Source organism: Cohnella sp. 56, assembly GCF_037963805.1.
In the GTDB taxonomy this organism is placed as follows: domain Bacteria; phylum Bacillota; class Bacilli; order Paenibacillales; family Paenibacillaceae; genus Cohnella.
In genome coordinates, this window is record NZ_JAZDQE010000016.1 from 57672 (window position 1) to 153030 (window position 95359).

Consider the following 95359-nt stretch of genomic DNA (forward strand, 5'->3'; position numbering starts at 1 on the left):
AGATATGGCAGGCGTACAACCACGATAAAGTTCGGACCGTCATCGAGAAAGAATTGGCGCTCGCCGCTTATACCGGCATTAACAGCATACGAATGCTGCTTCCGTATGAAGTGTGGCAGCATCAGCATGACGGCTTCATGTCGCGTTTCGACGCTTTCCTCGATTTAATCGAGGCTTACGGAATTACGCTGATGCCGATCTTTTTCGACGACTGCGGGAGAGGGCCTGTCGAATTTGCAAGTGGCGGCCAGCCGCGCTTCGGCAAGCAGCCGGACCCGGTGCCGGGCCATCACGGCGGGTATCCGCCGAGGCAAGTCGTTCATTCGGTCAACCCTACCTACCATATGGCGGACAACCGGGACAATTGGCCGGAGATGGAGCGCTTCGTCCGAGAATTGGTAGGCAAGTACCGCCAGGATACGCGTATTCTCGCATGGGATATATGGAACGAACCGGGGAATTCCGGATCGGGCGGTTACGGCAATGTGAACAAGAGCCTGGAAGCGATGGAAGCCGCATTTGCCTGGGCGCGGGAGATGGACCCCGTTCAGCCGTTGACGGCAGCGCCATGGGATTTCTACCATGATTACTTTGAACGGTGCAGTCCCGGCGAGCTCACGCCGATTGAGCTGCGCGCGGTTGAATTGTCCGATGTCGTGTCGTTCCATTATTACGGCCCGCTTGCACGCTCCGAGCAGCTTATCGAAGCATTTAAAGCACACGGCCGGCCGCTGTTCATGACGGAATGGCTGCATCGTCCCTTCAATAATGAGGTGAAGGAGCATCTTCCTCTCTTCAAAAGGGAAGGCATCGCTTGCTACCACTGGGGCTTGGTCAACGGGAAGACGCAGACGCATGAGCCGTGGGACTGGATTATGGATATGGACCTCGACTTCAGCGCCTGGCAGCATGATCTATACAAGCCGGACGGCAGCCCTTATCGGCATGCGGAGATTGAATTATTCCGCAGTCTTACCGGCAAACGCACCGACACGCATACCAATCAAGATGGAGATGATGCGATGAGCGCCAAGGGAACGATAGCGGCAACCTGGGAACAGCCCGTCCTGATTCATGATCTTCCGGTCTTCGAGGACCGCGGACTCGACGCGCGTTATTCGCCGCCGGGCAAATTCGGCTCGCAATACGGCCGGATGGTGTTCCTGCAGGACGGCTCCTGGCTGACGGTCTATACGATTTATGACAATGACGGATATACGTACGATGCGGACGGCGGCAACAGACTCGAGTTCGCTGTCAGTCAGGACAAAGGAAAGACATGGGACAAGATCGCCGTACTCAGCCATCCTTCGAGAGATTTGGACAACGGTCAGCTGATTCAACTCGACAATGGGGATCTGCTGATGAGCTGCCGTTCCGTCAGATGGCATGAATCTTATCAGCTGCATGTCTACAAGAGTACGGATGGCGGTCGCAGCTGGGCGTTCTGGTCGACGATTGACGAGATGAACGGCTCGCCGGGCAGCCTGGGCAATCCGGACAAGGGCATCTATGAACCGCATTTCTACCGCCTGGCGGACGGTCGTCTTTCGGTGATGTATGCGAATGAGAAGCATGTCATTGAGGCGCCTTATTACAGCCAGATCATCTCGCAGAAGATCTCCGAGGACGACGGCAGGACATGGGGAGAAGAGATTTGGGTAGCCTGGGACCCGGCCAGCCCTCATCTTCGCCCCGGCATGCCGGTGTGGACGAGATTGCAGGATGGCCGGTACATCGTTGTGCTGGAGGTTGTTCATCTGGTCATGTATCAATGCGTGTCCGCGGCGATTACTTATAAAATCTCGAATGACGGCATTCATTGGGAAGCGGGCAACGGTACGCCGGTTCCCGAGCAGCATGGCGGTCCGTACTTCGAGCAGCTGCAGGACGGAACCTGGCTGGTAACCTCGAATTCGGGCGTCATCTCCGCAAGCAAGGACGAGGGCGCTTCCTGGCGGACGGTCGAACCCAAGCCCTTCGCCGGGCATCTGTGGCCAAGCTTATATGCGCTGGAGGACAATCGCTTCCTGCTGCTTAACTCGGAGGCTCGCGAGAGCGGCGGCCATCAGATTCAGATGTGTATCGGGCAATTGGAATAGGAGGGCCGGGGCTTGCAGTCCGATTGGGCTGCAGGCTTTTTTTTATCCGCTCTCATTTAGCCTAAGCTTAGTCTATATCCGGCGATTTCAAGTCCATATAATGATTTTTGAAAGCGGTTTATTAAGGGGGTGAGCAAGGGGGGCCGGCTGGGCGAACGAGATTAGCTTGCTTGATCATGAATAGGCGATTCGGCGACAGAGCCGACAGTGAAGAGGAGGATTCATAATAATGAAGAAGCTTGTCTTTGCAATGCTGTCTATGGTGATGGTGCTGGTGTTGTTCTCGGGTCTGGCGTCTGCGGCGGGAGGGCCGGCAATCTCGACAAGCACAGTCACCGTCAACAATCTGCCTGCCTTCACCGACGCCGGAGCCGATGCAAGAGGGATTCGCCCCGGCGCCTTCGGCTCCGAATATGGACGGATGCTTAAACTTGCAAACGGCGATTGGCTGGCGATTTATACGATATACGACAACAACGGGTATACGTACGATACGAACGGAGGCACCAGGCTTCGCGTATCCAAGAGCACCGACAACGGCGTCACCTGGACAAATATAGCGACGATTACGGACCCGGGCAGAGACCTCGATAACGGACAGATGATACAGCTGCCGAGCGGCGACGTCCTGATGGCCGCCCGCTCGGTTCGCTGGCAGGAATCGTACCGGCTGTACGTTTACAAGAGCACGAATCTGGGGGCGAGCTGGTCGAGACTCAGCACCATCGATGAGAACAACGGCACGGCCGGCAGCCTGGGCAGCCCTGACAAAGGCGTATACGAACCCCATATGGGCTTCCTCGGGGACGGGAGGCTTGCCGTGTTTTACGCGAACGAGAAGCATGTGACGGAATCGCCCTCCTACAGCCAGATTATATCGGAGAAAATCTCTTCGGACGGCGGGGCGACTTGGGGAAGCGAGATTTTTGCTGCATGGGATCCTTCGAACTCGGCGGCGCGCCCGGGGATGCCGGTATGGACCAAGATGGCCAACGGGAAATATATATTGACCTTTGAGGTGTGCGGCACCGACGCTTGTAATATTCACAGTAAAATTTCGAACGACGGCTATACCTGGTCCAGCGGAGTAGGCAGCCTGGTTCCTAATCAGCTAGGCGCGCCTTATGTGCTGTCGATGAGCGACGGCCGATTGGCGATCGTGTCCAACAGCAATGCCCTTTCCTTCAGCAATGATTACGGAGCAAGCTGGTACAAGAACGATACCTTCCCATGGTCCGGCAGCTTATGGGCGAGTGTATACCAGACGGGGCCGAATGAGATTGCGGTTATGAACTCTGCGGCGCGGAGCGGGGGCGGCCATAGCGTGCAGCTTGGCTACATGAGCGTCAAAAGTGTGTTTTCCGATGACTTCAATGATGGCAACGATAACGGCTGGAGTAAATTCGGCGGCACCTGGACGGTGTCCGGCGGCGCGTATTCCGTCACGGCGAGCAGCGGGGACAAGTCGATCGTAGATCCTTATGTATCGACGGTTAATTATAGCGTCGAAGCCGATGTGAAGCTGAACAATGCCGGCCAAGCGAGCCTGATGTTCAGCGCCTCCTCGCCGGGCACCGGGGCAGACAGCTTCACCGGCTATGCGGCAGGCATCGATTCCGGCGGTTCGGTATGGCTCGGGAGATTCAACAACAGCTTCACTTCCCTCGGCAGCGCGCCCGCCACGATTGTCACGGGAACCTCCTATCACCTCAAGGCTGTCAAAGTGAACGGCCGGATTCAAGTGTTTCTCGATGGCGCGTTAAAGCTGGATGTCACCGATACTTCATATACAAAAGGCACGATTGGCGTGCGCGGCGGCTTCGGAAACAGCGCGACCTTCGATAATGTCGTCGTGACGCCGCTGCTGTACTGGAATGACTTCAGCAGCAATACCAATCCGGGCTGGACGAATTACGACGGCACATGGAGCTTCTCCGGCGGCACATACAATGCAGCCTCCGGCAGTGCGCCCAAGTCGATCCTCAGCCCGCTGGTCGATGGCGAAGCCTATACGCTTCAAGCCGATGTTCGCATTAACGACAGCGGGCAGGGCGGGCTGATCTGGCATGTACAAAGTCCGGGCAGCGGCGCAGACGCCTTTAAAGGCTATGGCGTGGGCATTGATACGGGGGGCAGTGTGTGGCTGGGACGCTTCAACAACGCCTACACACAGCTGGGCAGCGCTTCGGTCGCGATAGCCGCGAACACTTGGTATAACTTGAAGATTGTCATAACCGGCAACCGGATGCAGGTCTACGTCAACAATACGCTTAAGATCGATGTGTCCGACGCGACTTACAAAAACGGTGCGATCGGTCTGCGCGGAGGCTTCAGCAACAATGTAAGCTTTGATAGTCTGACGGTGTATTGATCGGAATGCCGCCGCGCTCCTTCCTTTACGGACGGAGAGCGGCGGCAAATTCGTCATCTCAATCCCATTGGAGTCCCGCCCCGCAATGATTTAAACTGGGAGCTAAGGAGCTGATCGAGACGGGCGGCAAGGAGTGGATCGAGACGGGCGGTAAGGAGCGGAAAGAAGCGGTGTGTCGTTCGACGAACGGCAAACGGCGAACGGCGAACTGCAAACTGCGAACGGCGAACGGCGAACGGCGAACGGCGAACTGCAAACTGCAAACGGCGAACAGCGAATGGCGAACGGCGAACTGCAAACGGCAAACTGCAAACTGCGAACGGCAAACGGCGAACTGCGAACTGCGAACTGCAAACTGCAAACGGCAAACGGCGAACGGCGAACGGCGAACGGCAAACGGCAAACGGCAAACTGCTAACTGCTAACTGCTAACTGCTAACTGCTAACTGCTAACTGCTAACTGCTAACTGCTAACTGCTAACTGCTAACTGCTAACTGCTAACTGCTAACTGCTAACTGCTAACTGCTAACTGCTAACTGCGCCCCCGTTGACGCTCGTAAGCGAATGGAAAAATTTTTAAAAAAAGACAAAGGAGCTTTACAGGAATGAACCTTCATTTTAAACGACTGGACGAACAGCAAGCCGCGCCTTACGAACTTTTGCTGCTTGCAGATCCCAACAAGGAATTGGTCGATGAATATTTGAGCAGAGGATACTGCTTTTTGGCCATGCTGGAGAATGAATTGGTAGGGGAATTTGTCTTGATACACACGCATCCTCGCACGTTGGAAATTGTAAATATAGCAGTTCAAGAACCCTTTCAAGGAAAAGGAATAGGCAAAGCGCTCGTATTGAGGGCGATTGAGGAAGCAAGAACTATGAATGCAAAAACAATCGAGATCGGCACTGGCAACTCCGGGTTCAAACAATTGAAATTATATCAAAGATGCGGATTTAGAATCGTTGGCGTCGATATAGATTTCTTTATCAGGAACTATGATGAGGAACTATATGAAGAGGGAATTCAAATAAAAGATATGGTGAGACTGAGAATGGAATTATAGAATGCGACGGCTACGAGAGGCGATGGCGCCAACCAGTGGGACACGATCGCGACGCCGGCTATATGAATGCAAACGGGGATGTCCGGTCGTCGGCAGACGGCCTGAGACATCCCCGTTTTAACATGCGGCACAAATGCCTGCGCCCATACATCCTTTTCGTATCCAATCGCCGGATCAAGCGTCAATTCCTGCATCCATACATCCTTTTCGACAATGGAGGCCGTATAAGGCGAGCATGTGGCCCAATTGCCTGCATGGTTGCAGGCTTTGGCATGGCCGCGTCGGCACTTGCGTGCATTGCCTGCATGGTTGCAGGCATGCTAGTCGGTTGCGGACTGCACGACGCGGAACCCGCAGTTGCCGCCGGAGCTGTCCGGCGTGTTGGAGCTGCGCGCCGCGACGCGGTACCGGTTGCAGTACGACCGGTGGCACAGATACGAGCCGCCGCGCATCGACCGCTTGCCCGTCGGCTCGTCGAATCGCGGATTCGCCTCGGCGGTGACGGCGTGATAGGCCGGCGTGAACCAGTCCGCGCACCATTCCCATACGTTGCCGGCCATGTTGTAGAGGCCGTAGCCGTTGGGCGCGTACGCATGTACGGGCGCGGTGCCCGCATAGCCGTCGCTCTCGCTGTTTTTCGTCGGAAACTTGCCCTGCCAAATGTTGCAGCGGTGCTCTCCGTCCGGCTTGAGCAGGTCTCCCCACGGATAAGTCTTGCGCGCGAGTCCGCCTCGCGCCGCGTATTCCCACTCGGCCTCGGTCGGAAGCCGCTGGCCGGTCCAGCGGCAGTAGGCGTCGGCATCGTGCCAGGATACATGCACGACCGGGTGGTCCATCCGGTCTCCGATGTCCGAATCGGGACCTTCCGGCCGGGCCCAGCTGGCGCCGCTCACGACATACCACCAGGGCGTCGTCTGCGGCACGTTGCTCACCTGCTGCCGCACGGCGTCCGAGACGAACAGATGGAAGACGTAGGACCAGCCGAACCGCTCGGTCTCGGTGACGTACCCGGTATCGTCGACGAATGCCTTGAACTGGGCGTTGGTGACGGCATGGGGCGATATGTAAAATCCGTCGACGCGCACGGCCCGGGGCGGGCCTTCGCCGTCGGCGGGGAACCCGTCCGCAGCGTCGGTGCCCATGACGAATTCGCCGCCCGGGATGCGTATCATGGACTCCTGCAGCTCAGGGCGCGGGCTCGCGCGGCGCGGCGCAGGCTCCCCGGCTGCGGCAGCGGCAAGATGACGGTCCTCGGGGGCTTCGCTTCTGCGCGCGGCGCAGCAGGGGCGGAGTTGCTCTTCCAAGTTCGATCGCTCCAATCGCGTATGATTAAGGATGCTGCCCGGCGGCGGACTAGCCGTACAGCGCGATGCCGACCAGGCCGGATAAGATGATGACGACGAACGGGTGCTTGTGAAGATAGATGAGCGCGAACAGAGAACCGGCGAAGATGGCGAGCTGACACCAGGTCCGCCAGTCGGGCGTCCCCGTCAACAGGCCGGCATGCCGCGCGAAGGATACGGCCGCGAAGGCGATCATACCCACCACGACCGCGCGCAGTCCGTAGAAGGAAGCGGTCATCCACCGGTTGTCCCGGTAGCGGAAAAACAGCTTGCCCGCCGCGAGGATCAAGACGAACGAGGGGAGCACGACCGCAAAGGCGGCCATGGCCGCGCCCGTCCAGCCCGCTTCGCGATACCCGACGGCGACTGCGATGTTCGTCGCGATCGACCCCGGCGACATTCCCGCGACCGCGACGATATCCGCGAGCTGGCCCGCCTCCATCCAGTCGTGGCGGTTCAGCACCTCTTCCTGGATCAGCGGGATCATCGCGTAGCCGCCGCCGAACGAGACGAGCCCGACGAGAAAAAACATGGCGAATAAGCTCATCAGCATGTCCGCAACCCCATTTGCTCAGATTATATCATGTAATCGAAGATCGGTTCCTTTTCCTTGAGCTTCGTGCTCTTGCCCATCATGGACCGGATCTGCACGAGAACGATGCCCGATGCCGCGCCCAGCGCGACGACCCAGAGCGGATGCAGGCCGGTGAAAAGCAAGAGCGCGGCGACCGCGGCCAGCGCGCCCGAGGCGAATTCCGCGATTGAAGCGCGAGCGACCTTGATCGCCGCGTATGTGATCAGCGCCGCGACCGTCGCCCGGATCGCGGTGAAGGCGGCTTCGATCTTCGGGTTATGTTGGAATTGAACATAAAATATCGACAGGACGATCATCAGGAAGAATGTCGGCAGACAGATGCCGAGCGTCGCGGCGACCGCGCCGGATACGCCGGCGATCCGATAGCCGATGAAGGCGGCCGAATTGACGGCGACCGCGCCGGGTACGGTTCCGGACACCGCGAATATATCGGCGATTTCTTCCTCGCGCAGCCAGTTTTTTTTCTCGACGACCTCGCGTTCGATCGCGGGAATCAGCGCATATCCGCCGCCGAACGTAAAGGGGCCCATCTTGAGAAAGGCGAGGAACAGCGATAGAAGCTGCTTCCGTTTGTTTGTCATTTCGTTCCCTCCCATCTCCAATAGTATATCATCTTAATTCCATAATGAAATTAAGTGTATGATAATTGGACTATAATATCTTCTTATATAAACCATAACCAATAACTTGATTTCATATTGGCATTAATCCAAGCGGAGGACAGCGGTATGGTCGGCTTTAGACCGATTCGATATAATAAGAGAAATGTTTAAGCCCGAACGAACGAATGAATGAATGAATGGATGAACGAATGAATGAGTGAGGAAGTGCCGTGCCCATGAATAGCGCCAGCCGACTGCCCACGTCCAAGGAATTGATCTACTACCATATTGCCGAGCAGGGCGTCGTCTCCAAGGCCGAGCTTCAGGATCGCTTCCGAATCCCGAGCAGCACACTCACGCGCACGCTGGAGGAGATGACCGCGGACGGATTGATCCGGGCTTCCGGGCTGGGTCCCTCCAGCGGAGGCAGGAGACCGATCTTGTACGAGACGGATCCCGGCTACGGTTATTTTTTTGGCCTGGAGATCTCCCGGTTCCATTCGTCGCTCGGTCTGTTCGACGTCCGCATGAACCCGAAGTCGTTCACCCGCTGGCGCATGGACGAGGCGATGACGCCGGAGCGGCTGATCGCGCATGCCGGGCACAACATCAAGGCGATCCTGTACGACCACAAGATCGAGCCGAGCCAGGTGCGAGGCATCGGCATCGGCGCCGTCGGGCCGCTCGACCGCGAGCGCGGCGTCATCCTCGAGCCGCTTTACTTTGCAGCGCCCGGCTGGGAGGATGTCCCGATCTGCCGCATGGCCGAGGAGGCGACCGGGTTCAGAGCGCAGCTCGAGAATGGCGCGAACGCCGCGCTCATGGGCGAGCGCTGGGCGCTGAGGGCCTCCAACCCGCAGCACCTGCTGTACATGCATGCAGGCGTCGGTCTGCGCTCCGCCATGATGTCGAACGGCCGGATCGTCCACGGCTCGATCGATATGGAGGGCGCCGTCGGGCAGATGATTATCCAGGCCGACGGCACGCGGCTGCAGGAGGGGGGCAACTTCGGCGCCCTGGAGGCGTACGCGTCCATACAAGCGCTGGAGAAGCAGGCGCGCTCGCTGGCCAAGCTGGGGCGCGGCGGGTGGACGGATCAGCTGCGGCTCGCGCCGGAGCAGATTCGCTACGAGGACCTGCTGCAGGCGCTGAGGGAGGGTCATCCGTCCGCGGTCGAGCTGTTCGACAGCGCGGCTGCGTACTTGGGCATCGGCCTTGCGAACATGATCAATCTGTTCCATCCCGAGACTGTCATCCTGGGCGGCTCGCTGATCTATTCGGACGAGCGCTTCTACCGGGCCGCGATCGATGCCGCCCGTCAGCACGTTTACTACTATCCGGCCTATCAGCCGGTCTTCACCAAGGGCGAGCTGCGCGAGGATGCCGTCGCGACCGGCGCCGCGCTGATGATGTGGAGGAGTATGGAGATTTAGACGTCAAAAAAAGGCGGGGCGCTCGCCCTGCCGAAGGATCGCGATTGTGCGCCGTGAGCGCGGTATAATCGTGCTACACAAAAAAACGGCGGCATCCATGCCTAGGATGTCGTCCGAAAAATCGTAGCCTGAAGACGCTCGATCGACCTGGAGACTTCGCTTAATTCGTCGTCCGCAACGCCCTCGATCCGGTCCATGAACCGGCTTCTCATGAACGCAAATGCTTCCGCCATCCTTGCCTCTCCCTGCGCAGACAGCCGGATATGCTGTTTTCTCCGGTCCGTGGCGTCCTCGATTTTTTCGCACAGGCCCAGCTCCGTCAGCTTCTTGATCTCCCGGCTCGTATTCGGCATCGAGATGCCCTTGCACTCGCTTATTTGGCTCAACGTTATCGGCTGCTCGACCGAGAGGAACTCCATTATTTCATACTGAAGCGGGGTCAGCCCCTGCATCGGCATGTCCTTGGTCATCTCGTAGTGCAGCTGATGCGCAGAGGTGATGATCGAGACGAGCTGCTGAAAAACCGTAATTTTCAAATCCATGCGGACACCCCTTGCCTGATTTATATTATCAAAAAACAATTATCTATTGACAACTAAATCCCGCGTTGATATGTTGTTATCAAATGATAATTAAATAATAACAAAGAAGGTGTCCCATGAAAACCCTTGTCGTCTATACGCATCCGAATCATCAAAGCTTAAGCTACGCCTTTCTGCAAAAAACGATCCTCGGACTCAGCGAAAACCCCCGCGTGGAGGAGGTTCAAATGGTGGATCTGTACGGGGAATCGTTCGATCCGATTCTCGTATTCAACGACCATACGCGAAGAAGAGATATGCACGTCGTTCCCGAGCTTGCCAAATACCGGGAGCAGCTGCTGTGGGCGGATAAAATTGTGTTCGTGTATCCGATCTGGTGGGGGCGTCCGCCGGCGATGCTGCTCGGTTACATAGACCGCATGTTTGCCTCCAACTTCGCCTATCGGGACGGGAAGGGCCTCATACCCGAAGGGCTGCTGAAAGGAAAATCGGTCGTGGTCGTCTCTACGATGAAGGGTCCGACCTTCTATCCGCTCCTGTGGCTGAACAACGCGCACAAGGTGCTGATGCGACGGGCGCTGCTGCGTTATGTAGGCATCAAAAGCGTGAAGTTTTTCGAATTCGGCAGTATGGAAAAGCCGCACGGAAAGCAAGCCCGGAATCTCGAGCGGATTTATCGTTATTTCAGAAAGGTTGCCCATTGAGAGCGGTGCTGTGCGGAGTATAGGGAAAAGAAACGAGCTTGTCCCATTCTATATTATACCAGGCGCGCCATCTGAGATATACTGATAGCAGGCTGGCGCAGAGGTCCATAATCATCAATACGGGGGCGAGCGATATGGAAGTCAACCCGGTGACATTAACCGGCAGCAAGGTCGAGTTGATCCCGATGGCAATCGGGCATATCGAGGGACTGTACGAAGCCGGGCGTTATCCGGACATCTGGGCGGTGACGCAGGGGGCGATCGCGTCGCCGGCCGATGCCGAGGCCTATGTGAGCAAGGCGCTCAGCGCTCCGGGGATGTTGCCGTTCGTTATTGTGGAGCGGGGTTCCGGGCGTATCCTGGGCAGTACGCGGCTGTTCGACATTTCCGGTCAGAACAGGAACCTGGAGATCGGCTATACTTGGCTGACGCCCGACGTATGGAGAACGGCGGTCAACACGGAGTGCAAGTATTTGCTGCTCCGCCACAGCTTCGAGACGCTCGGCACGATCCGCGTACAGCTCAAGACGGATGCCCGCAATACGAGGTCGCAGCGCGCGATCGAGCGGCTCGGGGCCGTCAAAGAAGGCGTACTGCGCAATCATGTGATCTTGCCGGACGGCTATGTGCGGGATTCCGTCTATTACAGCATCATCGACCGGGAGTGGCCGCAGGTGAAGCTGGGGCTGGAACGCTTTTTGCAATAAACGAGAGTGGAGCGTGCCCCATGCAGCAAAATAAATACGACGACGCAAGCTTCTTCGAAAATTACAGCCATATGCCGCGCTCGATCGGCGGGCTGGAGGCCGCGGGAGAATGGACCGAGCTCCGTTCGATGCTTCCCGCGCTTCAGGACAAGCGAGTATTGGATCTGGGCTGCGGCTACGGCTGGCATTGCCGATATGTCCGCGAGCGCGGGGCGCGGTCTGCGGTCGGCGTCGATCTGTCCGACAGGATGCTTGCCCGCGCCCGCGAGCTGACCGACGACCCCGCCATCGAATATATGCGCATGGGGATCGAAGATATCGACTTCGCAAACGAAGCGTTCGACGTCGCGCTCAGCTCGCTCGCGCTTCACTATATACAGGACTTCGGCGAAGTCTGCCGCAAGGTTCATCGTTATCTCGCGGACGGCGGCTCCTTCGTATTCACCGTCGAGCACCCCATCTTCACCGCCATGGGTCCGCAAGACTGGCACTACGGTCCGACGGGCGAAAAGCAGCACTGGCCGCTCGACCGGTACCATGACGAGGGAGAGCGGCTCGCCCGATTCCTCGGACACGATGTCGTCAAATACCACAGGACCGTCTCGGGGTATTTGAACCCGCTGATCGAGGCGGGCTTCCGCCTCGATCGGCTGTCGGAGCTGAAGCCGACGCCCGAGATGCTGGAGCTGCATCCCGAGTGGGCGGAGGAAGTGCGCCGCCCGATGTTCCTGCTCGTAAAGGCGTCAAAGGCGTAGGAGGCTCGGCCGGCCGGCGCCCGATCCGCCGCCGGCCTGGTCCCCGAAGCGAATGGTGATGCCCTGCGAATCTGCCGGGGTAGCGCCCGCTTGAGGCAGCGCCGGGGCTGCCTTCGGGCGACGGTCGGCCTCGCGTGTGCCGCCTTCCTTTTCGCCCGGGCTCAGCGCTTCCTTCACGGAATGCGCGATCGTATGCAGTACGTCGCCGACCTCATGCGTCGTCTCCAGCAGCGGGTCGACGGTATTGATGCGGCCTTTAACGTCCTTAACGGTACCGTTAACGGTGCGAATCAATCCCGTCGCCTCGTTCGTTGCCTTCAGGGCGGCCAGCTTGACCTCGGCCAGCGTCCGGTTGACTTCGTCGAGCGCCGTCATCGACTTCTTCATCGTCTTGACGGCGTAGAGGACGAACACCGACAGCGATACCGAAGCCAGCGCCGCGCTTTTGCCCCTCATCTCAGACCTCCCTGGACTCGCGCGGCACGACGAGCGTCCCGGCCTGCGCTCCCGTCTCCCGCACGGCTTCGCCTTCGCTGTTCCGCGCGCCGATATTTACGCGCAGCGTCTCGGCATCCTCGCTCTTGACGACGTCCGGCTGCAGCGGCTGCTCGAACGATATGCCGGTCGAGTGGGGCTCAATCGCCCCGAACGCCAGGAAGATGCTCTCCGCCCGGGAACGCTCCTCGCCCTCCGCCTTCACGATGACGAGCAGATGGTCCTGCTCGACGAGCGTCCGGTAGATCTCGGCTTCCTTGTCCGGAATGCCGAATCCGACCAGGCCGCCGATCAGCGTGCCCGTGCTGCCGCCGACCGCCGCGCCGGCGATGACGGTCGCGATCGGACCGGCAGCCAGCAGCGGCCCGAGCCCGGGGATGAACAGCAGCCCGGCCGTGGCGAGCAGGCCGGCTGTCCCGCCGAGGAAGGCGCCCGCGACGCCGCCCGTCACCATCCCCTCCGCACTGTTCGTACCGGTGACCGTATCTACATGATGCACGGCTTCGCGCTTGTGGCTGACGACCGATATGTCCGCTTTATCCCATCCGGCGGCTTTCAGCGCTTCGATCGCGCCGATGACGTCTTGCTCGTGTCTGAATGTTCCTACGACCGGCGTACTCATGGCAATCCCCTCCGTTGGTTGTATTCGCTGGCCGCGCCAGCTGAATACTGATCTTTCACCACTTCGCAATTGGAAATAACAAGGAGGACAAGCTGTGTGCGGAATTTATTTTGCGGGGCTTGTCCCGGGGCCTCTGGGAAAAGGGGAGGTCGGGCTTGTCCTGCCGGCCTTCTGGAGAAGGGGATACGGGGCTTGTCCTGGGACCTCTGGAGAAGGAGATACGGGGCTTGTCCTGCCGGCCTTCGGCAAGACGATGCGCGGGTACTGCTGCCCCGAGCAAAAAGCGCCATGTTAAGATAGGGCTAAATACGCGGCAGCAAGCTGAAGATTCGTAGGAAGGGAGCGGATGTCATGCACATACGAGTGTTGGAGGAAGCCGATGCGGACGCGTATCGCCGCATTCGATTAAACGCGTTGCAGCACGATCCCGATGCGTACGGCTCGACCTACGAACGTGAGTCGCAGTTCCCGCCGGAGACATTCGCGGCGCGCGTCAAGCCCGATGCGGGCAAGTTTGTGCTGGGCGTGTTTGCGGACGAGAGCGGGGACGGGAGCGTGGGCAAGAGCGGGGACGATGGTGAGGACCAGGGCATGTTCGAGGGCTGGCCTGGGGACAACGACAAGAACACTGGCGAGGACGAGGGCAACGACGGGAACGCGAAGGGCCGAGTGCTGGTCGGTATCGCAAGCTTTGTCCGGGAATCGGGCATGAAGAGCGCACATAAAGGTAGCGTCTACGGCGTATACGTGTCTCCCGAATCGAGGGGCAAGGGAGCCGGCAAGACGCTTATGCTGGCGCTTATCCGGAGAGCCCGGGGACTAGATGGTCTTGAGCAGATTAATCTGACCGTCGTATCGGACAACGTCACGGCCAAGCGGCTCTATGAATCGCTCGGGTTCGAGGTATACGGCATCGAGCGCCGCGCGATCAAATACGGCGGGCGGTACTTCGACGAAGAGCTCATGGTGCTGCGACTGTGATCGCCTCTCGTGGTGAAGGCGATGGCTGCACGAACAGCCGATTGGGCCGCATCGCCTCTCGTAGTGAAGGCGATGGCTGCACGAACAGCCGATTGGGGCGCATCGCCTCTCGTAGTGAAGGCGATGGCTGCGTGAACAGCCGAGTGGGGCGCATCGCCTCTCGTGGTGAAGGCGATGGCTGCACGAACGGCCAAGTGGGGCACATCGCCTCTCGTGGTTAAGGGGATGGCCGCACGAACGGCCGATTTGGCCGCATCGCCTCTCGTAGTGAAGGCGATGGCCGCACGAACAGCCGAGTGGGGCGGATCGCCTCTCGTAGTGAAGGCGATGGCCGCACGAACAGCCGAGTGGGGCGGATCGCCTCTCGTGGTGAAGGCGATGGTCGCACGAACAGCCGAGTGGGGCGGATCGCCTCTCGTGGTGAAGGCGATGGTCGCACGAACGGCCGATTGGGGCGCATCGTCTCTCGTAGTGAAGGCGATGGCTGCACGAACGGCCGATTGGGGCGCATCGCCTCTCGTAGTGAAGGCGATGGCTGCACGAACAGCCGAGTGGAGCGCATCGCCTCTCGTGGTGAAGGCGATGGCTGCACGAACAGCCGATTGGGCCGCATCGCCTCTCGTAGTGAAGGCGATGGCTGCACGAACAGCCGCTGGAGCCGCATCGCCTCTCGTAGTGAAGGCGATGGCCGAACGAACGGCCAAGTGGGGCGCATCGCCTCTCGTGGTGAAGGCGATGGCTGCACGAACAGCCGAGTGGGCCGCATCGCCTCTCGTAGTGAAGGCGATGGCTGCACGAACAGCCGCTGGAGCCGCATCGCCTCTCGTAGTGAAGGCGATGGCCGAACGAACGGCCAAGTGGGGCGCATCGCCTCTCGTAGTGAAGGCGATGTCCGCACGAACGGCCGATTGGGGCGCATCGCCTCCCGTGGTGAAGGCGATGGCTGCACGAACAGCCGCTGGAGCCGCATCGCCTCTCGTAGTGAAGGCGATGGCTGCACGAACAGCCGATTGGGGCGCATCGCCTCTCGTGGTGAAGGCGATGGCCGAACAAACGGCTGCTAGAGGCGCATCGCCTCTCGTAGTGAAGGCGATGTCCGCACGAACGGCCGATTGGGCCGCAACGTCTCTCGTAGTGAAGGCGATAGCCGCGCGAACGGCAGCTTTAGCCGCGGCCCGCTCTGTCTGTCGGATCAAGGCGCGCTGCGGCCCCGGAACGACAGCGACAGGTCCAGCGCGAGCGACCGCCTGTCGTAAGCGGCGATGTCAGTCTTCCCGTTGCCGTCGAAGTCGGCGGCGAACCCGATGCGGCCGGTCCCTGCGGCCCAAGGGCCGTATGCGTTGTCGAGCGGTTTGAACCGACCTCCGCCCTCGTTCGCGTAGACGCGCCAGACACCGGTCTTCGCGGCATACGCGATCAGATCGTCGAGCCCGTCGCCGTCCGTGTCCCCTATCAGCAGCTGTTCACCCTTGTTCAGCTTCACGCCGCTCGCGGATACGACGGCCGCTTCCCCGGCCGGTCGATCTAAGTCCAACAGGTCGATGGACAAGCCGCCCTCTGTCGGGGACGCCGACACGTAGAGCGCATCGTCGCGGTCCTTGCTCAGGAAGCGGCCCGCATAGAGCACAGCGTCCTGCGGCAGCGTCCCGAGACGTTCGCCAGCCGCGGCGAAGCGGCCGTCCCGATACGTGAACAAGTAAATGCACCCTTCGCGCGCGGCAAGAAAGGCGGTCCCACCGCCGTTACCACCGCCACCAGCGCTCCCGCCACCAGCGCTCCCGCCACCAGCGCTCCCGCCACCAGCGCTCCCGCCACCGTCGCTCCCGCCACCGTCGCTCCCGCCACCGTCGCTCCCGCCACCGTCGCTCCCGCCACCGTCGCTCCCGCCATCAGCGCTCCCCCCGCCGCCCTGCGCCCGCATCGGCAGCAGCCGGTCGAGACCCGCCGGCAGTCCGCCGGCGGGCGCGGGCGCGGCGAACCGTCCGTCCTCGGCCAGGCTGACGCGCGCCGCTCCTGTCGCCGGATCGTACGCGACGAGATCCTGCCTGCCGTCGGCGTTCATGTTGGCGAGCTGCAGCCGCTCCTGCGGCGGGAACTCGGCTGTGAGCCAGACCTGTGCGGCCGCTTGAGGCCGGTTGCGCGGCATGGCGTAATGTCCCGGGATGACCGCGATCCGGTGCGCCTCGCGCACAACCACATCCACTTGTCCGCTCCCGGTTACATCCCCCAGCAGCACCTCGCCCGCGTCCGTGCCCAGCGGCAGCGTCACCCGATGCGCCGGGGTGAAGGGGATGATGTCATAGAGCGACATCCATTGGTAGCCCTCCCGTTCAAGGCCCTCCACGAGCCTGTGCAGGTACGAGGCCGAACCGTCTCCTTTATACCGGTAGACAGGTAGTCCGTCTCGCATCAGCGTGTGACCGTCCGCGCCCTGCACCGGCTCAAGCTCGGGGAACTCGAGGAACGGATGGAAGAAGAGCGAGGCCAGCCCGTTATACGTTTTGGCCTTATGCAGCAGCTTGTCCACCGAAGCGCCGTCCGTAATATAGCCGAACGGAGCGGGCACGTAGACCGACCCGAGGCTGTCCTGCCCATACGTATTGCGGCTCTTGTACATGTTCATATCCTTGAAGGAGCGGAGGGAGAACAGGTCCGGCTCATACAGGATGCCGATGTACGACCGGAACACCTTCTCTTGCGCTCGCGTGTCCCGGTAGTGCGGCGATTCCCAGAAGGCGGGACTGAGTCCCGCCCGCTCGAAGGCGGCCAGGCTGCTCTCGATGCGAGCGGCCGCATAGCCGGCAGCCTTGGTCCCGGGCACGCCAGGAACCTTGAATTCGTAGCCGGTGCCGGAGTTCTGCCAGTCGCCCTTCATGACGGCATCGCCGTACTGGTGGGTGTAGCCGTGCATGCCCAGCGCGCCGCCGTTGCCCTCCGCCTGCCTGAGCAGCCGAACGAGCGACTGCACGATCGCGTCGGGGTGCGGATCGTCGATGCCGCGCTCGCGCCAGACGCCGTCGCCGCTCAGACTGATGCTTCGCGGGATGACCGCCATTTGAAAAGGAATGCCTTCGGATTCGATATAGTCCAGCACCGTGCGCAGCTTGCCGAGGTCGTCAAGCGTGCCGTACTCGCCGCCAGGTCCGATGTCCTCAAGCCTCAGCAGGGCGTGATGCTTGTCTTTGTTCGGATAAATATTCGTGCCTGTATACGTCAGCACATACACGGTCGCAGCGACGGCCACGGCCGCACCGCCGGCGAAGATGCCCGCCCATTTCCATCGTTTGCGATTCAACTCGGCAGTCCCTCAGTTCATCCTTTACTACACTTTTACGGCATGCCGTCATAAGCGCAATTTCTACTATAACAAATACCGGCTTGTTGTAAATTGACAGTCGCAGGTGTTGCAAGTCAAGTCGGTCGGTTCATCCTATATTGTGCATTATCGCGAGATGTATGATGACGGTCCCCAGGCAGAGGAGCGCCCAGCTGCCGCCTTCGTCCTGATCGAAGGGGATATCGTTCAAACGCATTGCGGACTGTCATAATACGTGTTATATTCTCGTTGAGGTGTCATCATGGCAGGCAGAGCAAACACGGGAAAAAGAGTGACCAGCTTCGACGTCGCCAGAGCCGCGGGTGTGTCCAGAAGCCTCGTATCCGCCGTCATCAACGGCACGCCGGGTATCGGCGTCAGCCGGGAGACGCGGGAAAAGGTGCTGCAGGCGATCCGGGACCTGAACTACCAGGTCGACGCGCAGGCGAGAGCGATGAAGACGGGGCTCAGCCGGTGCGTGGCCGCGTTCGGCGATATGAAAAACCCGCTGTTCCTCCAGGTGCTGGAGGGAATGCAAAAGGCATGCGCGGAGCGGGGCTACCATGTGCTCATCAGCGGCCAGAGCGCCGTTGACGAGGACCGGCTCGCGATGCTCGACCTGTACCGCCAGCGGCGAATCGACGGCATCGTCACCCTGGACGAGACGGGCTATGCGAGCGGGCAATGGATCGCCAGCGTCCGGGACGCCGGCGCGCCGTACGTCTCCGTCGAAGGCTATGCCGGCGCGGACGACGTCGCATCCGTCCTGACGGACTATCGCGGGAGCATCAAGCGCGCGCTGGATCATATGGGCGGCACCGCGGAGCGTTATCCGGTCTACCTGGAGGCGTACGACGACACGCCCGGGCGCAATTGGGCGGAGCGCGACCGCAGAGCCGCCTATGAGGAATGGTGCGCCGCGCGGGGGCTCGCGCCTGTCGTCCATACGTTTCAAGCGTATGACGAGGCGTGGATCGATCGCTTCATCGATATCCCGTCGACCGCTGACGGGCGGCTGCCGCCGGTGCTGCTCAATTGGTCCGTGAGCGCGGTTCTGTTCTACCGGGCGGCATGGCGGAGGGGGATGCGGATCGGAGAGGAGCTCGTCCTCATGGCGGGGGACAACACGAACCGGAGCAACGCGTTCATGAGCCCGCCGCTCGCTTCGGTCGAGATTCCCTATGCCAGGATGGGCGAGGAGGCGGTGCGTCTGCTGCTCGACCCGCCGGACGACGGAGCGGAGCGGACAGGCAAGCGGTGGCTGGAGGCGGTCATCATACCCGGGGACAGCGTCCCGGTGGAATCAGGCGGGTGACAGCGCCTTTTTCTTTGTCTTGTTATAACACGTGTCATTAACCCAAGGAGGCGTCGGAATATGTTCTGGACGATCGACAAGCTGCATCAGAGAATCGAGGAGCTGGCACCGTATCGTTACCGCGATGCGGTGGATGTGGACGATTGGGAAATGCAGGAGGACGAGGCGGGCGCGAACGGCGTGCAGCATCCCCCGGCGATCGGCGGCGGGCAGATGCTCCGCAAAGGCGACCGCTGGTCGGGCTACGACCGGTATGTCTGGCTGCGGCGCCGGGTCAGTGTGCCCGAATCGTGGCAGGGCCGGGAGGTTGTCGGCCTGTTCGACTTCGGGATCACCGGGCCGGGCAACAACTCCGCCTTCGAATCTTTGCTTTACCTGAACGGCAGCCCCTATCAAGGTGTGGACACGAACCACCAGGAAGTATTTTTCCCGGCCGACGCCGCGGGTTGCGAGCTGGAGCTCGTCTTCCGCCTGTGGTCGGGCCTCGAGGGAGGGGGCGGCCCCCGCGAGCAGGAGCACCGCTTCAAGCGGGCGTCGATTGCCGTGCTGGATGCGGCCGCCGACGATCTGTACTTCACCGGCCGCGCCGCGCTCGAGACGGCCAAGGCGCTGGACGATGCCCAGCCGGCCCGGCAGGACCTGCTGGCTGCGGCCGACCGCGCCTTTCTGCTGGTCGACTGGTCGCGTCCCGGCTCGGAGGCGTTTTACGACTCGGTGGCGCAGGCCGCGGACGCGCTTCGCGCGCAGCTGTCCAAGCTGAACAAGACGCATCCGGTGACCGTCCGCGCGATCGGACATACGCATATCGACGTCGCCTGGCTGTGGCGGCTCACGCATACGCGCGAGAAGGCGGCGAGATCCTTTTCGACGGTGCTCCGCCTGATGGAGAAGTACCCCGAGTACGTCTTCCTCCAGACGCAGCCCCAGCTGTACGCCTACCTTAAGCAGGACTACCCCGAGCTCTACGCGCAGATTCGCGAGCGGGTGAAGGAAGGACGCTGGGAAGCGGGCGGCGCGATGTGGCTTGAGGCGGACTGCAACCTGACGAGCGGCGAATCGCTGGTTCGCCAGCTTCTTCACGGGACGCGGTTTTTCCGCGAGGAGTTCGGCGTCGAATGCGACTATCTGTGGCTGCCCGACGTGTTCGGCTACAGCTGGGCGCTGCCGCAAATTTTGCGCAAATCCGGCATCAAGACGTTTATGACGACCAAGATCAGCTGGAGCCAGTACAACCGGATGCCGCACGATACGTTCCGGTGGCGGGGCATCGACGGCTCGGAGGTGCTGACGCACTTCATCACGACGCCCGAGGTCGCGGACGCCAACGTGTGGTGGTACACGTACAACGGCTTGATCGAGCCGTTCGCGGTCAAGGGCATCTGGGACACGTACCGCGACAAGGAGATCAACCGCGAGCTGCTGCTGTCGTACGGCTACGGGGATGGAGGCGGCGGGGTCAACCGGCATATGCTGGAGATGCGGCGGCGGCTGAACGAGATGCCGGGTCTGCCGCATGTCGAGCCCGGGCGCGCCGACGACTTTTTCGCCAAGCTGCACGAGACGGTCGAGAGCACGGACCGCTACGTGCATACATGGGACGGCGAGCTGTATCTCGAATACCACCGCGGCACGTACACGAGCCAGGCCTACAACAAGCGGATGAACCGGAAGCTCGAGCTGATGTACCGGGAAACGGAATGGCTGCAAGCCGTCAGCGCGGCGGCCGACGGCGACTGGTCCGCATACCCCGCGGAGCTGCTGCATGAAGGCTGGGCGACGATACTGCGCAATCAATTCCACGATATTATCCCAGGCTCCTCGATCGGTGCGGTATACGAGGACGCGCGGGCGGAGTACGCCGGCGCGGAGCGGCTCGGGCGGGAGGCGCTGCAGGCTGCCGCCGACCGGCTCGCGCGGCGGGATGAGGGCGCCGTCGTGAGTCTGTACAACAGCGCCGCGTTCGACCGCACGGAGCTGGTCGAGATCGCCGTCGCGGACGGCATCGGCGCCGAAGGCGCATGGCTGGCAGCGGACGGGAGGCCGCTGCGGGCGGACTACGCGGACGGCCGCTGGCTCGTGCTGGCGGAGGACGTGCCGGCTGCGGGCGCGGCGAATCTGCGGTTCGAGCCGTCGGCGAAGCAGCCGGAGGCGGCGCCGGCGTTCGCCTGGGACGGGCGCGTCCTCTCGACGCCGCACTACGAGCTGACCTTCGACGAAGCCGGCCGCATCGTCCGGCTGTACGACCGCGACGCGTCGCGCGAGGTGCTGCCGCAGGGGGCACGGGCGGGCGAGCTGCAAGTGTTCGAAGACAAGCCGAAGATGTTCGAGGCTTGGGATATCGACCTGTTCTATCAGGAGAAGCAGCGCGAGATCACGGACCTGCGGCGGCTGGAGCTCGTCGAGCTCGGCACGCTCCGCGCGGTGCTGCGGCTCGAATGGGCGTACGGCGCGTCGGTCATCGAGCAGCGGCTCGTCGTCTACGCGCACGACAGGCGGATCGACTTCGTGACGCGGGCGGATTGGCGGGAGCGCCAGCAGCTGCTCAAGGTCGCGTTCCCGGTCGAGATCCGGGCCACCGAGGCGACCTACGACATCCAGTTCGGCAACGTGAAGCGTCCGACGCACTGGAATACGAGCTGGGACTATGCCAGGTTCGAGTCGGTCGGCCATCAATGGGTCGATCTGTCCGAGCGCAATTACGGCGTCAGTCTGCTGAACGATTGCAAGTACGGCCATGACATCAAAGACAACGTCATCCGTCTGTCGCTCATCAAGTCGGCGATCGATCCCGATCCGCATGCCGACCAGGGCGAGCACCTGTTCACCTATTCCCTCTACCCGCACATGGGAGACTGGACGGAGGGCGGCACCGCGAGAGCGGCTTGGGCGCTCAACAATCCGCTGCTCTTGACCGGCGGCGCCAGCGCATTCGCGGGCAAGTCGCTGCTGCGCGCGGATGCCGAGCATGTCGCGTTCGACGCCTTCAAAAAAGCGGAGGACGAAGACGCGCTCATCGTCCGGCTGCACGAATACGCGGGCGGGCGCGGCACGGTGACGCTGACGGGCGACTGCGAGATCGCCTCGTGGCAGGAATGCGACCTCATGGAGCGCCCGACCGGCGAGCTTCACGGCGGCGACGAGCCGCTGCGCTTTGAGCTTGCGCCATACGAGATCAAGACATTTCTGATTCGGTTGAAGTAAGGAAGGACGGGGAGCCGCAGAAGGCGCCTCGTCCTTTTTTTGCCGCGCGCCGTGCGGGTGGCGAACGGCCGGCGGGTCATCCGCGTCGGCGGGAGGCGATCGCCCCCGCGGCGCCCGTCCGCGCCGCATCGCCTTCCCTACGGGAGGCGATCCCCCACGCGGCGCCCAGCCGCTCCGCATCGCCTTCCCTACGGGAGGCGATCGCCCCTGCGGCGCCCAGCCGCGCCGCATCGCCTTCCCTACGGGAGGCGATCGCCCTCGCGGCGCCCAGCCGCTCCGCATCGCCTTCCCTACGGGAGGCGATCGCCCTCGCGGCGCCCAGCCGCGCCGCATCGCCTTCCCTACGGGAGGCGATCGCCCTCGCGGCGCCCGTCCGCTCCGCATCGCCTTCCCTACGGGAGGCGATCGCTCCCGCGGCGCCCAGCCGCGCCGCATCGCCTTCCCTACGAGAGGCGATCGCCCCCGCGGCGCCCAACCGCGCCGCATCGCCTTCCCTACGAGAGGCGATCGCCCTCGCGGCGCCCAGCCGCGCCGCATCGCCTTCCCTACGGGAGGCGATCGCCCTCGCGGCGCCCAGCCGCGCCGCATCGCCTTCCCTACGGGAGGCGATCGCCCCCGCGGCGCCCAGCCGCGCCGCATCGCCTTCCCTACGGGAGGCGATCGCCCTCGCGGCGCCTGCCCGCGCCGCATCGCCTGCCCGCGCCGCATCGCCTTCCCTACGGGAGGCGATCGCCTTCGCGGCGCCTGACCGCGCCGCATCGCCTTCCCTACGGGAGGCGATCGCCCTCGCGGCGCCCGGTCGCGCCGCATCGCCTTCCCTACGGGAGGCGATCGCTCCCGCAGCGCCCGCCCGCACCCCCACACCGCCCGGCCGCCCCCCATCGCCATCACGTGCATACTTCCGTCCACGGTGTGGGATACCATAATTAGTCAGCCCCGCGAGCGGGCCGGTTGCCCGGGGCGGTCGCAATCGATATAATAAAAAAGTTGTCGATATTTTCGGCCAGATTCGACAAATTTTTTTGAAATAAAACTTGCAATTCCGAGTAACCCGATGTAGTATGATAAAACTGTTACAAAAACAGATACAGAGATCGGTGGAGGTTGAAACTATGCTTAACCGCAACAAGAAGCGCTTTTCAGGCATCATCATACTGGCGCTGTTGACGATGCTTGCGAGCGCATGCTCCGGCAACAACAACGCGAACAACCCGGCCGCGAGCGGATCACCGTCCGCCTCGGCATCCGGCTCCGCTGCCGCCGGCGGCGCCAAGGATGGCGGCAGCCTGATCGTCGCCGTCGCGTCCGATCCGGTCGTGCTGAACCCGAACTACGCCGGCGACCGCGTCAGCCTGACGATCGACCAGGCGCTGTACGCGCCGCTGTTCCAGGTGAACGACGGCAAGAAGACGTTCTATCTGCTCGACAGCCTCGACCTGTCCGAAGACAAGCTCACCTACACGCTGAAGCTCAAGAGCGGGCTCACCTGGCATGACGGCCAGCCGCTGACCGCGGACGACGTCGTGTTCACGATCGACAAGATTCTCGACGAGTCCCAGAACAGCTTCCTGCGCGGCAACTTCATCATCGGCGGCAAGCCGGTGCAGGCGGTCAAGGTCGACGACACGACGGTCGAGCTCAAGCTGCCGCAGGTCGCTCCGGGCTTCGAGGCGACGCTCGTCCAGGTGTTCCCGATTCCGAAGCATATCTTCGAGAACGAAGCGAACATCGAGAAGAGCGACAAGAACAAAGCGCCCGTCGGTTCCGGCGCGTTCAAGTTCAAGGAATACAAAACCGGCGAGTACCTGACGCTCGAGCGCTTCGACGGCTACTTTGGCGGTAAGCCGCATCTCGACTCGATCACCTACCGGATCGCCAAGGATACGAACGCGGCCAACCTGGCGCTGCAGAACGGCGAGCTGAACGTCAAGTATCTCGACCCGCAGGACGTCGCGACGATTCAGGCGTCGGGCAAGTTCGACATTTTGCCTTACAGCGAAGGTCGTCTGGCGTACATCATGTTCAATCACAACAGCGCTACGGGCGTTCTGAAGAAAAAGGAAGTCCGCGAAGCGATCGGCTACGCGCTGAACCGCGAAGAGCTGATCCAGGTCGCCTACGCTTCCGCCGATTATGCCGATCCGGCGCATTCGTTCCTGACGCCTGACGTGCTGTACCAGACGAACGACGTGCCGACCTACGACAACGATGTCGCCAAGGCGAAGGAACTGCTCCAAGCGGCAGGCGTCAGCAACCTGAAGCTGCGCTTCATCGTGCAGAGCGGCAACAAGGTGCAGGAAGCGGTCTCCCTGTACGTGCAGCAGAAGCTGAAGAACGTCGGCATCACGGTTGAGCTCAGCAGCATGGACGCTTCGGCGTTCGTGGCGAAGTTCACCGATCCGAAGGCTACGGACTTCGACCTCGTCGTGTCCGGCTATATTATGGGCTTCGACCCGGATGCGTACAGCATGCTGTTCACCTCCGACGGTTCGTCCAACTACTCGCACTACAGCAACCCCGAAGTCGACGCCCTGTTCAAGCAAGGCGCGGGCGAAGGCGATGCCGCGAAGCGCGAGCAGATTTACAAGGACGCGCAGAAGCTCGTCGCCGAGGATGCGGCCATCTACCCGATCGCCTATACCAAGACGATCGTCGCCGTCGACAAGAAGTACGGCGGTGTCGACGAAGCCGTGCTGAAGCCGGTCGTCATTTTCGAAGATCCGTCCAAGCTTTACGTCAAATAAGACGCTGTTGAAATACCGGACGCGCAAGAAAATAAGCTGGTTCGTCCAGCTTATTTTTTTGTACGTCTAAGGCCGGGGAGCGTACCGCATGAGACAACTCTTAATTAGAAGGCTGCTGCAGACGATTCCGCTGCTCATATTCGTCTCGATCGTCTGCTTCGCGATGATCAAGCTCGCGCCCGGTGATCCGGTGCTGTCGTTCGTCACCCCCAATATGCATGCCGAGGACATCGAGCGCATCCGCCACAATCTCGGGCTCGACCAACCGGCCTACGTCCAATATTTCCTGTGGATCAAGGAGGCGCTCCAGGGCAATCTCGGTTATTCGCTCGTCAATCATCAGCCCGTGCTGGAGCAGATTCTGGACCGGCTGCCGGCGACGGCGGGCCTCATGGGTTCGGCGCTCGCGCTCGCCGTGCTGCTCGCGATTCCCCTCGGACTTGTGGCCGGCGCGAACAGAGGCCGCTGGATCGACAAACTCGTCAACCTGATCGCCTACGTCGGCATATCGGTCCCCCTGTTCTGGCTCGCCATTTTGCTGATCTACTATTTCTCCATCCACCTGCACTGGCTGCCGAGTATGGGCATGCGTACGATCGGGGTGAACAGCGCCGTCGACGTACTCAAGCATGGCATCATGCCCTGCACGGTGCTTGCGTTCAGCTTCCTCGCGATCTACGTCCGGTACATCCGCTCCAGCACGATCGGGCAGCTGCGCGAAGATTATGTGCAGATTCAATACGCCTTCGGCTCGACCAAGCGCATCGTGCTGCTGCGGCATGTGCTGAAGCATGTGCTGCTGCCGATCATCACGCTGCTCGGCATGTCCATGGGCGAGCTGGTCGCCGGCGCGATCGTGACGGAGACGGTATTCTCGTGGCCGGGCATCGGCTCGCTCGGGATGACGGCCGTCCGGGGCATGGACTACCCCGTCATCATGGGCATCACGCTGTTCTCCTCCATCATGCTCATCTTGGGCAATCTGGCGGCCGATCTGCTGTACGGCGTCGCGGACCCGAGAATCAAATCGAAGAGGTGACCTCATGAACCGGAGCAAATGGCGGAGCGTCGCGTTCGAGCTGCGGTCGAGCGTATTCGGCATCGCAGGCATCGTTATCTTAATTTTATTCACGGTTGCGGCCGCGCTGGCATTTCTGTCCCCGCACGATCCGAACGCGCTGAACGCGCTCGAGCGTCTGAAGCCGCCGAGCGCCGCGCACTGGTTCGGCACGGACGACTACGGGCGGGATTACTTCACGCGGGCGCTGTACGGCGGGCGGGTCTCGCTCATGGTCGGCTTTGCGTCCATGATTCTGGCGACGGGCATCGGCGTGATCGTCGGCATCGTCAGCGGCTACTTCGGCGGCTGGCTGGACAATCTGCTCATGCGGCTCGTCGAGGTCGTCATGTCGATTCCGTCCTTCCTCATTCTGCTGCTGCTGAGCGTATTTCTGAAGCCGAGCGTAGGCAATATCATTCTGATCATCTCGCTGCTCATGTGGATGAATATCGCGCGGATCGTCAGGGCGGAGACGATGTCGCTCAAGGAGCGGGAGTACGTGCTGTACGCCAGGGCTTCCGGACAGGGCGCGCTCGGCATTATCCGCAGGCATATTTTCCCCAATCTGATACCGGTCGTCATCGTAGGCGCGACGAACAATATCGCCTCCGCGATCATGATGGAGTCGTCGCTCAGCTTCCTCGGCTTCGGCGTTCAGGCGCCGAATGCGACATGGGGCAGCATGCTCAACAACGCCCAGGGCCTGATCGCCCAGGCGCCGTATCTGGCGGTGTTCCCGGGTCTGTTCATCCTGCTGACGGTGCTCAGCTTCAACGTGCTGGGCGACATCCTGCGCGTCGGCTTCGAGCCGAAGCTCGTGAAGAGATAGCCGTGCGGCGCGGACCTATGAACGGGCACTCTGACGCGAATCGCAAATATAGGTTTCCATCGGAAAAAGGAGGGGACGGCGCATGGCGGAACGCGTGAAGTCGAAGTCGAACGATCCGCAGCGGCTGCTCGAGATGGACGATCTGCGCGTATCGTTCTACGGCCGGGAAGGCGAAAATCAGGTCGTGCGGGGCGTAAGTCTGCATGTGGATGCGGGAGAGACAATCGGCATCGTAGGAGAATCGGGCAGCGGCAAAAGTGTGACCGCCAAGGCGGCGCTCGGTCTCATCGGCGCACCCGGCAAGGTGATCGGCGGCGATATCCGCTACCGCGGCGAGAGCGTGCTCGGCTGGTCGAACAACCGCTGGCGCAAGCTGCGGGGCAATCGGATCGCGATGGTATTCCAGGATCCGATGACGGCGCTCAATCCGGTCAAGACGATCGGCGCGCAGATGACCGAGGTCATCCGCAGACATCGCGGCCTCGGCAAGGAAGAGGCGAAGCGCGAGGCGGCCGCCAAGCTGCGCGAGGTCGGCATCTCCGAGCCGGAGCGGCGGCTCGGCCAGTATCCGCACGAGTTCAGCGGCGGGATGCGGCAGCGGGTCATGATCGCGATGGCGCTCTCCTGCGAGCCCGAGCTGCTGCTGGCGGACGAGCCGACGACGGCGCTCGACGTGACGATTCAGGCGCAGATCCTCGATCTGCTCAAGGATATCAAGGCCCGCTCGAACATGGGCATCGTGCTGATCACCCACGATCTGGGCGTCGTCGCGCAGGTATGCACGCGCGTCGTCGTCATGTACGGCGGCATGGTGATGGAGGAGGGGACGGTGGAGGACATCTTCTACCGTCCCGGCCATCCGTACACCCAAGGCCTGCTCAAGTCGGTGCCGCGGCGCGGCGGCGGGACACGCGAGCGGCTCGTGCCGATCGAGGGCACGCCCCCGGACCTGCTGAACCCGCCGCCGGGCTGCCCGTTCATCGAGCGCTGCCCGCACGCCTTCGGCAAGTGCGTGGAGCGGCCGCCGCTGTTCGAGCTGGGCGACGGACACCGCGCGCTGTGCTGGCTGCACGATGCGGAGCATGGAGCGGCGGCGGACGCGGGCCTTGCTGGCCCGGCCGCCGGCGGGGACGAGGCTGCCGGCGCACGAGCGCAGGCGCAGGCTGGCGAGAGGGGGGCTAACGGATGATCGGCAGCGATGCCAGGACGTTGGTGGACGTGCGCGGCCTGAAGAAGTACTTTGTCAAGGAGAAGGACGTCTGGGGCAGGACGACGCAGGTGCTGAAGGCGGTCGACGGCGTCAGCTTCGACATCCGCAAAGGCGAGACGTTCGGCCTCGTCGGAGAGTCGGGCAGCGGCAAGTCGACGGTCGGGCGCTGTCTGCTGAGACTGTACGACTATACGGAGGGCGAAGTGTTCTACGACGGACAGCCGCTGTCGAGACTGGACGACAAGGCGTTGCGACCGTTTCGCAGGCGCATCCAGAGCATCTTCCAGGACCCTTACTCGTCGCTCAACCCCGGCATGAACGTGCTGGAGCTGATCGGCGAGCCGATGGACATTCACGGCGTCCATGCGGGCGCGGCGCGCAAGGAAGCGGTCGCCGACCTGCTCGTGAAGGTCGGCCTCAAGCACGAGCATCTGTACCGGTATCCGCACGAGTTCAGCGGCGGGCAGCGGCAGCGGCTCTCAATCGCCAGGGCACTGTCGGTGCGGCCGGAGTTCGTCGTGTGCGACGAACCGATCTCCGCGCTCGACGTATCCGTGCAGGCGCAGGTCGTGAACATGCTCGAGGATCTGCAGGCCGAGTTCGGCCTGACCTACCTGTTCATCGCGCACGACCTGTCGATGGTGCGCCATATCTCCGACCGGATCGGCGTCATGTACGGCGGCCGTCTCGTCGAGGTGGCGGACAGCGACGAGCTGTACGACAATCCGCTGCATCCGTACACGCAGGCGCTGCTGTCGGCGATCCCGGTGCCCGACCCGCGGGCCGCGGGCAAGCGGATCGCCTGGGACCGCTCGGCCTGGAGCGGCGAAGGCGCCGCGCTGCGCGAAGTGAGTCCGGGACACTTCGCGGCGATTCCGTGAGAGGCGGATTGGCACAGCGGCTAACAGTAAATTGCATCATAAAAGGAGCGGATGAGGCATGAGCGCGACGAACGAAGTCAAGCTGTCGCAGTGGGACGCCTTGTTGGTAGAATCGCTGCGATCGATGGGGTGGTCGGACGAGGAGCTGATCGCGCGTGTCCGTGCGGGCGAGCTGCCTGTAGACGAGAGCCCGTTCGAGTTCAAGTACGAGGCGTTGACCGCATTCGCGGAAGCGGAGCCGGAGACGTTCGAGGCGGCGGTCAAGCAAGGCTATCAGATCAAGTACAACACGGTGCGCGGCATTCACAGCTGGATTCGCGTGGCGCTCGGCCTCGAGCCGGAGCTGCTGCTGGAGACGGGCGCCGAGGCCGTGCGGGCAGCGCTCACCGGGCCGGAGAGGGAGCGGCTTGCGTCCGTGCTGTCGTTCGGCTGGCACATCCGCGGGGCCGACGGGCAGACAGAGGGAGCAGCGGTCGAAGGGCGGGGCGTCTACTTGATCGAACCGATTCAGCGCTGAGAATTCGAAGCGTCGGTCTTTTCAAGCAGCGTTGACAGAATATCCATTCTTGTCCATAATGATGGCAGGAACGAACGTGGGGAAGCACCCCGTCAGAGCCGAACACGCCAAGTGTCGCTTTGACGGGGTTTTTTAGTACCTGAGCGAGCTTTGCGGAACTATTTTATCGGGAGGCTTGTCGTATGGACAAAAAAAAGGAACGGGAAGCGGCGATCAGAGAGCAGCGGGTGACGTATGAGATATACGCGGAGCTGCCGGACGACGGGCAGCGCTATGAGGTATTGGACGGCGTGCTGGAGCTGATGCCTCGGCCTTCGCTCGTGCATCAGATGCTTGGCGGCAAGCTGTACTACCTTGCGACGCAGAGCTGCAGTTCCGAATTTTTTGTATTATCTGCGCCGCTCGACGTCATCCTGAGTCCCAGGAACGTAACGCAGCCCGACGTGATCCTCGTGCGCCGCGACCGCACGGACATCATGACGATGCGCGGCATCGAGGGCGCGCCGGATCTCGTCGTGGAGATTCTCTCGCCCGGTTCCAGGCACAGGGACAAGGTGCGCAAGCTGGCCATTTACGGCAAGCATGGCATGCCGGAGTACTGGATTCTCGACCCGGTGGCGCGCACGCTGGCGCGGCACGAGCAGGACGGCGGCAGGCTGACGCTGACCGAGCTGTTCGAGGGAGACGAAGCGGTCGTATCGGACAAGCTGCCTTGCATCTCATTTGCCGTGAGCGAGCTGTTCGCGGAGGAGCAGATCGGCCGCCTGCTTGCCGGCGGCTGAAGCCGAACAATGCGATGTGACCAAGTCCACTAACGGGGCTAAGAGGAGATCCGCGGGATGAGCTACCCGTGCGGCTCTTATGACGACCGGGTCGTGACGGCGCTGCCGGTCCCCGGCATCGAGTATGCCCGCACGACGAAGAGCCACGGCGGACTCGAGCTGCCCGCGGATTTCCTGCGCTGGCATCCGACCTGCCATCAGAAGCAGACGGTCGAACGGACAGAGGCTTTGCTGCGTCATCGGGACCCGTCCGGACGCATGGCGCTGCTCTACGTTCGGGGGCGCAGCTTCGAATTCGACAGGGACGACAATCGGGTGCTCGTCGATGCGGCCGGCGAGCTGCCGGCGGGTGCCGACGACGTGTGGAAGGCGACCAACGCCGAGATCGTCGCTTGCAAGCAGGCGCTCGACCGGCTTCGTTTTTCCTCCGACTGCACAGTCGTGCACAATCCGTCCGGGCTCGAGGTATGGATCGAGGCGGACGGGAAGCCGGTCGCCGTCGGCCCGGAGAGCTCGAGCATTTGTCGCCGCTAGCCGGGTCCTTCGTTCGGCCATGCCCTTATTCGGAATCTGTCCAAGCAGGTCCCGCGGTTTGTTCATACAATAGGACAAACCCCACGGGGGTTAGCTTAGGAGGGATGCTGGATGGCATTAGGACCGTATGCGCACCAAGAGGGCCTGAATACGAGCGCGACGGGACTCGCTTCCCACGCGGAGGGCTATCAGACGCTGGCGAGCAACGTCGCTTCGCACGCGGAGGGCGCCAGCACGACGGCGTCCGGTTATATCAGTCATGCCGAGGGCTCAGGATCGACTGCCTCGGGCAACACCGCGCATGCCGAGGGGACGACCACCACGGCTTCGGGCGATTTCAGCCATGCCCAAGGCTCGCGTACGATCGCCTCGGGGACGGCCGCCCATGCCGAGGGCGACAGCACCCAAGCGGACGGCGCGTACGCGCATGCCGAAGGGTATCTCGGCACCGCATTCGGTTATACGGGGCATGTCGAGGGCTACGGCTCGAGCGCTTCGGCCTCCGTCTCGCACGCGCAGGGCTTCATGACGACGGCGGATGCGCCCGTCGCGCATGCGGAGGGGCTCGGCACCGCCGCCGGCATGCTGGAGGGCGTGCACATCATGGGCCGCTACGGCACGGCCAACGAGAATACCTATTCGTGGTATCTGGCCAACGGTACGGCGGCCGGCGCACCGGGCTTCGCGGCGAAGATACTGTCCGACGGCAACGTCAAGATCGACGGCGCGGTCAGCACGCCGGCCGCGGATTATGCCGAGATGTTCGAGAGCGAAGACGGCGAGCCGATCGAGCCGGGCTACTGGGTCGCGCTGGAGGGGGACAAGATCCGCAAGGCGAACGCGGACGACCGGTTCATCCTCGGCATCGTCAGCGCGACGCCGGCAGTGCTCGCCGACAGCGGGGAGCTGAGATGGCGCGGGAAATATATGACGGACGAGTGGGGCCGCGTGCAGTACGAGTGGCGCGTCCGCCCGCCCGTCATGGGCGAGGACGGGCAAGAAGCGCTGCCCGGCGGGCAGGAGCGTGTCCCGGTGCTGAATCCCGCATGGGACCCTGACAGACCGTACGTCCCGCGCCTGAATCGGCCGGAGTGGATGCCGGTCGGCCTCGTCGGCAAGCTGCTGGCGCGCGATGACGGCACCTGCGTGCCCGGCGGCCGCTGCATGCCGGGCGACGACGGCGTCGCCACTGCCTCCGACGACGGCTTTATGGTGCTCAAGCGCACGGGCCGGCGCCAGGTGCTCGTGCTGCTGCTGGGCCGGTGACGGCGCTTGCGGGGGCGGCTTCGGCTGCCGGCGCCGGCCCGGGCTGGACGCGGCGGCTCAATCCGAATCAAAACGTCAGGCAGCAGCCGCTCCCTGACGTTTTTGGCGTTTGCCGCCCTACGGCACAGCGTTCGATCAGGATCGGGATCGTGAAGTTCATGCCGACGGGTCCGGCCGCGAACACCTTCAATGATCACGTAGCCGTGCGGGGTTCCGGCCGCCAGCGGGAGGGCGAAGACGAACAGCGTCTGCCGGGCGATCGTCCGCCGCAGCCCGCGCCCTTATAAACGAACCTGTATCCCGGCGAACATCCGCGGTGCCCATCCTGACAATATGGTCACGTATCGCATGCTCCCCGTTGCCCCCCGTTGCGCCCGCCCGCCGCTAGTGGTATGTTCCATACGAAGCTTTACGGCCGGACAGGGGACGCATGCTATGATGAAAATCATGATCGTCGAGGACGACCGTACGATTCGCGAGCTTGTGACGGAGACGCTCGGCAAGTGGGGGTTACCTCAAGGACGGCGACGTGTTCTGCGACGGGGCCTAGGCGGAGCTGACCAAGACGGAGTTTGCAATATTGAACCTGCTCATGCGCAATCAAGGCGAGATCGTCGGCCGGGGGCGTTTTATCGCGACCCGCAAAGGGCAGGGGTATATATGTCAGGAGGGCAATCATGAGCGCAAATACTGATATTCTCTCATCGATCAGGCGGGAGGCGGAGGCCCGGGGTGTCCGTCTGGATGATGTCGTTTTCCCGGACGAGATCGTACTGGCGCCGGGCGCTTCCGCGCGCCTGCCGGCTTATTTGAAGGAAAAAGGCTACCGGCGCGCGCTGCTGGTCGGCGATTTGCTCACGATGGCGGCGGCTGACGGCGAGCGACTGGCGGCGGAGCTGCAAGAGCTCGGCATTGCCGTCGCGTCGACGCTGATGACGCCTAATCCCGCCGGGGACGTCGTGGCGGACGAGGCCTCGGTCGTACAGACGCTGCTGGACATGCAGCGGCATGAGGCCGATGTGGCGGTCGCGGTCGGCGCGGGCACGCTGCACGATATTACGCGCTATGCCGCATTTACGGCCGGGCTGCCGTTCGTCTCGTTGCCCACAGCGCCGTCCGTCGACGGTTTCACCTCGCGGGGCGCGCCGCTGCTCATTCGCGGCGACAAGATCACCGTGCCGGCGATCGGCCCGTCCGCGATATTCGCGGATACGGATATTTTGGCGCGGGCGCCCGGCACGATGGTCGCGGCCGGGTTCGGGGACATGCTCGGCAAGTATACGTCGCTGTTCGACTGGAGGGTCGGCCAGGCACTCGGGGGCGAGGTCTACGATCCGTTCGTCGCCGAGCTGACCGCACGCGCCCTGGCGGACTGCGTGGCGCATGTCGACGCGATCGGCCTCCGTACGCCGGAAGGGATCGAGCTGCTGACCCGGGCGCTCATCGAGTCGGGCCTCGCGATGCTCATCTTCGGCCAATCCCACTCGGCCTCCGGGGCCGAGCATCATCTGTCGCATTATTGGGAAATGGAGCTGCTGCGGACGGGGCGCCGGCAGGTGCTGCACGGGGCGAAGGTAGGGGCGGCGTGCGCCGTCATATTGGAGCATTACCGGCAGTGGGCTGCATCGCGAAGCGAGCTTGCAGGGAACGGCAGACAAGAGAACGATGCCCAACCCAGCGGCACGCTCATGGCGCATCTGCCGGACATTCGCGCCTGGCTCGACGAGCTGCCGACGTCGGATCGCATCCGAGAGCTGCTCCGTATCGCCGGCGGCCCGCAGACGCCAGGGGAACTGGGCATCGACGAAGCGCTGGTCGCGCGCTCGCTGCGCGAAGCGGACCGGATCCGCCCGAATCGCAGGACGCTGCTGCGGTTTATCAATGAAGGATAGCAAGCTGGATCGAGTCCGACAGGAGCCGTGCGAAAGTAGTGGCGTATAGCATCGGCTAGACGATTTTTGCGGGGCAAACGGACGAAGCGATGTCGGCAGCTTTGTCGACATCGCCCGTGTATTAAAATTGCTTTAGTTGCTCGATGTCGAAGCGTTGTTGGCCTTGGATGCTGGCGAGAGCCCGGATATCTTCCTTGGTGGCGCAGTATTCGAACTTGGCGTGAAGCAGATGGAGCGAGGCGGAAATATCTTCAACTTGGTTCAGTTCAATCCGATCGACTTTCTCTTCGATGACTTGGGCACGCACTTCGATGCGGTCGACTTTTTCTTCGACGGCTTGGACACGCACTTCGATGCGATCGAGCCGTTCAATCACCTGCAGCAGCAGCATATTGGTTGTATCGCTCAAGACGGCAACCTCCTTTCAAGGGAACGTATGGTGTCATCATTATAGCAAAGCGCGATGGCGAAAAAAATACGAAAAAAAGTTTATAAATTGCGCTTGACGGACGCTGGAGAATCTATTACGATGTGTGTGTAATCGATTACGTAAACGGTTCCATATGGGATGCGGTGCAGCAGCAGGAGTGAACGAAGTGGCGAAGGCAACGATCAAGCAAGTGGCGGCGGAAGCGGACGTATCGACGGCGACCGTCTCCAGAGTGCTGAACGACAGCGGTTATGTGAGCGACGAGATTCGCGGACGCGTGATGGAAGCGGTGGAGCGGCTCAACTATCAGCCCAGCGCCATTGCCCGCAGCCTCAAGCAAGACAAGACGTATATGATCGGCGTGATCGTACCCGATATTTCCAACTCCTACTTCATGGGCATCTCCAGAGGCATCGAGGACGTCGTCGGACGGGAAGGATTCCAGCTGATGTTCTGCAGCTCGGACGAGAACCCCGACAAGGAAGCGAGATTGCTGCAGCTGCTGCAGGAGAAGCGCGTCGACGCGATCGTGCTCGCGACCGCCGGCGGCAACGAGCAGACGGTCGCCCGCCTCTCCGAATCCGGCCTGCCGGTCGTGCTGATCGACCGCAAGCTGTCGGGAGACGCGGCGGACGCAGAGCTGGACCTGGTCGCGGAGGACAACGAGGACGGCGCGAACCGGCTGATGAGCCGGCTGCTCGAAGACGGGCATCAGGTCATCGGCATCGTGAACGGACCTGCCCGAGTGAGCACCGGCCGCGAACGTTTCGAGGGTGCGATGGCCGCGATGCGGGCGCACGGGATCGAGCATGAGCCGCTCGTGTACAACGGCGCATTCTCGACCGAGGACGGCATCCGGGCCGTCCGCAGATTTCTCGAGGCCGAGCGGCGGCCGACAGCGATCGTCTCTCTGAACAACCGCATGAGTCTCGGCGTGCTGCTCGAGATCGTGCGTCAGGGCTTGCGGATTCCCGACGATATCGCCGTAGCTTCGTTCGGAGAGGTAGAAGCGGGTTCGCTGCTGAAGTCGCCGAAGCTATATTACATCGATCAGCATCCCTACGACATGGGTCAGCGGGCGGGGGCGATTCTCCTGACGCGGCTGAACAAGGACGGGGCGGAGCAAGCTCCGATTCAAGAAATATTCCGCAACGACATCAATACGATCGCATGAAGGGATGGACTTGATATGAATCATTCGACAACATACTGCAATCGATTGCAGGGCAGCCTGCCCAAGATCGGCATTCGTCCGATCGTAGACGGCAGGCGCGGCGGCATCCGGGAGTCGCTCGAGGACGTTACGATGGATATGGCGAAGCGCGTAGCCGAATTTCTGACGGGAAATATCCGCCACAGCAACGGCCAGCCGGTCGAATGCGTCATTGCCGACACTTGCATCGGCGGCGTAGCGGAGGCGGCGCGGACGGAGGAGAAGTTCGCGCGGGAAAATGTCGGCCTCTCGATCTCGGTGACGCCGAGCTGGTGTTATCCGACGGAGACGATGGACACCCATCCGATGCGGCCGAAGGCGATCTGGGGCTTCAACGGCACGGAGCGCCCGGGTGCGGTATACCTGGCCGCAGTGCTCGGCGCGCACAATCAGAAGGGACTGCCCGCGTTCTCCATCTACGGGCAGGACGTGCAGGACATCGGCGATACGGACATCACGCCCGACGTGCAGGCCAAGATGCTGCAGTTCGCCAAGGCGGGTCTGGCGGTCGCGACGATGCAGGGCAAGTCCTATCTGTCGATGGGCGCGGTGTCCATGGGTATCGCGGGCTGCATCGTCGACGAGACGTTTTTCCAGCGCTACCTCGGCATTCGCAATGAATACGTCGACATGACGGAATTCGTAAAGCGCATGGAGCTGGGCATTTACGATCACGAAGAGTTCGAGCGTGCGCTCGTCTGGGTCAAGGCGAACTGCCGGCCGGGCGCGGACGTCAATCCCGATCATCTGAAGCGGTCGGAGGCGCAGAAGGAGAAGGACTGGGAGGCGGTCGTCAAAATGACGCTGATCGCCCGCGATCTGATGGTCGGCAATCCGCGTCTGGCCGAGCTCGGGTTCGGCGAAGAGGCGCTCGGGCACAATGCGATCGCGGCGGGCTTCCAGGGCCAGCGCTCCTGGACGGATTACTTCCCGACCGGCGACTTTATGGAAGCGATGCTGTCCTCCTCCTTCGACTGGAACGGCATCCGCGAGCCGTTCATGCTGGCGACCGAGAACGATACGCTGAACGCGGTCACGATGCTCTTCGGCCATCTGCTCACGAACTCGGCGCAAATCTTCGCGGACGTCCGCACCTACTGGAGTCCGGATGCGGTGAAGCGCGTCACCGGCTATACGCTGGAGGGCCAGGCGGCGGGCGGCGTCATCCATCTGATCAACTCGGGACCGGCGGCGCTCGACGGCACAGGACGGCAGACCAAGGACGGGCAGCCGGTCATGAAGCCGTTCTGGGAGATTACGGAGCAGGAGGTGCAGGACTGTCTCGGGGCGACCGAGTGGTGTCCGGCGGTCGATTACTTCCGCGGCGGCGGCTTCTCGTCCGACTTCACGACGCGCGCCGGCATGCCGGTCACGATCGCGCGCGTCAATCTGGTCGCCGGCGTAGGTCCGGTGCTCCAGCTGGCCGAAGGCTACACGGTCGAGCTGCCGGACGAGGTGCACGACACGCTCGACCAGCGCAGCAATCCGACATGGCCGACGACGTGGTTCGTGCCGAAGCTGACGGGCGAGGGACTGTTCAAGGACGTCTACACCGTCATGAACAACTGGGGCTCCAACCATGCGTCGATCAGCTGCGGACATGTCGGCGGCGACCTCATCACGCTGGCATCCATGCTCCGCATCCCGGTCAGCATGCACAACGTGCCGGACGATCGGGTCTTCCGCCCGAGCTACTGGTCGGCGTTCGGCGGACTCGAGCCTGTAGGCGCCGACTATCGCGCCTGCGCGGCGCTCGGACCGCTGTACAAATAAGGAGGGCTCAGGCGTGAAAAAGCGTTATGCGATCGGCGTCGACTATGGCACGGAATCGGGACGGGCGCTGCTCGTCGATATCGCGACCGGCGAGGAGATTGCCACGCATGTGACGCCCTACCGGCACGGCGTGATCGACGAGACGCTGCCGGGTACGGGCGAGCGGCTGCCGCCGGACTGGGCGCTGCAGCATCCGTCCGACTATATGGAGGTGCTGCGGACATCCGTGCCCGCCGTGCTGAAGGAGGCAGGCGCCGCTCCGGACAGCGTCATCGGCATCGGCATCGACTTTACGGCGTGCACGATGATGCCGCTCGACGAGGCGGGCATGCCGCTCTGCCTCAAGCCGGAGTGGCAGGATCGGCCCCACAGCTGGGTGAAGCTGTGGAAGCATCACGCCGCCCAGGACGAGGCGACCAAGATCAACGAGACGGCGGCCGCGCGCGGCGAGGCGTTCCTCGCCCGCTACGGCGGCAAGACATCCTCGGAGTGGCTGCTGGCGAAAATCTGGCAGATACTCGACGAGGCGCCGGAGCTGTATGCGCAGGCGGATCTGTTCATGGAGGCGGCGGATTGGGTCGTCATGCAGATGACGGGCGAGCTCGTCCGCAACAGCTGTACGGCCGGCTACAAGGGGTTCTGGCACAAGCGGGACGGCTTCCCGTCGCGCGACTTCCTGGCGGCGCTCGATCCGCGGCTCGCCGACCTGCCGGCCACGAAGCTGCGGGGGCCGATTCTGCCGCTCGGCGCCAAGGCGGGCGGACTGTCGCCCGCGATGGCGGAGGCCATGGGCCTCAGACCCGGCACGGCCGTGGCCGTCGGCAACATCGACGCCCATGCGATGGTACCGGCCGTAGGCGTCGTGACGCCGGGCAAGCTCGTGCTGACGATGGGCACGTCGACATGCCATCTGCTGCTGACAGCGGACGAAGTGCTGGCCGAGGGCGTCAGCGGCGTCGTCGAGGACGGCATCGTAGCCGGGTATTACGGCTATGAAGCCGGACAGTCCGCAGTCGGCGACATCTTCGCCTGGTACGTCGAGGAGGCGGTGCCCGCCTACGTGAAGCAGGCGGCCGAGGCGAGCGGCACAGGCGTCCATCAATGGCTGGAGCGGCAGGCGGCCGCATATCGTCCGGGCGAGAGCGGACTGCTCGCGCTCGACTGGTGGAACGGCAACCGCTCCGTGCTCATGGATGCCGATCTCACGGGCCTCATCGTCGGGCTGACGCTCGCGACGAAGCCCGAGGAGATCTATCGCGCGCTGCTCGAAGCGACGGCGTACGGCACGCGCCGGATCATCGAGGCGTTCGAGGCCGGCGGCGTGCGAATCGACGAGCTGTACGCCTGCGGCGGCCTGCCGCAGCGCAACAGGCTGCTCATGCAGATCTACGCGGACGTGACGGGCCGCGAGATCCGCATCGCGGATTCGACGCAGACGGCGGCGCTCGGCGCGGCGATGTTCGGCGCGGTCGCGGCCGGCGTCGAGGCCGGCGGGTTCGGCTCCGTCGCCGACGCAGCGGCGCGCATGGCCCGCATCCGCGAGGAGACGTTCAAGCCGGACCCGGCGAATGTCGCGCTGTACGACCGGCTCTATCGCGAATACGCGGAGCTGCACGATTACTTCGGCCGCGACAGCGGCTTGATGAAGCGGCTTAAAGCGTTGAAAAGCCATCCGCATTGACGGATGCGCTTTTCCCGCCGATCTGCAATCGATTGCGGATCAGGGGTTTGCTTAAGCGGACGGCGTAACCGAGCTGCCCGCATACTATGCACGCACACTATGCACGCACAGTAGGCACGCACAGTAGGCACGCACAGTAGGCACGCACAGTAGGCACACACAGTAGCACGCACAGTAGGCACGCACAGTAGCACGCACAGTAGGCACGCACACTATGCCCGCACACTATGCCCGCACACTATGCCCGCACAGTAGGCACACACAGTAGGCACACACAGTAGGCACACACAGTAGGCACGCACAGTAGGCACGCACAGTAGGCACACACAGTAGGCACGCACAGCAGGCACACACAGTAGGCACACACAGTAGGCACGCACAGTAGGCACGCACAGTAGGCACACACAGTAGCACGCACAGTAGGCACGCACACTATGCCCGCACACTATGCGCGCCGCAATCTGCAATCGATCGCACAATACCGACAATTTTCCTTTTGGAGGACAGACAGGACGCGTGGTCGCGATCGGTTCGCAGTGCCGGTCACCGTCATCCAGCAATACATGCATTTGTGCAGTTATTTCTGCAAGCGTCCGCCAGGCGTGATGAAATAGCTGCAAATGTACATCTATCCGATCAACATGCCCGACCATATCGGCGTACGTAGACGATTTAACTGTATTTTTGCAGGTAAACGGGCATTTGTAGGCGCAATCGCCGCAAATAACTGCATGATTGCAGTTAACGAGAGCCGTGGCCGACCGGTCCCACCGCCCGGCAATGAAGAAGTCGAATGGCGAACATAAAGGAGAGACACCACATGCATATGCAGCAGAGCTTAGCCTCGCTCAGCCAGGCGAGAACCGGCAAAAGAAAGCGCGAATCCAGCTACGACCGCAGCGGCGGCAACAAGGATTACTTCTCGATCAAGCCCGGCGACAACACGGATATCTGCCGGATCGACGGCGCAGGCGCCATCACACACATCTGGATGACGATGGCGACGGACGCGCCGACCGAGGAGCAGTACCTCCCGCGCAAGATCGTGCTCCGCATGTATTGGGACGGAGAGTCCGAGCCGAGCGTAGAGGCGCCCATCGGCGACTTTTTCGGTATGGGCCACGGCATTACCAAAAACTACACGTCGGCTGCGCTCATGATGAGCCCGGAGGACGGCAAGGCGTTCAACAGCTTTTTCCGGATGCCGTTCGCCGGCGGCGCCCGCATCTCGGTGGAGAGCGAGGCCGAGCAGCCGATCAAGTTTTACTTCTATGTCGACTACGAAGCGTACGACAGCCTGCCGGCGGACGAACTCCGATTCCATGCGCAGTGGCGCAGGGAGAATCCGACGGACGGCATCGCAGACGAAAGCGTGGACAACGCGGAGTTCGAGTTCGGCGGCAAAAACACGACGGGCGACGGCAACTACGTCATCCTCGACGCGGTCGGCCGGGGCCACTATATCGGCTGCAACTTCAACATCGATAATCTTCGCGACACGCGCGAGTGGAACTGGTACGGCGAGGGCGACGACATGATCTTCATCGACGGCGAGCCTTGGCCGCCGACGCTGCACGGCACGGGCATGGAGGATTACTTTAACACCGCCTGGTGCCCGCAGCAGGAAGTGTGCACGCCGTATCACGGCATCATCCTGGGCGGGGGGCCGAACTGGAGCGGCAAGATCTCCACGTACCGGTACCACATTCTCGATCCGATCATGTTCGAGCAGAGCATCAAGGTGACGATCGAGCACGGCCACAACAATCACCGCAGCGACGACGTCTCGTCGACGGCGTACTGGTACCAGTCGGAGCCGCATCAAGCGTTCCCGACGCTGCCCAAGGTCGAAGCGCGGCTGCCGCTGCCGGATATCAAGCCGCAGAACCCGCAGACGCTGGCGCGCATCTTCGGGCACCAGAACCCGTGAGCCGACGCGAACTTTTGAAGGAGGTGGTCCCTTGAAGCCCAGATCGGGCCTGGCCGCCGCAGCCGCAGCCCTGCTGCTCGTCGTCTCTGCAGGCTGCACCGGCGGCTCCAAGGCGGATCCGATGCTCGATCCGTCAGGCAAATCATTTGTATTGAAGGGCATTGCGGACATGGCGCAGGTCGGTCAGATCACCGGCGCGGAGTCGCCGAACAAGACGGATCGCTATGCCGTATACGGGACGGATCTCGGCTCGATGATGAACGCCGGCGACCGGACGTACTTCGTATTCGGTGATACGTTCGGCGAGCGCGCGGCGGACCAGATCGGGGGCGGCGGCAGTCTGTGGCGCTCCAACACGATGGGCTATACGACGGACGCCGATCCGTCGGACGGCATCTCGCTGGACGGCATGATCGAGGACGATATCGGCCTCGCCAAGGAGCTGCTCCCGTCCAAGAAGATCGACTTCGACGAGATGACCAAGATTCCGACGCACGGCATCGAGGCGAACGGCGCCCTGTATCTGTACTACATGTCGGTCAGCCATTGGGGCGATCCCGGCAAGTGGGACGCGGGGTACGCGGGCGTAGCCAAGTCGACGGACGACGGACAGAACTGGACGCTGCTGGATGCGCCGCAGTGGCCGGGGGACAGCAGCTTCATTCAAGTAAGTCCTTACAAGGTGAAAAACGGCGACGGCACGACGGACATTTACTTGTGGTGCATCCCGTCGGGACGATTCGGCGGGGCCAAGCTGATGAAGGTCGGCGAGGCGGATATCGAGCGCCAGGACGCATACCGCTACTACGCGGGACAGGACGATCAAGGCAAGCCGGTCTGGAGCGCGGATATGGCGGCGGCGGAGACGGTCGTGGACGATACGGTCGGCGAGCTGTCCGTCGTCTGGAACCCGTACCTGAAGCGGTGGCTGATGACCTATCTGAAGGAAGGACGCGGCGTCGTCATCCGCGAAGGACTGGCGCCATGGGGACCTTGGGGCGAGCCGCTGGATTTGGTGACGAACGCGGAGCAGCCCGGGCTGTACGGGCCGTTCATGAACGACCGCTACACGGCGGACGACGGCAGGACGATTTACTTTGCCCTGTCGCTGTGGGACCCGTACAACGTGTTCTGGTTCAAGGCATCGCTGCAAAAATGAAAGCGCATTCGGTTTAATCGCGATAAGCGTTTAAATAGCAGCTTCATACAAAAAGGGAGGATTCAAAACATGCAAAAACAAAAAGGCAAGAAGCTCAAGTCTCTGACGGTCATGTCTTCCGCGCTTCTGACGCTGTCGCTGGCCGCAACCGCGTGCGGCGGTTCGAACGGAGGCGGCAATGCGAGCCCGAGCGCATCCGACACCGGCAGCGCCCCGGCCAGCGCCAGCGCCTCCGCGAGTCCCTCCGCCAGCGCCCCCGCCAGCGAGAGCGCGGCGCCTGCCGAGAAGGTCACGGTCGACTTCTGGGCGCAGAAGTTCGAAGACACGACCGACGCCTGGTTCAAGAAGTACGTCGACGCGTACAACAAATCGCAGAACAACGTGCAGATCAAGCTGACGATCGTGCCGGGCGACGCCTGGGATCAGAAGATGAAGGCGGCCCAAGCCGCCGGCAAGGCGCCCGAGATCCGCACGATCAACTACGGCAACATCGCCAACGCCGCCAAGACCGGCCAGATTCAGGCGCTGGACGGCCTGATGGATCCTACCGCCTTCGACGATCTGTACGACAACGTCAAGGCGTTCGTGAGCGTCGGCGGCAAGTACTATGCCTATCCGAAGCTGGTCGAGCCGTCGGCGGTCATGTACTACCGCAAGGACCTGTTCGAGGCAGCCGGACTCGATCCGGAGAAGCCGCCGACCACGTGGGCCGAGCTGCTGGAGGACGCCAAGAAGCTCACGAAGAAGGGCGTATTCGGCCTCTCGATCGCACAGAACGCGCCGGATCTCGGCTGGTCGAGCTGGGGCTTGCAGTATAATGCCGCGGGCCATCTGGCGCTGACGGACGACTGGTCCAAGGCGGACATCAACAACGACGGCTACAAGGCGCTCTACAAGTTTTATCAGGACGCCTACCAATCCGGCGCGATGCCGAAGCAGCAGCTTGCGGGCTATGCGGACATCAAGGGCTTCGGCGAAGGCAAGGTCGCCATTCAGATCTGCGGCTCCTGGGCGATGGGCCAGCTGCGCAACTCGTACAAGGATATCGTAGGCAAGGTCGGCATCGCGCCGATGGCCTCGATCGACGGCGACCAGACGAAGCCGACGGCGACGCTCGGCGGCTGGACGCTGGCTGTCGACGGCAAGGCGAAGCACCCGCAGGAAGCGGCAGGCTTCATCCAGTACTTGCTGGCCGGCGATCCTGCCATCATGATCGACTTTTTCAAGACGGCGCAGTTCTCCAAGTTCTCGCCGCGCAAATCCGTAGACGAAGCGATGAAGAGCGACCCGGACGCATCCAAGGACCAATGGCGCGCGCTCATCGCCGAGAAGATCATCCCGTACGCGAAGGGCGAGCCGCTCTATCCGTGGGATGTCGCGCTGGCCGTATCCACCGGCATCGAATCCGCCATGAAGGGCACGAGCGTCGACAAGGCGATCGCCAAGGCGGAGAAGGACGTCAACGACTTCATCGCCAAAAACAAGCTCGCAGGCACCAACCCGCAAGCTTAAGCCTCGTACTTCGCGAGTTCCAACGAACGGCGGCATTCCGGCGGACGCATCCCGTCCGCCGGAATGCCGCTCTCATCCCGAGCATGGCGGTGATTAGAGATGGCCAAATCAAGTTCCGTATCCAAGTTCAAGCAAGACAACAAGACGGCATACCTGCTGCTCGCGCCGATCGTAATATTGCTGACGATTTTCGTTGTCGTGCCTTTCTTTTACGCGCTCGTCGTCAGCTTCTATGACTGGAGCTTCTATCAGGAGTCCAAGTTCGTCGGCTTCCGCAACTATTATCTCGTCCTGACGGACGATCTGTTCCTCGAGTCGGTCTGGACCGGCCTCAAGTTCGCGCTGATGGTCGTGCCGTCGATGCTGGTGCTTTCCTTTTTGTTTGCGAGCGTCGTCAAAAATCTGTCTCCCCGATTTTCCGGCTTCGTCAAGACGTCCGTCTACATCCCGACGATCATCTCCGGCATCGTGGCGTCCGTCATCTTCGTCTTCATCTACGACTATACCGCCGGCCTGGCGAATTATATTCTCGGATGGTTCGGCGTGGAGCCGATCGCATGGCTGGCGGACGTCCGTACGGCGCTGCCGAGCATCGCGGTACCGGCCGTCTGGCTCGGCTTCGGCCTCACCTCGCTCATCATGCTGTCCGGGCTGCACGACATCCCCGAGAGCTACTACGAGGCGGCGGAGCTCGAGGGCGCCGGCACTTGGGCCAAGATGCGCCACATTACGATCCCGCTCATGCGCAACGTCATCCTCTACCTGCTCGTGACGGGCTTCACCGCCCAAATCTCGCAGTTCGAGCTGTCGCTCGTCATGACGAACGGCGGTCCGCTCAGCGAGACGGTGACGCCGAACCTGTACATCCTGAACCATTTCCGCAACGACGTGATGGTCGGCAATTCGATCGCCGCCTCGCTGCTGCTGTTCGTGGTGCTGGGCAGCATCTCCGCCATCATCTTCCGGGTGCTCAATTCCGAGAAGGCGATCGACGGATAATCCGCGCGCGAGGCGCGAGAAGGGGAGGTTGCGAGACATGAATACATTGACGAGAACGCAAAAATCGATCATTACGACCATCTCCGCGGCGGTTACGCTGGTCGCCTTGTTCCCGCTGCTCTGGGTCGCGATCGCCGGCTTCAAGGAGCGGTCCGAGGTGCTGGCGACGCCGTTCCGCTTTTTTCCGAAGCGCTGGCTCGTGCAGAACTATACCGACATTCTCGGCGATTGGACGTTCGTCCAGTCGATGCTCGTCACGTTCGGCGGCGCGGTGCTGTTCGCCGCGCTCAGCCTGGCCGTCAACGCGTCGGCGGCGTACGTATTCGCACGGCTGGACTTCAAATTCAAAGGCCTGATGTGGGTGTACGTCATCACGACGATGTTCGTCCCCGGCATGGCGATCCTGCTGACATCGTTTATCGTCGTCAACAAGATGGGCATGCTCGACACGCTGGCCGTGCTCGTGCTGCCGGGCGTCGCATCGGCCGGCCATATGTTTTTCATCCGGCAGTTTTATCTGAACATTCCGCTCGCGCTCGAGGAAGCCGCCCTGATCGACGGCGCCGGCCGCGCCCGCATTTTCACGAGCGTATTCCTGCCGATGTCGTTCCCCGTGTTCGTCATCGTCGGGATCGGCTCTTACCTGGCGTTCTGGAACTCCTTCGTCTGGCCGACGATGACGATCACCAATCCGCATTTGTTCCAGATCATGCAGTACCTGTACACATTCCGCTCCGAGCGGTCGACCGAGATGGGCATGCTGATGGCGGGCTCGGCGCTGTCCGCGCTGCCGACCGTGATCCTGTTCCTGATCTTCCAGCGGCACATCATCTCGGGCATCAAAATATCCGGCTTGAAATAAGCAATCGGAGGCGTTAAGCGATGATCGTACTGGAAAACGAATGGCTGCGGCTGGAGTTGGGGGACCGCGACGGCGCCGTGCGCCTGCTGCGCGACCGCAAGCGCGGAATCGACTATATCGCCGCGGCGGACGAGGCATCGGCCGGCAATGCCGCGCCGACCGAGGCCGCGCTCGTCGAACCGTTCCGCCTGGAGACGGACGAAGGCGTGGACGGCAGCTTCGACACGTTCGAATGGTCGGTATCGCAGGGAACGTCCGATGCGCCCCAGGCCGTCGCGCTCGCGTGGCGGACGGCCGCCGGCTTCGCCGTCAGGGCGGAGGTATCGCTCGCGGTCGGGGACGGGACCGTCTCCTTCCGCTGCGCGGCAGACGGCGCTCCCGCGGCCCGGCTGCTCAGCCTGGAATACCCGATCCTCCCCGATATCCGCACCGTCACCGACGCGGGCGAGCGCGATTATGCTGCGCACCCGTTCGCGACCGGCGTGCTCGTGCGCAATCCGATGAAGCACTTCGCGCCGAACGGCGTCGGGATGCGGTATATGCCGTACCCGGAGAGCTTCTCCGGCGCGACGATGCAGTTTTTTGCCTATTACGGCCAAGATCGGGGCGGGCTCTACTTCGCCGCGCTCGACGGCGGCGGTCATCCGAAGTGGCTGAACTTCTACAAGAACGGGCGCGACCTGCTCGAAGCCTCATTCATTCACGGCTGCGAGGATATCGGACCCGGCAAGGGTCTCGCGCCCGCGTATGAGATGCAGCTGTCGCTGCTGGCCGGCGCGGGCTGGCACGAGGCGGCGGACCGGTATCGCGACTGGGCCGAAGCGCAGTCCTGGTGCGCGCGCGGCAAGCTGGCCGACCGCATGGACGAGGACGGACAGTGGCTGTACCGCGATATGGGCGTCGCCACGTTCGGCATCAACGCAGGCAGCGACCGCACCGCATGGCTCGACGCCTACCACCGGCATATCGGCACCCCGATGTTCCATGTGCTCGGGCCGGACTGGACCCATGCGCCGCAGACGTTCGGCAGCGGCGTGCCCGGCGGGTTCGACGACTGGTTCCCGACGCGGTTCGATCCGGCCAATCTCGAGGCGATGAAGTCGTACGGCGACAAGTACGCGCCCTTCGAATTCGACTATCTCTATCACTTCGGAGGCGCGGACGGCGCGCTTGGGCGCGCGGCGGCGCAGCAGTTCCCGGAGCGCGTCAAGAGCGTGGACGGCTACAAGTTCCCGTTCCTGTGCCCGGCCCATTCGTACACGCACGACTTCCATGTCCGGCGCGATGCGGAGCTGCAGCGGACCGTAGATGTGGATGCCATCTACTACGACATCTCGGCCAACAACATCCTCAAGGTATGCATGGACGACAGCCACGGGCATCCGGTCGGCGCGGGCGGCCTGATCGAGGAGGCGTACCGCCGCAACTATGCGGATACCAAAGCCGCCATGAACGGCATCGCCGGCCGCTATGTGCCGATGGGCACCGAGATGATGAATGAGACGATGCTCGGCCTGATCGACTTCTACCAGGCGCGGGCGGGCGGCCAGCCGGCTGCGCCGCTGGAGATCTGGCCCAAGCGCGACCTGCTCAAGACCGGCGACGCGGAGCTGGTCCCGATGTTCAGCTACGTCTACCACGATTACGGCGTCCTGCGGATGGACGGCTGGGGCAAGCTGGTGCGGGAGATCGGCAAGCTGTTCTATTATACGGTCGCGCGTACGTATCTATGGGGCGGCCTGTACGAGCTCAACTATGAATACAGCCCGATGGAGGCGCTGGACGGCAAAGAAAATTCGCCCGACGAGCACTACTACGCGTTCGATCCGCGGGGCTATGCGTTCGACGAGGAGCGCGCGGATTATGTCGGCGTCTACGCGAGGCTCCGTGTCGGCGCCGCCAACAAGTACTGGGCCTACGGGCGGATGCTGCGACCCCTTGATTATGAGCGGGAGCGGGTCTTCATGGACTGGTATCACTACAATCACGGCAAGGAGACGCCGGAATACAACGACGCCGGCGAGCTGGCGGTCGATGCCGTCGTGCACGCCGCCTGGCAGTACAAGGACGAGAGCGTCGGCCTGTTCTTCGCCAATGTCGGCGAGACGCCGCAGCGTACGCGCGTGCGGATCGATCCGGCGGCTTACGGGATGAGCCGGATGGCCGCCCGGTGGTTCGGGGAGGGTGCAGAGGGAGCGGACTTCGCAGGCTTGAGCCGGTCGCCGGACGGAGACGTCTCGCTGGACATACCGGCCAGAAGCGTCGTGCTGATCGAGCTGAGCTGAGCCGAGCCTGGCCTGGCCTGGCCGAGTCGGGCCCCGTTCGGCCGGTTGTCAGATTAAGCGCCGGATCGCGGCGCCAAATCGAGGATAGCTGCAAATATGCAGCTAATTCCTCGAGGCTGCGACATAATCGCAACGATAGCTGCAAATATGCAGTAATCTCTCGGAAAGTGGCGTACATACGGCGCGGGATTGCAGATTAGCTGTATAAATGCAGTTATCGCTGCCAAGCGTCGTGTCTCGGGAGCAAATAACTGCAGATTTGCAGTTATCGGATATGCGCCGTCGTCAGACGATACCCCGTGCCCGTCGCATGACGCCCTGCCTTAACGAAGAAATGTGCGTCGAGCCGAATACGAGCTATAAGCTCAAGGGCTGGGCGGAGACACCTGGATTCAGGCGGACGACTTCAGCTTGGCCAAAAAAACGAGACGGTCATGTCGCTTCCCCGGAGCGGCAGCGGCCGATCATGCGACATGAGGGAGGAAGCGGCATGCCGGTCATCCGGATCGACGAGCAGGAGAGGGAGCGCTACCCGCTGTGGAGCGAGATTAATCACTACGGCATCAACCGGCTGACGGTCGGCCAGGTCGTTCCGCTTCATTATCACGATTGCAACGAGTATTGGGTCATCGTGAGCGGCAGGGGCCTCTGCACGACGGAAGGCGATTCATACGAGATTGGCCCTGGCGATCTGGTGCTGACCCGGCAGGGCGACGAGCATTCGCTCGTCGTGACCGAGGAGATGACAGCCTTGTACATGTACGGGAAAATACCGCCGGGCGGCTCGATCGGCTATCGTTATCGCGAGTCACAGGAGACGGGAGAAGGAGGGGACGGGGCATGAGACTGAAGCTGCTTCAGGCGGGGCTCGGCGGCCACGGACGCAACGTCGGCAGCCAGTTCGTGGCCGCCTCCCCCGACTTCGAGTACGCCGGGCTGATCGATCCCGACCCGGCGGCGCTGCAAGCGTTCGCGAGTCGGCACGGCATCTCCGAGCGACGGCTGTACCGGCGTCACGAGGACGCCCTTCGCGAGACCGGGGCGGACGCGCTGCTCGTCACCGCGGCTTCGCCGGTTCACTTCGAGCTGTGCCGGGCTGCGCTCGAGCACGGTCTGCATGTGCTCGTGGAAAAGCCGTTTACGCTTACGCTGCAGGATGCCGCCGAACTTGTGCGATTGGCGAAAGAGCGCGGACTTCGGCTGATGGTGAACCAGAACTACCGTTATTTTTCCGTCGTACGCGGCTTGAGAGCGGCGTTGGACGACCCTTCCCTCGGCGCCCTCCGACATGCGCACGCCCATTTCTTTTTCGATCACGACGGCAAGCCCTATCAGCGGCAGATGGACAACTACATATTGATGGAGATGTCCGTCCACCACGTCGATATGATCCGATATTTGCTGGAAGACGATATCGCCTCGGTGCGGGGCAGAACGTGGAATGCGGCGGGCAGCGGCTATGCCGGCGATCCGAACGTCGAGGCGGTATACGAGACGAAGCGAGGCGTGCCCGTGTTCTATGCGAGCAGCCTCGTGGCCGCCGGAGCGGCCGACCCGTGGGAGGGACGATGGAAGTTCCGGTTCGATCGCGGAGCCGTGTACCTGGACGACATGGGCGAAGGCTACGGCGTCTATGTCGAGGCGGGAGACGGCGCGCCGCGCAGGCTGGCGACGGCTGAAGCCGGCCGGGAAGGCATACACGGCGTGCTGGCCGAATTCGCCGCCGCCATCCGCGAGGGCCGGGAGCCGTCGATATCCGGTTGCGACAACCTGCGGACGCTCGCCGCGCTGCTCGCGACCGGGGAAGCGTCGCGGACGGGCCGGGAAGTCCGGATCGCGTCCGATTCTGAAGAAAGAGGTGCGAATATATGAAAGCGCTCGTCATCGAGAGGCCGCATCAGGCTGTCGTGAAGGAGGTACCTTATCCGTCGCCCAAACCGGGCGAGATCGTGATCGCGGTGTCACAGGTCGGCATCTGCGGCACGGACTTTCATATTTTCGAAGGAGAGTTTCTATCGCCCTATCCGATCATCCCGGGCCATGAGTTCTCCGGCGTCGTCCACGAGCTGGGCGCGGGCGTCTCGGGCTTCGCCGTCGGCGACCGCGTCACCGCCGATCCGTCGCTGTTCTGCGGCCGCTGCCGCTACTGCCTGACCAACCGCGGCAATCAGTGCGAGCAATGGGGCGCGCTCGGCAACACCGTGGACGGCAGCATGGCCGAATATGTCGCGGTGCCCGCGCGCAATGTCGTCAAGCTCCCCGACGGCATGTCGATGGTGACGGCCGCGTTCGTCGAGCCGATGGCCTGCGTCGTGCACGCGATGAACCGGCTGCAGCTGCAGGCGGGTCAATCCGTGCTGCTGTACGGCGCGGGCGCGATGGGCCTGCAGCTCGTGCAGTCGCTGTCGCGCCTGGGCGCCGCGCAGCTCGCCGTCGTCGACGTGTCGGACCGCAAGCTGGAGCTGGCCCGCAGCCTCGGCGCGACCGAGGCCGTGCACGCGCAGCGCGACCGCGACGCCCTGGCGGGCAGGACGTTCGACGTCGTCGTGGACGCGACGGGCATTCCGTCCGTCATCGAGGAGGCGATGACGCGGCTCGGCAGGACGGCCAAGTATTTGCAGTTCGGAGTCACGGCCAAGGACGCGCAGGTGCGCTTGAGTCCGTTCGATCTGTACAACAAGGATTGGACGATTCTCGGCTCGATGGCGATCAATTACACGTTTCTAAGCGCGTTCGATTGGGTCAAGGAAGGCCGCGTCCTGCTCGAGCCGCTTGTGTCCAAGGTCATCTCGCTCGAGGAGACGCCGGCATTCCTCGCGAAGCCGAAAGATCCCGAGCTGCTGAAGGTGCAGATCAATATTCGCTGACCGGCAGCCGTATCGAACGTGCATTCCTAACTCATGGTCATGGGAGGATTGGATATGAACCGGATACTTAAAGGCAAGTCGAAAATATTGTCCGCATCGCTCGCGGGGCTGCTGCTGGCGGCGTCGGTCGCCGCACCGCTGCCGGCGGCTATGGCGGGCGAGCCTGCGGGCGGGGGCGTCTCGCCGGTCTTGCCGGCGGATTCCTCGGCCTACCAGCTGATCGGCACGAAGGCGACGAAGATCGCCAGAGTTACGGGGGCGACGCCGGCGGGCGAGACGCTCCCGAATCCGAACGAGACGAAGGCGAACTATGCGCTCGGCGGCACGGATCTGGGCATCACATGGGACGCCACGACCGATCCGGCGCACCCGAAGGTGATGGTGCTGTTCGGCGATTCGTTCGACGACTGGAGCGGCAACGGCGGCGGGGGCGGCGGCTGGCGGGGCAATGTCATGGGTATCTCCGAGGATGCGGACTTGTCCGACGGGCTTGCATTTACGAAGATGATCGCGGACCCGGCCACGCCGGGCTATGCCAGGGAGCTCATCCATTCGGCGCACAATACGAGCGGCAGCGGCGACTTCACGACGATCCCGACTGCCGGCGTATCGGTGGGAGACAGACATTATATCCATTATATGCAGATCAGAAATTGGGGCGCGAACGGGCGCTGGAACATCAACTTCAGCGAGCTCGCCTATTCGGACGACGAAGGGCAGACGTGGACGAATTCGGGCGTGAAGTGGCCGTCCGCGAGCAAGTTCGGTCAGGCGGCCTTCCTCAAGGACGGCGGCTGCGTCTATATGTTCGGCACGCCGGCGGGCCGGTTCGACGGCATCTATCTGGCGCGCGTCGCCGAGGCCGACATGCTGGACGGGACGAAGTACGAATACTGGAACGGCGCGGACTGGACCGCGGGCGACGAAGCGGCCGCTGTACGCATCGTCGAGGGACCGGTGGGCGAGCTGTCCGTCGCCTACAACAGCTATTACGACAAGTACATCATGACGTACCTGAACGAGGACCGCGCCGCGATCGCGCTTCGCAGCTCCTCGGAGCTGACCGGGGGCTGGTCCGGCGAATCGGAGATTGCCACGGGCGAGGAGTACCCCGCGCTCTACGGCGCATTCATCCATCCGTGGAGTCTCCAGGGCAAGGACCTGTACTTCCTCATGTCGCAGTGGGTGCCGTACAACGTATTTCTCATGCATTCCACGCTGGAACTCGGGACGCCTCCCGTCAATCTGATGAGCGATCCTTCGTTCGAGAACCAGACGACGGCCCAGATCGCGGCGCCGTGGGTGCTCGAAGGCGGGAACGGCGGCATCGACCGGGGCACGGGCTTCTCCCGCGAAGGGAAAAACAACGCCTTCATGCGCGGCACGGCGAACTGGCAAGGGATGAAGCAGGTCGTGCAGGTCAAGCCGAATACGGAGTATGAGCTCTCCGGCTTCATTCGGACGGGCGCGAGCAACCAGGACGGCTACTTCGGCGTCCGGGCGGGCACCGGTACGGCGCCGCTCAAGGAAGCGAAGTTCGGGCGGCTGGACGGCTATACGAAGCAGACGGTGCGCTTTAATTCGGGCGACAATACGTCCGTCACCGTGTTCACCGGCTTCTGGCCGAACGGGGACACCTGGATTCAGCTGGACGACTACAGCCTGATCGAGGCCGACGCGGTCGCGCCCGTCGTGACGCTGAACGGCGACGCGGACATCCGGCTCAAGCAGGGCGGCCTATTCACGGATGCCGGCGCGACGGCGCAGGACGACATCGACGGGGACATCACGCGCAAGCTCGTCGTGACGGGCAGCGTGGACACGAGCAAGGCTGGCACCTACGAGATCACGTACAGCGCGACCGATTCGGGTCACAACACGGGCTCGGCCGTCCGCACCGTGACGGTGCTGGAGCCGGTGAAGCCGACCGGGATCAGCCTCGACCGCGACGAGCTGTCGCTTGAGGTCGGCGAGTCTGCGACGCTGACGGCTGCGGTGACGCCTGACGACGCCGACGACAAGCGCGTGCTGTGGACGTCGCATCGTGCGGGCGTGGCGACAGTGTCCGCCTCCGGCGTCGTGACCGGCGTCGCCGAGGGCTCGGCGGTCATCTCGGCGACGACCGCCCAGGGCGGCTACGCGGCGGTCGCGGTCGTCACGGTGAAGCCGGCCGTCGGACCGGCTGCGCCGCAGTGGCCGGAGGGCGCTGCGCTGACCGCGAGCGAGATCGCGCAGACCGGCCTGAAGCTGAGCTGGCCGGCGACGGCGGCGGGCGATTCGCCGACGGTCGCCTATGCGGTCTACGTCGGCGACAAGCTGCTCGGCGAGACGAGCGTGGCGTCGACGGTCTACCAGTTGACCGGCCTGACGGCGGGCACGAGCTATACGTTCACGGTCAAGGCCGCGAACGAAGCGGGCAAGTGGAGTACGGGCCTTAGCGTGAGCGCGACGACGCTGGCGGCGGATACGGGCGTCACCGGCGGCAATCCGAGCCCCGGCGGCACGGCGGGTGGCGGTGCGGAGCAGGTGACGGCGGGCGCCATCGCCGTGACGGCGAAGCCCGATGCCGACGGCAATGCGACGGTGAGCCTGAGCGCGGATGCATTGAAGCAGGCGATCGCGGGCGTCAAGGGCGGCAAGCTCTCGATCGCGATCGACGGCGCAGCTGCCGCGAAGGGCGCGCTCAAGCTTGTGCTGCCGCTGCAGGAGATAGCCGGAGCGGCGGACAAGGTGCGCGAGCTCGTCGTCACCGCAGGCGGCGCGGCCGTCACGCTGAGGACGGACGCCTCCGCCGGCCTGATCTCGGCGGCTGCCAGTCAGCTCGAGCTGACTGTCGCCAAGGCGGATGTCTCCGGGCTGCCGGCGGATGTCCGCGCCAAGATCGGCGGCCGTCCGGCATACGATCTGAATCTCGCGGTGGACGGCGTACAGCCGGTCTCCTTCGGCTCGTCAGGCGCTGTGCGCGTATCGTTCGACTACGATCCGGCGGCCGGCGAGCAGCCGGGCAAGATCGTCGTCTACGCGGTCGCGGCCGACGGCAAGCTGCAGCCCGTGAAGCGCGCCGCGTATGACGCCGCGAGCGGGAAGATCGCGTTCGAGCCGCAGCACTTCAGCCGCTATGCCGTCGGCTATGCGGATGTCTCCTTCGCCGATCTCGGCGGGGCCGCATGGGCGCAGGACATGATCGAGTCGCTGGCAGCGCGGCAGATCGTCAGCGGCACGGGCGAGGGCTTGTACGCGCCCGGCCGTGCGGTCACCCGCGCCGAGTTCCTGCAGCTGCTGCTGAATGCGCTGGACCTGCAGGACGCATCGGCGACGGCGGACTTCGGCGACGTCGCGCCCGGCGCATGGTATTACGGCGCCGTGGCTGCCGGCGCCAAGCTCGGCATCGCGCAGGGCCGGGGCGACGGCACCTTCGGCGCCGGCGATAGCATCACCCGCGAGGACATGGCGGTGATGCTGGCCCGCGCGATCGCCCTGCAAGGGCGGACCGTCACCGCCGTCACCGCCGTCACCGCCGTCACCGCCGCCAGCGCCGGTCCGGTCTTCGCCGAACGGGCCGCCGTCTCCGCCTACGCGCAGGACGCGGTCGACGCGCTGGCCCGGGCCGGCCTGATCAACGGCTTCGCGGACGGCACCTTCGCCCCGCAGGCGCGGGCGACGCGCGCGCAGGCGGCGACCGTAATCTACAAGCTGCTGGGCATGCGCTGATGCACTGAAGAAGCTCGCCAGGTCCGTCCGGACCCGGCGAGCTTTTTTAAACCTTGCATTGGTTTAAACCTTGCATTGGTCTGTTAAATGATTATGCTGATTTTAGGAGGGGTGGACATGGAAAACAAAATGCCCTTATTTATAGTGACGGGCGCCAGCGGATCGGGAAAAACGCATGTCGTGCAGCAATTGCGCGCCATCATGCCGGAATTCAATGTATTCGATTCCGATCAATTGATTGCGTTCGTGGGGCACGAGTGGGAGGAAATACGGAATATTTGGCTGCGTGTGGCCCGGGATGTGGCGCAGAGCGGACGCATGACGATTTTATGCGGAACGATGATGCCGTGGGATGTCGAGAAATGCGCGGACTTTGCTTGTTTCAGTCACGTATATTATGTGAACTTGCACTGCGGCGACGAGACGCGCGAAAAACGTCTGCGTGCGAGAGATTGGTCAGAAGACAGGATACAGGAGCATAAAAGGTTTGCCCAGGCCTTGCTTGAGATCGCCGACAAGGACTTCAATCCGCCTATGCCGACGATCGATACGACAGAGGCCGATGTCGCACGCGTGGCATCGCAAATCAAAGATTGGGTGCTTCGCTACGCATGAAGTTGAAGTTGAAGTTGAATTTGCAATAACTGCAAATATACATCTATTTTTCCCCATCCAGGCTTGTCATAAAAAATAGCTGCAAATCAACAGTTATTTCAACTATTTCTCCGCGTTTGCGTCGATTTGCGATGTATTAACTGCATTTTTGCATTTATTTGTGCCGGGGCTCGAGCAATTGGGGTCAATAAATGCAAATCTGCAGTTATTTATACCGCCAACCTCCAGTCAGTCTCCCAACCGCCGCCTTCCGCGTCATCCCTCCAGTCAGTCTCCCAACCGCCGCCTTCCGCGTCATCCCTCCAGTCAGTCTCCCAACCGCCGCCTTCCGCGTCATCCCTCCAGTCAGTCTCCCAACCGCCGCCTTCCGCGTCATCCCTTCAGTCAGTCTCCCAACCGCCGCCTTCCGCGTCATCCCTCCAATCAGTCTCCCAACCGCCGCCCTCCGCGTCATCCCTCCAGTCAGTCTCCCAACCGCCGCCCTCCGCGTCATCCCCCCGAGAACGACCGGATGAACTGGCGCGGCGACACACCCTCCGCTTGCTTGAACGCCTTGCTGAAGGCGTACACGCTCCCGTACCCGACCTCCTCCGCAATCGAGGTGAGCGAGCGGGAGCTGTAGAGCATGTATTCCTTGGCCTTCTCGATGCGCCGCCGGATCTGGAATTGGTGAGGGGACAGGCCGAACCTCTCCTTGAACAGCCGAGAAAAATGATACACGCTGAGGCAGGCGACCCGCGACAGCTCGTCCAGATTGACCTCGCGGTTGTAATGGTCCACGATATGCGTCACGGTCCGCTCGAGCGCTTTCTCATGCAGCGTCAGACGGGCGTTGTGCTTTGCCTCCAGCCCCTTGATCAATTGATGAACTATGGACAGCACCAGCGATTTTTGCAGCACGATGAACGCTTCGTCCCGCCGGTCGTAGGCGTGGATCAGCTTCAGCAGCTGATGGAGAATCTCGCCATGATTGCCGATCCGCAAGATGTCGGGCATATGCAGGACGTCGCCGAGCAGATCGGGACGGATGAGCCGGACCTCGTCGGGGGAGCACTCTCGCAGCGGCTTGAAGTTGACCGGCACCGCTTCGGACTGCCCGTCGTACATGAGGTCGAAATGAATATGCGGCATCCGGCATTCGCCGGCCGACCCGAGAATCTCGTGCTCCTTGCCGGGCTTGAACAGCACGATGTCGCCGGGGACGATTTTGTATACGTCCTGTTCGATGCGGAGCGTCAATTCGCCTTTTTCCAAATACAGCAGCTCGTAGTCGAATATGATGCGCGGCTTCAGCCGCATCCGGGGCTCCCGGTGATCCAATGCCACGCGAACGTGGGGCGAGAGCTGGCGGAGCAGCCCGCGGCGAGCTTCAATTGAGGGATTCATCCTGCGCCTCCGAAAAAGCAATTTTGGATAAATAATGACAAGGTTATATAAGGCGACAGCAAATATATTCTGGTATGATCGGCTGTGTAATCGTTATCATATTAAAGCAATTTTAATTATAAAACGAAGTCGTGACGGCGGCAACGCGATAGGAGGCGGCAAAGGCCGCCTGCGTTGACACGGAGAGCCGCCGTCAAGGAGGAGTGTCAGTGAACCATCTCCCGGAAGCGTTCGTCTCGCAGCTGCATCTCGACCTGCTGGGCGGCAAGGCGCCCGCCATCGAGCTCGTCAGGATCGAAGCCGGCCTGCTGCGCTGCACCGTTTCCTTCGCGCTCGACGAGGAGGTTCGTCAGGACGATTGGCAGCTGCGCCTGACGCCGGCGTTCGAGCCGACATTTCATTGGGCGCCGCATCTGACGCCGACGGACCGTCACATCATCGACCAGCACTGCTTTCGCTCGCCCGCGCTGATCGTGCAGGATACGGCTCGCACGCTGATCCTGATCCCGGACCTCGACCTGCTGACCGCGGACAGCCCGGCCAGATGGTACATGGACCTCGACGCGCCGCGCAATACGCTGACGCTCGGCATGAGCGCGAGCCGTCCGGAGGAGCATGTGCTGTTCGTCCGCGAGCCGGGCGCCGTCTACCCCGCTGGCCAGGTACGGATCGGCTTCTACCTGATGACGCTCGAGGATGAAGCGGTCAGGGCCGATCCGTGGCGGCCCGCACTCGACTTCCTCTGGCGGCGGTGGGGCTCCCCGCTGTATCGCGCGGGCGCCCCGGAGACTGCGCCGCCGGAGCGCTATGTCGAGCGCATCTACGACTGGGCGTTCGCGCACTGGCAGGATGCCGTCTGGCAGCAGTTCGAGCTGAACGGGCGGCAGGTCGGCGCCTGCGTCTTCATCGTCGACGCAAGCCAGAGTCCGAACTACCCGGGGCCGTACAGCGAACGGGAGCCGCGCTCGATCTGGAATCAGGCGTGGTTCAGCTCGCTGCGGTCGGCGCAGGGCATGTACCGCCGCGCCCGCAGCACCGGCGACGAGACGCTGCTGCGACGGGCGCAGCTCGCCAAGGAGCTGGCGCTGTCCGCGCCGCAGCGGGGCGGACTGTTCCCGTCCGTGCTGGCGACCGAGATGGAGCGGACCTTAATCGACGGCGTCCCGGTCAACCGCTCCCAGGGCTGGGACGAGGCGTTCTGGGGCAACTCGAATCGCAATCCGCTGTTCCCCTGGACGCGCGGCGGCACGATCCGGCAAGCGCCGTACCATATGCTCGATATGAGCTGGACCGCGCTGCTCATGGTGCGATGGCACGAGGAGCTGGAGCCCGACGGGCGGCTGCTCGCGTACGTGCGGTCGTATGCGGACGCACTGCTCGCGCTTCAGGACGCGGACGGCTACTTCCCGGCATGGCTGGAGCAGCACACGCTGCGTCCGCTGCCGGAGCTGGCGCAATCGCCGGAGACGTCGATGTCCGTCACATTTCTGCTGGCGCTGGCGGACGCGGTGTCCGATCCGTCGTACCGGCAAGCCGCGCTCAGGGCGATGGACGCCGTGCTCGCGGACATCGTGCCGACGGGCCGCTGGGAGGACTTCGAGACGTACTGGTCCTGCTGTCCCTACGGCGCGGACGAGCTGCCGGGCAGGCGGGTCGCCCGCAACGGCATGTTCAAGCAGTGCAATCTGTCGATGTTCTGGACGGCCGAAGCGCTGTACGCAAGCTACCGGACGACGGGCGAGCGGCGGTACCTGCTGGCGGGCGAACGCTGCCTCGACGAGCTGCTCATGACGCAGGCTTCCTGGCAGCCGCCCTACATCTATGTCGAGGCGCTCGGCGGCTTCGGCGTCATGAACGCCGACGGGGAATGGAACGACGCGCGGCAGAGCCTGTTCGCGGAGCTGATCCTCGTCTACGGCATGGCGCTCGGGCGCGAGGAATATATAGAGCGGGGCGTCGCCGCGCTCAAGGCTTCGTTCGTCATGATGTACGGCCCGGAAAATCCGAAGACGAAGCGGCAGTGGGAGGCGGCGTTTCCCTATTTCGGCGAGGAAGACTACGGCTTCATGATGGAAAATTACGGGCATGGCGGCGAGACGGGGCCGGGAGGCCTCGGGATGGGCAGCTTCACGATCTTCGACTGGGGCAACGGCGCTGCGGCGGAGGCATATCTGCGCATCCGCGACCGTCTTGGCGGCGAGCTGAAGCGGAGATACGGCATCGAATTGTAGGAGGAGCAAGCGAATGCTGATCGGAATACCCAAGCGAATATCGCCCGCGCTCCTGGGGATCGCCCTGCTGCTCGGCGCCTGCCAGAACGGAGACCCTCCTGCGTCCGAAGCGTCCGGTCCCGTCATCCCGGAGGAGAGCACCTTCTTCGCGACGGTGGAGGTCGAGCCGGCCTCGTCTTATACGACGTTCAGCGACGGCGACCTGTGGCCCGCGGCCTGGTCCGACGACGACGCCCTCTACGTGCCCAACGGCGACGGGGCGGGCTTCGACTACGGCGGCGAATTTGCCGACATCGTCGTCAACAGGGTGACGGGCTCGCCCTGGGACCGGAGCCTGGACGGCGAACGGCTGGCCGCGGGAGACGGCATCGGTCCGGTAGGGTCCGATCCGGCGCTGTACAACCGCAAGCCGACGGGCATCGTCTCCGTGAACGGCGACCTGTACATGGCGGTGCAGGATCTGAGCAAGGACGGCGACAGCGGCGACATTTTCAACGAAGCGCCGGCTGCGACGATCTACAAGTCCGCGGACAAAGGCAAGACCTGGACGGCGGGCGCCGGCGCCCCGATGTTCAAGGATCATACGTTTACGACGATCATGTTCCTGGACTACGGCAAGGACGGCGCTAACAACACGTTCGACGATTATGTGTACGCCTACGGGCTGGACTACAACTGGCGCGATTCCTTCAACGACAAGGTGACCGATCCGACCAGGCTGTATCTGGCGCGCATGCCGAAGGACCGCATCCAGGACGCAGCGGGCTGGGAGTATTACGCAGGCGATCTGCGAGGCAAGGCGAAGTGGACGAAGCCCGGCGACATCGGGGGGCGCAGGCCCGTGCTGCAGGACGACCGGCGGGTATACACGGACCGGCTGACGGAAGGGCTCGGCGATATGTCCGTCATCTCGCAGGGCAGCATCGTATACGACAAGCCGCTTGATCGCTATCTGTACACGTCGTGGACCGAGTTTACCTTCGAGTTTTACGAGGCGCCGAAGCCTTGGGGGCCCTGGCGGCGCTTCTACTCGGCGGACTTCGGCGAATATCCGTGGACGCAGGCGAACAACGGCGGCTATGCCACCGTCATCCCGTCCAAGTTCATCAGCGCGGACGGCCGCGAGATGTGGCTGAATGCGAACACATTCGTCGGCGGGGTCAAAAATTACGACTTCTCTCTCCGCAAGTTGAAGGTAACGCCGTACGAGAAGTCGAAGCCGGGCAATGCGAAGCGCGCGGACAATCTGGCGCTCGACGCCGTCTCACCTGGCGTCGCGCCCTACGCGCGCACGATGGGCGGCGGGAGATTGGCGCTGCTCGCCGACGGCGGGCAGGACGAAGGCGCGGACAGCTATACCGGAGAGCGCAAGACCGAGGATTGGTGGGGCTATGTATGGCCCAGGACGTACCGGATGAACAAGCTCGTATTCACAAACGGCGATACTGCGCCTGGCGGCGGATGGTTCGAGGATATCCGGGTGCAGGTGCGGCAAAACTTCGCCTGGGTCGACGTTAAGGGCGCGAGCGTCGCGCCGGCTTACCCGGGGAGCGCGGAGGCGGGCGGGCAGACGTATACGTTCGCCTTCGACGAGATCGCGGGCGACGGCATCCGCATCGTCGGCAAGCCGGGGGGCGAGGACGCGTTTACCGCAGTGTCGGAGCTTGCAGTCTACTACGCGTGACGACATCGTATTTTCACAATTCTTCACAATTCAATGATAAAGGGGACATGAACGATGAACGCATTTAACGGATTGGATCTGGGATTGGGCAACCTGGCGCGGCTGTCGAACGCGGTGACGCGGTCGATCAGTCCGGAGAACTTCACAGGGGAAAAGGGCAAGGGCGCCATGGCGGCGACGGGGACGGGCGAGAAATGCGCGCGCGATCTGGGCATCGGGTGGAAGGTATCTCCCTCCGTCATGATCGAGCCGGGCGTCGAGTTCGTCATGGGCGAGATCCAGGGCCCGGGCAACATTCAGCATATTTGGCTGACCTGCTTCCCGAAGCAGTGGCGCAATATGATCTTCCGCATCTATTGGGACGACGAGGAGCAGCCGTCCGTCGAAGTGCCGGTATGCGACTTCTTCTGCAATGGCTGGCAGGAGCGGGCCGATGTCAACTCGCTGCCGATCGCGGTCAATCCGGCCGGCGGCTTCAACAGCTACTGGCAGATGCCGTTCCGCAAGTCCGCGCGCTTCACGATGGAGAACACGAACGAAGACAAGGCCGTGCTCTACTACCAGATCGACTATACGCTGACCGAGGTGCCGGACGACGCGGCCTACTTCCACGCGCAGTGGCGCCGCAGCAATCCGGTCGCCTACAAGGACGTGCACACGATCCTCGACGGCGTCAAGGGCAAGGGCCATTACGTCGGCACCTACCTGGCCTGGCAAGTGAACAACACGGGCTGGTGGGGCGAAGGCGAGATCAAGTTCTACATGGACGGCGACCGCGAGTTTCCGACGATCTGCGGGACGGGCACCGAGGACTACTTCGGCGGCGCCTGGAACTGGGAGCAGCCGCAAGGCACGTACCGCACTTACTCCACGGCCTATCTCGGCATGCATCAGGCAATCAAGCCGGACGGACTGTATCAGAGCCAGCAGCGGTTCGGCATGTACCGCTGGCATGTGATGGACCCGATCCGTTTCGAGAACGACCTCAAGGTGACCATCCAGGATCTGGGCTGGCGCTCCGGCGGCCGCTACCTGTCGCAGCAGAGCGACATCGCTTCGACGGCGTTCTGGTACCAGTCCGAGCCGCATGCGCCGCACCCGGCGCTGCCGGGCAACGACGAGCGCGAGGTTATCTAAGTCATAGCGCGACAGAGGGCTGCCTTGGGCGGCCCTTTATGCGTCTATTTAACCCATGATGGTATACGCTCGAGGACACCGCGCAAAAGTGCAGGCTGGATACCGGCGTTGAGACTGAATGGCGTGGTGATGTGCCCAACCTCGTTGCGCGCCAGCAAGCCCGCGACTCTTTCAAACGCGGCGCTATCCTGCACTGTTGCAGGATAGACTTCAGTCGTTATTCTCCTCTGTATCTACGCCTGCCCGATAATTTTGTGGAATCGATTGCATATCGCCGCCGACTATTTTAGACTAATATCCAAGGACGTATCCGATCACGCAGCGTCCGATCGGAGGGCTATGATGGACAAGCATACGATATACCATATTGCGGAGCGGGTCGGCGTATCGCCTTCGACCGTCTCCCGCGCCCTGTCGGGCAGAGGGTATTGCGGGCCGAAGACGAAGGCCAAGATCGTGGCGGCGGCCAAGGAACTGAACTATGCGCCGGACAATGCGGCCAAGATGCTGAAGATGGGCGTGACGAACAAGATTCTGTTCGCCGTGCCCGACATTTGCAATCCGTTCTACTTCGACATGATCAACGGCATCAATCAGGTGCTCGAGGCGCACGGCTATCTGATGATTCTGTTCTACACGAAGCACAGTCTCAAGGAGGAGCTGAAGGCGATCCAGAATCTGCGGGAGAAGGTCGCGGACGGCATGATCCTCGTATCGTTCAACTTCTCGGAGGACAACATCGGAGCGATCAACAAGCTGGGCGCGCCCGTCGTGCTCACCAACAATTACACGTCCCCGCACGGCCGCGACCGGTTCGACTACGTGTACGTCGACACGTTCGAGGGCATCCGGATTGCAACCGTGCATCTGATCGAGCAGGGCAACCGCAACATCGCATACGTGGGCGGGAGCCTGAGCGAACAGACCGGCTACCAGCGCTTCTGCGGCTACCGCGAGGCAATGGAGGAGGCGGGCCTGGCGGTTGATGACGGCTTCGTCGCGGAGTCCGATTATACGGAGAAGGGCGGCTATGCCGCCGCCAGGCGCTGGCTGTCCGGGCCGGCGCGTCCGGAGGCGATCGTGGCGGCGAACGATCTGATGGCGATCGGCGTCATGCAGGCTTGCGAGGAGGCGGGATTGCGCATACCGCAAGACATCGCCGTCGTCGGCATGGACAATCTCGACATCGCCTCCAGGGTGCATCCCAAGCTGACGTCGGTGGCGATGCAGCAGGAGGAGATCGGCAGGCAGGCGGCGCAGGTGCTCATGGCCCGCCTGCAGGGCGAGGTGTCCGGCCAGCGCGCGGTGAAGCTGATACCGAAGCTCGTGGTGCGGGATTCGAGCCGGCGCGTCGGCGGAGGGGCATGAGGAGAGGACCGTTCAAGTGGACGCTGCAGCGCAAGATGATCCTGCTGCTCGTACTGTTCGTGCTCATCCCGCTGCTGCTGTTCGGCTATTCGTTCAGCGGCAGCTCGAACCGGTTCGTCCTTCAGCGGACGGATCAGGAATCCGCCCAGGTGCTGAGCCTCGTCAAGCAGAATGTCGATCAGACGCTGCGCGAATACGAAGCGCAGCTCAAGTCGATCTACGACAACGAAGAGCTGATCGCGGGCTTAAGCGCGCTCGGCCGCGGACAGGAGCGGGCGGGCACGGAAGGAACGGTCAACCGTTTTTTACGCAACTTTCTCCGGGGCAAGGAGGATCTCGACTCGGTTTATTTATATACCGCGGGCGGGCAATCTTATTTTGCGGACTTCAAGGGCTCAGGCTTCTTCGTCGAACAGTACCGCCGGCATCCCGAATGGCGGCAATCGGCCGAGCTGGGAGGCGGGAGGGCGGTCTGGCTGCCGACGTACGAGCTGCCCGCCAACCGGTATTTGCCCCAGAAGACGCAATACTTCCTCATCGGGATGCAGCTCAAGGACGTCACCGACGTGATGCAGACGCTCGGCACCATCTACATGAACGTCAAAATATCGGCGCTCGACCGCCAGGTCCGCGAGGTCGACGTCAGTCCGCACGGCATGCTGATGCTCGCGGACGGCGCGGGACAGGTGCTGTGGCATCGCAATCCGGACGCCTACGGCGTCCGGCTCGCCGACATCCCGTTCTACAAGGACCTGATGAAGTACAAGCAGCGGTCCACGATGCAGCGGCTGAACGGGGACTTGTACCGCGTCAGCTTCGTGCAGTCGGACTATAACGGCTGGTATTATCTCTCGCTCATCCCGCAGCGCGATCTGAACGAGCAGTCGCGCGATTTGCGCCAGTTTCTGCTCGTCACGCTGGCCGTGTTCTGCGGCTCGCTCTGCCTGCTCGCCTGGCTGACCTCACGCTATATCACGAGACCGGTCAGGCAGATGGCGCTCGCGATGAAGCAGATTCACAAGGACAATCTGGATCATCGCCAATCGGCGACGTCGGCGGACGAGATCGGGCTGCTGCAGTCGTCGTTCAACAGCATGCGGGGACGGATCGCGGATCTGATCAACGAGGTGCGCGCGATCTCGGACAAGGAGAAGGAGGCGGAGGTGCGGGCGCTGCAGGCGCAGATCAACCCGCACTTCGTCTACAACTCGCTCGATACGATCAACTGGCTGGCGATCGAGCGGGGACAGCCCGACATCAGCGAGATGATCGCGGCGCTGAGCGACATTATGCGCTATGCGATCCGGCCGGGCGAGCAGTGGGTGGCGCTGGGCGAGGAGCTGAAGTGGGCGTCCGACTATGCCTATTTGCAGAAGATGAGATACGAGGACCGGTTCGAGATCGTGTTCGACACGGACGAGCGGCTGCTCGGCTGCAAGGTGCCGCGGCTGTTCCTGCAGCCGTATCTGGAGAATGCCATCCTTCACGGCATGGAGCATATCGAGGAGGGCGGCCGTATCGCCGTGACGATCGCGGACGATGCCGAGGGAGAGGCGATCCGTGTCCGGATCGCGGACAACGGCGCCGGCATCCCTGCGGACCGGCTGCAGGACATCGTGCGCCGCAGAAGCCGGGGCATCGGCATCTACAATCTGGACGACCGGCTGAAGCTGGAATTCGGCGCGAGATACGGCGTCGTCATCTCCTCGGTATACGGCGAAGGCACGACGGTAGAGATTGCGATGCCCAAGAGAAGATGAGGAAGGAGGAGCATCGATGTATCGAGCGATCGTAGTCGACGACGAGCCGCGCGTGCGGAAGGGCCTCAGGGCGCTCATCCCGGCGCTCGATCCCGAGTGGACGGTAGCGGGGGAGGCCAAGAACGGACTCGAGGCGATCGAGCTGGTCAAAAAGGAAAAGCCGGACCTGGTTATCACCGATATTCGAATGCCGCATATGAACGGCCTCGACCTGCTGAGCGCCTTAAAGGAGTACCCGGTCCATGTCGTGATTTTGTCGGGCTACGGCTACTTCGAGTACGCGCAGACGGCGGTGAAGTTCGGCGCGTTCGACTATTTGCTGAAGCCGGTCAAGCCGCCCGAGATCAAGAGCATGCTGGAGCGGCTGAAGCCGGTGTGCAAGAGCCGTGCGCAGGATGCGGATTCGGGCGGAGCTGCGCTGAACTTTTCGAAGTGGTGGAAAGGGTGGCTGACGGGAGACGAGGAAGCGGCGGCATACGCCGAGGAGCTGGAGGCGCTGCTCCCGCGCGGCACGGACCGCTGCCAGATCATGACGATCGAGATCGACCGCTTCGACGAGCTGATCACGGAGGATCATTGGGGCGACCGGCAGCTCGTCGCGTTCGCCGTCCGCAACATCGTGCAGGATCTGGCGGCCGGCGAGGAGCTGCGGGTCGTGTTCCTGTTCGCTGGCGGCAGCCGCCTTCACTATCTGGTCGCGGGACCGGCCTGCGGGCGGGGCATGGCCCACCGGCTGATCGACGCGGTGCGCAGATGGGTCAAGATCTCGATCTCGGTCGGCCTCAGCGGGAGCGTACCGTGCTTCGGCGAGCTGCCGCGCCTGTACGCGCAGGCGGAGGAAGCGCTGCGCAACAAGTGGATCTACGGCGAAGGGCTCGTCTGCAGCTACGAGGATGCGGCGCTTGCGGACGAGCGGTCGGTCGGCTATCCGACCGAGCTGGACGAGGCATTGTGCCGCGCGGTCCGCGCCTGCGATCCGGCGGCCGCGGCGGCGGCGCTCGCAGGCTTCCTGGAGCGGATCAGGGCGGGGCAGGCGTCGTTCGCGCTGTTCCAGCGATTCGGACTCCAGCTGCTGTCCTCCGTCTGCCGGATCATCTACGAGAGCCGTCTGCAGGACACCGTGCTGCGGGAGGTGAGCCGGCCGCAGGAGATGTTCCGCCGAGAATTCACGGCCGAGGAATACGATGCGTTCATGCGCGAACTGATCGCGGCCTCGATCCGCGCGCTCGAGTGGCATCGCGCGCACAAGAGCGAGCGGGCGATCGAGCGCGCGATCGCGTTCATCCGCGACAATGCGGACAAGGACATCTCGCTCGAGGACGTCGCCCAGCATGTGCGCATGAGCGGCGGCTACTTCAGCTCCTTTTTCAAGCAGGAGACCGGGGACAACTTCATCGACTATTTGACGCGCCTGCGCATCGACCGGGCCAAGCAGCTGATGATGAGCTCGGAGCTGCGGCTGTACGAGATCAGCAAGCTTGTCGGCTATCAGGATGTCAAATATTTTTCCCGCCTGTTCAAGCGCCACGTCGGCGCGACGCCGGCCGAGTACCGCCAGTTTTTCGACCCCAAGGAGGAGTAAGGGCATGAAGCATGCCTTGCGTATGTTCGGCGCAGCCGCCTCTCTCTCGATGCTGCTCGCGGCCGTCTGCGGCTGCGGCGGCGTCCCCGCGTCCGACGGGCCCGATGTCGGGAAGCTGCTGGAGGCGCCGGACGCCGGAACGGCAGGGGACAAGACGGTGCTGCGGCTCTGGTCCTTTCACCAGGCGATGGAGTACGACTTCTGGCGATGGCTGGCCGCCGCCTACGAGCGGGAGCATCCCGATATCGACATTCGCGTCGAATACGTCTCGAGCGACGATTACTTCTCCAATACGCGGCTGCTGTCCGCGCTCGCCACCGGCCAGGGGCCGGACATTTTTTTCGTATCGTCGGCTACGATCCGGCGCTTCGCCGAAGCGGATTTCCTGTACCCGCTGACGGACAAGTTCACCCCGCACATCCGCGAGGACTTCAATCCCGTGGCGCTCGACTCCGCCTCGGTCGGCAGCAGCATATACGCGGTGCCGTTCGAGACGGAGCTGCTCGGCCTTTTTTACAACAAACGCATGTTCGAAGAACATGACCTGGCCCCGCCCGCGACCTGGGAGGATATGCGGCGCGCGGCCAAGCTGCTCAAGACCGATACGGTGAGCGGACTGACGATCGAGACGTACGACGGCGTGTTTCAGAACTTCTCGTGGCTGCCGTTTCTGTGGCAGACGGGAGGTGATCTGCTGTCGGAGGACGGTCACAGGCCCGCGCTCGCAGGCACGGGCGCCGTGAAGATGTACGCTTTTTTCCGGCAGATGGCGGATGAGGGCCTGATCAATTTGCGCCCATCCCGGCCGACGACCGACATCGGCATCCTCGCCAGCGGAGAGACGGCCATGCAGGTCAGCGGCTCGTGGAACATCCGCATGCTCGAGACCGAGTTCGCCGATCAGCCGATCGGCGTCGTGCCGCTGCCCGTACCCGCAGGCGGCAGTCCGCTCACGATATCCGGCGGCTGGAAGATCGCCGCCAACCGGCAGAGCGCGCATGCGGAGGCGGCGGCGAAGTTCATCATGTGGGCGTTCGCGGGCAATCCCGATATCCCGCTCAAGTGGGTGAGCGAGACGAAGTTCGCGTACTCGCCGCGCAACTCGGTCATGTCGGCCGGCTCGCAGGACTACCGCCAAGGGCTGCGCCGGGTGTTCACCGACCGGATCTACGGCACCGAACGCGCCGAGCCGCAGCTGTCGGAGAACGTCAACCGCATCTTTTCCGACTCCCTGCTGGACCTGCTGTTCGGCGAGCAGACGCCGCAGCAGATCGTGGACCGGGCGGACCAGCGCATCCGGGCGGAGCTTCAGAACGCGCCTTAAAATAGTCCACCCTTCTTAAATATTTCCCGTTATGGACCCCGGCCCAAGTGGATTACACTTGGGTCGAATCTATTGAGGGGGTCATACGCGATGAACAAACTGTTGAAAAGCGCCGGGGTGGGCGCCGCGGCGATGCTGCTCGGATTGACGGCGGCATGCGGCAGCGGCCCGAACAAAAGCGACCAATCTGCAAGCGCTGCCAGTTCCGGTTCCGCCGGCTCCGCGGCGCAAGCTTCCGCGCCGGCGAACGGCGGCAAAAAAATCAAGCTGAAGTTTTACGATTTCCATACCGAAGCCGAAGAGAAGTTTTTCAAATCGCTGGTGGACGAATACAACCGGACGCAGGACCGCGTCGAGATCGAATATTCGACCTTCAATCAAGGCGACTACACGACGACGAAGCTGCCGACGGCGTTCGCGTCCGGCGAAGGCCCGGACATTTATATGATCAGCCCGGGCGACTTCATGAAGTTCGCCAAGTCCGGACTCATGGCGGATCTGTCGCCGTACTTCCCCGAGGGCGCCAAGGAAGACTTCCTGCCGGCCTCGCTCGACGCGGTCACGGTGGACAACAAGATAATGGCGCTGCCATTCGAGCTCGAGCTGCTCGGCCTCTACTACAACGAGGACATGCTGAAGGAAGCGAACGTCGCGGTTCCGAAGACGTGGGACGAATTGTACGCGGCCGCCAAGACGCTGACCAAGGGCAAGGTGGCGGGGCTCGTCCTGCCGCCCGACAAGGGGCCGTACTTCAACTTTATCTGGTACCCGTTCCTCTGGCAGCAGGGCGGCAGCGTGCTGAGCGAGGACGGCACGAAGTCGGCCTTCAATTCTCCCGAGACGGCGAAGGCGCTCGACTTCTGGGGACGCTTCTTCCGGGAAGGGCTGTCGCCGAAGAAGCTGCAGGCCGGACCTTGGGAGATCGACCATCTGGGCAAAAAGGAAGCGGCGATGCAAATCGTCGGCACCTGGGCGATCAACCGGGCGGAGGAAGTGTTCAAGGACGTGCCGATCAACGTCGCGCCGCTGCCGATCCCCGAAGGCGGCCAGGCGGCCACTGACGCGGGCGGCTGGAAGTTCGCCGTCAACGGCAAGAGCGCCAACGTCGAGGAAGCCGCCAAGTTCGTCATGTGGGCGTTCGCGGGCGACCCGCAGCGCGCGCTGAAGTGGTGCACGGAAGTGAAGTTCGCCTACTCTCCGCGCCAATCCGTCGTCGAAGCGGGCAAAGACATTTACAGCAAGGGCATGCGGAAGGTATTCACGGACGAAATCTACAACTCCGCCATTCCGGAGCCGCGCTACCCGTCCGAGGTGCTGGACGTCGTCGGCGATGCGATGCAGCAGGTCATGTACGGCAAGTACGACGGCGCGAAGGCCGCCGCGGCTGCAGATCCGCTCATCAATGACGCGCTTCAGAAGGCGTCCAAGTAACGCTCGCATCGGCGGGCGCTGATATCGGGAGCGGGGCCGGGGTTCGCTTGGGCGGCACCCCGGCCCGCTCGTCCCGACGGGAGGGAACCGCATGACATCCAGAAAAACCGGCTCCAGGGCGCGCAGCGAGTGGCTCACCGCCTACGGTCTGCTGCTGCCGAACATGATCGGACTGCTCGTTTTCGTTTTTTTGCCGATCGCTTACGCTTTTTATGTCAGCCTGTTCGACTGGAATGCGCTGACGCCCAAGTCGTTCGCCGGCTGGGCGAATTACCGGGAGCTGTTCGGCGATGCGCAGTGGTGGCAGTCCGTCCGCAGGACGCTGCTGTTCAGCGTCGTGTACGTACCGCTGCTGTTCATGCTGTCGCTGCTGTCCGCGCTGCTGCTCCACGCGATCCGCGGCCGGGCGTCCGGCATCGTCCGTACGATGTTTCTGATGCCTTTTGCCATCACCTCGATCATCTCGGCCATCATCGGCATGTTCATGCTCGACCCGCGCTTCGGCATCGTCAACGCCCTGCTCGAGCGGCTCGGCGGCGGTGCGCAGCCGTTCCTCGCTTCGACCTCGCAGGCGCTGTTCAGCATTATCGGCGTCATCTTGTGGATCAATATCGGCTACAACATGATTATTTTCCTGTCGGCGATGAAGGAGATTCCCGCCGATTATTACGAGGCCGCCGCGATCGACGGCGCCAGAGGCTTTCGCGCGTTTTGGCACATTACGCTGCCGCTGCTCAAGGAGACGAGCACCTTCATTCTGATCGTGACTACGATCGGCTCCTTCCAGTCGCTGGACCAGATTCTCGTCATGACCCAGGGCGGTCCGATGAATTCGACCGAAGTGAGCGTTCTCTATATTTTTAAACAAGCCTTCGAGCTGCTGAACATGGGCTATGCGTCCGCGCTGTCGTTCGTCCTGTTCCTCATCATCTTCGTATTGTCCCTATTCCAACTGAGGCTATTGTCGTCCAAGAAATAGGAGGTGCCATCCCATGCTCGCAGTCAAACGGCTGACGCTGCCAACCGTCGGCATCCTGCTCGGCCTCCTCATGCTGTTCCCGATCTATACCATGGCGATCGGCTCGCTCCGCTCGGAGACGCATGTGTTCGACTTCCGGCTGCTGCCGTCCGAGTGGGAGTGGTCGAACTTCACGACGGCCTGGACGCAGTCCCATTTGCCGCGGGCGATCGTGAACTCGCTGTTCGTGTCGACCGTCGTCACCGTCGTCGCGATGATCTTCCACGCGATGTCCGGCTATGCGCTCGCCCGGCTCCGGTTCCCCGGCCGCTCGCTCGTATTCGCCTGGATGCTGAGCACGCTCATGGTCCCATTCTCCATCATCATGCTGCCGCTGTACCTGATCACCAAGGACCTGGGGCTCGCCAACTCGTACCTCGGCCTGATCGTGCCGTCGATCTTCAACGCCTACGGCATCTTCCTGTTCCGGCAGTTCTACCGCGATTTCCCGCGGGAGCTGGAGGAGGCGGCGTATATTGAGGGACTGAGTCTGGCCGGCACGTTCTTCAAGATCGCCTTCCCGCTGTCCGTGCCGATTATCGTGCCGCTGACGATCGGATTTTTCCTCGCCAACTGGAATTCGTACCTGTGGCCGCTCATCATCACGCAGAACGAGAAGCTGCGGGTCGTGCAGCAGGAGCTGGCCCATCTGGTGGGCGGCGGCTACTTCACGCCGTGGAACATCGTGCTGGCCGCCGCGGTCATCGCCGCCATGCCGACATTCATCCTCTTCTTCATCGCGCAGCGGTATCTGGTGGAAGGGATCAAGATGACCGGCATCAAGTGATGCATATAGCAGGTCTCGAACCGTCGGGCAAGGCTCCCGGCGGTTCTGACGCGTATGTCCGCTGCCGCCGCTCCCCCCCCACCTCAAGTCTCCCGCCGCCACTCCCTTCTCGGGCCGATCGCATGGTATAATAGCCATAAAAATAGCGCGCTTTGCGCAAGTCCTTTGGAGCTGAGACGATGACCGATTTGCTGGAGCCTACGGTAGACTTTGTATTCAAGCAAATATTCGGCAGCGAAGACAACAAGGACGAAGTATTGCTCAACTTCTTGAACGAGGCGCTGCGAGAGACGGAGCCGAAGCCGTTCGTCGGCCTCACGCTGCTCAATCCGGAGCTCGACAAAGACGCGCTGTCCGACAAAAAGGCGGTGCTGGACGTACGTGCCGTTAATGAAGACGGCAAGCAGGTCAACCTGGAGATTCAGGTGACGAACAAATACGATATGCCCAAGCGAAGCCTCTATTATGCAGCTAAAATGTACGAGGAGCAGCTCACGGAGGGGCAATTTTACCGCGACTTGAAAAAAGTTATTACGATTAATATTTTAACGTTCAATCAGATCCCGAACGGTCGGTTCCACAACACCTATCATCTGCGCGAGGATCATACCGGAGAGAAGCTGATCGACGATCTGGAAATCCACTTCATGGAGCTGCCGAAGCTGAAGCATGCAGGCGGAAGCTTGAACGACCGGCTGGTCAAATGGCTGTTGTTTATTGACGGTGCACCGAAGAGTAGATGGGAGGAATTGGCGATGGATACGCCGGGCCTGAAGAAAGCGATGACGACGCTCGATTTTCTGAGCCAGAACAAGGAAGCGAGAATGCTGTACGAGATGCGCAAAAAGGCGCTGCTGGACGAGCAGTCCGCGCTGCATGAGGCGGAGCTGCGGGGCAAAGAAGAAGGTCGGGAAGCAGGCCGTACAGAAGTGGCCCTCAATCTGCTCCGCAAGGGACTGTCCGTCTCCTTGATTGCCGAAGTTACGGGATTATCGGCAGCGGAAATCGAGGCATTGAACGGACAAGAGCATTAGACTGGCATCCAAAAACGAGACAGGACCGAGGCGAATTGCCCGGTCCTGCTTTTGTATAGGTCATAGCGCCGGCGCCGCGCCGCCGTCGATGTTGACCGAGGTGCCGGAGACATAGGAGGCTGCGCCGGATACGAGGAACGCGATTACACGCGCCGCCTCCTCGGTATCGCCGATGCGTCCGAGCGGGATGTTGTGCCTCGGATCGCGGGCGTATTCCTCCCAAGGGACATCGGGCGCTTCGCGCTGCCACTTGGCCTCGATCTGGCTGCTGCGGATGAGCCCGATGCAGACCGTGTTGACGCGTATGCCGTCCGCCGCCAGGTCGCGGCTCAGCGCCTTGGTCAGCGCCAGTCCGGCGGCGCGGCTGACGGAGGTCGGCAGCGAGGCGGCGCCCGGCGTCTTGGCGAAGGCGGCCGTGACGTTGACGATGGCGCCTGCGCCGCTCTGCTTCAGGTACGGCAGCGCCGCCTGCGTGAACCGGATCGCGCCGAACAGCTTCAGATCCAGATCGTCACGCCATACGGACGGATCGACCTGCTCGAACGGCGCAGCGCTGGACGTGCCCGCATTGTTGACCAGAATGTCGATGCCGCCGAAGCGCTCCGCCGCCTTGACCGCCGCATAAGCCACATCGCTGTCGCTCGTGACGTCGGCGACGATCGCGAGCGCCTCATGCCCCGTCTTCTCCTTGATCAGCGCCTCAGCCTTCTCCAGATCGTCCGCCCCGCGGGCGACGATGACGATATTGGCGCCTTCCTCCGCGAGCAACAGCGCCGTGTGCAGTCCGATGCCCTTGCTCCCGCCCGTGATGAGCGCGGTCTTGCCTCTTAGTCCCAATTCCATGTCATGACCTCCTCCAGCACAGATTCGTTCTATCGTTTTTGGCCGAGCGCGACCTTCAGCACATGCTCGACCTTGGACAGATGCAGGCGCACGCGCTCCGAAGCCAGGCCCGGATCGCGTGCCGCGATCGCCTCGTAGATGCCGCGGTGCTCCTCCAGCAGCCGGGAAGCCTCGGCCTGCTCCTGATAGAACCACAGCTCCCGCGTCCGGCCGATCGTCTCCGACAGCCGCTGCGAGATTGAATCCATGAGCCGGATGAGCATCGGATTGCCCGAAGCCGCCGCGATCGCCTGATGGAATTCGAGGTCGGCCTGCTCTCCCTCGCCAGCGTCGTCGTCATCGAGCGCACGCTCCATGCGCGCCAGAATCGCGCGCAGCCGTGCCAGGTCAGCTTCGCCGCGCTTCGCGGCGGCAAGCTCGGACGTGCCGCGCTCGAGAATCATGCGCACCTCCAGAATCTCCATGACAGCCTCCGCGCCCTGCGACAGGTCGAAGAGGGGAGAGGAGGCAGCCTGCGGGAGCGTCTTGGCCGCATACGTTCCGCCGCCGTGCCGTACGTCCAGCCAGCCCATCGCCTTGAGGGCGCTGATCGCCTCCCGGATCGTCGAGCGTCCGACGCCGTACGCTTCGGCCAGCTTCTCCAGCGAGGGAAGCTTCTGTCCGGGTGCCAGCTCGCCGCTCTCCAACTGGCTTTGAATATGCCGCGATACGATCTCATGTCCTTTTTGCGTCTCGATCTTGGTCGGTCGCATGTCCAGCGCTCCTTGCAGCCGTCTGTCTCGTCCGGTTAAGGCCGTTTATGAGTAATAGCATAAATGATTTACGGCCAAAAGTCTTGCGAGCCGTCCGCTCACCGCAAAGGAGGACGTTGTCTGCACAGCTGCATGCGATTGTCCGGAGACAGAGCGAAGCCGCGGCGCATCGCCGCGGCTTTCGTTACGCTTTTTTTGTTTTTTTCTCGGCGGATTTATGATGCGTAAACGTCTCTTCGACCGAATCCACGATCTCCTCCACGGCGTCGTTGACCATGTCGGTGGCCGCCAAGTCTTCCTGTCCCTGCGGCGTCGGGGATGACGCCTCGGTATAGGAATCGGCGTTTCCGTCCTTGCGAATCATGGCATTCCCTCCTTTAGCTTCCTAGATAAGATTACCCAGGGAGGGGAGCGCGTACTCAACCTGCTGCATGCGAGCAAACGCCCCGATACGCTCCGACGACGCCCGACATCCGACGCCCGCCTTCCCCCCATGTTGTCAGGTTAAAATCCGGATTGCGCCCAGCCCACGGCAGCTGCAAATATGCAGCTAATTGCTCGAGGCTGCGACATATTCGGAACGATAGCTGCAAATATGCAGTTAAGCTCCCGAAAAGTGGCTAATATCCGGCGCGGGATCGAAAGTTAACTGTATAAATGCAGCTATCGCGGCCAAGCGTCGTAGCTCGGGAGAATATAACTGCACACTTGCAGTTATCGGATATACGCCAGCGTCCTATGACGCCCCGCCCCCCGCCGCCGACCACAAATAATGATTTACGAACGCAACAATTCAAGCTACAATAAAAGTCATCAGATGACCTGAACAATTAGGAGTGAAGCATGCGATGGCGGATACGGCGTTTGCTGCCAAGCTGAGGAAAATTGTAGGCGATCGTTACTATAGAGAGGATATGGAGGCGCGGGTCGCGCATTCGTACGACGGCACGCCGATGCTGCAGGCGCTGCCCGACGGCGTCGTGTACCCGGCTTCGACTGCCGAGGTGTCGGCAATCATGAAGGTGCTCGCCGAGCATCGCGTACCGCTGGTCAGCCGCGGCTCGGGCTCCAATCTGTGCGGCGGCACGGTACCGGTGGAGGGCGGCGTCGTCATGGTCATGCACCGCATGAACCGGATCATCGAGGTCGACCTGGAAAATCTGACGGCGACCGTGCAGCCCGGCATCATCACGGCTGAGTTCATCGCGCATATCGAGTCGCTGGGGCTGTTCTATCCGCCGGACCCGAGCAGCATGCGCATCTCGACGATCGGCGGCAACATCGCCGAGTGCTCCGGCGGCCTGCGCGGCCTCAAGTACGGCACGACGAAGGACTACGTCATCGGCCTCGAGGCGGTGCTCGCGAGCGGAGAGATCATCCGCACGGGCGGCAAGCTGATGAAGGATGTGGCCGGCTACGACCTGACCAAGCTGCTCGTCGGCTCGGAGGGCACGCTCGCGATCATCACTGAAGCGACGCTCAAGCTCATTCCGCCGCCGCGCGCCAAGAAGACGATGCTGGCGATGTACCGCGACCTGTACGGCGCGGCGCGGACCGTGTCGCGCATCATCGAGGCGCGGATCATTCCCGCGACGCTGGAGTTCATGGACAATCCGACGATCCGCGTCGTGGACGACTTTGCGAAGCTCGGGCTGCCGCTCGACATGGAGGCGATCCTGCTCATCGAGCAGGACGGCGATCCGGAGGCGGTGGAGCGGGATATCGCGCTGATCGAGGAGCTCTGCATCGCGGAGCACGCCGACCGCGTGCAGGTGGCGGCCGACCGCGACGAGGCCGAGCGGCTGCTGACGGCGCGGCGCAGCGCGTTCACGGCGCTGGCGCGGCTGCGCCCGACAACGATCCTCGAGGACGCCACGGTGCCGCGCTCCAGGATCGCGGACATGGTGCTGCGCATCAACGAGATCGCGCGCAAGTACGACGTCACCATCGCCACGTTCGGCCACGCCGGCGACGGCAATCTGCACCCGACCGCGACGACGGATGCGCGCGACCATGACGAGGTGCACCGCGTCGAGCAGGCGTTCGCGGAAATTTTCGAGGCGTCGATCGAGCTCGGCGGCACGATTACTGGCGAGCATGGCGTGGGCGTGGTCAAGGCGCCTTATCTGGAATGGAAGGTCGGCTCCGCCGGGCTCGATATGATGAAAGGCATCAAGCAAGCGTTCGATCCGCACAGACTGCTCAATCCGGGCAAGCTGTTCGCCAAGGAGACGAGGAAAAGGGTGGTGCTGCAGCATGACTAGTCAGACATTCGGCAAGCCGGACATCGAGCATGCGAACCCGCTCGCCCGCACGATGCTGAAGAAGCTCGACTACGATCAGCTCACCAATTGCATGCGCTGCGGATTTTGCCTTCCGGCATGTCCGACGTTCCGGGAGACCGGCGTCGAGCCGGAATCCCCGCGCGGCCGGATCGCGCTCATGAAGGCGGTCGTCGACGGGGTCATGGAGCCGGATCAGGCGTTCGAGGATCAGATGAATCACTGCCTCGGCTGCCGCGCCTGCGAGCCGGTCTGCCCGGCCGACGTCAAGTACGGACAGCTGATCGAGCAGACGCGGGACGCCATCGAGGACCATGCCGAGCACAGCGTGGCGGTCAAGGGGGTGCGCAAGCTGTTTTTCAGAGGCGTATTCCCGCATCAGAGCCGGATGAAGCTGCTCGGGCGATCGCTCCGATTGTACCAGAAGTCCGGGCTGCAAAAGGTCGCGCGCGGGACCGGCGTCATGAAGCTGTTCCCTTCTCATATGCGGGAGATGGAGCGTATCCTGCCCGAAGCGGCTTCGCAAGGCGTCATCGAGCGGCTCGGCGAACGCTATCCCGCCAAGGGCGAGCGGATCGCCACCGTCGCGCTTTTCCGCGGCTGCATCATGGACGTTCTGTTCGCGGATACGAACGTGAATACGGTGAAGCTGCTGTCGGAGGCGGGCTTCGACGTCGTCATCCCGCAGACGCAGGGCTGCTGCGGCGCCCTGCATGCGCACAGCGGGGAGATGGATCAGGCGCGCGAGCTGGCCCGGGTCAACGTCAAGGCGTTCAAGGATGCGGGCGTCGACTACATCGTCAGCAACGCGGGCGGCTGCGGCGCCCTGCTCGTGGAATACGATCATCTGCTGCACGAGGACACGGCGTGGGCGGACGATGCGGCATGGTTTGCGGAGCGGGTCGTCGATATCAGCACGATTCTGGTGGAAAAGGGACGCGTACCGGCCTTCGCGGAAGCGGTGACGGCGACGCATGCACAGGTCGGCCTCGCCCCAACGTCTGCATCCTCCGAGGCTTCCGTGACGATCACCTATCAGGACTCCTGCCACCTGCGCAATGTCATGAAGGGCTCTGCCGCGCCTCGCAAGCTGATGCAGTCGGTGGCGGGCGCGCATTTCTGCGAGATGCGCGAGTCCGATCGCTGCTGCGGCTCGGCGGGCATTTACAATGTGACGCAGCCGGAGATGGCGGGGCAGATTCTCGAGCACAAGATGGCGCATGCCAACGCGACGCAGGCGCAGTATATGCTGACGAGCAACCCGGGTTGTCTGCTGCAGATGAAGCTCGGCATCGACAAGCACGGCCGCAGCGAAGACATGAAGGCGATGCATATTGTCGATTATTTGTACGAGCGGATCGCACAATCAAGCGGCGAGGCATGAGCGGACGGAAGTACGCCAGGAATGAAAAGAGTGCATGCGGGCGTGCAAGCCTATATAATAGAGGGAGCCCAACCGATCTGGAGGTTCTCCTTTGAGAAAATATAACTTCATCCGTCCCTTGCTGCTCATCGTGACCGCGCTGCTTGTGAGAAGCCTTGTCACCAATCTTTGTCTGGTGCTTGGCATGGAAGCCGAAACGGCCGGCAGCGTCGGCTTTATGGCTATGATTCTCTCCGCCTTTATCGTTTTCTCCCGCATGAACAAGCGAGGCCGCAAGCCTTCGGACAAATGAAGCAGCTTCAGGATTAATTTGAATAGCAGGCCGAGTGAGGCCGCCCTGACAGGTCATGTCATGACCGGGGGCGGCTTTTTTGTTTTGAAAACTATGGGTAGCAGAATTTTGTTACATATGATAAATTAATGTTACAAAACAACATTGTATTTGAGGAGATGTTTTTATGTCGCAAAAGTTCCGCTTGAACCGCATGTTCAGCGCACAGGGGAAATGTTTCGATGTCGCGATCGATCACGGCTTTTTTAATGAGCATACGTTTCTGGCGGGCATTGAGGAGATGGACGCCGCCGTCCGCACGATCGTCGACGCGAGTCCCGATTGCGTACAGCTCAGCACGGGCCAGGCACGTCGTCTGCAGGCGCTGCCGGGCAAGAAGCCCGGACTTGTGCTGCGTACGGACGCGGCGAACATCTACGGGAACGTTCTGCCCCGCTTTTTGTTCAGCGAGCTGATCGCGGGCGCGGTGGAGGAAGCCGTCCGGCTCGACGCCGTCGCGGTCTGCGTCAACCTGCTGCTGCTGCCCGAGCAGCCGGAGCTGCATCATCAGTGCGTGCGCAACGTGACCGCGCTCAAGGCCGAGTGCGAGCGCTACGGCATGCCGCTCATGGTCGAGCCGCTCGTCATGCTGCCGAACGAGGCGAAGGGCGGCTACATGGTCGACGGCGATCTGAAGAAGATCATGCCGCTCGTCCGCCAGGCCGTCGAGCTGGGCGCCGACGTCATCAAGGCCGATCCGTGCGACGACGTGTCCGAGTACCATCGCGTGATCGAGATCGTCTCCGGCGTTCCCGTGCTCGTACGCGGCGGCGGCCGCGCGAGCGACGAGGAGATCGTCGCTCGCACGGTCGAGCTGATGAATCAGGGCGCCGCGGGCATCGTCTACGGCCGCAACGTCATCCAGCATCCGAACCCTGCGGGCATGACGTCCGCGCTCATGGCGATCGTGCACGAAGGCGCCTCGGCGGACGCGGCGCTCGCGATTGTGAAGGGAGGCCGGGCCTAATGGCGAAGGACAGACGCATCATCCGCTTCGGCGTCATCGGCTGCGGGCTCATGGGCAAGGAATTCGCCAGCGCTGCCGCGCGCTGGTGCCATCTGACGGATGTCGCGTTCGAGCCGCGCATCACGGCGGTGTGCGACGCGAATCCGGCGGCGGCCGAATGGTTCGTCGACAACGTGTCGAGCGTGGCCCATACGTACAGCGATTACCGGGAGCTGCTCGCCAATCCCGAGGTGGACGCCGTCTACTGCGCCGTGCCTCACAACCTGCATCGGCAGATTTACGTCGATATCATCCGTTCGGGCAAGCATCTGCTCGGCGAGAAGCCGTTCGGCATCGACCGCGCGGCGAACCGCGAGATTGCGCAGGCGCTCGCGGAGCATCCGGACGTCATCGTGCGGTGCTCGTCGGAGTTTCCGTTTTATCCGGGTGCGCAGCAGATCGTTAATTGGGTGAAAGAAGGCCGCTTCGGCCGGATCATCGAGGTGGAGGCGGGCTTCTGGCACTCGAGCGACCTCGATCCGACCAAGCCGATCAACTGGAAGCGGCGGATCGCGACCAACGGCGAATACGGCTGCATGGGCGATCTCGGCATGCACGTGCTGCATCTGCCGCTGCGGTTCGGCTGGAGGCCGAAAAGCGTGCGCGCGCTGCTGTCCAAAATCGTGCCCGAGCGTCCGGACGGCCGCGGCGGCATGGCCCCCTGCGAGACGTGGGACAACGCGATTCTCGCCTGCGACGTGGAGACGGAGGGCCAGCGGTTCCCGATGGTGCTGTCCACCAAGCGGATCGCGCCCGGACATGCCAACACCTGGTTCATCCGCATCCAGGGGACCGAATTCTCGGCCGAGTTCACGACGAAAAATCCGAAGCAGGTCGCCTCGCTGCCCTATGCACCCGGCGGCGTTCAGGCCTGGCATGTCGTCGATGCGCCCTACAAATCGGCTTATGGTACGATTACGGGAGGCATCTTCGAGTTCGGCTTCTCCGACTCGATCCTGCAGATGTGGGCGGCCTTCTGCGACGAGCTGGTCAGCCGGGACGGGATGAGCCAGCCGTTCCGCTGCGCGACGCCGGAGGAGGCGGCCGCGAGCCACCGCGTCTTCACCGCGGCGCTCGAGTCGGAGCGCACGGGCGACACGATCGCGATCGATTGGGAGGAATGAACGTGAGAGGCCGCGCAGCGGATATCGTCGTCGCCGGGCATATCTGCCTGGATATCATCCCGGCTCTACCCTCGCATCCCGAAGGGCTGAGCCAGCTGATCTCGCCCGGCAAGCTGGTCGAGATCGGTCCGGCCAGCCTCTCGACGGGCGGCGCCGTGGCGAACACGGGGCTCGCCCTGCGCCGGCTCGGCTTCGGGACACGCCTGATGGGCAAGATCGGAGACGACGCCTTCGGGCGGTCGATCCGCGAATGCCTCGACGCCTACGGCGAAGGCGCGAGCGACGGCATGATCGTGTCGGCGGGCGAGAGCAGCTCCTATACGATCGTCATCAGCCCGCCGGGGATCGATCGGATATTCCTGCACGCGACGGGCACGAACGATACGTTCGCCGCCTCCGACGTGCCGGCGGAGGCGCTCGCGGGCGTCAGGCTGTTCCACTTCGGCTACCCGCCGCTCATGCGCGGCATGTACGAGCGGGAGGGTGAGGAGCTCGTGCGGCTGCTCGGGGCGGCGAAGGCCGCCGGAGCGACCGTGTCCCTCGACATGGCGCGGCCGGACCCGGCTTCGGATGCGGGACGCGCGGACTGGCGGGGCATTCTCGCGCGGACGCTGCCCATAGTCGATGTGTTCTTGCCGAGCCTGGAGGAGATTCTGTTCATGCTCCGGCCCGATACGTACCGGGAGCTGGCGGCGCGCAGCGGCGGCGAGGAGCTGATCGGCATGGCCGACGGTCCGCTGCTGTCCTCGCTGGCGGAGGAGCTGCTGGGCATGGGCGTCGCGGTCGCGGGCATCAAGCTGGGCGAGCACGGTCTGTACGTGCGGACGACCGGCGATGCCGCGCGTCTGCAGGCGATGGGGGCATGTGCGCCGAACGGCGACGCGCTGGCGGGCTGGCTCGGGCGAGAGCTGCTCGCGCCGTGCTTCACGGTTGACGTCGCGGGTACGACAGGCGCCGGCGACTGTACGATCGCGGGGCTGCTCGGCGGACTGGCGAGCGGTCAGCCGCTCGAGCGCGCGCTGCTCAGTGCCGTAGGCACGGGCGCCTGCAACGTCGAGCGCGCGGACGCGGTCAGCGGCATCCCGCGCTGGGAGGCGCTCCAGCGGCGCATCGATGCCCGCTGGCCGCAGCGGGCGCCCGGCCTGGCGCTGCCGGGCTGGACGCAGGCGGCGGACGGCGGTCTATGGAGCGGACCGCGCCAAGGCACAGACAAATTGTAGGGTAGGAGAGGAGCGAATCAGGATGAGCATCAGACGAAGCGAGATTCGCGCTGCGCAGCGGCGTGCGGACGAACTGTTCCGCAAGGCCGGGATCGTGCTGACGGACGAGGAGCGCGCAGGCATCGAGGTGGCGGGCTTCGGGCTCGGCGAGCTGGAGACGGAGGGGCTGGAGCTGGTCACATACGTCAATACGGATCGTTACTGCGCCAAGGAGCTGGCCCTGTTCCCCCATCAGACATGCCCCGAGCATCTGCATCCCGACGTGGACGGACAGACGGGCAAGATGGAGACGTTCCGCTGCCGCTGGGGGCTCGTCTATCTGTACGTAGAGGGCGAGCCGGCGGCGGATATTCAGGCGCGCGTGCCGGCGCGCAGCGCAGCGCATTATACCGTGCGCCATGAGATCGTGCTGCGTCCGGGCGAGCAGTATACGATCCCGCCGAATACGAAGCACTGGTTCCAGGGCGGCCCGGACGGCGCGATCGTGTCGGAGTTCTCCAGCACGAGCCGCGACGAATTCGACGTGTTCACCGACCCGGCCGTCGTCCGCATCCCGCCGATCGTCGAGGATTAAGGGACAAGACCGACTGCTGGCGAGAGAGTGACCCGGCGGCAAGCGATGTTGCGAGACGACAAGGAAGCGGAGGCGGTCGCGTGAGACTGTACGGCAAGGACTGGACGCGCCGCGAGCTGGAGGCCCGCGTCGGTCGGATGAGCCAGCTCGGCGGCGTCCGCCGCATGATGCTGACGGAGGGCAAGGAAGCGGGCGTCGAGCTGATCCGCGTCTCGACGGGAGCGGGACTGGCGCTGGACATCGTGCCGTCCAAGGGGCTCGATATCTCCCGCGCGGAGCTGTGGGGCGCGCCGCTGTCCTGGCAGTCCGCCGCCGGCGACGCGCATCCCGCCTACTACGAGCCGGCGGGCACGGGCTGGCTGCGCACCGCATCGGGCGGCCTGCTCATGACCTGCGGCCTGGCGCATGCCGGCGCACCGTCGGACACGCCGGGCGGCCCGCAGGGACTGCACGGCAGGGCGCATCACACGCCCGCTTCGCAGGTGGCCGCGCGCGAGTGGTGGGAGGGCGACGCGCTCATCTGGAGCGTCGAAGGCACGATCGAGGAGAACGCGCTGTTCGGCGCCAATCTCAGACTTCGCAGGCGAATCTTCGGCCGCATGGGCGTCAATGCGATCGGCATCGAGGATCGCGTGGAAAATCCGGGCTTCGCCCCGTCGCCGCATATGATGCTGTACCATTTCAACTTCGGCTTCCCGCTGCTGGACGAACGGACGCGTCTCATGCTCCCGCCTGCCGTCACCCGCGAGCGCGGCGGCACGGGGACCGCGGCCGACTGCGAAGGATGGGCGCAGCCCGACCCGGACGCCCGGGAGCGCGTGTTCTACCACGAGCTGTCGGAGCGGGACGGCATGGCGGAGGCGGCGCTGCGCCAGCCCGCCTTCCCGGCCGGTCCGGGCGCCGCGGACGTGACGGTCAGGCTGCGGTGGTCGGCCGACAGCCTGCCGCGGCTCGTCCAGTGGCGGATGCCCGGCGCAGGAGCGCATGTGCTCGGACTCGAGCCGTCCAACTGCCTGGTCGAGGGCTATGAGGCCGAAGTCAGCCGCGGGGGGCCCGTCGTGCTGGCGCCCGGCGCCGCCGTCGTGCACCGTCTGGAGTTGAAAATCGAAGCCGGACAAGCGATGATAGAGGAATAATGAAAGGCCGCGCACGGCGGGGTCGGGGAGGAACGGCAGCAAATGAGCCAAATTCAGGCGGACTGGAACGCGCGACAGCGCCAGATTCACGAACAGATCGCGCAGAGCGGGGAAGTCCGCATCTCGGAGCTCAGCGAGCGGTACGGCGTCACCGAGATGACGATCCGCCGCGATCTGGAGAAGCTGGAGGAGGGCGGCAGCGTCAGGCGCACATTCGGGGGAGCGATCTACGTCTATCGGGACGTCGCACTGCAGGAGCGAACCGGACTGTTCACCGACGAGAAGGTCAGGATCGGCCGCCATGCCGCCGCGCTCATCGGCGCGGGCGAATCCGTCTTTCTCGACGGCGGCACGACGACGCTCCAGATCGCGCGGGCGCTGCGGCCGGGCCAGCAGGTCACCGTGATCACCAATGCGCTCAACATTGCGGCCGAGCTCGCCTCCAAGCAGATTCCGACGATCATGACCGGCGGCATGCTGCTCGAGTCCACGCATTCGCTCGTCGGCCCGATCGCCGCGCAGAGCTTGGCCGGGATGGCGTTCGACCGCGCATTCCTCGGCGCGACGGGATTGAACGAAGCGCACGGCTTCAGCAACTCCAACCTGTACGAGGCCGAGATCAAGCGAATTGCCGTTCGTCAGGCCAAGGAGACGATCGTCGTGCTCGATCATACGAAGTTCGGCGCGCGCGTGCTCGTGTCCTTCGCCGGGCTCGGAGACGTGAACCGCATCGTCACGGACCGCTTGCCGGAGGGAGAGCTCGCGAGCGCCTGCGCGGACGCCGGCGTTCGGATCGAAGCGGCGGATTGAGCCGGGACGCTTTTTCCTTTTATAGCAATCGAGAAGAAACCTGGGCGCACACACCATGGTAATATAACGTTAAGGTCCGAATTTCCAGGACGATAACAAATCCCAGAGGTGAAGCGCATGGCTTTCCAAATTTCCCAGACCTTTCTCAATCTGCCCGTCACAGACCTGAAGCGTTCCATCGCCTTCTTCGAGGCGCTGGGCTTCGCGTTCAACCCGCAGTTCACCGACGACAACGCTGCCTGCCTGGTCCTTAGCGATACGGCGTACGCCATGCTGCTGACCGAGTCTTACTTCCAGACGTTCATCAAAAAGGACATCGCCAACGCGGCGAAGACGACGGAATTCATCATGGCCGTCTCCGTGAGCAGCAAAGAGGAAGTGCAGACGCTCGTCCGCAAGGCGCTGGCTTCCGGCGGCTCCGCCTCCAACGATCCGCAGGATCACGGGTTCATGTATACCGAGAGCTTCCAGGATCCGGACGGACATCTGTGGGAAGTGTTCCATATGGATGCGTCTTACGTGCAGGAGTCGTGATTTTTCGGGCATAGTCTGACAACGGAGGTCTTCCATCGGTCCAGAGGACGGATGGGGGATCTCTTTTTCAACCGTTCAGAGAGTATGAAGCTTGTGAAAATCGGGCAGTCCCGCAGTATTGGCAAGATAGATGCAGTCGTTTGGCGGGTTGCCGTCTTAAAATCTATAAATTTGCGATATAGGGGCCATCGTTCGCCTGCACGAATGGCGATTGGGCGGCTGAGTATGATTTTTCCAAGTATGCGACAGCACACAGACAAGGGCGACCCCTCAGGCCATTTTCATGACCCTTTTGGGATCGCCCCTGTTCATTTGCCGCTTGGCCTCAACCCTGCTGCGCCTGCTCCGTCGACACCTGCCACTCCACGCCGTACTTGTCCTGCAGCGCGCCGAACAGGGCGCCCCAGAATTGCTGCTTCAACGGGTCATGGACCGTGCCGCCGGCGGCCAGCTTGTCGAATGCCGCATGCGCCTCCTCGGCGGTGTCGAACAGCAGGCTGAGCGCGGTCCCGTTGCCCCGCTCGAGCTGCCGGCTCGGGCTGTCCGACATGAAGATGGTGATGCCGCCCGCGACCAAGTGCAGATGCATGATCTTCTCCTTCAGCTCTGCGGGCGTGCCCGGCGCGTCGCCGAACGTCATGACGGAGAGCAGCTCGCCGCCAAGCGCGTCGACGTAGAACCGGGACTGCGCTCTTGCGTCTTCGGAAAAAATATAAGGAATCAGTCTCGCCATATTTATTCGCCTCCTGAATAAATCTTGCATCTGCGGCTTTTCTTTTATACTAACACCGAGGCTTGGCGCCGATTTCTTTTCGATTGCTCTTTTGCGCGCTTTGCGAGACAATGTTCCTATTGTCCGGCCGACCCGTGCTCTGGAGCGGCGGTTCCGGCGGGCAGTTCATCAAGACATGCGGAGAGACAGACGGAGGTTCACTCACTTGATCAAGCGCGCTTCGAAAATAAGCATGAACGAGATATGGCTGCTGTCGATCGTATTCGGCGGCTTCCTCGTATTCGGATTGTCGGAAAACGTAAAAGGTCCCGCCATCCCGCGGATGCAGCTGGACTTCGGCCTGAACGAAGGACAGCTCGGCCTGATGCTCGCGCTGAACTCGCTCGGCTATCTGGTCGCCTGTACGTTCACGTCCTATCTTGCCGACAAGGTCGGGATCAAGGCGACCGGCATCGCGGCGTTCGTATCGATGGCGGCGGGGGGCATTCTGATCGGCGTCTCCGGCAGCTATCAGGCACTCATCGGCTCGTACTTTTTTATGTATATCGGCAACGGCATGCTGGAGATCGCGCTGGCCATTCTGGCTGCGCGCATCTTCGTCAGACGTACGGGTTTCCTGATGAATCTCGCGCATTTTTTCTACGGCTTGAGCTCGATCGTCGCCCCGATCGCGGCCGCCTCGATGATGGGGTGGCATGTGCCGGGCGGCGGCGAGCTGGGCTGGAGAGGCATGTACGTCGTCGTGCTGATGCTGTCGCTGCTGCCGATCGTGCCTTCGCTCCTCGGACGGCTGCCGGCCGAGCCCGCGCACGACGAAGCCGAGGAGCGCATCTCCTACCGCAAGCTGCTGCGCGACCCGGTCGCCTGGCTGATCGTACTGCTGCTGACCTCGGGCGTCATCTCCGAGCTGTCGATCGGGAGCTGGCTGGCCAACTTCCTGGAGAAGGCGTACGATTGGAGCCCGGCGCGGGCTTCGGGCATGCTGTCCGCCTTCTTCCTGTGCTTCACGCTCGCGCGGCTCGTACTCGGCCCGCTCACGGACCGGTTCGGCTATACGATGTCGATGATGGTGCTGTCGCTCAGCTCGGGCGTCTGCAGCATTGCGGCGCTGTGCGTAGGGGAGGGCGGTGCGGTCCTGTTCGCCTTGGCGGGCGTCGGCATCGCCCCGATCTATCCGACCGTGATGGCGCTGCTCTCCAAGCGTTATCCCCGCGGCACAGGGACGGCGATCACCTTCACCGTCACGCTGATGGGCATCGGCAGCGTGCTCGGCAACCTCGCGATCGGCGGCTTGATCGAAGGCGTGCGCGATCTGTACGCGGATCGGGGCACGGATGCGAGCCGTGTGCTCGGCCTGCAGGCGGGCTACGGGTTCATCGGGGCGATGGCGCTCCTGTGCGCCGCCGCTTGTCTCGTGCTCTATTTGTATTTGCGCAAGAGAGGGGAAAGGTACTGAAGCGTCTATGGATCATCTAAGTCTGGGCATGCTCGTACTGGTTGTCGTCGGCGGGTTCGCGGCGGCCTTCGTCGACTCCGTCGTCGGCGGGGGCGGGCTGATCTCCGTGCCCGTCCTGCTGACCGCCGGACTGCCGCCCGCGGCGGCGCTGGGCACGAACAAGCTGGCCGGCACGCTGTCGTCGCTCACGAGCACGCTGTCCTTTCTGACCTCGGGCCATATCGATGTCCGCGCCGTGCGGGGACTGATCCCGCTATCCCTGCTGGGCGCGGCTGCCGGCACGCTGACGCTGCGGCAGGTGCCGGCCGGCTTCCTGAAGCCGGCGGTCGTCGTCCTGCTGGCGATCATCGCACTGTATACGCTGCTGCGCCGGGATTGGGGCGAACGGGCCGCGTTTGTCCGGTTCAGCGCAGGCACCGCTTGGCTGTCGGGGCTCGCCGCGTTCGCGCTCGGCTTTTACGACGGCTTCTTCGGTCCCGGCACCGGGTCTTTCCTCATCTTCGCCTTCCTGCTGCTCGGCTTCGACTTCGTGAAGGCCGCCGGCAACGCCAAGGCGCTCAACTTCGCCAGCAATCTCGCGAGCCTCGCGACTTTCCTCGTGCTGGGCTCCGTCCACTACGGCGTAGGCCTGCTGATGGGCGCGGCCATGATTGCCGGCTCCTGGATCGGCTCGCGCTTCGCGATCCGCCGCGGCCGCGCATATATCAAGCCGCTGTTCCTCGCGATATGCGCCTTGCTGATCGGCAAGCAGCTGTACGATCTGCTCTAGCGGTACGCCGCTCCGTCTCCTGCCTCGCGGGCCTCGCGCATTAAGCCGTCAGATGCTTCATCACCATGGCCTCCATATCGTCCAGTATCCGCCGGTACTCCGCCTCGTCTCCGTCCAGCAGGAAGCTGAGCGCGAGCCCGTCCCGCACCGCCCAGAACAGATAGGAGGCGGACGACTCCGTCAGATCGCCGCGGAACTCGCCCGACCGCTTGCCCGAATCGAGGATGCGGCATAGCAGGGCGAGCGCTTTGTCCAGATACGCGCGGTTCGAGGCGATCAGCTCGGGCCGCCGCGAGGCGTACGTCATGAACTCCAGGTGAAACGTCAGCCAGCGGCGCAGCTCGTCCAGCGGCTGGCGGCGGAAGCGCTCGAACATATGTCTGAGCATCGCTGCGGCGCTGGCCGTCTCCGTATACAGCGCGTCGAGCGAGGCGACCATCTCGTCCATTCTGGCATGTGCCAGCTGAATGTATATTTCTTCCTTGCTGTCGAAGTAGCCGTACAGCGACCCCTTGCTGATGCCGAGATGCCGCGCGATATCGTCGATCTTCGTCGCCTGGAATCCCTTTTCTATGAAGCAATGCAGCGCTCCCGCCAGGATGGCGGCTTTTTTTTCTTCCTTGTACGCTTCCGTCACTTTGGGCGACACAGCGTTCTCCCCCCTCAAGCGGCGGACCCTCCGCGATGCTAATCGTTATGGGTTGAATATACCGTGCGGAGATGGCGAGCGCAATAGCGGGGACGGTCAGGCAGAAGCGGCCGCTCAGGCTCTGGTGACAGGGTCCGGTTCGGCGGCCGTGTCCGCGTGCCGATCCCGGGTCCGCGAATACAACGCGAGGCCCGCGGCGGCGGCGAGGATCACCGTGCCATGGAAGACGAGCACCATCGTCAGCAGCGGCATGTGCGCGAGCGCGAGCGGGGCGGCGATGAAGCCGAGTCCGAAGCCAAGCTTGCTGAGAACGGTGAATACGCCGAAAAGTCGGCCGCGGATGCGGTTGTCGGTCTGCTGGAGCAGCGTCATGAGCGCGGTGACGGCCAAGCCGTCGCAAACTCCCGTAACGAGCGCGGCCACAAGTATCCAAGCGACGCCCTGCGCGGCGAAAATGGCAATGAAGCCGAGCGACATCAGCGGAGCGGCCGCGAGATAGAGCCGTCTGAGTCCGCCGGGGCCAAGCCGGAGCTTGGGCAGCGCAAGGGTGGCGAGGACGTTGCCCGCTCCCCATACGGACCAGATCAAGCCGTAATAGAGCGCTTGGCGGTCGTGGGCGAGGCTGTCCGCGAGCAGCGGAATGCCGAGATTGTGGGAGGCGGAGCCGAAGGCGTCCATGAGGAAGACGACGAAGACGATCAGCAGTCCGATCCGCAGGCGCAGATGGGCGCCAACGACCTTCAGGTCGTCGAACTGGGCGCGCAGCGCCGCGGCCGCGGACCAGCGGGAAAGGCCGATACGCGCAGATCGGTCGGGGCTGTCGCGGTCCCACTTCATGCGCAGAAGGAAGACGGCGGATATAAAGTAAGAGGCGGCGTCGAGCGCCAGCACGGATTCGTAGCCGAGCCGGTCCTGCAGCAGACCGCCCCCGAGGAAGCCGACCACCATGCTGACCGCGCCCAGACGCGAGATTGCCGCGTTGACGGAGATGAGGCTGCGGCTGCCGTAGATCTGCGGGATCTCCGCATTGTAGCTCACCTCGAAGAAGCTGGCTGAGAAGCCTGTGAGGAATCGCACGAGCAGGATCATCTCCGGCTTGGGGAACGGGATCAGCAGCAGGATGAGGATGCCTCTCGCCCAGTCGGAAGCGATCATGAGCCGTCTGCGGTCATAGCGGTCTGCGGCCGCGCCGGAGGCGAAGCCGGACAACAAGCCGCCGAGCACATGGACCCCGAGCAGCGCCGACAGCCAGGCCGCACTTCCGGTCGACGCGAAGATCAGGGCGCCGAAGGCGATCATGTCCATTCGCGACCCGAGATCGGATAATGCCTTCACATACAGGTAGCCGCGGTTGCGCAAGAAGGAGCCCTCTCTTTCATAAATAAAACTGACTGGTCATTCATTTATTATTTACCATAATTCGCTGCCGGGTGCAATGACGATTGTTTATTTAAGCGGACGACGTACACATCCGGGTTTGCAGCGCTTGATATTCGCGATCACCTCCGATATTGTAAGATTAAAGCCCCATATTCCCCCACTACCTATGTATAGAGAAAGGTTGCTGAACGCACATGAAGCTGATCGCGCTCGTCGGCAGTCTACGCAAGGAATCCGTGAATTACAGACTGGCGCTGACGCTGAAGGAACGATATCAGGACAGGTTCGAGCTGGCGATCGCGGATATCGGTAGCCTGCCTTTCTTCAACCAGGACGAGGAGGAGGATCCGCCGGCTTCCGTACAGACGCTCAAGAACAGCATCTCGACGGCGGACGGCGTGCTCATCCTGACGCCGGAGTTCAACTGGTCCATCCCCGGCCTCCTGAAGAATGCGCTGGATTGGCTGTCCCGCGGAGACAAAGTGCTGATCGGCAAGCCGGTGCTCGTGGCTGGTGCGAGCCCCGGCATGTACGGCACGCTGCGCGGACAGCTGCATCTGCGGGAGATTCTGACTAGCCCGGGCATACAGGCCGTGACGCTGCCGCCTGCGGGCAATGAGATTGCGATCGCGCAGGCGCCCCAGAAGTTCGGCGACGGGGCCCAAGGACGGTTAACGGACGAACGCACGCTTAATCATATCGACGTTGTCGTCGACCGTTTCCTGGGACTGATCGGAAAGTCTTAAGTTGGTGTTGCGAAGTTGGTCCTACGGAACAGGCACAAGCGCCCGATTCCCGCCTCTGGCGGCGTTCGGGCGCTTTTTTTTGTTTGGCTTGGCCGCACAGAGGGGTAATATGACACAAATCCATGCATATTGAAGTCGCGCCGACACGATTGTCACTATACCTAGAATATTCAAGGAGAGATTGGCGAATGAGGAAGATTCTGATCGTCGGAGGCCAGATGGAGAACAAGGGCGCCCAGGCAATGACCTTTACCGTTGTAAATGAGATTAAGGAGCGTTACCCGGACAAGGAGCTCGTGCTCGTCTGCCCGGACGAAGACCGCAATTACGCTTTTCAACTGGTGAAGATGGGCAAAAAGATGAAGCTTGAGCTGCTGGGCGGCGTCTATACGCTCATCGGCAAAATCATTCCGAACAACGAGCGCGTCAGCGTCACCAAGGCGCAGATGAAGGAGATTTTGCAGGATACCGATCTCATCGTGGACATCAGCGGATTCGCGCTCTCCTCGCAGTTCAGCATCCGGCATACGATCAATTATTTGGCCAATATCAGGCTCGCGCGTCAGAACAAGATCCCGATGGTGCTGCTGTCGCAATCGTTTGGGCCGTTCGAATACAGCGGGGTGTACAAATACATCATTCCGCCGATGATCAAAAAGTACATCCGCTATCCGAGGTACATCTATGCGCGGGAGCAGGAGGGGGCGGATTATCTCGGCAAGTATACGTCGGGCAATGTGCGCAGGTCGGTGGATATCGTGCTGCAGGGATTCAATCCGTACAATCTGTCCCACCTGTTCCGCGACGGCGAATACATGAAGGACGAACCGCTCGACATCAAGCCGAACGCCGTCGGCATCGTGCCGAACGTCAAGACGATGAAGTACGGCACGCGGCAGGCGATGCTCGCGATGTACGAGCATATGGTGCGGCATCTGCTGAAGCGCGGCAAAAGCGTCTATCTGTTCCGTCACTCCACCGAGGATCTGATCATCTGCCAGGAGATCAAGCGCAGATTCCCGCACGACGAGCGCGTCGTGCTGCTGGAGGACGAATACGACTGCATCGCCATACACGACGTGCTCGCACAGTTCGATTTTCTCGTCGCTTCGCGCTATCATTCGATCGTTCACGCATACAAGAACGGCATTCCGGTCGTGGCGCTCGGCTGGGCGACCAAGTACCGCGAGCTGCTCGGCCGGTTCGGGCAAGGCGAGTATGTGTTCGACGTGCGCGACAGTGCGCATATCGAAGCCAACCTGATCGCGAGGCTCGACGCAATGATGGAGAAGCGCGACGCGGAGGCGGCCAAGATTAGCAGTACGCTCGGAGAGATTCACCGGGAAAATATATTCGCCGAGGCGTTCGCCCTGTAAGCGGACGCTGACCAGGGCGTCAGCCTCTCTCGATCGAAAGAGGCTGACGCTCTAGTCTTCCATCAGATCATGTCCGCGGCTTCTGCCGTCGGAGATTTGCCCGAACGCGGCACGGGTCTCGGGGAGTGCGCGATCGGCTTCCGGGGAGCCGATGTGCTCCAGCCATTCGCGGGCTTCCATATCGAAGGCAGCCGCATAATCGCGGCGGCTCGGCTCAGGCAAACGCGGGGAGCATCCGGACGGAGCCGCATATGTTGATTCTGCGTCCGCCAGCTTTGCGAATTCGTCGAACCGGGCCGCCCAGCTCCGCCGTTCCTCTTCATTTAAACGCCCCAGCCGCACGGTTTCTCCGACGATGCGCCACAGCTTCATGCTGTGCAGATAAGCGAGCTCCATGCGTCGAAGCGACGCCCGCTGACGTTCCAGCCGACTCCGCTTGAGGCGGACCAGGGGGCTGAACTTAAGCGCATGCATGGCTTCCTCCGTCAGCTTGACCGTATGATTGACCTCATCGCACAGGCGCATGGCAGCGGATCTGATTTTTTCTCCTTCAGCCGGATCGGCGCCATGGGAGATCCATTGTGCCATGCGGCTGCAATAGGCGGACAGCTGTTCAGACGAGCGACGGATGTACGCTTCGGCCGAACGGCTATAATCGGGCGGCACGACGGCCATGTTGACCGCGATCGCGACGCCGGCGCCGACGACGGTCTCGACCAGCCGGTCCAAGCCATAGCTGCCGTCCTCGGCTACGGTCAGCATCAGCAGCGCGCTGACGCCGATCTGGACGAAGGCATATTCGGGGAGCCTCAGCGCGCGGCCCAGCCACAGGCCGATGAAGATAAGCGCGCCGATGCTCCAGCCGCTCACGCCGAGCGTATGAGACAGCAGGCTGGCCAGCAGCACGCCGACGCTGATGCCGATGACGCGCTGGATGCCTTTGCGGATCGACTTTTCAACCGTCACTTGAAGGCATAGCACGGCAGCCAGCGGCGCAAAGAAAGGGTGCTTGCTGCCCAGCAGCTGGGCGAGCTCCCATGATGCCGCCGCCGCGAGCCCCGTCTTGAACACGCGAACATCCGGCACAAGCCGGGCAGCGACTGGTCCGAAGTGCTGTTTGAACGGATTCATCGAGATCCACCTCCCAAGGGCAATGCGTTGACGATACCTGTGCATTGTCTCTTTCTCTTTACCCCGCGCAGAGCTTGGATGTATACCGCAAATAACCCCGACGCCGCTCTCTAAGCGACGCCGGGGCTGTGCTGCTTGCCTATAGTCGATGCAGTCAAGCGAAGTTCCTCAATCCAGTTCCAGCTCGACGACCGTGCCGCGCTTGTCCGGCAGCGGATAGCTGAAGTGCTCCGGACGCGAGAAGTTCACGAAGGCGTCGGATTCGAACAGCGCGGCGTTCCACGGACGGGACAGCGGCAGTTCGGAGCCGTCGGCGAGCAGACGGGCACGCTTGACGCGGCCGGCCAGACCCGGCAGATTGATCGGGCCGATGCTCTCTTCGAATATATGGGCATAGAGCGTATTGCCCTTTTGCGTGTAGCGTCCCCACTCTGGCTTGGGCAGCTCCGCCTGTCCGCAGCCGTAGATGCTGTCGCCGTTGAGCGCCATCCAATCGCCGACCGCGGACAGAATATCCAGCGACTGGCGGGGGATGCGCCCGCGCGCGTCGGGTCCTACGTTCAGCAGCAGATTGCCGTTTTTGCTGACGCATTCCACCAGCTTGCGGATGACGGTCGTCGGGCTTTTGTAGGCGTTGTCCGCGGCTGCATAGCCCCAGTTGTTGTTCAGCGTGATGCACGCTTCCCACGGGATCGGCCTGCCGTCCTCGTCGGTGACGCCCGCAGGCGGAATGATCTGTTCGGGGGAGGCGAAGTCTCCGGCATACGACAGCGGTTCATTCGTATAAATGCTGCCGCCGCCCTCGCCGCCCGCTTCGAGCCGGTTGTCGATGACGATGTGCGGCTGCAGCTGACGCATCATGGCGACGAGCTCCTCGGCCCGCCAGGTCTCGCCCTGCATCGAACCGTACGAGAAGTCGAACCACATGAGATCCAGCTTGCCGTAGTTCGTCAGCAGCTCGCGCACCTGTCCGTGCATGTACTCGAGGTAGCGTCCGAACGTCGCGGGATCGCGCTTGTACGCTTCATTGTCCCGCATCGGGTGATGCAAATCGCCATAGGCGGGATAGTCTTCGTGATGCCAATCGATCAGCGAGTAGTAGAGGCCGACCTTGAGCCCCTCCGCGCGGAACGCTTCGAGGAACTCCCGCACCAGGTCGCGTCCGGCCTTCGTCTTGGTCGACTTGTAATCTGTCAACTTGCTGTCGAACAGGCAGAACCCGTCGTGATGCTTGGCCGTCAGCACCGCATACTTCATGCCTGCCTGCCTGGCCGCCCGCGCCCATGCCCGCGGATCGTAGTCAACGGGATTGAATTCGTCAAAATAAGCCTGATAGTCCTCGACCGAGGTGCGCTCGACGTTGCGGACCCATTCGCCGCGCGCCGGGATCGCGTACAATCCCCAGTGTATGAACATGCCGAACCGGTCCTGCAGGAACCAGCGCGTACGCTCCTGCCGATCCAGCCATTCCTGATTATGTGTCATTGTCGCGGCAACCTCCGTTATAATAGGGATAGTCTCTTGAACCTTGCCAGCCCAGTGTACCAGCATCGGGCGGACTGAGGGAGGGACACGGTTAAGGCTTGCGGGTATACGATTAACCTGGTTCGAGCATGCCGTCATCTGAATCGGAAAGCGCAGGGAGAAACGATGATCGAACGAACGGCCGGGATCAGCGCGCTCGACGATATATTGCCCCAGCTCCGGGTCGATGTGATCGAGGCGCATTACACGCAGTGCAGTCCGCTGTGGCGCGAGATCGATTATGTCCCCGCCCACAACAAGCTATATTACATCTGCGAAGGCGAAGGCTGGCTACGGATCGGCGATGAGGAATTCCGGCCGCAGCCGGGGGAGCTCGTGCTGATGCCGGCCAACGTGCTGCAGTCTTTCTCGGTGATCGAGGGCCGCAGGCCGTATCTCAAATATTGGTGCCACTTCAAGGCGGAGCTCGGGGATGCGGGGCTGTTCTCGTGGCTGGACGTGCCGTACCGGCTGACGCTCGACGCGGGCGAACGGGAGGCGGTCGGCCGCAGCTTCGAAGCGCTGGTCGCCTGCGCCGCCGAGCCGGGGATCGGTGCGAGGCTGCGCGGGAAGGCGAAGCTGCTGGAGCTGCTGGTCCCGATCGCCGAGCGGGCGGCGCTCAGCCGCACGGGAGGGACCGCCGAGGATGCGGAGCGGATCATGCTGATCACGCGATACGTCGAGGCGCATCTGGCGGACGAGCTGACGCTGGACGGCTTGGCCGAGTTCCTCCATCTGCACCCGAACTATCTGGTCAAGTACTTCAACCAGCGCTTCGGCATGCCGCCGATCCGCTACGTGAACCGCAAGCGGATGGAGCGGGCCAGGCTGCTGCTGCGCACGACCGACCGCAGCATCAAGGAGATCGCCGCAGCCGTAGGCTACCCGGACACGAACCACTTCGCCAAGGCGTTCCGGCGCGAGACGAGCGCCAGCCCGTCGGCGTACCGTTCGGGCGGCGGGGAGCCGGGCAGACGCTGAGCCGGGCAGACGATGAGCCTGGGCAGACGATGAGCCTGGGCAGACGCTGAGCCTGGGAGCGATGCTGCACACCGCTATTCATATTGGTGGGCGGCCCCGGGCTGGTGTGGGCCAATAGCGGAAGAAAGTTCCGCTAACGTATGCGGCCCCGAGCTGGTATAGGCCAATAGCGGAAAAAAGTTCCGCTAACGTATGCAAACCCATCCTCGTACCGGCTCATAGCGGAAAAAAGTTCCGCTAACGCGTGCAAACCCGGGCTGGTGTAGGCCAATAGCGGAAAAAAGTTCCGCTAACGTGTGCAAACCCGGGCTTGTGTGGGCCAATAGCGGAAAAAAGTTCCGCTAACGCATCGAAACCCGGGCTGGTGTAGGCCAATAGCGGAAGAAAGTTCCGCTAATGCGTGCAAACCCATCCTCGTACCGGCTCATAGCGGAAAAAAGTTCCGCTAATGCGTGCAAACCCATCCTCGTACCGGCTCATAGCGGAAAAAAGTTCCGATAATGCATCCAAACCCGGGCTGGTGTGGGCCAATAGCGGAAAAAAGTTCCGCTAATGCGTGCAAACCCGGGCTGGTGTAGGCCAATAGCGGAAAAAAGTTCCGCTAACGTATGCAAACCCGGGCTGGTGTAGGCCAATAGCGGAAAATAGTTCCGCTAACGCATGCAAACCCGGGCAGGTGTGGGCCAATAGCGGAAAAAAGTTCCGCTAATGCGTGCAAACCCGGGCTGGTGTGGGCCAATAGCGGAAAAAAGTTCCGCTAATGTACGCAAGCCCCTGGTTGGATATGCGGCACATCGTTATTTGGCTGGCGGGGAGTGGTTTGGCCGGAAGAAGGCTGTGCGGCGGCTTTTCGTATTATCAGGTCAGCCAGAATTTCTGGTTGGCCTTTTTGTATGGCCGATTTAAGATGGCGGTAGCCGGGAGAACGAACTGCACATTGGGGAATAACCCCGTCGCACAAACTGTTCTCCCACT

82 protein-coding genes (1 of these 82 running past the window's edge) are annotated in these 95359 nt (G+C 62.6%); 63 read left to right on the forward strand and 19 right to left on the reverse strand.

Going from position 1 to position 95359, the window contains the following annotated elements:
• The 4 genes from VQ071_RS23385 to VQ071_RS23400 all read left to right on the forward strand — a co-directional run.
• On the forward strand, window positions 1–2102 hold the 3' portion of the coding sequence (locus VQ071_RS23385) for a sialidase family protein (protein ID WP_340516654.1). Its footprint begins 97 nt before the window's first position; the window shows 2102 of its 2199 coding nt (coding positions 98–2199); its start codon lies off the left edge, out of view; its stop codon occupies window positions 2100–2102.
• 229 nt (window positions 2103–2331) lie between these two features.
• Entirely contained in the window at window positions 2332–4473 is a 2142-nt protein-coding gene (locus VQ071_RS23390; protein WP_340516655.1) for a family 16 glycoside hydrolase, read from the forward strand.
• A 172-nt stretch (window positions 4474–4645) separates the two neighbouring features.
• Window positions 4646–4891: a hypothetical protein gene (locus VQ071_RS23395; protein WP_340516656.1), complete on the forward strand. Its 246-nt coding sequence runs from the start codon at window positions 4646–4648 to the stop codon at window positions 4889–4891.
• Window positions 4892–5079: 188 nt separating this feature from the next.
• A complete protein-coding gene (locus tag VQ071_RS23400) occupies window positions 5080–5538 on the forward strand; it encodes a GNAT family N-acetyltransferase (protein ID WP_340516657.1) in 459 nt (152 codons plus the stop codon).
• Between the two features lie 320 nt (window positions 5539–5858).
• On the opposite strand, the gene VQ071_RS23405 is transcribed toward VQ071_RS23400, so the two are convergent.
• From VQ071_RS23405 to VQ071_RS23415, 3 genes are read right to left on the reverse strand one after another with little or no spacing between them, the layout of a single operon-like run.
• Window positions 5859–6842: a formylglycine-generating enzyme family protein gene (locus VQ071_RS23405; protein ID WP_445293331.1), complete on the reverse strand. Its 984-nt coding sequence runs from the start codon at window positions 6840–6842 to the stop codon at window positions 5859–5861.
• A 49-nt stretch (window positions 6843–6891) separates the two neighbouring features.
• Complete coding sequence (locus tag VQ071_RS23410) at window positions 6892–7434, reverse strand: chromate transporter (protein ID WP_340516658.1); 543 nt, start codon at window positions 7432–7434, stop codon at window positions 6892–6894.
• Window positions 7435–7457: 23 nt separating this feature from the next.
• Complete coding sequence (locus VQ071_RS23415) at window positions 7458–8057, reverse strand: chromate transporter (RefSeq protein ID WP_340516659.1); 600 nt, start codon at window positions 8055–8057, stop codon at window positions 7458–7460.
• 257 nt (window positions 8058–8314) lie between these two features.
• Between VQ071_RS23415 and VQ071_RS23420 the strand changes: the two genes are divergently transcribed.
• Window positions 8315–9511 (forward strand): ROK family transcriptional regulator, encoded by a 1197-nt coding sequence (locus VQ071_RS23420; protein ID WP_340516660.1) that lies wholly within the window; start codon window positions 8315–8317, stop codon window positions 9509–9511.
• Window positions 9512–9612: 101 nt separating this feature from the next.
• Here VQ071_RS23420 and VQ071_RS23425 read toward each other — a convergent pair whose 3' ends face one another.
• Complete coding sequence (locus VQ071_RS23425; protein ID WP_340516661.1) at window positions 9613–10053, reverse strand: MarR family winged helix-turn-helix transcriptional regulator; 441 nt, start codon at window positions 10051–10053, stop codon at window positions 9613–9615.
• Between the two features lie 116 nt (window positions 10054–10169).
• Between VQ071_RS23425 and VQ071_RS23430 the strand changes: the two genes are divergently transcribed.
• The 3 genes from VQ071_RS23430 to VQ071_RS23440 all read left to right on the forward strand — a co-directional run bounded on the left by VQ071_RS23430 (window position 10170) and on the right by VQ071_RS23440 (window position 12219).
• On the forward strand, window positions 10170–10757 hold the full coding sequence (locus VQ071_RS23430; RefSeq protein ID WP_340516662.1) for an NAD(P)H-dependent oxidoreductase: 588 nt from the start codon (window positions 10170–10172) through the stop codon (window positions 10755–10757).
• A gap of 134 nt (window positions 10758–10891) precedes the next feature.
• A complete protein-coding gene (locus VQ071_RS23435; RefSeq protein ID WP_340516663.1) occupies window positions 10892–11464 on the forward strand; it encodes a GNAT family N-acetyltransferase in 573 nt (190 codons plus the stop codon).
• A gap of 20 nt (window positions 11465–11484) precedes the next feature.
• Entirely contained in the window at window positions 11485–12219 is a 735-nt protein-coding gene (locus VQ071_RS23440) for a methyltransferase domain-containing protein (protein ID WP_340516664.1), read from the forward strand.
• Here the strand turns inward: VQ071_RS23440 and VQ071_RS23445 are convergent.
• On the reverse strand, window positions 12208–12675 hold the full coding sequence (locus VQ071_RS23445) for a DUF948 domain-containing protein (protein ID WP_340516665.1): 468 nt from the start codon (window positions 12673–12675) through the stop codon (window positions 12208–12210). The two genes, VQ071_RS23440 and VQ071_RS23445, sit on opposite strands and share 12 nt — an antisense overlap.
• 1 nt (window position 12676) lies before the next feature.
• A complete protein-coding gene (locus tag VQ071_RS23450; RefSeq protein ID WP_340516666.1) occupies window positions 12677–13336 on the reverse strand; it encodes a general stress protein in 660 nt (219 codons plus the stop codon).
• Between the two features lie 351 nt (window positions 13337–13687).
• Between VQ071_RS23450 and VQ071_RS23455 the strand changes: the two genes are divergently transcribed.
• The 3 genes from VQ071_RS23455 to VQ071_RS23465 all read left to right on the forward strand — a co-directional run bounded on the left by VQ071_RS23455 (window position 13688) and on the right by VQ071_RS23465 (window position 15381).
• Entirely contained in the window at window positions 13688–14317 is a 630-nt protein-coding gene (locus tag VQ071_RS23455; RefSeq protein ID WP_340516667.1) for a GNAT family N-acetyltransferase, read from the forward strand.
• Entirely contained in the window at window positions 14314–14538 is a 225-nt protein-coding gene (locus VQ071_RS23460; RefSeq protein ID WP_340516668.1) for a hypothetical protein, read from the forward strand. Before VQ071_RS23455 ends, VQ071_RS23460 begins: the two co-directional genes overlap by 4 nt.
• 75 nt (window positions 14539–14613) lie before the next feature.
• A complete protein-coding gene (locus tag VQ071_RS23465) occupies window positions 14614–15381 on the forward strand; it encodes a hypothetical protein (RefSeq protein ID WP_340516669.1) in 768 nt (255 codons plus the stop codon).
• Between the two features lie 128 nt (window positions 15382–15509).
• Here VQ071_RS23465 and VQ071_RS23470 read toward each other — a convergent pair whose 3' ends face one another.
• Entirely contained in the window at window positions 15510–17612 is a 2103-nt protein-coding gene (locus tag VQ071_RS23470; RefSeq protein ID WP_340516670.1) for a DUF2334 domain-containing protein, read from the reverse strand.
• 283 nt (window positions 17613–17895) lie between these two features.
• On the opposite strand from VQ071_RS23470, the gene VQ071_RS23475 reads away from it, so the two are divergent.
• Together VQ071_RS23475 and VQ071_RS23480 are read left to right on the forward strand one after the other, a co-directional pair.
• Window positions 17896–18948 (forward strand): LacI family DNA-binding transcriptional regulator, encoded by a 1053-nt coding sequence (locus VQ071_RS23475; RefSeq protein WP_340516671.1) that lies wholly within the window; start codon window positions 17896–17898, stop codon window positions 18946–18948.
• 60 nt (window positions 18949–19008) lie between these two features.
• A complete protein-coding gene (locus tag VQ071_RS23480) occupies window positions 19009–22149 on the forward strand; it encodes an alpha-mannosidase (protein ID WP_340516672.1) in 3141 nt (1046 codons plus the stop codon).
• A 76-nt stretch (window positions 22150–22225) separates the two neighbouring features.
• Here the strand turns inward: VQ071_RS23480 and VQ071_RS23485 are convergent, their stop codons facing one another.
• Window positions 22226–23011: a hypothetical protein gene (locus tag VQ071_RS23485; protein ID WP_340516673.1), complete on the reverse strand. Its 786-nt coding sequence runs from the start codon at window positions 23009–23011 to the stop codon at window positions 22226–22228.
• A 250-nt stretch (window positions 23012–23261) separates the two neighbouring features.
• Here VQ071_RS23485 and VQ071_RS23490 point away from each other — a divergent pair, with 250 nt between their 5' ends.
• The 10 genes from VQ071_RS23490 to VQ071_RS23535 all read left to right on the forward strand — a co-directional run bounded on the left by VQ071_RS23490 (window position 23262) and on the right by VQ071_RS23535 (window position 33864).
• Window positions 23262–24893 (forward strand): ABC transporter substrate-binding protein, encoded by a 1632-nt coding sequence (locus VQ071_RS23490; RefSeq protein WP_340516674.1) that lies wholly within the window; start codon window positions 23262–23264, stop codon window positions 24891–24893.
• A gap of 88 nt (window positions 24894–24981) precedes the next feature.
• Complete coding sequence (locus tag VQ071_RS23495) at window positions 24982–25932, forward strand: ABC transporter permease (protein WP_340516675.1); 951 nt, start codon at window positions 24982–24984, stop codon at window positions 25930–25932.
• Window positions 25933–25936: 4 nt separating this feature from the next.
• Window positions 25937–26782 (forward strand): ABC transporter permease, encoded by an 846-nt coding sequence (locus VQ071_RS23500; RefSeq protein ID WP_340516676.1) that lies wholly within the window; start codon window positions 25937–25939, stop codon window positions 26780–26782.
• Window positions 26783–26864: 82 nt separating this feature from the next.
• Window positions 26865–27971, forward strand: coding sequence for an ABC transporter ATP-binding protein (locus VQ071_RS23505; protein WP_340516677.1), 1107 nt, complete (start codon window positions 26865–26867; stop codon window positions 27969–27971).
• Complete coding sequence (locus VQ071_RS23510) at window positions 27968–28873, forward strand: ABC transporter ATP-binding protein (RefSeq protein ID WP_340516678.1); 906 nt, start codon at window positions 27968–27970, stop codon at window positions 28871–28873. The genes VQ071_RS23505 and VQ071_RS23510 overlap by 4 nt, the downstream gene beginning before the upstream one ends.
• 58 nt (window positions 28874–28931) lie before the next feature.
• Complete coding sequence (locus VQ071_RS23515; protein ID WP_340516679.1) at window positions 28932–29390, forward strand: hypothetical protein; 459 nt, start codon at window positions 28932–28934, stop codon at window positions 29388–29390.
• A gap of 182 nt (window positions 29391–29572) precedes the next feature.
• Window positions 29573–30172, forward strand: coding sequence for a Uma2 family endonuclease (locus tag VQ071_RS23520; RefSeq protein ID WP_340516680.1), 600 nt, complete (start codon window positions 29573–29575; stop codon window positions 30170–30172).
• A 57-nt stretch (window positions 30173–30229) separates the two neighbouring features.
• The gene (locus VQ071_RS23525; RefSeq protein WP_340516681.1) at window positions 30230–30706 is read left to right on the forward strand and encodes a hypothetical protein; all 477 of its coding nucleotides are present in this window, start codon (window positions 30230–30232) and stop codon (window positions 30704–30706) included.
• A gap of 111 nt (window positions 30707–30817) precedes the next feature.
• Window positions 30818–31972 carry a peptidase G2 autoproteolytic cleavage domain-containing protein gene (locus VQ071_RS23530; protein ID WP_340516682.1) on the forward strand — a complete coding sequence of 385 codons (1155 nt, stop codon included), beginning with the start codon at window positions 30818–30820 and terminating at the stop codon, window positions 31970–31972.
• A 677-nt stretch (window positions 31973–32649) separates the two neighbouring features.
• The gene (locus VQ071_RS23535; RefSeq protein WP_340516683.1) at window positions 32650–33864 is read left to right on the forward strand and encodes a sn-glycerol-1-phosphate dehydrogenase; all 1215 of its coding nucleotides are present in this window, start codon (window positions 32650–32652) and stop codon (window positions 33862–33864) included.
• Window positions 33865–33985: 121 nt separating this feature from the next.
• Here VQ071_RS23535 and VQ071_RS23540 read toward each other — a convergent pair whose 3' ends face one another.
• Window positions 33986–34273: a hypothetical protein gene (locus tag VQ071_RS23540; RefSeq protein WP_340516684.1), complete on the reverse strand. Its 288-nt coding sequence runs from the start codon at window positions 34271–34273 to the stop codon at window positions 33986–33988.
• A 187-nt stretch (window positions 34274–34460) separates the two neighbouring features.
• Between VQ071_RS23540 and VQ071_RS23545 the strand changes: the two genes are divergently transcribed.
• From VQ071_RS23545 to VQ071_RS23610, 14 genes are all read left to right on the forward strand, one after another.
• Window positions 34461–35468 (forward strand): LacI family DNA-binding transcriptional regulator, encoded by a 1008-nt coding sequence (locus VQ071_RS23545; protein ID WP_340516685.1) that lies wholly within the window; start codon window positions 34461–34463, stop codon window positions 35466–35468.
• 15 nt (window positions 35469–35483) lie between these two features.
• On the forward strand, window positions 35484–37280 hold the full coding sequence (locus VQ071_RS23550; RefSeq protein WP_340516686.1) for an L-fucose isomerase: 1797 nt from the start codon (window positions 35484–35486) through the stop codon (window positions 37278–37280).
• Window positions 37281–37293: 13 nt separating this feature from the next.
• Window positions 37294–38961 (forward strand): ribulokinase, encoded by a 1668-nt coding sequence (locus tag VQ071_RS23555; protein ID WP_340516687.1) that lies wholly within the window; start codon window positions 37294–37296, stop codon window positions 38959–38961.
• Window positions 38962–39787: 826 nt separating this feature from the next.
• Window positions 39788–40891 (forward strand): glycoside hydrolase family 172 protein, encoded by a 1104-nt coding sequence (locus VQ071_RS23560; RefSeq protein WP_340516688.1) that lies wholly within the window; start codon window positions 39788–39790, stop codon window positions 40889–40891.
• Between the two features lie 31 nt (window positions 40892–40922).
• The gene (locus VQ071_RS23565; protein WP_340516689.1) at window positions 40923–42050 is read left to right on the forward strand and encodes a DUF4185 domain-containing protein; all 1128 of its coding nucleotides are present in this window, start codon (window positions 40923–40925) and stop codon (window positions 42048–42050) included.
• Between the two features lie 69 nt (window positions 42051–42119).
• Window positions 42120–43562, forward strand: coding sequence for an ABC transporter substrate-binding protein (locus tag VQ071_RS23570; protein WP_340516690.1), 1443 nt, complete (start codon window positions 42120–42122; stop codon window positions 43560–43562).
• A gap of 99 nt (window positions 43563–43661) precedes the next feature.
• A complete protein-coding gene (locus VQ071_RS23575) occupies window positions 43662–44561 on the forward strand; it encodes a carbohydrate ABC transporter permease (protein WP_340516691.1) in 900 nt (299 codons plus the stop codon).
• 37 nt (window positions 44562–44598) lie between these two features.
• On the forward strand, window positions 44599–45423 hold the full coding sequence (locus tag VQ071_RS23580; RefSeq protein ID WP_340516692.1) for a carbohydrate ABC transporter permease: 825 nt from the start codon (window positions 44599–44601) through the stop codon (window positions 45421–45423).
• Window positions 45424–45443: 20 nt separating this feature from the next.
• A complete protein-coding gene (locus VQ071_RS23585) occupies window positions 45444–47708 on the forward strand; it encodes a DUF6259 domain-containing protein (RefSeq protein WP_340516693.1) in 2265 nt (754 codons plus the stop codon).
• A gap of 490 nt (window positions 47709–48198) precedes the next feature.
• Entirely contained in the window at window positions 48199–48552 is a 354-nt protein-coding gene (locus tag VQ071_RS23590; protein ID WP_340516694.1) for a cupin domain-containing protein, read from the forward strand.
• Entirely contained in the window at window positions 48549–49580 is a 1032-nt protein-coding gene (locus VQ071_RS23595) for a Gfo/Idh/MocA family protein (RefSeq protein ID WP_340516695.1), read from the forward strand. The genes VQ071_RS23590 and VQ071_RS23595 overlap by 4 nt, the downstream gene beginning before the upstream one ends.
• Window positions 49577–50575 (forward strand): zinc-dependent alcohol dehydrogenase family protein, encoded by a 999-nt coding sequence (locus VQ071_RS23600; protein WP_340516696.1) that lies wholly within the window; start codon window positions 49577–49579, stop codon window positions 50573–50575. Before VQ071_RS23595 ends, VQ071_RS23600 begins: the two co-directional genes overlap by 4 nt.
• Before the next feature lie 54 nt (window positions 50576–50629).
• Complete coding sequence (locus VQ071_RS23605; RefSeq protein ID WP_340516697.1) at window positions 50630–54286, forward strand: DUF4185 domain-containing protein; 3657 nt, start codon at window positions 50630–50632, stop codon at window positions 54284–54286.
• A gap of 117 nt (window positions 54287–54403) precedes the next feature.
• A complete protein-coding gene (locus VQ071_RS23610) occupies window positions 54404–54901 on the forward strand; it encodes an AAA family ATPase (protein ID WP_340516698.1) in 498 nt (165 codons plus the stop codon).
• A gap of 489 nt (window positions 54902–55390) precedes the next feature.
• Here the strand turns inward: VQ071_RS23610 and VQ071_RS23615 are convergent, their stop codons facing one another.
• Window positions 55391–56287, reverse strand: coding sequence for a helix-turn-helix domain-containing protein (locus VQ071_RS23615; RefSeq protein WP_340516699.1), 897 nt, complete (start codon window positions 56285–56287; stop codon window positions 55391–55393).
• A gap of 209 nt (window positions 56288–56496) precedes the next feature.
• On the opposite strand from VQ071_RS23615, the gene VQ071_RS23620 reads away from it, so the two are divergent.
• The 11 genes from VQ071_RS23620 to VQ071_RS23670 all read left to right on the forward strand — a co-directional run bounded on the left by VQ071_RS23620 (window position 56497) and on the right by VQ071_RS23670 (window position 71643).
• Complete coding sequence (locus tag VQ071_RS23620; protein ID WP_340516700.1) at window positions 56497–58518, forward strand: hypothetical protein; 2022 nt, start codon at window positions 56497–56499, stop codon at window positions 58516–58518.
• 13 nt (window positions 58519–58531) lie between these two features.
• Window positions 58532–60202, forward strand: a complete 1671-nt coding sequence (locus tag VQ071_RS23625) for a DUF4185 domain-containing protein (RefSeq protein WP_340516701.1) — start codon at window positions 58532–58534, stop codon at window positions 60200–60202.
• A gap of 54 nt (window positions 60203–60256) precedes the next feature.
• Window positions 60257–61339 carry a glycoside hydrolase family 172 protein gene (locus VQ071_RS23630; protein ID WP_340516702.1) on the forward strand — a complete coding sequence of 361 codons (1083 nt, stop codon included), beginning with the start codon at window positions 60257–60259 and terminating at the stop codon, window positions 61337–61339.
• Between the two features lie 342 nt (window positions 61340–61681).
• Window positions 61682–62707, forward strand: coding sequence for a LacI family DNA-binding transcriptional regulator (locus VQ071_RS23635; RefSeq protein ID WP_340516703.1), 1026 nt, complete (start codon window positions 61682–61684; stop codon window positions 62705–62707).
• Window positions 62704–64467 (forward strand): cache domain-containing sensor histidine kinase, encoded by a 1764-nt coding sequence (locus VQ071_RS23640; RefSeq protein WP_340516704.1) that lies wholly within the window; start codon window positions 62704–62706, stop codon window positions 64465–64467. Before VQ071_RS23635 ends, VQ071_RS23640 begins: the two co-directional genes overlap by 4 nt.
• Window positions 64468–64483: 16 nt before the next feature.
• Window positions 64484–66049 (forward strand): response regulator transcription factor, encoded by a 1566-nt coding sequence (locus tag VQ071_RS23645; protein ID WP_340516705.1) that lies wholly within the window; start codon window positions 64484–64486, stop codon window positions 66047–66049.
• A 4-nt stretch (window positions 66050–66053) separates the two neighbouring features.
• The gene (locus VQ071_RS23650) at window positions 66054–67373 is read left to right on the forward strand and encodes an ABC transporter substrate-binding protein (protein WP_340516706.1); all 1320 of its coding nucleotides are present in this window, start codon (window positions 66054–66056) and stop codon (window positions 67371–67373) included.
• Window positions 67374–67463: 90 nt separating this feature from the next.
• Entirely contained in the window at window positions 67464–68804 is a 1341-nt protein-coding gene (locus VQ071_RS23655; protein ID WP_340516707.1) for an ABC transporter substrate-binding protein, read from the forward strand.
• Between the two features lie 91 nt (window positions 68805–68895).
• On the forward strand, window positions 68896–69783 hold the full coding sequence (locus VQ071_RS23660) for a carbohydrate ABC transporter permease (RefSeq protein ID WP_340516708.1): 888 nt from the start codon (window positions 68896–68898) through the stop codon (window positions 69781–69783).
• A 13-nt stretch (window positions 69784–69796) separates the two neighbouring features.
• On the forward strand, window positions 69797–70609 hold the full coding sequence (locus VQ071_RS23665; protein WP_340516709.1) for a carbohydrate ABC transporter permease: 813 nt from the start codon (window positions 69797–69799) through the stop codon (window positions 70607–70609).
• A gap of 179 nt (window positions 70610–70788) precedes the next feature.
• Window positions 70789–71643 (forward strand): Rpn family recombination-promoting nuclease/putative transposase, encoded by an 855-nt coding sequence (locus tag VQ071_RS23670; protein ID WP_340516710.1) that lies wholly within the window; start codon window positions 70789–70791, stop codon window positions 71641–71643.
• 60 nt (window positions 71644–71703) lie between these two features.
• Here VQ071_RS23670 and VQ071_RS23675 read toward each other — a convergent pair whose 3' ends face one another.
• From VQ071_RS23675 to VQ071_RS23685, 3 genes are all read right to left on the reverse strand, one after another.
• On the reverse strand, window positions 71704–72486 hold the full coding sequence (locus VQ071_RS23675) for an SDR family NAD(P)-dependent oxidoreductase (protein WP_340516711.1): 783 nt from the start codon (window positions 72484–72486) through the stop codon (window positions 71704–71706).
• Window positions 72487–72515: 29 nt separating this feature from the next.
• Window positions 72516–73238, reverse strand: coding sequence for a FadR/GntR family transcriptional regulator (locus VQ071_RS23680; protein WP_340516712.1), 723 nt, complete (start codon window positions 73236–73238; stop codon window positions 72516–72518).
• A 184-nt stretch (window positions 73239–73422) separates the two neighbouring features.
• Window positions 73423–73602 (reverse strand): hypothetical protein, encoded by a 180-nt coding sequence (locus VQ071_RS23685; RefSeq protein WP_340516713.1) that lies wholly within the window; start codon window positions 73600–73602, stop codon window positions 73423–73425.
• 484 nt (window positions 73603–74086) lie between these two features.
• Here VQ071_RS23685 and VQ071_RS23690 point away from each other — a divergent pair, with 484 nt between their 5' ends.
• The 10 genes from VQ071_RS23690 to VQ071_RS23735 all read left to right on the forward strand — a co-directional run bounded on the left by VQ071_RS23690 (window position 74087) and on the right by VQ071_RS23735 (window position 83639).
• On the forward strand, window positions 74087–75502 hold the full coding sequence (locus tag VQ071_RS23690; RefSeq protein ID WP_340516714.1) for an FAD-linked oxidase C-terminal domain-containing protein: 1416 nt from the start codon (window positions 74087–74089) through the stop codon (window positions 75500–75502).
• Window positions 75495–76904 carry a (Fe-S)-binding protein gene (locus VQ071_RS23695; RefSeq protein ID WP_340516715.1) on the forward strand — a complete coding sequence of 470 codons (1410 nt, stop codon included), beginning with the start codon at window positions 75495–75497 and terminating at the stop codon, window positions 76902–76904. The genes VQ071_RS23690 and VQ071_RS23695 overlap by 8 nt, the downstream gene beginning before the upstream one ends.
• Before the next feature lie 91 nt (window positions 76905–76995).
• Window positions 76996–77196 (forward strand): hypothetical protein, encoded by a 201-nt coding sequence (locus tag VQ071_RS23700; RefSeq protein WP_340516716.1) that lies wholly within the window; start codon window positions 76996–76998, stop codon window positions 77194–77196.
• A gap of 166 nt (window positions 77197–77362) precedes the next feature.
• Complete coding sequence (locus VQ071_RS23705; protein ID WP_340516717.1) at window positions 77363–78202, forward strand: class I fructose-bisphosphate aldolase; 840 nt, start codon at window positions 77363–77365, stop codon at window positions 78200–78202.
• Complete coding sequence (locus VQ071_RS23710) at window positions 78202–79365, forward strand: Gfo/Idh/MocA family protein (protein ID WP_340516718.1); 1164 nt, start codon at window positions 78202–78204, stop codon at window positions 79363–79365. The genes VQ071_RS23705 and VQ071_RS23710 overlap by 1 nt, the downstream gene beginning before the upstream one ends.
• Entirely contained in the window at window positions 79362–80585 is a 1224-nt protein-coding gene (locus VQ071_RS23715) for a carbohydrate kinase family protein (RefSeq protein ID WP_340516719.1), read from the forward strand. Before VQ071_RS23710 ends, VQ071_RS23715 begins: the two co-directional genes overlap by 4 nt.
• 22 nt (window positions 80586–80607) lie before the next feature.
• The gene (locus VQ071_RS23720; RefSeq protein ID WP_340516720.1) at window positions 80608–81159 is read left to right on the forward strand and encodes a D-lyxose/D-mannose family sugar isomerase; all 552 of its coding nucleotides are present in this window, start codon (window positions 80608–80610) and stop codon (window positions 81157–81159) included.
• An 80-nt stretch (window positions 81160–81239) separates the two neighbouring features.
• Entirely contained in the window at window positions 81240–82295 is a 1056-nt protein-coding gene (locus VQ071_RS23725; RefSeq protein WP_340516721.1) for an aldose 1-epimerase family protein, read from the forward strand.
• Between the two features lie 42 nt (window positions 82296–82337).
• Window positions 82338–83105, forward strand: coding sequence for a DeoR/GlpR family DNA-binding transcription regulator (locus tag VQ071_RS23730; protein ID WP_340516722.1), 768 nt, complete (start codon window positions 82338–82340; stop codon window positions 83103–83105).
• A gap of 117 nt (window positions 83106–83222) precedes the next feature.
• Window positions 83223–83639 (forward strand): VOC family protein, encoded by a 417-nt coding sequence (locus VQ071_RS23735; protein ID WP_340516723.1) that lies wholly within the window; start codon window positions 83223–83225, stop codon window positions 83637–83639.
• A 325-nt stretch (window positions 83640–83964) separates the two neighbouring features.
• On the opposite strand, the gene VQ071_RS23740 is transcribed toward VQ071_RS23735, so the two are convergent.
• Window positions 83965–84372: a VOC family protein gene (locus tag VQ071_RS23740; protein WP_340516724.1), complete on the reverse strand. Its 408-nt coding sequence runs from the start codon at window positions 84370–84372 to the stop codon at window positions 83965–83967.
• Window positions 84373–84604: 232 nt separating this feature from the next.
• On the opposite strand from VQ071_RS23740, the gene VQ071_RS23745 reads away from it, so the two are divergent.
• Both VQ071_RS23745 and VQ071_RS23750 read left to right on the forward strand, forming a co-directional pair.
• A complete protein-coding gene (locus VQ071_RS23745) occupies window positions 84605–85828 on the forward strand; it encodes an MFS transporter (RefSeq protein ID WP_340516737.1) in 1224 nt (407 codons plus the stop codon).
• 7 nt (window positions 85829–85835) lie between these two features.
• Window positions 85836–86597 (forward strand): TSUP family transporter, encoded by a 762-nt coding sequence (locus VQ071_RS23750; protein ID WP_340516725.1) that lies wholly within the window; start codon window positions 85836–85838, stop codon window positions 86595–86597.
• A gap of 40 nt (window positions 86598–86637) precedes the next feature.
• On the opposite strand, the gene VQ071_RS23755 is transcribed toward VQ071_RS23750, so the two are convergent.
• Complete coding sequence (locus VQ071_RS23755) at window positions 86638–87246, reverse strand: TetR/AcrR family transcriptional regulator (protein ID WP_340516726.1); 609 nt, start codon at window positions 87244–87246, stop codon at window positions 86638–86640.
• A 114-nt stretch (window positions 87247–87360) separates the two neighbouring features.
• Window positions 87361–88605 carry an MFS transporter gene (locus VQ071_RS23760; protein ID WP_340516727.1) on the reverse strand — a complete coding sequence of 415 codons (1245 nt, stop codon included), beginning with the start codon at window positions 88603–88605 and terminating at the stop codon, window positions 87361–87363.
• Window positions 88606–88820: 215 nt separating this feature from the next.
• On the opposite strand from VQ071_RS23760, the gene VQ071_RS23765 reads away from it, so the two are divergent.
• Together VQ071_RS23765 and VQ071_RS23770 are read left to right on the forward strand one after the other, a co-directional pair.
• Window positions 88821–89372: an NADPH-dependent FMN reductase gene (locus tag VQ071_RS23765; RefSeq protein ID WP_340516728.1), complete on the forward strand. Its 552-nt coding sequence runs from the start codon at window positions 88821–88823 to the stop codon at window positions 89370–89372.
• 188 nt (window positions 89373–89560) lie between these two features.
• Window positions 89561–90748 (forward strand): polysaccharide pyruvyl transferase family protein, encoded by a 1188-nt coding sequence (locus tag VQ071_RS23770; protein ID WP_340516729.1) that lies wholly within the window; start codon window positions 89561–89563, stop codon window positions 90746–90748.
• A gap of 51 nt (window positions 90749–90799) precedes the next feature.
• Here the strand turns inward: VQ071_RS23770 and VQ071_RS23775 are convergent, their stop codons facing one another.
• Both VQ071_RS23775 and VQ071_RS23780 read right to left on the reverse strand, forming a co-directional pair.
• Window positions 90800–91879 (reverse strand): FUSC family protein, encoded by a 1080-nt coding sequence (locus VQ071_RS23775; protein WP_340516730.1) that lies wholly within the window; start codon window positions 91877–91879, stop codon window positions 90800–90802.
• Between the two features lie 168 nt (window positions 91880–92047).
• Window positions 92048–93364, reverse strand: coding sequence for an alpha-L-fucosidase (locus VQ071_RS23780; protein WP_340516731.1), 1317 nt, complete (start codon window positions 93362–93364; stop codon window positions 92048–92050).
• A gap of 165 nt (window positions 93365–93529) precedes the next feature.
• On the opposite strand from VQ071_RS23780, the gene VQ071_RS23785 reads away from it, so the two are divergent.
• Window positions 93530–94384, forward strand: coding sequence for a helix-turn-helix transcriptional regulator (locus VQ071_RS23785; protein WP_340516732.1), 855 nt, complete (start codon window positions 93530–93532; stop codon window positions 94382–94384).
• Window positions 94385–95141: 757 nt separating this feature from the next.
• On the opposite strand, the gene VQ071_RS23790 is transcribed toward VQ071_RS23785, so the two are convergent.
• A partial coding sequence (locus VQ071_RS23790) for a hypothetical protein (protein ID WP_340516733.1) occupies window positions 95142–95359 on the reverse strand: 218 nt, incomplete at its 5' end.

What these genes read in the sequence shown, in the direction of transcription:
- VQ071_RS23480 (WP_340516672.1), top strand. Translation starts at nt 19,009, where the DNA reads ATGTTCTGGACGATCGACAAGCTGCATCAGAGAATCGAGGAGCTGGCA.
- VQ071_RS23625 (WP_340516701.1), top strand. Translation starts at nt 58,532, where the DNA reads ATGCTGATCGGAATACCCAAGCGAATATCGCCCGCGCTCCTGGGGATC.
- VQ071_RS23440 (WP_340516664.1), top strand. Translation starts at nt 11,485, where the DNA reads ATGCAGCAAAATAAATACGACGACGCAAGCTTCTTCGAAAATTACAGC.
- VQ071_RS23735 (WP_340516723.1), top strand. Translation starts at nt 83,223, where the DNA reads ATGGCTTTCCAAATTTCCCAGACCTTTCTCAATCTGCCCGTCACAGAC.
- VQ071_RS23780 (WP_340516731.1), bottom strand. Translation starts at nt 93,364, where the DNA reads ATGACACATAATCAGGAATGGCTGGATCGGCAGGAGCGTACGCGCTGG.
- VQ071_RS23635 (WP_340516703.1), top strand. Translation starts at nt 61,682, where the DNA reads ATGGACAAGCATACGATATACCATATTGCGGAGCGGGTCGGCGTATCG.
- VQ071_RS23600 (WP_340516696.1), top strand. Translation starts at nt 49,577, where the DNA reads ATGAAAGCGCTCGTCATCGAGAGGCCGCATCAGGCTGTCGTGAAGGAG.
- VQ071_RS23475 (WP_340516671.1), top strand. Translation starts at nt 17,896, where the DNA reads ATGGCAGGCAGAGCAAACACGGGAAAAAGAGTGACCAGCTTCGACGTC.
- VQ071_RS23500 (WP_340516676.1), top strand. Translation starts at nt 25,937, where the DNA reads ATGAACCGGAGCAAATGGCGGAGCGTCGCGTTCGAGCTGCGGTCGAGC.
- VQ071_RS23645 (WP_340516705.1), top strand. Translation starts at nt 64,484, where the DNA reads ATGTATCGAGCGATCGTAGTCGACGACGAGCCGCGCGTGCGGAAGGGC.
- VQ071_RS23450 (WP_340516666.1), bottom strand. Translation starts at nt 13,336, where the DNA reads ATGAGTACGCCGGTCGTAGGAACATTCAGACACGAGCAAGACGTCATC.
- VQ071_RS23585 (WP_340516693.1), top strand. Translation starts at nt 45,444, where the DNA reads ATGATCGTACTGGAAAACGAATGGCTGCGGCTGGAGTTGGGGGACCGC.
- VQ071_RS23435 (WP_340516663.1), top strand. Translation starts at nt 10,892, where the DNA reads ATGGAAGTCAACCCGGTGACATTAACCGGCAGCAAGGTCGAGTTGATC.
- VQ071_RS23425 (WP_340516661.1), bottom strand. Translation starts at nt 10,053, where the DNA reads ATGGATTTGAAAATTACGGTTTTTCAGCAGCTCGTCTCGATCATCACC.
- VQ071_RS23785 (WP_340516732.1), top strand. Translation starts at nt 93,530, where the DNA reads ATGATCGAACGAACGGCCGGGATCAGCGCGCTCGACGATATATTGCCC.
- VQ071_RS23655 (WP_340516707.1), top strand. Translation starts at nt 67,464, where the DNA reads ATGAACAAACTGTTGAAAAGCGCCGGGGTGGGCGCCGCGGCGATGCTG.
- VQ071_RS23420 (WP_340516660.1), top strand. Translation starts at nt 8,315, where the DNA reads ATGAATAGCGCCAGCCGACTGCCCACGTCCAAGGAATTGATCTACTAC.
- VQ071_RS23445 (WP_340516665.1), bottom strand. Translation starts at nt 12,675, where the DNA reads ATGAGGGGCAAAAGCGCGGCGCTGGCTTCGGTATCGCTGTCGGTGTTC.
- VQ071_RS23715 (WP_340516719.1), top strand. Translation starts at nt 79,362, where the DNA reads ATGAACGTGAGAGGCCGCGCAGCGGATATCGTCGTCGCCGGGCATATC.
- VQ071_RS23575 (WP_340516691.1), top strand. Translation starts at nt 43,662, where the DNA reads ATGGCCAAATCAAGTTCCGTATCCAAGTTCAAGCAAGACAACAAGACG.
- VQ071_RS23430 (WP_340516662.1), top strand. Translation starts at nt 10,170, where the DNA reads ATGAAAACCCTTGTCGTCTATACGCATCCGAATCATCAAAGCTTAAGC.
- VQ071_RS23720 (WP_340516720.1), top strand. Translation starts at nt 80,608, where the DNA reads ATGAGCATCAGACGAAGCGAGATTCGCGCTGCGCAGCGGCGTGCGGAC.
- VQ071_RS23660 (WP_340516708.1), top strand. Translation starts at nt 68,896, where the DNA reads ATGACATCCAGAAAAACCGGCTCCAGGGCGCGCAGCGAGTGGCTCACC.
- VQ071_RS23705 (WP_340516717.1), top strand. Translation starts at nt 77,363, where the DNA reads ATGTCGCAAAAGTTCCGCTTGAACCGCATGTTCAGCGCACAGGGGAAA.
- VQ071_RS23530 (WP_340516682.1), top strand. Translation starts at nt 30,818, where the DNA reads ATGGCATTAGGACCGTATGCGCACCAAGAGGGCCTGAATACGAGCGCG.
- VQ071_RS23390 (WP_340516655.1), top strand. Translation starts at nt 2,332, where the DNA reads ATGAAGAAGCTTGTCTTTGCAATGCTGTCTATGGTGATGGTGCTGGTG.
- VQ071_RS23605 (WP_340516697.1), top strand. Translation starts at nt 50,630, where the DNA reads ATGAACCGGATACTTAAAGGCAAGTCGAAAATATTGTCCGCATCGCTC.
- VQ071_RS23730 (WP_340516722.1), top strand. Translation starts at nt 82,338, where the DNA reads ATGAGCCAAATTCAGGCGGACTGGAACGCGCGACAGCGCCAGATTCAC.
- VQ071_RS23710 (WP_340516718.1), top strand. Translation starts at nt 78,202, where the DNA reads ATGGCGAAGGACAGACGCATCATCCGCTTCGGCGTCATCGGCTGCGGG.
- VQ071_RS23690 (WP_340516714.1), top strand. Translation starts at nt 74,087, where the DNA reads ATGGCGGATACGGCGTTTGCTGCCAAGCTGAGGAAAATTGTAGGCGAT.
- VQ071_RS23415 (WP_340516659.1), bottom strand. Translation starts at nt 8,057, where the DNA reads ATGACAAACAAACGGAAGCAGCTTCTATCGCTGTTCCTCGCCTTTCTC.
- VQ071_RS23590 (WP_340516694.1), top strand. Translation starts at nt 48,199, where the DNA reads ATGCCGGTCATCCGGATCGACGAGCAGGAGAGGGAGCGCTACCCGCTG.
- VQ071_RS23650 (WP_340516706.1), top strand. Translation starts at nt 66,054, where the DNA reads ATGAAGCATGCCTTGCGTATGTTCGGCGCAGCCGCCTCTCTCTCGATG.
- VQ071_RS23610 (WP_340516698.1), top strand. Translation starts at nt 54,404, where the DNA reads ATGGAAAACAAAATGCCCTTATTTATAGTGACGGGCGCCAGCGGATCG.
- VQ071_RS23525 (WP_340516681.1), top strand. Translation starts at nt 30,230, where the DNA reads ATGAGCTACCCGTGCGGCTCTTATGACGACCGGGTCGTGACGGCGCTG.
- VQ071_RS23580 (WP_340516692.1), top strand. Translation starts at nt 44,599, where the DNA reads ATGAATACATTGACGAGAACGCAAAAATCGATCATTACGACCATCTCC.
- VQ071_RS23560 (WP_340516688.1), top strand. Translation starts at nt 39,788, where the DNA reads ATGCAGCAGAGCTTAGCCTCGCTCAGCCAGGCGAGAACCGGCAAAAGA.
- VQ071_RS23550 (WP_340516686.1), top strand. Translation starts at nt 35,484, where the DNA reads ATGAATCATTCGACAACATACTGCAATCGATTGCAGGGCAGCCTGCCC.
- VQ071_RS23680 (WP_340516712.1), bottom strand. Translation starts at nt 73,238, where the DNA reads ATGCGACCGACCAAGATCGAGACGCAAAAAGGACATGAGATCGTATCG.
- VQ071_RS23515 (WP_340516679.1), top strand. Translation starts at nt 28,932, where the DNA reads ATGAGCGCGACGAACGAAGTCAAGCTGTCGCAGTGGGACGCCTTGTTG.
- VQ071_RS23775 (WP_340516730.1), bottom strand. Translation starts at nt 91,879, where the DNA reads ATGAATCCGTTCAAACAGCACTTCGGACCAGTCGCTGCCCGGCTTGTG.
- VQ071_RS23570 (WP_340516690.1), top strand. Translation starts at nt 42,120, where the DNA reads ATGCAAAAACAAAAAGGCAAGAAGCTCAAGTCTCTGACGGTCATGTCT.
- VQ071_RS23615 (WP_340516699.1), bottom strand. Translation starts at nt 56,287, where the DNA reads ATGAATCCCTCAATTGAAGCTCGCCGCGGGCTGCTCCGCCAGCTCTCG.
- VQ071_RS23595 (WP_340516695.1), top strand. Translation starts at nt 48,549, where the DNA reads ATGAGACTGAAGCTGCTTCAGGCGGGGCTCGGCGGCCACGGACGCAAC.
- VQ071_RS23670 (WP_340516710.1), top strand. Translation starts at nt 70,789, where the DNA reads ATGACCGATTTGCTGGAGCCTACGGTAGACTTTGTATTCAAGCAAATA.
- VQ071_RS23410 (WP_340516658.1), bottom strand. Translation starts at nt 7,434, where the DNA reads ATGCTGATGAGCTTATTCGCCATGTTTTTTCTCGTCGGGCTCGTCTCG.
- VQ071_RS23765 (WP_340516728.1), top strand. Translation starts at nt 88,821, where the DNA reads ATGAAGCTGATCGCGCTCGTCGGCAGTCTACGCAAGGAATCCGTGAAT.
- VQ071_RS23675 (WP_340516711.1), bottom strand. Translation starts at nt 72,486, where the DNA reads ATGGAATTGGGACTAAGAGGCAAGACCGCGCTCATCACGGGCGGGAGC.
- VQ071_RS23640 (WP_340516704.1), top strand. Translation starts at nt 62,704, where the DNA reads ATGAGGAGAGGACCGTTCAAGTGGACGCTGCAGCGCAAGATGATCCTG.
- VQ071_RS23400 (WP_340516657.1), top strand. Translation starts at nt 5,080, where the DNA reads ATGAACCTTCATTTTAAACGACTGGACGAACAGCAAGCCGCGCCTTAC.
- VQ071_RS23745 (WP_340516737.1), top strand. Translation starts at nt 84,605, where the DNA reads ATGAACGAGATATGGCTGCTGTCGATCGTATTCGGCGGCTTCCTCGTA.
- VQ071_RS23505 (WP_340516677.1), top strand. Translation starts at nt 26,865, where the DNA reads ATGGCGGAACGCGTGAAGTCGAAGTCGAACGATCCGCAGCGGCTGCTC.
- VQ071_RS23695 (WP_340516715.1), top strand. Translation starts at nt 75,495, where the DNA reads ATGACTAGTCAGACATTCGGCAAGCCGGACATCGAGCATGCGAACCCG.
- VQ071_RS23740 (WP_340516724.1), bottom strand. Translation starts at nt 84,372, where the DNA reads ATGGCGAGACTGATTCCTTATATTTTTTCCGAAGACGCAAGAGCGCAG.
- VQ071_RS23510 (WP_340516678.1), top strand. Translation starts at nt 27,968, where the DNA reads ATGATCGGCAGCGATGCCAGGACGTTGGTGGACGTGCGCGGCCTGAAG.
- VQ071_RS23630 (WP_340516702.1), top strand. Translation starts at nt 60,257, where the DNA reads ATGAACGCATTTAACGGATTGGATCTGGGATTGGGCAACCTGGCGCGG.
- VQ071_RS23495 (WP_340516675.1), top strand. Translation starts at nt 24,982, where the DNA reads ATGAGACAACTCTTAATTAGAAGGCTGCTGCAGACGATTCCGCTGCTC.
- VQ071_RS23770 (WP_340516729.1), top strand. Translation starts at nt 89,561, where the DNA reads ATGAGGAAGATTCTGATCGTCGGAGGCCAGATGGAGAACAAGGGCGCC.
- VQ071_RS23490 (WP_340516674.1), top strand. Translation starts at nt 23,262, where the DNA reads ATGCTTAACCGCAACAAGAAGCGCTTTTCAGGCATCATCATACTGGCG.
- VQ071_RS23535 (WP_340516683.1), top strand. Translation starts at nt 32,650, where the DNA reads ATGAGCGCAAATACTGATATTCTCTCATCGATCAGGCGGGAGGCGGAG.
- VQ071_RS23455 (WP_340516667.1), top strand. Translation starts at nt 13,688, where the DNA reads ATGCACATACGAGTGTTGGAGGAAGCCGATGCGGACGCGTATCGCCGC.
- VQ071_RS23685 (WP_340516713.1), bottom strand. Translation starts at nt 73,602, where the DNA reads ATGATTCGCAAGGACGGAAACGCCGATTCCTATACCGAGGCGTCATCC.
- VQ071_RS23665 (WP_340516709.1), top strand. Translation starts at nt 69,797, where the DNA reads ATGCTCGCAGTCAAACGGCTGACGCTGCCAACCGTCGGCATCCTGCTC.
- VQ071_RS23750 (WP_340516725.1), top strand. Translation starts at nt 85,836, where the DNA reads ATGGATCATCTAAGTCTGGGCATGCTCGTACTGGTTGTCGTCGGCGGG.
- VQ071_RS23520 (WP_340516680.1), top strand. Translation starts at nt 29,573, where the DNA reads ATGGACAAAAAAAAGGAACGGGAAGCGGCGATCAGAGAGCAGCGGGTG.